At 65.9% G+C, this 112,807-nt stretch carries 113 protein-coding genes (2 of these 113 cut by a window edge); 58 read left to right on the top strand and 55 right to left on the bottom strand.

Translation table 11 applies throughout. The features are described 5' to 3' along the window. From ACQP0C_RS04265 to ACQP0C_RS04255, 3 genes are all read right to left on the bottom strand, one after another. Nucleotides 1-286, bottom strand: partial view of an ABC transporter permease gene (locus ACQP0C_RS04265; RefSeq protein WP_433682371.1) — the beginning only. 461 nt of this gene lie to the left of the window's left edge; only the first 286 of its 747 coding nucleotides appear in the window; it begins with the start codon at nucleotides 284-286; the stop codon falls past the left edge of the window. A gap of 182 nt (nucleotides 287-468) precedes the next feature. After that, on the bottom strand, nucleotides 469-1,281 hold the full coding sequence (locus ACQP0C_RS04260; RefSeq protein WP_433730757.1) for an ABC transporter ATP-binding protein: 813 nt from the start codon (nucleotides 1,279-1,281) through the stop codon (nucleotides 469-471). A 221-nt stretch (nucleotides 1,282-1,502) separates the two neighbouring features. Beyond that, entirely contained in the window at nucleotides 1,503-1,673 is a 171-nt protein-coding gene (locus ACQP0C_RS04255; RefSeq protein ID WP_433730755.1) for a DUF397 domain-containing protein, read from the bottom strand. Nucleotides 1,674-1,901: 228 nt separating this feature from the next. Here ACQP0C_RS04255 and pnuC point away from each other — a divergent pair, with 228 nt between their 5' ends. From pnuC to ACQP0C_RS04240, 3 genes are all read left to right on the top strand, one after another. Next, a complete protein-coding gene (pnuC, locus tag ACQP0C_RS04250) occupies nucleotides 1,902-2,591 on the top strand; it encodes a nicotinamide riboside transporter PnuC (protein ID WP_433730753.1) in 690 nt (229 codons plus the stop codon). Between the two features lie 75 nt (nucleotides 2,592-2,666). Continuing rightward, nucleotides 2,667-4,085, top strand: a complete 1,419-nt coding sequence (locus tag ACQP0C_RS04245) for an MFS transporter (RefSeq protein WP_433730751.1) — start codon at nucleotides 2,667-2,669, stop codon at nucleotides 4,083-4,085. Then, nucleotides 4,082-5,092 carry a sigma-70 family RNA polymerase sigma factor gene (locus tag ACQP0C_RS04240; protein ID WP_433730749.1) on the top strand — a complete coding sequence of 337 codons (1,011 nt, stop codon included), beginning with the start codon at nucleotides 4,082-4,084 and terminating at the stop codon, nucleotides 5,090-5,092. Before ACQP0C_RS04245 ends, ACQP0C_RS04240 begins: the two co-directional genes overlap by 4 nt. A gap of 213 nt (nucleotides 5,093-5,305) precedes the next feature. Here the strand turns inward: ACQP0C_RS04240 and ACQP0C_RS04235 are convergent, their stop codons facing one another. After that, nucleotides 5,306-6,097: a DeoR/GlpR family DNA-binding transcription regulator gene (locus ACQP0C_RS04235; protein WP_433730747.1), complete on the bottom strand. Its 792-nt coding sequence runs from the start codon at nucleotides 6,095-6,097 to the stop codon at nucleotides 5,306-5,308. Nucleotides 6,098-6,217: 120 nt separating this feature from the next. Then, the gene (locus ACQP0C_RS04230) at nucleotides 6,218-6,790 is read right to left on the bottom strand and encodes a TetR/AcrR family transcriptional regulator (RefSeq protein WP_433730745.1); all 573 of its coding nucleotides are present in this window, start codon (nucleotides 6,788-6,790) and stop codon (nucleotides 6,218-6,220) included. Between the two features lie 90 nt (nucleotides 6,791-6,880). Between ACQP0C_RS04230 and ACQP0C_RS04225 the strand changes: the two genes are divergently transcribed. After that, the gene (locus ACQP0C_RS04225) at nucleotides 6,881-8,029 is read left to right on the top strand and encodes an FAD-dependent monooxygenase (protein ID WP_433730743.1); all 1,149 of its coding nucleotides are present in this window, start codon (nucleotides 6,881-6,883) and stop codon (nucleotides 8,027-8,029) included. Nucleotides 8,030-8,071: 42 nt separating this feature from the next. Here the strand turns inward: ACQP0C_RS04225 and ACQP0C_RS04220 are convergent, their stop codons facing one another. From ACQP0C_RS04220 to ACQP0C_RS04200, 5 genes are all read right to left on the bottom strand, one after another. After that, nucleotides 8,072-8,986, bottom strand: coding sequence for an MBL fold metallo-hydrolase (locus ACQP0C_RS04220; protein ID WP_433730741.1), 915 nt, complete (start codon nucleotides 8,984-8,986; stop codon nucleotides 8,072-8,074). A 326-nt stretch (nucleotides 8,987-9,312) separates the two neighbouring features. Next, nucleotides 9,313-9,966, bottom strand: a complete 654-nt coding sequence (locus tag ACQP0C_RS04215; RefSeq protein ID WP_433730739.1) for a TetR/AcrR family transcriptional regulator — start codon at nucleotides 9,964-9,966, stop codon at nucleotides 9,313-9,315. A 123-nt stretch (nucleotides 9,967-10,089) separates the two neighbouring features. After that, nucleotides 10,090-10,995, bottom strand: coding sequence for a carbohydrate ABC transporter permease (locus tag ACQP0C_RS04210; RefSeq protein WP_433730737.1), 906 nt, complete (start codon nucleotides 10,993-10,995; stop codon nucleotides 10,090-10,092). Nucleotides 10,996-11,044: 49 nt separating this feature from the next. After that, nucleotides 11,045-11,929 (bottom strand): carbohydrate ABC transporter permease, encoded by an 885-nt coding sequence (locus tag ACQP0C_RS04205; RefSeq protein WP_433730735.1) that lies wholly within the window; start codon nucleotides 11,927-11,929, stop codon nucleotides 11,045-11,047. Nucleotides 11,930-11,989: 60 nt separating this feature from the next. Continuing rightward, complete coding sequence (locus tag ACQP0C_RS04200; protein WP_433730733.1) at nucleotides 11,990-13,240, bottom strand: extracellular solute-binding protein; 1,251 nt, start codon at nucleotides 13,238-13,240, stop codon at nucleotides 11,990-11,992. Nucleotides 13,241-13,398: 158 nt separating this feature from the next. Between ACQP0C_RS04200 and ACQP0C_RS04195 the strand changes: the two genes are divergently transcribed. From ACQP0C_RS04195 to ACQP0C_RS04170, 6 genes are all read left to right on the top strand, one after another. Then, complete coding sequence (locus tag ACQP0C_RS04195) at nucleotides 13,399-14,313, top strand: SIS domain-containing protein (RefSeq protein ID WP_433730731.1); 915 nt, start codon at nucleotides 13,399-13,401, stop codon at nucleotides 14,311-14,313. A gap of 30 nt (nucleotides 14,314-14,343) precedes the next feature. Next, nucleotides 14,344-15,396, top strand: coding sequence for an ROK family protein (locus ACQP0C_RS04190; RefSeq protein ID WP_433730729.1), 1,053 nt, complete (start codon nucleotides 14,344-14,346; stop codon nucleotides 15,394-15,396). After that, the gene (locus ACQP0C_RS04185) at nucleotides 15,393-16,574 is read left to right on the top strand and encodes an N-acetylglucosamine-6-phosphate deacetylase (RefSeq protein WP_433730727.1); all 1,182 of its coding nucleotides are present in this window, start codon (nucleotides 15,393-15,395) and stop codon (nucleotides 16,572-16,574) included. Before ACQP0C_RS04190 ends, ACQP0C_RS04185 begins: the two co-directional genes overlap by 4 nt. Then, nucleotides 16,571-17,521 (top strand): hexose kinase, encoded by a 951-nt coding sequence (locus tag ACQP0C_RS04180; RefSeq protein WP_433730725.1) that lies wholly within the window; start codon nucleotides 16,571-16,573, stop codon nucleotides 17,519-17,521. The genes ACQP0C_RS04185 and ACQP0C_RS04180 overlap by 4 nt, the downstream gene beginning before the upstream one ends. Beyond that, the gene (locus tag ACQP0C_RS04175; RefSeq protein WP_433730723.1) at nucleotides 17,518-18,345 is read left to right on the top strand and encodes a class II fructose-bisphosphate aldolase; all 828 of its coding nucleotides are present in this window, start codon (nucleotides 17,518-17,520) and stop codon (nucleotides 18,343-18,345) included. Before ACQP0C_RS04180 ends, ACQP0C_RS04175 begins: the two co-directional genes overlap by 4 nt. Before the next feature lie 128 nt (nucleotides 18,346-18,473). Further along, the gene (locus ACQP0C_RS04170) at nucleotides 18,474-19,889 is read left to right on the top strand and encodes a glycosyltransferase 87 family protein (protein ID WP_433730721.1); all 1,416 of its coding nucleotides are present in this window, start codon (nucleotides 18,474-18,476) and stop codon (nucleotides 19,887-19,889) included. A 101-nt stretch (nucleotides 19,890-19,990) separates the two neighbouring features. Here the strand turns inward: ACQP0C_RS04170 and ACQP0C_RS04165 are convergent, their stop codons facing one another. The 5 genes from ACQP0C_RS04165 to ACQP0C_RS04145 all read right to left on the bottom strand — a co-directional run bounded on the left by ACQP0C_RS04165 (nucleotide 19,991) and on the right by ACQP0C_RS04145 (nucleotide 24,578). Continuing rightward, nucleotides 19,991-20,680 carry a hypothetical protein gene (locus ACQP0C_RS04165; protein WP_433730719.1) on the bottom strand — a complete coding sequence of 230 codons (690 nt, stop codon included), beginning with the start codon at nucleotides 20,678-20,680 and terminating at the stop codon, nucleotides 19,991-19,993. Between the two features lie 232 nt (nucleotides 20,681-20,912). Next, nucleotides 20,913-21,263, bottom strand: coding sequence for a DUF3349 domain-containing protein (locus ACQP0C_RS04160; RefSeq protein WP_433730717.1), 351 nt, complete (start codon nucleotides 21,261-21,263; stop codon nucleotides 20,913-20,915). Nucleotides 21,264-21,276: 13 nt separating this feature from the next. Beyond that, complete coding sequence (locus ACQP0C_RS04155; RefSeq protein ID WP_433730715.1) at nucleotides 21,277-21,558, bottom strand: hypothetical protein; 282 nt, start codon at nucleotides 21,556-21,558, stop codon at nucleotides 21,277-21,279. Nucleotides 21,559-21,569: 11 nt separating this feature from the next. Next, nucleotides 21,570-22,877, bottom strand: coding sequence for an anion permease (locus ACQP0C_RS04150; RefSeq protein WP_433730713.1), 1,308 nt, complete (start codon nucleotides 22,875-22,877; stop codon nucleotides 21,570-21,572). A 189-nt stretch (nucleotides 22,878-23,066) separates the two neighbouring features. Beyond that, nucleotides 23,067-24,578, bottom strand: a complete 1,512-nt coding sequence (locus ACQP0C_RS04145; protein ID WP_433730711.1) for an ATP-dependent DNA ligase — start codon at nucleotides 24,576-24,578, stop codon at nucleotides 23,067-23,069. Between the two features lie 93 nt (nucleotides 24,579-24,671). Between ACQP0C_RS04145 and ramB the strand changes: the two genes are divergently transcribed. Next, complete coding sequence (gene ramB, locus ACQP0C_RS04140; RefSeq protein WP_433730709.1) at nucleotides 24,672-26,078, top strand: acetate metabolism transcriptional regulator RamB; 1,407 nt, start codon at nucleotides 24,672-24,674, stop codon at nucleotides 26,076-26,078. Nucleotides 26,079-26,411: 333 nt separating this feature from the next. Here the strand turns inward: ramB and ACQP0C_RS04135 are convergent, their stop codons facing one another. Beyond that, entirely contained in the window at nucleotides 26,412-27,644 is a 1,233-nt protein-coding gene (locus tag ACQP0C_RS04135) for an MFS transporter (RefSeq protein ID WP_433730707.1), read from the bottom strand. A 75-nt stretch (nucleotides 27,645-27,719) separates the two neighbouring features. Between ACQP0C_RS04135 and ACQP0C_RS04130 the strand changes: the two genes are divergently transcribed. After that, nucleotides 27,720-28,574 (top strand): TetR/AcrR family transcriptional regulator, encoded by an 855-nt coding sequence (locus ACQP0C_RS04130; protein ID WP_433730705.1) that lies wholly within the window; start codon nucleotides 27,720-27,722, stop codon nucleotides 28,572-28,574. Nucleotides 28,575-28,639: 65 nt separating this feature from the next. Here the strand turns inward: ACQP0C_RS04130 and ACQP0C_RS04125 are convergent, their stop codons facing one another. Next, a complete protein-coding gene (locus ACQP0C_RS04125) occupies nucleotides 28,640-30,469 on the bottom strand; it encodes an acyl-CoA dehydrogenase (protein WP_433730703.1) in 1,830 nt (609 codons plus the stop codon). Between the two features lie 389 nt (nucleotides 30,470-30,858). Here ACQP0C_RS04125 and urtA point away from each other — a divergent pair, with 389 nt between their 5' ends. The 6 genes from urtA to ACQP0C_RS04095 all read left to right on the top strand — a co-directional run bounded on the left by urtA (nucleotide 30,859) and on the right by ACQP0C_RS04095 (nucleotide 36,495). Then, complete coding sequence (gene urtA / locus ACQP0C_RS04120; RefSeq protein ID WP_433198423.1) at nucleotides 30,859-32,139, top strand: urea ABC transporter substrate-binding protein; 1,281 nt, start codon at nucleotides 30,859-30,861, stop codon at nucleotides 32,137-32,139. A 69-nt stretch (nucleotides 32,140-32,208) separates the two neighbouring features. Further along, nucleotides 32,209-33,093, top strand: coding sequence for an urea ABC transporter permease subunit UrtB (gene urtB / locus ACQP0C_RS04115; protein WP_433730701.1), 885 nt, complete (start codon nucleotides 32,209-32,211; stop codon nucleotides 33,091-33,093). Next, nucleotides 33,090-34,244: an urea ABC transporter permease subunit UrtC gene (gene urtC / locus ACQP0C_RS04110; protein WP_433730699.1), complete on the top strand. Its 1,155-nt coding sequence runs from the start codon at nucleotides 33,090-33,092 to the stop codon at nucleotides 34,242-34,244. Before urtB ends, urtC begins: the two co-directional genes overlap by 4 nt. Next, entirely contained in the window at nucleotides 34,241-35,095 is an 855-nt protein-coding gene (urtD, locus tag ACQP0C_RS04105; protein WP_433730697.1) for an urea ABC transporter ATP-binding protein UrtD, read from the top strand. Before urtC ends, urtD begins: the two co-directional genes overlap by 4 nt. Further along, a complete protein-coding gene (gene urtE, locus ACQP0C_RS04100) occupies nucleotides 35,088-35,780 on the top strand; it encodes an urea ABC transporter ATP-binding subunit UrtE (RefSeq protein ID WP_433730695.1) in 693 nt (230 codons plus the stop codon). The genes urtD and urtE overlap by 8 nt, the downstream gene beginning before the upstream one ends. A gap of 10 nt (nucleotides 35,781-35,790) precedes the next feature. Further along, complete coding sequence (locus ACQP0C_RS04095; RefSeq protein ID WP_433730693.1) at nucleotides 35,791-36,495, top strand: GntR family transcriptional regulator; 705 nt, start codon at nucleotides 35,791-35,793, stop codon at nucleotides 36,493-36,495. An 82-nt stretch (nucleotides 36,496-36,577) separates the two neighbouring features. Here ACQP0C_RS04095 and ACQP0C_RS04090 read toward each other — a convergent pair whose 3' ends face one another. Beyond that, a complete protein-coding gene (locus ACQP0C_RS04090; RefSeq protein WP_433730691.1) occupies nucleotides 36,578-37,456 on the bottom strand; it encodes an NERD domain-containing protein in 879 nt (292 codons plus the stop codon). A 386-nt stretch (nucleotides 37,457-37,842) separates the two neighbouring features. Here ACQP0C_RS04090 and ACQP0C_RS04085 point away from each other — a divergent pair, with 386 nt between their 5' ends. Both ACQP0C_RS04085 and ACQP0C_RS04080 read left to right on the top strand, forming a co-directional pair. Then, nucleotides 37,843-38,376, top strand: coding sequence for a carboxymuconolactone decarboxylase family protein (locus ACQP0C_RS04085; protein ID WP_433734425.1), 534 nt, complete (start codon nucleotides 37,843-37,845; stop codon nucleotides 38,374-38,376). A 292-nt stretch (nucleotides 38,377-38,668) separates the two neighbouring features. Then, nucleotides 38,669-38,806: a hypothetical protein gene (locus ACQP0C_RS04080; protein ID WP_433730689.1), complete on the top strand. Its 138-nt coding sequence runs from the start codon at nucleotides 38,669-38,671 to the stop codon at nucleotides 38,804-38,806. A 17-nt stretch (nucleotides 38,807-38,823) separates the two neighbouring features. On the opposite strand, the gene ACQP0C_RS04075 is transcribed toward ACQP0C_RS04080, so the two are convergent. Further along, the gene (locus ACQP0C_RS04075; RefSeq protein WP_433730687.1) at nucleotides 38,824-39,597 is read right to left on the bottom strand and encodes a TetR/AcrR family transcriptional regulator C-terminal domain-containing protein; all 774 of its coding nucleotides are present in this window, start codon (nucleotides 39,595-39,597) and stop codon (nucleotides 38,824-38,826) included. Between the two features lie 151 nt (nucleotides 39,598-39,748). Between ACQP0C_RS04075 and ACQP0C_RS04070 the strand changes: the two genes are divergently transcribed. Then, nucleotides 39,749-40,126, top strand: coding sequence for a VOC family protein (locus tag ACQP0C_RS04070; RefSeq protein WP_433730685.1), 378 nt, complete (start codon nucleotides 39,749-39,751; stop codon nucleotides 40,124-40,126). Nucleotides 40,127-40,691: 565 nt separating this feature from the next. On the opposite strand, the gene ACQP0C_RS04065 is transcribed toward ACQP0C_RS04070, so the two are convergent. Then, nucleotides 40,692-41,543: an SDR family oxidoreductase gene (locus ACQP0C_RS04065; RefSeq protein ID WP_433730683.1), complete on the bottom strand. Its 852-nt coding sequence runs from the start codon at nucleotides 41,541-41,543 to the stop codon at nucleotides 40,692-40,694. Between the two features lie 99 nt (nucleotides 41,544-41,642). Between ACQP0C_RS04065 and ACQP0C_RS04060 the strand changes: the two genes are divergently transcribed. Together ACQP0C_RS04060 and ACQP0C_RS04055 are read left to right on the top strand one after the other, a co-directional pair. After that, complete coding sequence (locus ACQP0C_RS04060; RefSeq protein WP_433730680.1) at nucleotides 41,643-42,041, top strand: winged helix-turn-helix transcriptional regulator; 399 nt, start codon at nucleotides 41,643-41,645, stop codon at nucleotides 42,039-42,041. 663 nt (nucleotides 42,042-42,704) lie between these two features. After that, nucleotides 42,705-43,121: a PPOX class F420-dependent oxidoreductase gene (locus ACQP0C_RS04055; protein WP_433730678.1), complete on the top strand. Its 417-nt coding sequence runs from the start codon at nucleotides 42,705-42,707 to the stop codon at nucleotides 43,119-43,121. Between the two features lie 148 nt (nucleotides 43,122-43,269). On the opposite strand, the gene ACQP0C_RS04050 is transcribed toward ACQP0C_RS04055, so the two are convergent. The 3 genes from ACQP0C_RS04050 to ACQP0C_RS04040 form a co-directional block, all read right to left on the bottom strand. After that, entirely contained in the window at nucleotides 43,270-43,974 is a 705-nt protein-coding gene (locus ACQP0C_RS04050) for a polysaccharide deacetylase family protein (protein ID WP_433730676.1), read from the bottom strand. Between the two features lie 96 nt (nucleotides 43,975-44,070). Beyond that, the gene (gene lpdA / locus ACQP0C_RS04045; protein WP_433730674.1) at nucleotides 44,071-45,471 is read right to left on the bottom strand and encodes a dihydrolipoyl dehydrogenase; all 1,401 of its coding nucleotides are present in this window, start codon (nucleotides 45,469-45,471) and stop codon (nucleotides 44,071-44,073) included. A gap of 975 nt (nucleotides 45,472-46,446) precedes the next feature. Then, nucleotides 46,447-47,421: a dipeptidase gene (locus ACQP0C_RS04040; RefSeq protein WP_433730672.1), complete on the bottom strand. Its 975-nt coding sequence runs from the start codon at nucleotides 47,419-47,421 to the stop codon at nucleotides 46,447-46,449. 169 nt (nucleotides 47,422-47,590) lie between these two features. On the opposite strand from ACQP0C_RS04040, the gene ACQP0C_RS04035 reads away from it, so the two are divergent. The 3 genes from ACQP0C_RS04035 to ACQP0C_RS04025 all read left to right on the top strand — a co-directional run bounded on the left by ACQP0C_RS04035 (nucleotide 47,591) and on the right by ACQP0C_RS04025 (nucleotide 51,308). After that, nucleotides 47,591-49,648, top strand: coding sequence for a prolyl oligopeptidase family serine peptidase (locus ACQP0C_RS04035; protein ID WP_433730670.1), 2,058 nt, complete (start codon nucleotides 47,591-47,593; stop codon nucleotides 49,646-49,648). 83 nt (nucleotides 49,649-49,731) lie between these two features. Continuing rightward, nucleotides 49,732-50,649: an alpha/beta fold hydrolase gene (locus ACQP0C_RS04030; protein ID WP_433730668.1), complete on the top strand. Its 918-nt coding sequence runs from the start codon at nucleotides 49,732-49,734 to the stop codon at nucleotides 50,647-50,649. After that, nucleotides 50,646-51,308 carry a TetR/AcrR family transcriptional regulator gene (locus tag ACQP0C_RS04025; protein WP_433730666.1) on the top strand — a complete coding sequence of 221 codons (663 nt, stop codon included), beginning with the start codon at nucleotides 50,646-50,648 and terminating at the stop codon, nucleotides 51,306-51,308. The genes ACQP0C_RS04030 and ACQP0C_RS04025 overlap by 4 nt, the downstream gene beginning before the upstream one ends. On the opposite strand, the gene ACQP0C_RS04020 is transcribed toward ACQP0C_RS04025, so the two are convergent. Further along, complete coding sequence (locus tag ACQP0C_RS04020; RefSeq protein WP_433730664.1) at nucleotides 51,305-51,736, bottom strand: nitroreductase family deazaflavin-dependent oxidoreductase; 432 nt, start codon at nucleotides 51,734-51,736, stop codon at nucleotides 51,305-51,307. The genes ACQP0C_RS04025 and ACQP0C_RS04020 overlap by 4 nt on opposite strands. A 9-nt stretch (nucleotides 51,737-51,745) precedes the next feature. After that, the gene (locus ACQP0C_RS04015) at nucleotides 51,746-52,180 is read right to left on the bottom strand and encodes a winged helix-turn-helix transcriptional regulator (protein WP_433730662.1); all 435 of its coding nucleotides are present in this window, start codon (nucleotides 52,178-52,180) and stop codon (nucleotides 51,746-51,748) included. A gap of 68 nt (nucleotides 52,181-52,248) precedes the next feature. Between ACQP0C_RS04015 and ACQP0C_RS04010 the strand changes: the two genes are divergently transcribed. Together ACQP0C_RS04010 and ACQP0C_RS04005 are read left to right on the top strand one after the other, a co-directional pair. Beyond that, nucleotides 52,249-52,731 (top strand): luciferase family protein, encoded by a 483-nt coding sequence (locus ACQP0C_RS04010; RefSeq protein WP_433730660.1) that lies wholly within the window; start codon nucleotides 52,249-52,251, stop codon nucleotides 52,729-52,731. Between the two features lie 16 nt (nucleotides 52,732-52,747). Beyond that, the gene (locus ACQP0C_RS04005) at nucleotides 52,748-53,674 is read left to right on the top strand and encodes an NADP-dependent oxidoreductase (protein WP_433730658.1); all 927 of its coding nucleotides are present in this window, start codon (nucleotides 52,748-52,750) and stop codon (nucleotides 53,672-53,674) included. A 5-nt stretch (nucleotides 53,675-53,679) separates the two neighbouring features. On the opposite strand, the gene ACQP0C_RS04000 is transcribed toward ACQP0C_RS04005, so the two are convergent. The 4 genes from ACQP0C_RS04000 to ACQP0C_RS03985 all read right to left on the bottom strand — a co-directional run bounded on the left by ACQP0C_RS04000 (nucleotide 53,680) and on the right by ACQP0C_RS03985 (nucleotide 56,771). Next, nucleotides 53,680-54,540, bottom strand: coding sequence for an alpha/beta fold hydrolase (locus ACQP0C_RS04000; RefSeq protein ID WP_433730656.1), 861 nt, complete (start codon nucleotides 54,538-54,540; stop codon nucleotides 53,680-53,682). A gap of 50 nt (nucleotides 54,541-54,590) precedes the next feature. Then, complete coding sequence (locus tag ACQP0C_RS03995) at nucleotides 54,591-55,223, bottom strand: TetR/AcrR family transcriptional regulator (RefSeq protein WP_433730654.1); 633 nt, start codon at nucleotides 55,221-55,223, stop codon at nucleotides 54,591-54,593. Between the two features lie 233 nt (nucleotides 55,224-55,456). Beyond that, on the bottom strand, nucleotides 55,457-56,257 hold the full coding sequence (locus ACQP0C_RS03990; RefSeq protein ID WP_433730652.1) for an HAD-IIA family hydrolase: 801 nt from the start codon (nucleotides 56,255-56,257) through the stop codon (nucleotides 55,457-55,459). Between the two features lie 58 nt (nucleotides 56,258-56,315). Further along, entirely contained in the window at nucleotides 56,316-56,771 is a 456-nt protein-coding gene (locus ACQP0C_RS03985) for a DUF2867 domain-containing protein (RefSeq protein ID WP_433730650.1), read from the bottom strand. On the opposite strand from ACQP0C_RS03985, the gene ACQP0C_RS03980 reads away from it, so the two are divergent. Further along, nucleotides 56,770-57,378, top strand: coding sequence for a TetR/AcrR family transcriptional regulator (locus ACQP0C_RS03980; RefSeq protein WP_433730648.1), 609 nt, complete (start codon nucleotides 56,770-56,772; stop codon nucleotides 57,376-57,378). The two genes, ACQP0C_RS03985 and ACQP0C_RS03980, sit on opposite strands and share 2 nt — an antisense overlap. A 488-nt stretch (nucleotides 57,379-57,866) precedes the next feature. On the opposite strand, the gene ACQP0C_RS03975 is transcribed toward ACQP0C_RS03980, so the two are convergent. Then, entirely contained in the window at nucleotides 57,867-58,187 is a 321-nt protein-coding gene (locus tag ACQP0C_RS03975) for an ArsR/SmtB family transcription factor (RefSeq protein ID WP_433730646.1), read from the bottom strand. A gap of 46 nt (nucleotides 58,188-58,233) precedes the next feature. On the opposite strand from ACQP0C_RS03975, the gene ACQP0C_RS03970 reads away from it, so the two are divergent. Continuing rightward, complete coding sequence (locus tag ACQP0C_RS03970; protein WP_433730644.1) at nucleotides 58,234-59,415, top strand: MFS transporter; 1,182 nt, start codon at nucleotides 58,234-58,236, stop codon at nucleotides 59,413-59,415. Nucleotides 59,416-59,459: 44 nt separating this feature from the next. On the opposite strand, the gene ACQP0C_RS03965 is transcribed toward ACQP0C_RS03970, so the two are convergent. Next, nucleotides 59,460-59,918, bottom strand: a complete 459-nt coding sequence (locus ACQP0C_RS03965) for a MarR family winged helix-turn-helix transcriptional regulator (protein WP_433730642.1) — start codon at nucleotides 59,916-59,918, stop codon at nucleotides 59,460-59,462. Between the two features lie 126 nt (nucleotides 59,919-60,044). Here ACQP0C_RS03965 and ACQP0C_RS03960 point away from each other — a divergent pair, with 126 nt between their 5' ends. Both ACQP0C_RS03960 and ACQP0C_RS03955 read left to right on the top strand, forming a co-directional pair. Continuing rightward, nucleotides 60,045-61,058 (top strand): SMP-30/gluconolactonase/LRE family protein, encoded by a 1,014-nt coding sequence (locus ACQP0C_RS03960; RefSeq protein ID WP_433730640.1) that lies wholly within the window; start codon nucleotides 60,045-60,047, stop codon nucleotides 61,056-61,058. Nucleotides 61,059-61,248: 190 nt separating this feature from the next. Continuing rightward, nucleotides 61,249-62,427, top strand: coding sequence for a DUF6585 family protein (locus ACQP0C_RS03955; RefSeq protein WP_433730638.1), 1,179 nt, complete (start codon nucleotides 61,249-61,251; stop codon nucleotides 62,425-62,427). A gap of 21 nt (nucleotides 62,428-62,448) precedes the next feature. On the opposite strand, the gene ACQP0C_RS03950 is transcribed toward ACQP0C_RS03955, so the two are convergent. From ACQP0C_RS03950 to ACQP0C_RS03940, 3 genes are read right to left on the bottom strand one after another with little or no spacing between them, the layout of a single operon-like run. Next, nucleotides 62,449-63,000: a hypothetical protein gene (locus tag ACQP0C_RS03950; protein WP_433730636.1), complete on the bottom strand. Its 552-nt coding sequence runs from the start codon at nucleotides 62,998-63,000 to the stop codon at nucleotides 62,449-62,451. Nucleotides 63,001-63,012: 12 nt separating this feature from the next. Beyond that, nucleotides 63,013-63,657, bottom strand: coding sequence for a hypothetical protein (locus ACQP0C_RS03945; RefSeq protein WP_433730634.1), 645 nt, complete (start codon nucleotides 63,655-63,657; stop codon nucleotides 63,013-63,015). Continuing rightward, complete coding sequence (locus ACQP0C_RS03940; RefSeq protein ID WP_433730632.1) at nucleotides 63,657-63,968, bottom strand: hypothetical protein; 312 nt, start codon at nucleotides 63,966-63,968, stop codon at nucleotides 63,657-63,659. Before ACQP0C_RS03940 ends, ACQP0C_RS03945 begins: the two co-directional genes overlap by 1 nt. 458 nt (nucleotides 63,969-64,426) lie before the next feature. On the opposite strand from ACQP0C_RS03940, the gene ACQP0C_RS03935 reads away from it, so the two are divergent. Together ACQP0C_RS03935 and ACQP0C_RS03930 are read left to right on the top strand one after the other, a co-directional pair. Then, nucleotides 64,427-65,431, top strand: coding sequence for a hypothetical protein (locus tag ACQP0C_RS03935; RefSeq protein WP_433730630.1), 1,005 nt, complete (start codon nucleotides 64,427-64,429; stop codon nucleotides 65,429-65,431). Between the two features lie 23 nt (nucleotides 65,432-65,454). Continuing rightward, nucleotides 65,455-66,396, top strand: coding sequence for an inositol monophosphatase family protein (locus ACQP0C_RS03930; protein WP_433730628.1), 942 nt, complete (start codon nucleotides 65,455-65,457; stop codon nucleotides 66,394-66,396). 125 nt (nucleotides 66,397-66,521) lie between these two features. On the opposite strand, the gene groL is transcribed toward ACQP0C_RS03930, so the two are convergent. Together groL and ACQP0C_RS03920 are read right to left on the bottom strand one after the other, a co-directional pair. Next, nucleotides 66,522-68,147, bottom strand: coding sequence for a chaperonin GroEL (gene groL / locus ACQP0C_RS03925; RefSeq protein ID WP_433730626.1), 1,626 nt, complete (start codon nucleotides 68,145-68,147; stop codon nucleotides 66,522-66,524). 209 nt (nucleotides 68,148-68,356) lie between these two features. Continuing rightward, nucleotides 68,357-68,656 carry a hypothetical protein gene (locus ACQP0C_RS03920; RefSeq protein WP_433730624.1) on the bottom strand — a complete coding sequence of 100 codons (300 nt, stop codon included), beginning with the start codon at nucleotides 68,654-68,656 and terminating at the stop codon, nucleotides 68,357-68,359. Between the two features lie 199 nt (nucleotides 68,657-68,855). Here ACQP0C_RS03920 and ACQP0C_RS03915 point away from each other — a divergent pair, with 199 nt between their 5' ends. Both ACQP0C_RS03915 and ACQP0C_RS03910 read left to right on the top strand, forming a co-directional pair. After that, nucleotides 68,856-69,530 (top strand): suppressor of fused domain protein, encoded by a 675-nt coding sequence (locus ACQP0C_RS03915; protein ID WP_433730622.1) that lies wholly within the window; start codon nucleotides 68,856-68,858, stop codon nucleotides 69,528-69,530. A 41-nt stretch (nucleotides 69,531-69,571) separates the two neighbouring features. After that, a complete protein-coding gene (locus tag ACQP0C_RS03910) occupies nucleotides 69,572-71,629 on the top strand; it encodes an NAD(+) synthase (RefSeq protein ID WP_433730620.1) in 2,058 nt (685 codons plus the stop codon). Nucleotides 71,630-71,810: 181 nt separating this feature from the next. Here the strand turns inward: ACQP0C_RS03910 and ACQP0C_RS03905 are convergent, their stop codons facing one another. The 6 genes from ACQP0C_RS03905 to ACQP0C_RS03880 all read right to left on the bottom strand — a co-directional run bounded on the left by ACQP0C_RS03905 (nucleotide 71,811) and on the right by ACQP0C_RS03880 (nucleotide 76,986). Next, nucleotides 71,811-72,548 carry a Clp protease N-terminal domain-containing protein gene (locus tag ACQP0C_RS03905; RefSeq protein WP_433730618.1) on the bottom strand — a complete coding sequence of 246 codons (738 nt, stop codon included), beginning with the start codon at nucleotides 72,546-72,548 and terminating at the stop codon, nucleotides 71,811-71,813. Between the two features lie 120 nt (nucleotides 72,549-72,668). Continuing rightward, nucleotides 72,669-73,760 (bottom strand): NAD(P)/FAD-dependent oxidoreductase, encoded by a 1,092-nt coding sequence (locus ACQP0C_RS03900; RefSeq protein WP_433730616.1) that lies wholly within the window; start codon nucleotides 73,758-73,760, stop codon nucleotides 72,669-72,671. A gap of 82 nt (nucleotides 73,761-73,842) precedes the next feature. Further along, nucleotides 73,843-74,901, bottom strand: a complete 1,059-nt coding sequence (locus tag ACQP0C_RS03895; RefSeq protein WP_433730614.1) for an RNA polymerase sigma-70 factor — start codon at nucleotides 74,899-74,901, stop codon at nucleotides 73,843-73,845. 71 nt (nucleotides 74,902-74,972) lie between these two features. Further along, on the bottom strand, nucleotides 74,973-75,893 hold the full coding sequence (locus tag ACQP0C_RS03890; RefSeq protein WP_433730612.1) for a CDP-alcohol phosphatidyltransferase family protein: 921 nt from the start codon (nucleotides 75,891-75,893) through the stop codon (nucleotides 74,973-74,975). Next, nucleotides 75,890-76,612 (bottom strand): phosphatidylserine decarboxylase, encoded by a 723-nt coding sequence (locus ACQP0C_RS03885; protein WP_433682302.1) that lies wholly within the window; start codon nucleotides 76,610-76,612, stop codon nucleotides 75,890-75,892. Before ACQP0C_RS03885 ends, ACQP0C_RS03890 begins: the two co-directional genes overlap by 4 nt. Nucleotides 76,613-76,713: 101 nt before the next feature. Then, nucleotides 76,714-76,986, bottom strand: a complete 273-nt coding sequence (locus tag ACQP0C_RS03880; protein ID WP_433730610.1) for a GlsB/YeaQ/YmgE family stress response membrane protein — start codon at nucleotides 76,984-76,986, stop codon at nucleotides 76,714-76,716. Nucleotides 76,987-77,209: 223 nt separating this feature from the next. On the opposite strand from ACQP0C_RS03880, the gene ACQP0C_RS03875 reads away from it, so the two are divergent. After that, nucleotides 77,210-78,238 carry a beta-ketoacyl-ACP synthase III gene (locus ACQP0C_RS03875; protein WP_433730608.1) on the top strand — a complete coding sequence of 343 codons (1,029 nt, stop codon included), beginning with the start codon at nucleotides 77,210-77,212 and terminating at the stop codon, nucleotides 78,236-78,238. Between the two features lie 18 nt (nucleotides 78,239-78,256). Here ACQP0C_RS03875 and ACQP0C_RS03870 read toward each other — a convergent pair whose 3' ends face one another. Together ACQP0C_RS03870 and ACQP0C_RS03865 are read right to left on the bottom strand one after the other, a co-directional pair. After that, nucleotides 78,257-78,949, bottom strand: a complete 693-nt coding sequence (locus tag ACQP0C_RS03870; protein WP_433730606.1) for an SIMPL domain-containing protein — start codon at nucleotides 78,947-78,949, stop codon at nucleotides 78,257-78,259. A gap of 54 nt (nucleotides 78,950-79,003) precedes the next feature. Beyond that, on the bottom strand, nucleotides 79,004-79,459 hold the full coding sequence (locus ACQP0C_RS03865) for an SRPBCC family protein (protein WP_433730604.1): 456 nt from the start codon (nucleotides 79,457-79,459) through the stop codon (nucleotides 79,004-79,006). A gap of 190 nt (nucleotides 79,460-79,649) precedes the next feature. Here ACQP0C_RS03865 and ACQP0C_RS03860 point away from each other — a divergent pair, with 190 nt between their 5' ends. The 13 genes from ACQP0C_RS03860 (at nucleotide 79,650) to mnhG (ending at nucleotide 93,963) form a co-directional block, all read left to right on the top strand. Beyond that, complete coding sequence (locus tag ACQP0C_RS03860) at nucleotides 79,650-79,841, top strand: hypothetical protein (RefSeq protein ID WP_433730602.1); 192 nt, start codon at nucleotides 79,650-79,652, stop codon at nucleotides 79,839-79,841. 21 nt (nucleotides 79,842-79,862) lie between these two features. Continuing rightward, on the top strand, nucleotides 79,863-81,530 hold the full coding sequence (locus ACQP0C_RS03855) for an FAD-dependent oxidoreductase (RefSeq protein ID WP_433730600.1): 1,668 nt from the start codon (nucleotides 79,863-79,865) through the stop codon (nucleotides 81,528-81,530). Nucleotides 81,531-81,544: 14 nt separating this feature from the next. After that, on the top strand, nucleotides 81,545-83,050 hold the full coding sequence (locus tag ACQP0C_RS03850) for an ATP-binding protein (RefSeq protein ID WP_433730598.1): 1,506 nt from the start codon (nucleotides 81,545-81,547) through the stop codon (nucleotides 83,048-83,050). Then, a complete protein-coding gene (locus ACQP0C_RS03845; RefSeq protein WP_433730596.1) occupies nucleotides 83,047-83,400 on the top strand; it encodes a UBP-type zinc finger domain-containing protein in 354 nt (117 codons plus the stop codon). Before ACQP0C_RS03850 ends, ACQP0C_RS03845 begins: the two co-directional genes overlap by 4 nt. Nucleotides 83,401-83,532: 132 nt before the next feature. Further along, on the top strand, nucleotides 83,533-83,979 hold the full coding sequence (locus ACQP0C_RS03840; protein ID WP_433730594.1) for a hypothetical protein: 447 nt from the start codon (nucleotides 83,533-83,535) through the stop codon (nucleotides 83,977-83,979). A gap of 146 nt (nucleotides 83,980-84,125) precedes the next feature. Next, nucleotides 84,126-86,393, top strand: a complete 2,268-nt coding sequence (locus ACQP0C_RS03835; protein WP_433730592.1) for an AAA family ATPase — start codon at nucleotides 84,126-84,128, stop codon at nucleotides 86,391-86,393. A gap of 101 nt (nucleotides 86,394-86,494) precedes the next feature. Continuing rightward, entirely contained in the window at nucleotides 86,495-87,823 is a 1,329-nt protein-coding gene (locus ACQP0C_RS03830; protein ID WP_433730590.1) for a hypothetical protein, read from the top strand. Nucleotides 87,824-87,933: 110 nt separating this feature from the next. After that, nucleotides 87,934-90,786, top strand: coding sequence for a Na+/H+ antiporter subunit A (locus ACQP0C_RS03825; RefSeq protein ID WP_433730588.1), 2,853 nt, complete (start codon nucleotides 87,934-87,936; stop codon nucleotides 90,784-90,786). Beyond that, nucleotides 90,783-91,157 carry a Na(+)/H(+) antiporter subunit C gene (locus ACQP0C_RS03820; protein ID WP_433682288.1) on the top strand — a complete coding sequence of 125 codons (375 nt, stop codon included), beginning with the start codon at nucleotides 90,783-90,785 and terminating at the stop codon, nucleotides 91,155-91,157. The genes ACQP0C_RS03825 and ACQP0C_RS03820 overlap by 4 nt, the downstream gene beginning before the upstream one ends. Continuing rightward, entirely contained in the window at nucleotides 91,154-92,773 is a 1,620-nt protein-coding gene (locus tag ACQP0C_RS03815; protein ID WP_433730586.1) for a Na+/H+ antiporter subunit D, read from the top strand. The genes ACQP0C_RS03820 and ACQP0C_RS03815 overlap by 4 nt, the downstream gene beginning before the upstream one ends. 28 nt (nucleotides 92,774-92,801) lie before the next feature. After that, nucleotides 92,802-93,377 carry a Na+/H+ antiporter subunit E gene (locus ACQP0C_RS03810; RefSeq protein ID WP_433730584.1) on the top strand — a complete coding sequence of 192 codons (576 nt, stop codon included), beginning with the start codon at nucleotides 92,802-92,804 and terminating at the stop codon, nucleotides 93,375-93,377. After that, the gene (locus ACQP0C_RS03805; protein ID WP_433730582.1) at nucleotides 93,374-93,634 is read left to right on the top strand and encodes a monovalent cation/H+ antiporter complex subunit F; all 261 of its coding nucleotides are present in this window, start codon (nucleotides 93,374-93,376) and stop codon (nucleotides 93,632-93,634) included. Before ACQP0C_RS03810 ends, ACQP0C_RS03805 begins: the two co-directional genes overlap by 4 nt. Continuing rightward, nucleotides 93,631-93,963: a monovalent cation/H(+) antiporter subunit G gene (gene mnhG, locus ACQP0C_RS03800; RefSeq protein ID WP_433730580.1), complete on the top strand. Its 333-nt coding sequence runs from the start codon at nucleotides 93,631-93,633 to the stop codon at nucleotides 93,961-93,963. The genes ACQP0C_RS03805 and mnhG overlap by 4 nt, the downstream gene beginning before the upstream one ends. Nucleotides 93,964-93,969: 6 nt before the next feature. On the opposite strand, the gene ACQP0C_RS03795 is transcribed toward mnhG, so the two are convergent. The 5 genes from ACQP0C_RS03795 to ACQP0C_RS03775 form a co-directional block, all read right to left on the bottom strand. Further along, a complete protein-coding gene (locus ACQP0C_RS03795) occupies nucleotides 93,970-95,304 on the bottom strand; it encodes a DUF5933 domain-containing protein (RefSeq protein ID WP_433730578.1) in 1,335 nt (444 codons plus the stop codon). A 131-nt stretch (nucleotides 95,305-95,435) separates the two neighbouring features. Continuing rightward, nucleotides 95,436-96,581: a glutamate--cysteine ligase gene (locus tag ACQP0C_RS03790; RefSeq protein ID WP_433730576.1), complete on the bottom strand. Its 1,146-nt coding sequence runs from the start codon at nucleotides 96,579-96,581 to the stop codon at nucleotides 95,436-95,438. A gap of 14 nt (nucleotides 96,582-96,595) precedes the next feature. After that, nucleotides 96,596-97,282, bottom strand: coding sequence for a superoxide dismutase[Cu-Zn] (sodC, locus tag ACQP0C_RS03785; RefSeq protein ID WP_433730574.1), 687 nt, complete (start codon nucleotides 97,280-97,282; stop codon nucleotides 96,596-96,598). A gap of 206 nt (nucleotides 97,283-97,488) precedes the next feature. Next, nucleotides 97,489-98,055 (bottom strand): LytR C-terminal domain-containing protein, encoded by a 567-nt coding sequence (locus ACQP0C_RS03780; RefSeq protein ID WP_433730572.1) that lies wholly within the window; start codon nucleotides 98,053-98,055, stop codon nucleotides 97,489-97,491. Between the two features lie 67 nt (nucleotides 98,056-98,122). Further along, entirely contained in the window at nucleotides 98,123-98,467 is a 345-nt protein-coding gene (locus tag ACQP0C_RS03775; RefSeq protein ID WP_433730570.1) for a DUF3263 domain-containing protein, read from the bottom strand. 180 nt (nucleotides 98,468-98,647) lie between these two features. On the opposite strand from ACQP0C_RS03775, the gene ACQP0C_RS03770 reads away from it, so the two are divergent. The 3 genes from ACQP0C_RS03770 to ACQP0C_RS03760 all read left to right on the top strand — a co-directional run bounded on the left by ACQP0C_RS03770 (nucleotide 98,648) and on the right by ACQP0C_RS03760 (nucleotide 101,311). After that, nucleotides 98,648-99,238: a peptide deformylase gene (locus ACQP0C_RS03770; RefSeq protein ID WP_433730568.1), complete on the top strand. Its 591-nt coding sequence runs from the start codon at nucleotides 98,648-98,650 to the stop codon at nucleotides 99,236-99,238. Between the two features lie 226 nt (nucleotides 99,239-99,464). After that, nucleotides 99,465-100,427, top strand: coding sequence for an N-acetylglutamate synthase, CG3035 family (locus tag ACQP0C_RS03765; RefSeq protein WP_433730566.1), 963 nt, complete (start codon nucleotides 99,465-99,467; stop codon nucleotides 100,425-100,427). A gap of 68 nt (nucleotides 100,428-100,495) precedes the next feature. Further along, complete coding sequence (locus ACQP0C_RS03760) at nucleotides 100,496-101,311, top strand: exodeoxyribonuclease III (protein ID WP_433730564.1); 816 nt, start codon at nucleotides 100,496-100,498, stop codon at nucleotides 101,309-101,311. A gap of 156 nt (nucleotides 101,312-101,467) precedes the next feature. Here the strand turns inward: ACQP0C_RS03760 and ACQP0C_RS03755 are convergent, their stop codons facing one another. Together ACQP0C_RS03755 and ACQP0C_RS03750 are read right to left on the bottom strand one after the other, a co-directional pair. Continuing rightward, on the bottom strand, nucleotides 101,468-102,049 hold the full coding sequence (locus tag ACQP0C_RS03755) for a Uma2 family endonuclease (RefSeq protein WP_433730562.1): 582 nt from the start codon (nucleotides 102,047-102,049) through the stop codon (nucleotides 101,468-101,470). Between the two features lie 161 nt (nucleotides 102,050-102,210). Next, nucleotides 102,211-104,133: an acyl-CoA dehydrogenase gene (locus ACQP0C_RS03750; protein WP_433730560.1), complete on the bottom strand. Its 1,923-nt coding sequence runs from the start codon at nucleotides 104,131-104,133 to the stop codon at nucleotides 102,211-102,213. Between the two features lie 151 nt (nucleotides 104,134-104,284). Between ACQP0C_RS03750 and ACQP0C_RS03745 the strand changes: the two genes are divergently transcribed. From ACQP0C_RS03745 to fahA, 3 genes are all read left to right on the top strand, one after another. Continuing rightward, nucleotides 104,285-104,911: a TetR/AcrR family transcriptional regulator gene (locus tag ACQP0C_RS03745; RefSeq protein ID WP_433730558.1), complete on the top strand. Its 627-nt coding sequence runs from the start codon at nucleotides 104,285-104,287 to the stop codon at nucleotides 104,909-104,911. 199 nt (nucleotides 104,912-105,110) lie between these two features. Further along, nucleotides 105,111-106,367, top strand: coding sequence for a homogentisate 1,2-dioxygenase (locus ACQP0C_RS03740; protein WP_433734424.1), 1,257 nt, complete (start codon nucleotides 105,111-105,113; stop codon nucleotides 106,365-106,367). Then, on the top strand, nucleotides 106,364-107,545 hold the full coding sequence (gene fahA / locus ACQP0C_RS03735) for a fumarylacetoacetase (protein WP_433730556.1): 1,182 nt from the start codon (nucleotides 106,364-106,366) through the stop codon (nucleotides 107,543-107,545). Before ACQP0C_RS03740 ends, fahA begins: the two co-directional genes overlap by 4 nt. Nucleotides 107,546-107,864: 319 nt before the next feature. Here fahA and ACQP0C_RS03730 read toward each other — a convergent pair whose 3' ends face one another. Next, entirely contained in the window at nucleotides 107,865-108,554 is a 690-nt protein-coding gene (locus ACQP0C_RS03730; RefSeq protein ID WP_433730554.1) for a TetR/AcrR family transcriptional regulator, read from the bottom strand. Nucleotides 108,555-108,649: 95 nt separating this feature from the next. Between ACQP0C_RS03730 and ACQP0C_RS03725 the strand changes: the two genes are divergently transcribed. Beyond that, nucleotides 108,650-110,056: a lipase family protein gene (locus ACQP0C_RS03725; RefSeq protein WP_433730552.1), complete on the top strand. Its 1,407-nt coding sequence runs from the start codon at nucleotides 108,650-108,652 to the stop codon at nucleotides 110,054-110,056. Between the two features lie 71 nt (nucleotides 110,057-110,127). Here ACQP0C_RS03725 and ACQP0C_RS03720 read toward each other — a convergent pair whose 3' ends face one another. Both ACQP0C_RS03720 and thiC read right to left on the bottom strand, forming a co-directional pair. After that, nucleotides 110,128-110,562, bottom strand: coding sequence for a VOC family protein (locus ACQP0C_RS03720; protein ID WP_433730550.1), 435 nt, complete (start codon nucleotides 110,560-110,562; stop codon nucleotides 110,128-110,130). 157 nt (nucleotides 110,563-110,719) lie between these two features. Further along, entirely contained in the window at nucleotides 110,720-112,378 is a 1,659-nt protein-coding gene (gene thiC, locus ACQP0C_RS03715) for a phosphomethylpyrimidine synthase ThiC (RefSeq protein WP_433730548.1), read from the bottom strand. A 225-nt stretch (nucleotides 112,379-112,603) separates the two neighbouring features. Between thiC and ACQP0C_RS03710 the strand changes: the two genes are divergently transcribed. Continuing rightward, nucleotides 112,604-112,798 carry a hypothetical protein gene (locus ACQP0C_RS03710; protein ID WP_355179192.1) on the top strand — a complete coding sequence of 65 codons (195 nt, stop codon included), beginning with the start codon at nucleotides 112,604-112,606 and terminating at the stop codon, nucleotides 112,796-112,798. Here ACQP0C_RS03710 and ACQP0C_RS03705 read toward each other — a convergent pair. Beyond that, nucleotides 112,791-112,807, bottom strand: partial view of a VOC family protein gene (locus tag ACQP0C_RS03705; RefSeq protein WP_433730546.1) — the 3' end only. It continues 466 nt past the right edge of the window; 17 of the gene's 483 nt are visible here — the last part of the coding sequence; its start codon lies beyond the right edge, outside the window; its stop codon occupies nucleotides 112,791-112,793. The two genes, ACQP0C_RS03710 and ACQP0C_RS03705, sit on opposite strands and share 8 nt — an antisense overlap.

The raw sequence follows: 112,807 nt of genomic DNA, 5'->3' as shown, positions 1-112,807 counted from the left end.
AGTAACTGAGGATGGCCAACTGGGTGGCCAGCGGTTCGATCCACGGGATCAACACGATGAGGAACGCGAGCCCGATGGCCAGCGCATTGCCCCACACGAATCCCTTGAACGCGCCCAGCGCGGTGATCCGGAAGTTGGGGCCGTAGAGATCCCAGCCGTCGGTGTACATGGTGTGAAGGACGGTCCACGGACTGGGGATCGTGCCGCCGGCGACCTCCATCGCGGCCAGCAGCCACCACACCGCGACCAAGCCCAGGACGCCGATCAGTCCACCGATCCTTTTCATGACGCGCCTCCCGGTCGGCGGCGGCACACCACCGACGCGCGCGGCGGCTGATGTCGAGCGACCCGCTGCCACCCTGGGCGTGCGTGGGCCTGGCATCTGGTCAGGTCATGCCATCGCGGTTCTCGGTTGTCATTCATGCCCGCACCTCACGGACCGTTCCAGGCGGACGCGCTGCGATTCGCTCATGCGACACCACCCTTGCCGGACTTTCCGAACAGCAACTCCGATAGATAGTCGTGCAGCTTGTGGAATTCCGGGGTGCGCATCATCTCGGGTGTGCGGGGGCGCGGCAGGTCGATCTTCACCAACTCCAGCACCCGGCCCGGCCGCGGACTCATCACCGCGACGACATCGGAGAGGAATACCGCCTCCGCGATGCCGTGCGTGACCATCAGTGTGGTCGCGGGTTTCTCGGTCCAGATCCGCAGCAGTTCCAGATTCAGCCGCTGCCTGGTCATATCGTCGAGTGCACCGAAGGGCTCGTCGAGCAACAGCACGGTCGGCTTCACGACCAGGGCACGGGCGATCGAAACACGTTGGCGCATACCGCCGGACAGCTGCGCCGGTTTGGCCTTCTCGAAACCCTCCAGCCCGACCAGCTCGACCAGATCCGCGATCAGCCCCGGATCCGGGGAGATGCCCGCGACCTGCAAGGGCAGCTTGATATTGGATTCGACCGACCGCCACGGCAGTAGCGCCGAATCCTGGAAGGCGATGCCGAGTTCATGGCGGCTGCGCAGCTGGGCGGGGGTCTCACCGTCGATGAGCGCCTTGCCCGCGGTCGGGGTCTCCAGTCCGGCCAGGATGCGCAGCACCGTCGACTTACCGCAGCCCGACGGGCCGAGCAGGGACAGGAACGCCCCCTGTTCGGTGTGCAGATCCACCGCGTCCAGCGCCTGCACCGTCTTCCGGCCGACCCGGAACGTCTTCGTCAAACCGCTGATGTGGATGCCCGTCCCCCCGGTGGGCTCCTCGGTACCGCTCGCCGTGCTCATGACTCCAAACACTAGGAGCACGTCGTTGCACGGATATTGCGAATCGCCACCCCAGATTGCGCAATCGTTACGTGGACCGGGGCGCCGCAGTCAGGAACGCCTCACTTGTGTGGTGCTCGCTGCCCACATCGATCGACTGGCCGATCACTCGACACCGTCAATACAAAAGCGGCCCCCAATGTCGAAAAGCTGAGGGCAGCTTCGGCATTCGCGCGATACCGCTACCGGCGATCGAACCCGCCGTTTGGTACGCCAACGGTGAAGGCGTCCCCCTCGCCAGGGGTGAAGACCAGCGCCGGGCCGGTCAGGTTCTTGGAGTCACGGAGGCCGACTTTGCCCCTTCGAGGAACGCCACCTCTACGCAATCCCTGGACGGACCACTGCGGCGGCATTTGAACCGCCTCGACTGCACGGCGAACATGGGGCCTCGCAAACCTTTCTCATACCTCGCACACCGACTCGCCGCGCGAAACGCCGTCGCCCGAACGCGAAGGTATGCGTGAAAGCCCTGGTGTGGGTTTGGCTGGTGGGGGCCTGGCGAGGGGTGGGGGCATTTTGATCTGGGTGCTTCGAATTCGTTGGTTGGGATGAGATGTTGGGTGAGGCGGGTTACAGCGGGGGTGAACGCATTTGTTGCGGTGCTCGATGCCAAGGTGGATATTGCGGGGTCGGAGGTTCTTTGGCGCGAGGTTATCGGGAATGGTTTCGGGCTGGCTTCGGCTGTTGGGGGGATGCGGCGGCGGGTGTGGGCGTGGCCGGTCGGGGTTGCGGGCAATGGGCTGTTGTTCACTGTTTTTGTCGGTGGGGTCTTCAATACTCCGCAGCATCTGAATATGGCGGGGCAGGCGGGGCGGCAGTTGATGTTCATCGCGGTCAGTGGGTACGGGTGGTGGCGTTGGTATCAGTACGCTCGTACCGAAACCGGGCTCGAACACCGTGGTGTCGTGCCGCGCTGGGCCAGCGGGCGTGAACGCCTGCTGCTGGTGGCCGCGATGCTGGTAGGGACGGCCGCGTTCGCCCAGTTGTTCGCCGTGATCGGTTCCTATGGGCCGTGGGCGGAGGCCTGGATCTTCACCGGATCTGTGCTGGCGACCTACGGCATGGCACGCGGTCTCGCCGAATTCTGGCTCATCTGGATCGCCGTCGATCTCGTCGGTGTGCCATTGCTGCTGAAGGCGGGCTACTACCCGTCGGCGACCCTCTACCTGATCTATGCGGGCTTCGTCGCCTGGGGCTTCGCGGTCTGGGTGCGGACCATGCGCACGATCGCGGCACCCGTGGCCACCGAACTCGCCCCCGCCCGAAATTAGTTTCGCAACCTCCGATGAATCGGCGCCGCGGCGCCGGTATGTACCCGCACAACCCATCGGAGGAGTGCATTCACGATGAAAATGACTGTTGGGCAGCGCTGGGTACTGGCGCTGACATCACTGGCGGCACTGATGATCACGCTCGACGCGTTGGTCGTCACCACCGCATTGCCCTCGATACAGCGCGATCTGCATGCGTCGATCGCGCAGTTGGAATGGACCATCAATGCCTATAACTTGAGTTTCGCGGTATTGCTGATGGCGGGCGCCGCGCTCGGTGACCGGTACGGCCGCCGACGCGTGCTGATGGTCGGGCTGGTGCTGTTCGGCGTGGCATCGGTCGGGTGTGCGCTGGCGCCGGGCCTGGGCTGGTTGATCGCGGCGCGTGCCGCACAGGGCATCGGCGCGGCCGCGGTGCTGCCGGTGGCGATGTCACTGCTCTCGGCGGCATTCGGGCCCGAACAGCGGACACGGGCGCTCGGATTGTTCACGGCCGTCACCGGTTTGGCCACGCTCGGCGGACCACTCGTCGGCGGCGCGGTGGTGCAGGGGCTGGCCTGGCAGTGGATCTTTTGGCTGAACGTTCCGATCGGTGCGGTGCTGGTGCCGCTGATCGCGACCCGGCTGAGCGAAAGTTTCGGCGCGGCGCGCGCAGTGGACTATCGCGGTATCGCGCTGGTGAGCGTCGCGGCATTCGGACTGGTCTGGGGTCTGGTCCGGGGCAATGAATCCGGTTGGGCCAGTGGCGAAGTCGTCGGCGCATTCGCGGTGGCAGCGGTGGCGCTGGCCGGATTCGTGCGATGGGAGCTGCGTACTCCCACGCCGCTGATTCCGATGCGCTGGTTCGGATCCCGAGCGTTCTCGGCGGGCAATGCGGTGGGATTGCTGCTGTTCGCCTCGATTTTCAGCGGCGCGTTCTTCTTCACGCAGTTCCTGCAGTTGGTGCAGCACAATGGGCCGCTCGGCGCGGGTCTGCGGTTGGCGCCGTGGACCGTGACGCTGTTCCTGGTAGCACCGATCGCGGGTAAGCAGGTCAACCGATTCGGCGAGCGAGCGCTCATTGTCACCGGATTGCTCATGCAGGCCATCGGCTACGGCTGGATCGCCCTCACCGCATCCCCCGAACTGTCGTACCCCGCGCTGATTGCGCCCTTCGTGATCTCCGGTATCGGCGTATCGATGGCGATACCGGCGGCCCAGAGTGCCGTGCTCCGTGCCGTCCCGCTACCTGCCATCGGCGCTGCCTCCGGCACCTTCAATACCCTGCGCCAACTCGGCGGCGCCTTCGGCATCGCCGTGCCCGCAGCGGTTTTCGCGGCCATCGGCGGGCTGGATTCGGTGCAGGCGTTCAGCGACGGTTTCGTCGGTGCGATCGGCACCGCCGCCGCACTCGCCCTGGCCGGGGCCGGGATCGGCCTACTGATTCCCGGCGGCGCGCCGACCCCGCAGGACATCTCCGCTGATACCGCCGAGCGGCTCGGAGCAGCCTCATGACCAGCACCGATCACCGCACATCCGCGGTAGGTTATGCCCCCATGACGGCCGGTGCGGACTTCGCCGCGCGCACAGCGTCATTGCGGCCCGAGCTGCTGGCGCACTGCTATCGGATGCTCGGCTCGATCCATGATGCCGAGGATCTGGTGCAGGAGACGATGCTGCGGGCCTGGCGCTCGGCCGATCGCTATGACGAACAGCGGGCCTCGCTGCGCACCTGGCTGTACCGGATCGCCACCAATGCCTGTCTGACCGCGCTCGAACAGCGCGGCAGACGGGCACTGCCCACCGGGCTGGTCGGTCCGAGCGACACTCTGGTCACCAAGCCGCGCAAACATCCCGAAATCCCTTGGGTCGAGCCGATTCCCGATGCCCTACTCGGTACGTCGGCCGACGATCCGGCGACCGTGGTCGCCGCCCGCAGCGGCATCCGGCTGGCGTTCATCGCGGCGCTGCAATATCTGCCCGCCCGCCAGCGCGCGGTGCTGATCCTGCGAGACGTGCTCGCCTGGTCCGCCGCCGAGGTCGCCGACCTGCTCGAAACCTCCACCGCCGCCGTCAACAGCGCATTGCAGCGCGCCCGCGCCCAATTGGAGAAGGACGCCCCGATGATCGACCTGATGTCGGAATCCCTGAGCCCGGACGAACGCGCCGTGATCGATCGGTACATGTCCACCTTCGGCAATGCCGACATGGCCGAATTCGCCGAGCTGCTGCGCGATGACGTGGTGCTCGAAATGCCGCCCGCCCTGCTCTGGTTCGCCGGACGTGCGGATGTGGTCGCATTCTTCGCCGATAAATGCGGTTCGGCACCGGACCGCTGGCGCGGCATACCGACCTCGGCCAATACCCAGCCCGCCGTGGCCTACTACCTGCGCGACGACAATGACATCTACCGGGCACACTCCATCCACCTGCTCACCCTGCGCGAGGCAGCCATCGACCGGATCACCGTCTTCGTCGACACCACCCTCTTTCCGAGCTTCGGACTACCCGCGATCCTCTGAATCCGCACCCGGTCGGGATCCGCATGCATCGGTGCTTCAGGGGCTTCGCGTGCCCGCCGCATCGGCGGTTCGGTCGAACCGATAGCCGAGTTCGGCCGCGTGCCCGGCGAATTGGTACTCGGCCGAGCAGCGCGGCAAGGTGTTCCCGATCGGACTGCTCGGTTCCAGTGGCGCACAGATGTACCGGGTGACAACACCTTCGACTACGCCGGATCAAACGATGTCGACCCGAACCCCCGCCGCCCGAATCGTCGCCACCGCATCCGGATTCGCGTCCGCATCGGTGACCAGCACGTCGACCTGCTCGATGCCGCAGATGCGGGCCAGTGCCGAACGTTCGAGCTTGTCGGCGGTCGCGACGACCATTACCTGGCCCGAGCGCCGCACCATCTCGGTCGTCACCCCGGCTTCGTCGATGTGGCGGCACTGCGCACCGCCCTCGGCCGATATCGCGTTCACTCCGAGAATCAGTGCGTCCAAACGCAATTCGGCCAATGCGCGTTCGGCTAGCGGGCCGTGCAGCTCATAGGATTCGCGCCGGGCGACACCGCCGAGCACAATGGTGCGCATATGGGGTCGCAGGACCATTTCCCCAGCGATATTGAGTGCATTGGTGACGATGGTCAGCTGATCTCCGCTGGCATTCACCAGGTCGGTCCGTCCGGCCAGCGCGCGCGCCACCGCGGTGGTCGTGGTGCCGCCGTTCATCCCGACCACCGCACTCGGTTCGATAAGTCCCGCAGCGTGTTCGGCGATCCGCTGCTTGGCCGCACCGCCGCCCTGCCGGTAGCGGGCGGGTAGGTCGTAGGCGATCGACGTCGCGACGACGCCGCCGTGGGTTCGGGTCGCCAACTGCTGTTCGGCGAGTGCGGTGAAATCGCGGCGTACCGTCGCCGGTGATACCCCGAGGCGTTCGGCGGCCTCCTCGACCGAGAGCCGCCCGGAGTCGGCGAGCAGTTCCAGCAGTCGGTTCCACCGCTGCGGCCGATCCGTCGGTCCGGTCATCTCAGGCCCTCCCGGTCACGCGGGTGACCTGCCGTTTTTCCATGCACGCAAATAATCTGACCACAGGCACGCGCCGACGGTAGAGATTCGGTCGCCGTATTGCCAAGCCGGACACCCACATCACCGCGCCCGCAATCCGTCGAGCACGATCTCGACGACCCGATGCACGGCCGCCGCATACGATTCCCCCGCTCGGGTATAGATCTGCAGGGTCATCAGCGCCGCGACCTGTCCCGGCTCGATATCGGAACGCATGTCACCGTCCTGCTGCGCCTGTTCGGTCATCCGCGCAATCAGCTCGACAATCCGCCCCCGCACCTCGTGCAATCGCGGATCCGCCTGAATCTCGGCATGCAAATTGGGTTCGATCGCCGCGGCCAGCCCCCCGACCCGCCGCTGCGCACAGTCGTGCAGAAACCGCGAAAGCGCGGGCCACGCCGCACCCTCCTCGGCCAAGGCCGTGGCCGCCGACTGCGCCAGATCCGCCAGGTAGGACTGGGCGGTCTCGGCGATCAGCGCATCCCGATCGGGAAAGTGCCGGTACAGCGTGCCGACACCGACACCGGCTCGGTCGGCGATCTCCTTCATGGGCACATCGACGCCCTGCTCTCGGAACGTCACCAGCGTCGCGGCGATGATCTGGTCCCGATTGTTCCTGGCATCGGCCCTCTTCAGCGCGGCCGTGGCCCTCACCTCCCAGACTAAGTGGACGAAATCCTTCCGCTTACTGTACGCTCCTGGCTAACCGGACGAAATTCGTCCGCTTAGCCGAAAGGTGATGTCATGAACAAGACGGTGCTGATCTCCGGCGCGGGTATCGGTGGATCGACGCTGGCGTACTGGCTGGCCGAGCGCGGCTTGCACGTGACGGTGGTCGAGCGGGCCACGGGCCAGCGCTCGAGTGGAAATCCGGTCGATGTGAAGGGGCCCGCCATCGATGTGGTCGAGCGGATGGGCATCATGGCGCGCCTGCGGGCCGCGAGTTCGGCTGTGTCCCATATGAGTTTCGTCAATGCCAGCGGCCGCCGGGTCGCCCGAGTCGACCTGAAGGCATTCCAGGGATCGGCGGGCGATCGCGAAGTCGAGGTCCCCCGAGCCGATCTCGCCGCGATCCTGCTCGACGCCAGCCGCGGCAATGCCGAATTCCTTTGGGGTGACACGATCACCGGACTGAGCCAGCACGCCGACGGCGTCGATGTCACCTTCGAACACGCCGAACCCCGCCGCTTCGACTTCGTCATCGGCGCGGACGGTCTGCATTCCACGGTGCGGCGCCTGACCCTCGGCGACGAGTCCGAATTCGTCCGGCATATGGGCATTTACATCGCGACGGTGCGGATCGATGAGCCGTTCGGCAGCGACCGCGAGGTACTCATCTACAACACACCGGGACGGGCACTGTCCGTGCATCCGACGAACGGACAGGCACTGGCGGCATTCATGTTCCGGCACAGGGGCGTACCGGGATTCGACCACCGCGATAGCGAGCTGCACAAGGGGCTCGTCATCGAGGCATTCACCGATCAGGGCTGGCGCGTCCCCGAATTGCTGGATCGGGTGCGCGATACCGACGACCTCTTCTTCGATTCGGTCAGCAAGGGCGAGCTGTCGCGGTGGTCGAATGGACGCATCGCACTGCTCGGGGACGCTGCGTCCTGCGTATCCCTGTTCGGCGACGGCTCCACCCTCGCGATCGCCGGTGCGTACACCTTGGCCGAGGAACTGGCGGCCACACCCGGGGATCACGAGGCCGCATTCCGGCGCTATGAGACCCGGCACCGAGTGTTGGTCGATCCCAAACTCAACGGTGTCGCCACCGCGGCATCGATGCTCATTCCGGCGACGAAGGCCGGTATCGCACTGCGCAATACGGCGACTCGCGTCATCCCGGCGGTCACGGCGATCCGCGACAGGATGCGGCACGCCGGGTGAGGGGATCCACCCGGCGCCGATGGCAACGACGAGTAACAGCGGTCAGTATTCCCACCAGGCCGGTACCCAACGAAAGACGTCACCGGCGACCGCCACCCGGCCGACCGATGGGAACGACAGGTGAGTGGCCACCAGCGGCTCGCCGGTCGACGCCAGCTCCCGCAAAAGACGGACGCGGACGCGGGCAGCCTCCTCGGGGTCGTGTTCGAAGCCGTTGTACCACTCGGGGCTGTCGAACCCGACCGCGAACACGGCGTCGCCGGCGAACGTCAGCCGGTCGCCGCCGGACGCCAAGCGGACCACGCTGTGCCCGGGGGTGTGGCCGCCGGTGCGACTGACGAGCACTCCCGGCGCCACCTCGTACTCCGCCTCGAACGGCCGCAGCTGGCTGCGATAGTCGTCCAAGAACCGCGAGGCGGCCGACCGAAGCGCGTCCACCACCGGCGGCGGAATGGAGGTGCGGGAGAAATCGGGCGATGCCCAGAACTCGGCCTCGGCGGCCGCCAGGTGGACCCGCAGGTCCGGACGCAGCCGACTCCTCAGTCCATCGGCGAGCAGCCCGCCGACATGATCCATGTGCAAGTGGGTGAGCACCACGTCGGTCACGGATGCGGGAGCGATGCCGGCGGCCTCCAGTCGCATGGCCAACTGCCCGGCCCGCGGGAAGTCCGGGTACTCCATCCCCAACCCAGAGTCGATGAGTATGGTCCGACCGCCGCTACGCACCACGACCACGTTCAGCGGCCACTCGAGCACGTCCGGCGGCAGGAACATGTCGTCCAGCCAGGCCCCCAGGTCGGCCGGGTCGGCGTTGGTGGCCAACGTCGTGGCCGATATCGGTAGCACCCCATCGCTGATCACCAGCACTTCGATCTCGCCGACCCGCAGCGCGTAGCGCGACGGAACCAACTCGTCGGGCCCCTGACTACCAAGGAGTGCGGTGTTGTCCAAGCTCATATTCGTCTCCTGTCGGATTCATACGCGGACGGGAAGGGCCGAAATGTCGGCCGCATGATGAGCAACGATCGGAGAGAGATTCACACGCATAGAACGCAACGTGACGTCGTAGCAAACGTACAGCACACCCACGCACCATCACCAACATGACGGCAGGCAGACGCCTACCTGCATATCGGCTCGGGCCACGCCTGATCCAGCTGCGCCTGGATGAAGTAGCGGCAGCTACGCAACCCGTCAGCCAACCCGCATAGCCGCGTAGCGACCACGCGAAAATGCTTGACCCACAACTAAATACAGGAGAAACAATTCAACAGCGCGCCGATTCAGGTCAGCGCGAGACCGGAATTCACGAAATACGCGATCTCCTCGCATATTTCATCCAGCGATACCTCGGCATCGGGGTGGGTGGTCCGCACCAACTCCTGGGCCAGCGAATTCGCCGCGCCGATCACCGCGATCGCGAACAGATCGAAGCGCCGCGGCTTGGTCTCGCCACGCTCGACAGCGCGTTCGGCCTCGCTGATCAGCAGCGATGACAGCAGACGGCGCTGCTGCCCACGCCACTGCTCCACCGCCGAACTGACACCGACCACCTCGACATAGCACACCCGCGCCGTCCGCTGATCCGCACAGGTCACCTCGAGATAGGCACGGAAACCGTCGACAACCCGGCTGGAAAGCGGTTGCCCCGCCGTCTTCGCCATACTGTCCAACGCCAGTTCGAGCGCATGCGAGGTAATGCGATTGACCAGTGCGATCAATAATGCCTCGCGGCTGCCCATATCCTCATAGAAACTGCGCGTGGAGACATTCGCGACGGTACACAGCCGCTCGATCGAGGTGGCCGCATAGCCCTGGGTGCCGAATAATTCGAGCGCGGCATCGATGAGTCGCGCCTGCCGCTGGGCCACCCGCTGCTCCTTGGACAGCCCGCCGTAGCTGCGGCCCTCCCTGGGGTCGTCATCCTGCCGTGCCACGAATTCGATGCTACCGGGTGGAAGTGCCCGCACCGGTCCGCGGACTTTCGGACGAGCGCTACTTCCGCGTGGCTCGCAACCGAAAAGGCGGGTGGCACATGGCCACCCGCCGCTCCCGGGCGATTACTTGACGCTGCCCGCGGTCAGTCCCGCGACCAAGCGCTTCTCGATGAATGCGAACAGGATGACCACCGGAACGATGCCCACGGTCGAGATGGAGAAGACGTACTGCCAGGCCGTGTCGTACTGTCCGACGAATTTGGTCAGTGCCACCGACAGCGGCTGATTCTCCGGAGTGGTCAACACCACCAAGCTGGCCGCGAACTCGTTCCAGCAGGCCACCACCACGAAGATCGTCGCGGTGACAATGCCCGGCCACACCAGCGGCAGACTCACCCGGACCAGGATCTGCCACCGACTCAGACCGTCGAGCTTCGCGGCCTCCTCGATCTCCACCGGAACGGCGGCGAAGAAGCTGTGCAGGATCCACACCGCGAACGAGAGGTTGAATGCCGCGTTCACCAGGATCATCGCCAGCCAGGTGTCATTGATGCCGAGGGTGAAGAACTCCCGGATCAGGCCGGTCACCAGCACGGTCGGCTGCAGCATCTGGGTGACAAGTACCAGCGCGAGGAATATCGCCCGGCCCGGAAACTTGTGCCGCGCGGTGTAATACGCGGCCGGTATCGCGACGACCAGCACCAGCACGGTGGCACATACCGAGATGACGATCGTGCTCACCAGATTGAACGGCAGCGGCGTCTCCGGGGTGTCCCACATGGTGGCGTAGTTGTCCGGATGCCACGTCTCGGGCAGATAGGTCGGTGGGATGCGCAGGATTTCGGCGCGACTCTTCAGCGAGCCGAGCACCATCACCACGAACGGGGTCAGGAAGATGACCGCCAGCACCACCCCGACCGCGGTGAGTTCCCAGCGCCGCCGCCGCGCCCGCCCGTTCGGCGCCTCGACAACCGTGGTGTCCGGCGGGATTTCCACACCGTCGATGTGTATATCCGCCTGCGTGGTCATCGGCGCACCTCGCCTCGGTAGGTACTCATCGGTCCTGGGTAGGCGTACATCAATCCACCTGCTGCGTCGGCTTGATGATCTTCACGTAGATCGCGATGATGACCACGATCAGCACGAAGTTGAGCACGCTCATGGCGGCGGCGGTATCGAGCTGTTGATTCTGCCGAATCAGCTTGAAGGTCAACGTCGTTGTCGTATCCGCACCGAAGCCCGCGATGCCGCCGGTGATCACCTGCAGAATGGGCAGCGAGTTGAACACATTGATGATGTTGATAATGGTCGCCACCGCGATCGCCGGACGCAGCTGCGGCAGGGTGAGATACCGGTAGCGCTGCCAGGCGGTGGCGCCGTCGACCCGGCCCGCCTCCTCGATCTCGGCCGGAATCGATTGCAGCCCAGCCAGAATCGTGTAGGTGGTGAACGGAATCGAGACGAAGCACGCGACGCCGATCGCCACCAGGAATGCGGGCGTCGGCTGTTTGGTGAAGCCGTAGCCGCGATCCAGCAGCCCGATATCGACCAGAAACCGGTTGGCGATGCCGACATCCGGATCGAGCATGTAATAGAAGATGGTCGTCGTCATGACCACCGAGGCCGCCCACGGCACCAGGATCGCCATGCGCACCGCGGTGCGTCCCGGGAAGTCCTTGTTCAGGAACTGCGCCAGGCCCGCCGAGAGCACCAGGGTGATCAGCACGACGCTGACCACCCAGACCACGGTGTGCGCCAATACCGATCCCAATTCGCTGATATCGAACAGGTTTCGGTAATTGGCCAGCCCGGCCGGACCGCGGTCCTGACCGTAGGCGCTCAGATCCCGGGTGCTGGTCCAGACCATATAGCCGACCGGGAACGCGACAATGGCCGCGATCAGCACCAGGGCGGGCCCGATCCACGGGGCCGCCCGCAGCGTCGAATTCTTCGCTATCCGCACCCGAACCGCTCCGCCCGATTCCCGGCCCGCCCGGGGCCCTGCGTGGTCAAGCGCCCCACGCTACTTCGTTGCTTCCTGAATACGCTGCAACACCTGGCTCGGGTCCGCACCTTGCGCGATGGTGCCCATCTGCTGATGCATGGCACCCTGCGCCGCGGCCCACTTCGGGTTGTTGCTCGGATAGAACTTGGCCACCGGCAGGGTCGCCGCGAAGGCCTTGGTCACCGGGTCATCGGCGAGCACCGTGGTGGCACTGGTGGTGATCGGGATGAAGTGCTCGTTCTTGACGAAGTTCGCGTACACATTCGCCGAGTAGAAGAAGTCGAGGAACTTCTTGATCGTCTCGGCCTTCTTGCCGTCCTTCTTGAAGGCCATCAGGTGATCGGCCACACCGAGGGTGACCGGCGCGCCGTCCTTGGTCGGCGAGGGCGCGGTGGCGTACTTCAGACCCGGGTTCTTATCCGCGATCTGGGCGATGGTCGGCGGCAGACCCTCGATCATGCCGATCTTGCCCTGGATGAAGGAATTGATGACGTCCTTGCGGTTGGTCGCACCTGGATTCGGCTGGGTGACCCCCGCGTCGATGATCTCGCGCATGGCCTTGACCCCCTCCAGATTCTGCGGGGTGTCGACGGTGATCTTGTCGCCCTCGGACCAGTTACCGCCCGCCCCGAAGGTCCACAGCGAGGTCTCGGCCTGCGATTCCTCACTGCCCAGCGGCAGGCCGTAGCCGGAGACGCCGCCGCCGAGCGCCTGGATCTTCCTGGCGGCATCGGTCAGTTCGGCCCAGGTCTTGGGCGGCGTGGCCACCCCGGCCTTGGCGAAGAGGTCGGTGTTGTAGAACAGGGTGCGGGTCGAGGCGAACAGCGGCATGGCGAACTGCGTGCCGTTCAACGAGGCGTTCTTCGCGAAGCCGGGCTGCACATCCGAGAGCACGTTCGGCGAGACCACCTCGGAGGCGGGGTAGAGCATGCCGTCACCGGCGAAGCTGGCATACGCGTCGATATTCAGCAGGTCCGGGGTGGTGGAGGTGGACTGCAGCTTGGTCTTCACCACATCGTTGATCGAATCCCACGACTCCAGTTGCAGTTTCACCTTGTAGTCCGGGTTCTGCTTCTGGAAGTCATCGATGATGCGGTCCCACAGCGCCTTCGTGCCGTTGGCGCCGTCGCTGTAACTGGGGGCGAGGAAGTTGATCGTCTTTTCCGAGTCGGCCGAGTCTTTGGAGCCGAAGCCGCAGGAGGAGACGGCGAGCGCGAGGCCGGTCACCATCGCGATCCCCGCGAGTACGCCGTGGAGTGGTCTTTTCACGAGCAGAACCTTTCAAATTTTCACTCCGGGCGTCACTGGAGCGCCGATGATGGAGCGAACGAATCGACTGTCCAACAATGTAGACCTCATAGTGATCACATGTGACTGATTCGCTCGTAAATTTGACATGAACGATCACATGGGGCGATTCTGTTGTCGTGCCGATTTCCGCTCACCCCACACCCGTGACTCATCTGGCCGCCGAAGTCGCCACCCAGCCCGACGACTGGGTCCGCGCCGAGACCATCGCCGCCCAATACCGCGCCGTACTGCCCCAACCGGGCGAGCGTGTCGCCGTTATCGGTTGCGGCACTTCGCTGTTCATGTCCCGCGCCATCGCGTCACTGCGCGAGGACGCGGGACAGGGCCTGACCGACGCCTGGCCTGCCAGCGAGGTCCGTAGCGGTCGCGACTACGACCGCTACCTCGTCATCTGCCGCTCCGGCACCACCACCGAGGTGGTCAATGCCATGCGGGAGATCCCGGAAGCCATTCCGCGCACCGTCATCTGCAGCAGTCCGGGCACTGCGGTACTCGACCTCGGCGATCCGATCCTGATCGAGGAGGTCGACGAACTGTCGGTGGTGCAGACCCGCTTCGCCACCACCACACTGGCCATCCTGCGCTGGCACCTGGGCGAGGACCTGCGTCCGGCCATCGAGCAGGCGCGCGCCGTACTGGCCGAAGACCCGGCGCAGGCATTGGCCGCGGTGCGCCGTGCCGAGCAGATCAGCTTCGTCGGGATGGGCTTCGCGGCCGCGATCGCCGAGGAGGCGGGGCTCAAACTGCGCGAATCCTGCCAATCCTGGACCGAGTCCTACCTGCAGACCGAATACCGGCACGGACCGATCAGCATCTCCGCGCCGGGCCGGGCCGTGTGGGCCTTCGGGCCGCTGGTCCCGAATTTCGCGGCCGATGTCGCCGTCACCGGGGCCACCTTCGAACACCGCGATATCGACCCGATGGCCGATCTGGTCCGCGTCCATCAGCTCTGCGTGCTGCGCGCCGCCGACCAGGGTCTGGATCCGGACCATCCGCGCAACCTCAACCGTTCCGTCGTGCTGGATCAGTGATCGGCCGGTAACGGAACTACTGTGCCGAAGATGGGAACCGAACAGCCCCCGACCACCGTGCACCGCGACGATCTCGCGGACCGCACGGACGCGGTGCGCTCGGCGGTGCCGGACGCCGCAGCGGCGCCGGGACCGGTTGCGGTACCGCCGCAACCGGTCCCGGTGTTGGGCGAGGATCTGCTGGTGCTCGGTCTCGATGTCGGCGGCACCACCATGAAGGGCGAGATCACCGACGCCTCCGGCACGGCGCTGGCCGCCGGCGTGGTGGCCACACCGCAGGGTGAGGCGGCCTTCGAAACCATGGGCGCCCTCGGCGATCAGCTGTTGGCCGAGCTGAGCGCTGACCAGCGCGACCGGGTCGCGCGCGCGGCCGTACTACTGCCCGGCATCGTCGACCCGGTCCGCTCGATCGCGGTATTCAGCAGCAATGTCGGCTGGCGTGATGTGCATATCGGCGACCGATTCATCCGCCGCTGGGGCATGCCGGTGCTGATCGAACACGATGTCGCGGTGGCCGGATGGGCCGAATGGCGCTATGGCGCCGGGCGTGGCCACGACGATGTCTGCGTGGTCATTCTGGGCACCGGCATCAGCGGCACCCTCTCCGTCGGCGGCCACCTGGTACGCAGCGGCTACGGGCAGACCGGTGAGTACGGCCATATTCCGGTTCGGCATGCGGACGGATTGCGTTGTCCCTGCGGCAATATCGGCTGCGTGGAAACCGTCGCATCGGGTGCGGCCATCGCCCGCGCCTATGCGCAGCGCACCGGACACGAAACGGCGAGCGCGGCCGATGTCTTCGCACTGCTCGATACCGATTCCGATGCCAAAGCCGTTGTCGGCGAGGCGATCAGCGCGCTGGCCGACGGACTGCTCGGCCTCATCCACGCGGCCTGTCCGGAACTGATCATCCTCGGCGGCGGACTGGCCGGCGCCGGACCCGCCCTCACCGAACCACTGCAGCACACCATTGCCGAACGCCTGCGCGTGGTACCGGCACCGCGGGTGCTGCTCGGTGAATTCGGCGCTCGGGCGGGACTGATGGGTGCGGCCCTGTTCGCCAGGTCCGGAGCCCTGACGTGACCAGCGTCGAGACGGGCGCCGGTGGCCGCACGACGCTCGAGATCCGCGGACGGATCGTATCGGCGAGCTCGAGTTTCGACGACGGCGTGGTGTCCGTGCGAGCCGGGCGGATCGACCGCGTGTCATCACTCGCGGACTGGGTTGCCGCGCATCCGGATTCGAGCGTGCCACCGTTTTCGGGCACCGTGCTGCCCGGCCTTGTCGACATACACAACCACGGCGGATTCGGACATCGGTTCGACACCGTCGACGCCGATGAGGCGCGCTCGGCTGCCGAGTTCCACCACGCGCATGGATCGACAACGGTGCTGGCCAGCGTGGTCACCGGCGCCGCAGCGGATATGGTCGCGCAGGTCGCTGCGCTGCGCGCACTGGCCATCGACGGCACCATCGGCGGAATCCATGCCGAGGGGCCGTTTCTGGCGGCGGCGCGATGTGGCGCGCAGGATCCGCGCTATCTGCGCGATCCCGATCTCGAACTGACCGATCGACTGCTCGCGGCCGCCGACGGTGAGCTGCGGGTAATGACGCTCGCACCGGAGCTGCCCGGATTCGACAAGGTGGCCCAACGTCTTTCCGATAGCGGCGTGGTGGTGTCGCTGGGCCACAGCGATACCGACTTCACCCGCTTCCAGCAGGCCATGCGCCCCAACGGCTTCGGCAGTCTGGTCACCCACCTGGCGAACGGTATGCCGCCGCTGCACCACCGCGAGCCCGGTCCGGTGGCCGCGGCACTGGTCGCCGCGGCGCGACGGCAGGCGGTCGTCGAATTGATCGGCGACGGTGTGCACATCGACCCCGGTTTCGGCGCATTGGTTTTCGCGACCGCACCCGGACAGGTCGCACTGATCACCGACGCGATGCAGGCCGCGGGCATGCCCGATGGCGAATATCGGCTCGGCCCGCAGATTGTCCGGGTCAGCAATGGTGTGGCCCGGGTGTCCAATGGATCCATCGCGGGCGGCACCGCTCACCTCCTGAAATGCCTCACCTGGGCGGTCGGCGCCTGCGGTGTGCCACTGCGCGATGCTGTGATCGCCGCCACAGCGGTACCCGCCGATGCGGCGGGACTGACCGAGGTGGGCGACCTCCGTACCGACCTGCTCGCCGACCTGGTGATAGTTGATGACAATCTCCAGTTGCGCCGGGTGCTCAGACGTGGACAGTGGTTGACGTGATCCTCACCGTGACAATGAATCCCGCCTATGACATGACCTACCGCGTAGAGCATTTCGAACGCGGCCAGGCACATCGGGTCCGCTCGGTCGAACAGCGGATCGGCGGGAAGGGCATCAATGTGACGCGCGTGCTCAATCAGCTCGGAAAATACGCTCGGGCAACGGGCTTTTCCGACCACGCCTTCGCGGCCGCCGCCGAACTGGAGATGCCGGTCGATTTCGTGCACGCACTGCCCTGGGTCCGACGCACGGTGGTGATCAGCGAGTCCGGCGACGGCACCGCGACCGCGTTGTGGGAGCCGGGCGCGCGGGTGTCGAATCCGCATGCCGCCGAACAGCTCTCGGTCCGGGTGTCCGGCATGCTCCCGGATATCAACGGCCTGGTCATCTCCGGATCACTGCCGGGCGGCATCGTGCCCGGCCTGCCCGCGGAAATCGCGCGCACCGCCATTACCGCGGGCGTGCCGACCATCTGTGATGTCGACGGCGAAGCACTGCGCCTGGCCGCCCAGGTCCCCGGCATCATCCTGATGCCGAATACCGAAGAGCTGGAACGTCTCACCGGACGCGTTCCGGTGACCCCGGATGAGATCGCCACGGCCGCACAGCCGCTCATCGAACGCGGCGTGCGCGCCATTATCGCCACCCGCGGCGCGGAGGGCATGGTGGTGGTCACCGCCGAGGGCGCGTGGTCGGCCGTACTACCCGAACCGCTCGCCGGAAATCCCACCGGTGCGGGCGATGCCGCGACCGCCGCGGTCATCGCGGCCCTCTCCGATGCGGATGGCCTGCCGGACTGGTCGGCCATCCTCGTCGATGCCGTGGCCACCTCCGCCGCCGCGGTCGTCATTCCGGTCGCGGGTGAGATCGACCGCTGCCTGCGCGCCCGCATCGCCCCCACGGTGGTCGTCGAACGACTAACCACCCCGCAGGAGAAATCCGCATGACCGCCAGACCCGTCCCGGACCTGATCACCGCCGCCCGTCCCGGCGGCCTCGGCGCCTTCAATGTGATCACCCTCGAGCATGCCGAGGCCATCGCGGCGGCCGCCGAAGCGGCGAAACGGCCAGTGCTGCTCCAGCTTTCGGAGAATACGGTGCACTACCACGGCGCGCTGGCCCCGATCGCACTCGCCTGCCTGCGCATCGCCGCCGACAGCACCGCCGATATCGCCGTACACCTGGACCACGCCACCTCGTTCGAACTCATCCGCACCGCGGTCGAACTCGGCATCCGCTCGGTCATGTACGACGGCTCCACCCTCGACTACGCCGAAAACGTCTCCGCCACCGCCGATATCACGCGCTGGTGTCATGACCGCGAGGTCTTCGTCGAGGCCGAACTCGGCGAGGTGGGCGGTAAAGACGGCGCGCACGCGCCCGGGGCGCGCACCGATCCGGACGAGGCGGTCGAATTCGTCGCCACCACCGGCGTGGACGCCCTGGCCGTCGCGGTCGGCTCCTCGCACGCCATGCATACCCGCACCGCCGAATTGGATAATGACCTGATCGCCCGGCTGGCCGCGAAGGTGCCCGTCCCGCTGGTACTGCACGGCTCCTCCGGGGTCCCCGACGCGGGACTGCGCGCCGCCGTCGAGCACGGTATGACCAAAATCAATATCGCCACCCGGCTGAATGTCCTTGCCACGGACGCGATTCGGACCACCTTCGCCGACCGCCCCGCGGTCGTCGATCCGCGCAAGTACCTCGAACCCGCACGCGCAGCGATCCGGTCAGAGGTCGAGCATCTGCTGCGCGTGCTCGCCGGATAGACCTCGCCATCCGGGGGAAGTACGGGCAGCCATCGGCGATCAGTAATGATAGGCTGAATTGCTCTTAGTTTAGCTAAAGGTTTGCTGTCCGTTCGAGCTGTATCACCTGATGAAGGAATAACAACTCCATGGCTGTCATCCTGCAATCAGGAGAACAGCGCGCTGCCGGTGTGGGGACGCAGCAGAAAGCCCCGCACAAGTTATCGCTCAGTGCCGCAGTCGTATTCGCATCCCTGTCCATCGGCGCCTGGCTGGTCTTTCTACGGCCGAACTGGCAGATGTACTGGCACCAAGTAGATCTACAGGTCTATATGTGGGGCGGTACCGTCGCGGCGACGCATCCGACGTTGCTGTACGACGGCCGCGGCCCGCTCGGCCTCCCCTTCCTCTACCCCGTATTCGCCGCGTGGATCTGTGCCGAACTCTCCCGCTTCCCGATCAACTACATCGGGACCGGCGTCACGATACTGACCATGGCGTCGCTGTTCGTGAGCGTGTGGAGCGCCGCGAGACTGCAGCAACTCCGGCGCGGGCCGGGTTTGCTCGCGATATCCATCGCCGTCACCGGGGCCGCGATCTGGTTGGAGCCGGTCCAGCAGACCTTTCGATTCGGACAGCTCAGCGCGATCCTCATGGCACTGGTGCTGGCGGATCTGGCCATCCCCAAACAGAGCCGGTATCGGGGCATCCTCATCGGCATCGCGACGGGGTTGAAGCTGACACCCGCGGTCTTCATCGTCTACCTGTTCATCACCCGCCAGTACCGTGCCGCCGCAACGGCCGCCGCGACCTTCGCCGCGACGGTCGCGATCGGCTTCTGGTACCGGCCGACCCAGGCGCTGCAGTTCTGGACGACGACCACGACCTCGCAGAACCGAATCGGCTTCGCCTATGTGCAGAACCAGTCGATCAATGGCATGTTCGGCCGTCTGGAATGGTCGACCTGGGATGACACCACATCCTCGTTCGTCTGCGCCGGTCTGCTCGCACTCGCCGGAATCGCGGCGGCGCGCATCGCCCACCTGCGCGGTGACGAATTGCTCGGCGCACTGCTCGCGGCCACGGTCATGCTGCTGGTCTCGCCGATTTCCTGGACCCACTACTGGGTGTGGATCGTGCCCGCGCTGCTGTGGGTGATCCACGCGCTACGCCATCGCCCGCTCGCCATTCGGATCGGCATTCCCGCGGTCATCTATCTGTTCGTCTTCGCGTGGCCGCTACAGGTCGATCGGGTCGGATCATGGGATCCGGAACTGCCGCTGCTGCCACAGGGGCTGATCTGGCTGGTACCGCAGACCGAAGGCCGGGAATTCCGTTGGACGCCATGGCAATTCCTGCTCGGTGATTCGTACACCCTGCTCGCCACCATCGCGCTCGTCGCCGCGATCGTCTGGCTGCTCCCGCTGAAGCCGCGGCCACCGCAAGCCTCCGACGAGGTTGTTGCGGACCGGCGGCGCGAGCGAGGGATCGACACCGCCGGTCAGCGGCGAGACGGTCCGAGCAGTGAACCGCCAGGGTCGAGCGAATTGGAAGCCGTGGGGTAGAGCTCTGTCCGCGGAGCCCGCTTCCGTTCGTCGACATCGTCATACTGCTCGGACAACCTCGAGAATATTGGCGTTCCAGCTGTGAATCGCCTGGGAAATGGTCAGTTGGCGCTGCCAGTGGACGGGATGGCCCGGCGCTGCCGCTCGCATTCCTCATGGTTGGCATCGAGGCGGTCGGGCCCCTGCACGCTGCAACCCTGTCGGTTGTATCCCGCCGCGTCACGGCCCCAACGGTCGTAACCCCACAGGTCATAGCCGCTGCGGTCGTAGCCGAACCGGTCCCGCCCCGCGCGGTCGTAGCCCCATGTGTCGTACCCGCTGCGGTCGTAGCCGAACCGGTCGCGGCCCGAGCGGTCATAACCCGAGTGGTCGAAACCGGAGCGGTCGTAGCCGTCGGGACCATAGCCGTCGGGACCATAGCCGTCGGGACCATAGCCGTCCGGGCCGAAGACGTCGGGCGGCGGGGTCGGCAGCGGAGTCGGGCTCGGTGTGGCGGGCTGTGTCGGCGCGGGCTGTGTCGGCGCGGGTTGAGTCGGCGCGGGTTGAGTCGGCGCGGGTTGAGTCGGCGCGGGTTGGGTCGGCGCGGGTTGGGTCGGCGCCGGAGCCTGAGTGGGAATCGGAGCCTGGGTGGGAATCGGGGCGGGAGTCGGGGCCGCCGTTGGGGCGCCGGTGTCCGGGGTTGCGAACGCGGGCGCGATTGCCGCCGCGGGAGCGAGTGCCAATGTTGCGGCGACAACGGTCTGCATCAGCATCCGTTGGACCGTGCGTGAACTCCTCGTCCACCGCACCATGATCGACCTCCTTCTCGAATCGGAGCGCGCCGTCGCGCTCCGACCGGACTATCGGTCGATCGTCCGATTTTGCTACGGCATGGGGCCTATGCCACAGCGAATGTCGTTCCACCCGAAGGGAACTCGATGATGACAGGCACTATTGCGCCGCCGCATCAGGGATTCGGGAACCGGTCGCGCATGGGCATCGAACAGCGAGTGCACCTGGGCGGCAACGGATTCCGACGGCATACTATTGGTGCTCTCGGTGATCATCTCCAGGTAGTGGCGTCGCCAGCGGCCAGCCACCAGCCGCCAGATGTGAAGCGACCCTCGCGATATCGTGCGCGTTCGGCTGTTCCATCGCCATCCGCGCGATCGCCGCTTCGATATCGGCGTGGCTGATCTGGCTGTCCGGGTTGGAGTCCACCAACTCCTCGGCGATCGCGACCACCTCGTAATCGGTCAGATGACGATGCAGCACCGCGAAGAGGGCGACATAGTCCGATCGCGGAATCCCCTGCGGATATCCGGCCCGCAGCCAGCCGATGACCCGGCCGAGCAGATTCGGCCGAACCTGAGCGGATTTCGCTGGATCGGTCACGATGCACCTCTTCCTACTGTCCGAACAGATGAATTCCGAGTTCAGCGGCCAGGAACGCCTTCGCGGTGTAAAGAATTCCGGTGACAATCGCGGCGACGATCAGCGCGAAGCAGGCGTACGCACCGGCCAGCGCGCGGTAATTGCGCCGGGCGGCATGGCCGTCAGCGGACACCGCATCGGCGACCGACCAGAGCCGCACCCCAACGGCGAACACGATCGGCAGACCCGCGCCGAGCAGCAGACCCGCGAGAGTCACCTGCCACAGCGCGTTCAGATTGGTGATGAGTGTGTGCACGGTGCGCCTCCTCAGACCTGAGCCGAACGGCTGTTCGATGCGTCGGTCTTCCTGGGGGACGATCCGGCGGGCGGCGACAATCGATCGGCGGTCACGTATGGCCCATCCCCCGCGACCGACGCGGCTCCGGTCTCGGTGTCCTTCGCAAGCCCCGCAGCAGCATCGGGCGTGTCGGCCTCGGGCGCTCCGCCGGGCCACTCGTTGACATTGCCGGTGTGCACCGGATCGCGCCGCGATCGCAGATACATCAGCACCGACAGCGCGATCAGCAGTGCGAACACCACCAGCACGCCGGGCAGCCCGCCGATGAGATGGGCGATGACCCAGCACACCGCACCGGCGACGCCCGCGAGCGGCAGCGTCAGCAGCCAGGCGACGGTCATCCGGCCCATCACACTCCAGCGCACCTCCGCACCCTTGCCGAGCCCGGTGCCGAGGATCGATCCGGTCGCGGTCTGCGTGGTCGACAGCGGCAGCCCGAAGTGGGCGGAGGTGAGGATGATGGCGGCGGAGGAGGATTCGGCGGCCAGCCCCTGCGGCGAATCGATCTCGACCAGCCCCTTGCCGAGGGTGCGGATTATCCGCCAGCCACCGAGATAGGTGCCCGCCGCGATGGCGGCGGCGCAGGCCGCCATCACCCACAGCGGCATCTCGTCGTTCTTGTTCAGCGTGCCGTGCGCGACCAGGGCGAGGAAGATGACGCCCATCGTCTTCTGCGCGTCATTGGTGCCGTGCGCCAGCGAGACCAGCGCGGCCGAGCCGATCTGCCCCCAGCGGAAACCCTCGTTGACCTTGTCGGGATCCGAACTCCTGGTGATCCGGTAGACGCTCCACGTCCCGATGGCGGAGACCAGCGCGGCCACGATCGGTGCGAGCAGGGCCGGCAGCACGATCTTGGTCAGCACACCGTCCGCGCCGTGCGCCCAGATCACCCCGCCCCAGCCCAGTGCGACGACGGTGGCACCGATGAGGCCGCCGAACAGCGCGTGCGAGGAACTCGACGGCAGGCCGAACAGCCAGGTCAGCAGATTCCACAGGATGCCGCCGACCAGACCGGCGAACACGATGATCAGCAGCGCCTCACCCTGGACGGCGTCGAGCCGGACAATGCCCTTGGCCACCGTCGCGGCGACCGCCACGGACAGGAAAGCGCCGATCAGATTGAGAACCGCGGATACGGCGACAGCGACTCGTGGTCGCAGTGCACCGGTGGCGATGGAAGTCGCCATCGCATTGGCCGTGTCGTGGAAGCCGTTGGTGAAGTCGAATGCGAGTGCCGTGACAATGACGATCAGGAGTACCAGAAGATCCGCGGTCACCCCTCCAGTGTGCGGCACTCGCGATCAAGATTGCCACGCGGTTGCCGCCTATCGGGACCGATTCCGGGTCGGCTACCGTGGAGCCGGTCTCTACCCGCCGGAGGCCGAGAAGCCGACCGCCATCGGCGTATCAGCATGAACCCTGGAACCGAACCCCCGCGGTCCGCACAATGATTCGGACGGGCCCGATCACGGCAGCAGCGCGCGAACGGTTTCGATGGTGTCGACATCGGCCGCGGTCTTGTCCGGGCGATACCGGACGACGCGGGCGAAGCGCAGGGCGACGCCGCCCGGATAGCGCGGACTCACCTGGACGCCGTCGAGGGCGATTTCGACCACGAGCTCGGGCCAGAGGTAGACCGTGTATTCATCGCGGGCGCGCTCGTGGCGCGGGAATTCGGCGGTCTGCCATTGCAGGAGTGCGTCGGTGAGGCCCTTGAAGGTCTTGCCGACCATGACCGGGTCGCCGGTTTCCGGATCGCGCGCGCCGAGATGCAGATTCGACAGGTATCCGGTGCGCCGTCCATATCCCCACTCGGCGCCGAGTACCAGCAGGTCGAGGGTGTGCGTCGGCTTGATCTTCTGCCAGGCCCGGCCACGGCGGCCGGCGGCGTAGGGCGCGTTCAGTGACTTGATCATCACGCCCTCGTGCCCGGCGGCCAGCGCACCGTCGAAGTATTCGGCGGCGGCCTCCGCATCGGGCCGGATCAGCGCCGGGATGCTGTGCGCGGCCGCCACCTTGGTCAGTGCCGTGCGGCGCTCGAACAGCGGGGCGTCGAGCAGGTCCTCGCCATCCAGATGCAGGCAGTCGAAGAAGTACGGGTGCAGCAGCAGTTCCCTGGTCGAGCTGACCTCGGCGAAGCGGCTCATCGTCTCCTGGAACGGACGCGGCCGCCCGGAGTCGGTGAGCGCCAACGTTTCTCCGTCCAGCACCACGCTCGTGCAATCGAGCCGGGCGACCAGGTCGACCAGTTCCGGCACACTCGCGGTGATATCGCGCAGTGTCCTGGTGAACACCCAGACCCGCGAATTCTGGCGATGCACCTGGATGCGCGCGCCGTCGAGTTTGTGCTCGACGCTCACCTCGTCGCCGAATTCGGCCAGCACTTCGTCCAGCGACGCACCGGGCGCGGCGAGCATGGGCTGGATCGGACGGCCGACCTCGAGCCGGAACTCGCTCAGCGCATCGACTCCACCGGTCAGCGCGGCGACGGCCGTGACGGGTAGCTGTCCGGAGAGCATGTACGCCCGCCGGACCAGCTCGATCGGCACCGCCGCGGCCACGGCGACCGCCTCGGCGACGATCGCGGTGAGCGCACCCTGGCGCAACTCACCGCCTAGTAGGCGCATCAGGAAGGCCTGCTGCTCGGCGGTGGCGGCGCTCCACAATGCCGTGAGCAGGTCCCTGCGCCGGTTCGCCGAGCCGGGACCCGATGTGGTCGCCAGTTCGCTCAATGTGCCGTCCACCGATGAAACCGTCAGCGTCGCAAGCTCACTCGGCGCGGAGTCGAGTGTGGTGAGTGTGCGCCAACCGGTGCCGATGCGACCCTGCCGCAATTCACCGGACACCCAGGCGACCACCGGCGCGAGCTCGTCCGGGGCAGCCTCGGTCAATAGCGCGGCCAGGGTGGCGATCTTCGTCTTACGGGACCGGGTCGCACGGACGGTCTCCGAGGCCTGCACGACATCCGAGAACAGCATCAGTCGACGGTAACCCGGCGGTGTGACATATCGCTCAGCACTGCTGCTAATTGCCCATTGGCATGGTTGCGAATGCCCTCATAAACTGGTCGCGTGGCCAAGACTTACGTCGGGGCGCGGCTTCGCCAGCTGCGGACCGAACGAGGGCTGAGCCAGGTCTCACTCGCCCAGAAGCTGGAGATCTCGGCGAGTTACCTCAATCAGATCGAACACGATGTGCGCCCGCTCACCGTGCCGGTACTGCTGCGGATCAGCGAAGTCTTCGGCGTCGACGCTACCTTCTTCTCCTCCCAGGACGACACCCGGCTCATCGCCGAACTCCAAGAGGTCGTCATGGACCAAGAGCTCGGCATCGAGGCCGATACCCAGGAGATCGCGGATATGGTCTCCGCGCATCCGAGCATGGCGCGCGCACTGGTCAATATGCACAACCGGTATCGCAATACCTCCGCACAGCTGGCCGCCGCCACCGAGGACCGTTTCGCCGACGGCTCCGGCAGCGCGACGATCAGCAAGCCGCACGAGGAGGTACGCGACTTCTTCTACCAGCGGCAGAACTACATCCACGAGTTGGACACCGCCGCAGAGGAACTCACCGCCCGCATTCGCTTCCATGGCGGCGATGTGAACAGCGAGATCGCGCGCCGGTTGCGCGCACACGATGTAAGCATTGTCGAGCGGATCGATCTCGGCGAGGGCGTACTGCACCGCTACGACCCGCAGACCCAGCGGCTCGAGATCGCGCCGCACCTGTCCGGCGGCCAGCGCACCTTCAAACTCGCCGCCGAACTCGCCTATTTCGAGTGCGGCGACCTGCTCGAAAAGCTGGTGGAGGAGGGCAATTTCACCTCCGAGGACGCCCGCAAGCTGGCCATGCTCGGCCTCGCCAACTACTTCGCCGCGGCAACGGTTCTGCCCTACACACACTTTCACGAGGTCGCCGAGGATTTCCGATACGACATCGAGCGACTCTCGGCCTTCTTCACCCAGAGCTACGAGACGATCTGCCATCGCCTCTCGACGCTGCAGCGCCCCAAGCTGCGCGGGGTCCCGTTCTCATTCGTGCGGGTGGATCGGGCGGGCAATATGTCGAAACGCCAGTCCGCCACGGGTTTTCACTTCTCTGCCAGCGGCGGCACCTGCCCACTGTGGAACGTCTACGAGACCTTCGCCTATCCGGGCAAGATCATGACGCAGATCGCCCAGATGCCCGACGGGCGCAAATACCTGTGGGTCGCCCGTACCGTCGAGCGCCGCGCGACCCGATATGGCCAGGCCAGCAAGACCTTCGCGATCGGCCTCGGTTGCGAACTGCGGCACGCGGGTCGGGTCGTCTACGCCGACGGCATCGATCTCGACGAGGCCAAGGCCACCCCGATCGGTGCCGGCTGCCGCGTCTGCGAACGCGCCAACTGCCCGCAGCGCGCCTTCCCGCCACTCGGCAAGGTCCTCGACATCAGCGAACACCGCAGCTCGGTCTCCCCCTACGTCATCAAATGAGGCCGCCGCGCGCACCGCACCGGGACACCGCTGGCAGTGCCGCACAGCCAATGGGTATCGCGCAGAACTCACACACTATGCGGCACCGGCACGCGCTATGCGGCACCAGCACGCGCTATGCGGCACCAGCACGCGCTATGCGGCACCGGCACACGCTATGCGGTAGCGGCACGCGCTATGCGACAGCAGCACGGGCTATGCGGCACAGGCACACGCTCTGAGGTAGCGGCAAGGGCTGTGCGGTAGCGGCCACTCAGGCGCAAGGTGGGGTTCGCCATGCACCAAGCCGACATCGGCGGATTCCGATGTCGGCCTTGGTGGTTCGCTAGTTGGCTATGCGAGCAGTGTGGAACGCTGGATACGCACTCCGAACAGGGTGAGGCCCAGTGCTGCGACCAGGAGTGTGGCCAGTGTCCATGCCAGGACCGTAAAGCCGTGTGGCGCAGCCGCAGCGGCGACCAGTGGTCCGGCGGTCGCGCCGACGTAGAAGCTGAACATGGCGACCGAGGAGGCGGCGGCGCGCGCTTGGCCACCCAACTCCCCCGCGGTCTGCAGAACCGCTGGTGCGATGACGCCGAGGCCGCCGACCAGCACCGCGAGCAGGATGGTCAGCACCGCGAGGTGGGTGCCCTCGAAGGTGGCGATCACCATGGCGGTCGCGGCGACCAGCACGCCGAGCACCATTTGCCCCGGCTTGGTCAGGCGCGAGAGCGGAATGGCCAGCAGCGGCAGTGCGAACATCACCGGCAGCGCACCGGCCCGCAGCGCGAGCAGTTCACCGGAACCCTTGACCAGACCGGTGATTTCGATGCCGGTGTACACCCCGACCATCACCGCCATGCTCAGCGCGCCCGCGGCCAGCATCGGCAGCAGCGCCTTGATGCGCAGCACCGCGGGGATCGCGGCGTAGCTGTGCACCAGCGGCTTGTCTCGGCCGGTCGGTGCGTCGTCGAGCATGACCGCGCGCAGGACGAAGGCGAGCGCCACGAAGACGACGGCCGAGCCGATGAACATGGTGCGCCACGGGAATGCGGCGACAACGGCCTGCGAGGCGATCTGAGCCAGGACCGTCGCGGCGAGGAAGGACGTGGCGACCGACATGGTGACCACCGCGCGATGCGCCGGGGCGATGCGGGTGGCGATATAGGCCATGATCGCCGGTGGAATCGACCCGACGACCAGGCCCTGCGCGACCCGCAGACCGACCGCGATCGGGGCGCTGAACGATAGACCGGTCAACAGTGTGACCACCGCCGCGACGATCATGCCGGTGACCAGCACCCGGCGGTGACCGTAGCGGTCCGACAGCGGGCCGAACAGCACGAAGCCACCGGCATAGCCGAAGGCGAAGGCGCTGATGATCCAGGTCATTACGCCAGCGCCCACGTTCCAGTCCGCTTTCATCGCGGTGAACAGTGGAATCGGGATGTACATCTGGCCGGTGGCCAGCAGGGCGGACAGGACGAAGACAGGGAGGGTACGCCCGGTGTGCGCACGTGGTGACGTGCTGCGAGTGCGTGCCTTGGCCGGGATACCGGCCGGAAGCTGAAGAGTCGACGTTGCCATAGCGATGAAGGTAGGCCTGTCCCACACCAGATGTCAACCAAATAGTTGGTTTAATGGGATGGTAAAGTAACAGTCATGACGGTCACGATGAAACGGAGCGATGCGACCAAGCAGGCTCTATTGCGTGCCGCGCGTGACGAATTCGCCGAATACGGCCTGGCCGGCGCGCGGGTGGACCGGATCGCGGAGGCGGCCGGGGTGAACAAGGAGCGCATCTACGGCCTGTTCGGCAGCAAGGACAAGCTCTTCGACGTCATCCTGATCGACACCATGCGCGAGTTCATGGATGTGGTCCAGCCGCTGGCCGAAACCGAACCCGGCGAGTACGTGGGCAAGCTGTTCGACTACCACCGCGAAAATCCGCAGCTGCTGCGGCTTTTGCTCTGGGAGGGCCTACACCGCGGCACCGACGCGCACGATATCGATGGCTGGCGCGCCCAGCACTACGTGCGGAAATTCGACCGCGCCAAGGAGCAGTTCGACGTGGACGCGAGCCACGCGGGCCGACTGCTGCTCGCGCTGTGCGGCCTGTCCAATTGGAGCCTCGCGGTCCCGCAGACCACCCGCCTACTGCTCGGCGCCGATGCCGAAAACCGCGACGCGACCCGCGAATTCATGATGGAGTTCGCCCGAGCGGCCATGCGGCGCGACCAGTCGGTGCCCCACCGCGAACCGGTCAACGAGTTGACCACCGAATCGGCCACCCCGGTTGACGAATCGAGCCCGGCAGCCGACACCGAAGCGACGAACCCGGTCGACCGCGCGGCCCAACGCCTGCGCGAGGCCCAAGCCGCAGCCGACGCGGCCCGCGACGACCTCGCCACCGCCCTGCGCGCCGCACATGCCGACGGCACCAGCGCCAACCAGCTCGCCCGCCAGGTAGCCGGAACCCTCTCCCGGCCGGTGGTCCTGAAGCTGCTCGCCGACTGACGAATTTCGACCGCCGGAATCCACTGCCTACGAAGGGATTCCGGCGATCGGTGCATGGGCGTGGCTCAGAACGACGCTTCGTCCAATTCCATGATGTCGTTGTCGATCGCGGCGATGATGCTCTTCACCGCGGTCAGCTCCGGCAACGCGTTCTTCGCGAAGAAGCTCGCGACAGCTACCTTTCCGGCGTAGAAGGGACGATCCTTCTCCGGTGTGTCGCCGGCCAGGGCGGCGGCCGCGATTTCGGCCTGCACCAGCAGGCGCCAGCCGATGAGCAGATCACCGACCGCCAGCAGGAAGCGCACCGAACCGAGTCCGACCTTGTACAGCTCCTTCGGATCCTGCTGGGACGCCATCAGATATCCGGTGAGCGTTGCCGCCATCGCCTGCACATCGGCGACCGCGGTGGCCAGCAGCGCCCGCTCGGCCTCGAAGTGACCGGTTTTCGCCTCCAGGAATGCGGCGATCTGCCCGTTGATGTGGGCGAGCGCCACCCCCTTGTCCCGAATGATTTTGCGGAAGAAGAAGTCCTGGGCCTGGATGGCGGTGGTGCCCTCGTACAACGAGTCGATCTTCGCGTCGCGGATGTACTGCTCGATCGGGTAGTCCTGCAGATAGCCCGAACCACCCAGCGTCTGCAGCGATTCCGTGAGGTACTGGTAGGCCCGCTCGGAACCGACACCCTTGACGATCGGCAGCAGCAGATCGTCGATCCGGTGCGCCAATTCGGCGTCCGCACCCGAAACCAGCTCTGCCACATCGGCGTTCTGGTGGGCGGCGGTGTAGAGGTACACCGCTCGCAGACCCTCGGCGTAGGCCTTCTGCATGGCCAGCGAACGCCGCACATCGGGATGGTGGGTAATGGTGACGCGCGGGGCCGCCTTATCCGCCATCTGCGTCAGATCCGCGCCCTGCACCCGCTGCTTGGCGTAGTCGAGGGCATTGAGGTAACCGGTGGACAGCGTGCCGGTGGACTTGATGCCGACCACCATGCGCGCGTTCTCGATCACCTGGAACATCTGTGCGATGCCGTTGTGCACCTCGCCGACCAACCAGCCCTTGGCGGGCACATCGGTTGCGCCGAAGGTCAGTTCACAGGTGGGCGAGGACTTCAGCCCCATCTTGTGTTCGACACCGGTCACGTAGACGCCATTGCGGTCGCCCAGCTCGAGCGTCTCGTGATCGAAGAGGAATTTCGGTACGTAGAACAGCGAAAGCCCCTTGGTGCCCGGCCCGGCGCCCTCCGGGCGGGCCAACACCAGATGGAAGACGTTCTCGGCCGTCTCGCCGACATCGCCGCCGGAGATGAAGCGCTTGACGCCCTCGATATGCCAGGAGCCGTCCTCCTGCGCGATCGCCTTCGTGCGCCCGGCACCGACATCGGAACCGGCATCGGGCTCGGTCAGCACCATGGTGCCCGCCCAGCCGCGGTCGTACCCCTTTGTCGCCCACTGCTTCTGCTGCTCGGTGCCGACATTGAACAGCACCGAGGACATCACCGGCCCCATATTGAAGAAGCTCGCCGACGGGTTGGCGCAGGTGAGCATCTCATTGACCGACCAGACCACGGCCGCGGGTGCGGGGGTGCCGCCCATACCCTCCGGCATGCCGAGCCGACTCCAGTCGGCCTCGTGCACCGCCGCGACGGTCTTGCGTAGCGCCTCGGGCACCGAAATCGAATAGGTGGTCGGTTCGTAGACCACCGGATCCCGGTCTGCCGCGCTGAAGGATTCCGCCACCGGCCCTTCGGCCAGCCGCTTCACCTCGGCGAGGATCTCGCGCACAGTATCCGAATCAAGATCGCCATAGGCACCCGTATCCAGGAGCTTGTCCAGTCCGAACACCTCGAACAGGTTGAACTCGATATCCCGAACGTTCGCCTTGTAGTGACCCACCGGTCCTCCTCGACTCACGCGTCCCCCAGCCTCGGCAGCACGGGGCTCGACGTTTTGACGTTGTACAAAACGAGACTGCCGTACCGCTGTCTTGCTACGCAACCGTAGCCAGAGTGGCCTCTCACACGTGCGCACCGAGTGGTTGACACAAAGGTTCACACCACGGAAACACGCGCAACCGACTCGTCACCGAGAGATATTCCGGCGCAACAACTTCTGTCTAACGTTCGCAGCACGAATACAGCCGTTGTATACAACCCGGTCTACAGCCCCTTTCCGGCGACCTGACAACCGTCGGAAGTGGCCGTAACCGGTGCAAAGGCGGGCGTATTCGGCGCGGCGCACGCAGCGCCGCCGAACACCTGATGAGGAGAGAAGGGGCCGCCCCCATGCCAGAATCCCGTGACATCCATCGATCGCGTTCCCGCCGCGTCACCAGGGCGTTGGTCGCGCCGACGGCCGTCGCACTGGCCGGTCTATTGCTGACCGGCTGTGGCGCCAAGGATGACGCCTCGACCAGCGGCTCCAATGCCGCGTCGTGCGTGGACACGTCGAAGGACTCGATCAAGATCGGTTCACTGCACTCCCTGTCCGGCACCATGGCGATCTCCGAGGTCACCGTCGCCAACTCGACCAAGCTGGCCGTCGACCAGATCAACGCCGCGGGCGGGGTCATGGGCAAGAAACTCGACCTGGTGCTCGAAGACGGCGCCTCGGACCCGAAGACCTTCGCGGAGAAGGCCGAAAAGCTGATCAGCTCCGACTGTGTTGCAGCGGTATTCGGCGGCTGGACCTCATCGAGCCGCAAGGCCATGAAGCCGAAGTTCGAGAGCCTGAACTCGCTGCTGTACTACCCGGTCCAGTACGAGGGCCTGGAGGACAGCAAGAACATCTTCTACACCGGCGCGACCACCAATCAGCAGATCCTGCCCGCGCTGGACTATCTGAAGCAGAAGGGCATCAAATCCCTCTACCTGGTCGGCTCCGACTACGTCTTCCCGCAGACCGCCAACCGGGAGATCAAGGCCTACGCCGCGGCGAACGGCATCGAGATCAAGGGTGAGGACTACACCCCGCTCGGCTCCACCGACTTCTCCACCATTGTGAACAAGGTCCGTAATGCCAAGGCGGGGGCGGTATTCAACACCCTCAATGGCGACTCGAATGTGGCCTTCTTCCGCGAGTACACCAATGCGGGCCTGAAGGCCGCCGATATGCCGGTGGTTTCGGTGTCCATCGCCGAGGAAGAGGTCGCGGGCATCGGCGCGCAGAACATCGCGGGCCAGCTCACCGCGTGGAACTACTACCAGACCGTGGACACCCCGGTGAACAAGAAGTTCGTCGCGGACTACAAGGCGGCGTTCGGCGCCGACAAGCCGACCTCGGATCCGATGGAGGCCGCCTACGCCTCGGTCTTCCTGTGGAAGAACACCGTCGAGAAGGCAAAGTCGTTCAAGGTGGCCGATATTCAGGCCGCGGCCGACGGCGTGACCTTCGAGGCCCCGGAGGGCCTGGTCACCGTCGACGGCTCCAACCACCACATCACCAAGACCGCCCGCATCGGCGAGATCCGGCCGGACGGACTGATCTACACCGTGTGGGATTCGGGCAAGGCGGTCACGCCGGACCCGTACCTGAAGTCCTACGAGTGGGCCAAGGGCCTCAAGTAGTCGACTGGCGCCGGGTGCGGACTTTGTGAGAGGGAGCCCGCACCCGGCCGATCCCGTTAGGAATCCAATATGGACGTGTTGATCGGCCAGCTCTTCACCGGGCTGAGTCTGGGATCGATTCTGCTGCTCGCGGCGCTCGGCCTTTCGCTGACCTTCGGTCAGATGGGCGTGATCAATATGGCGCACGGCGAATTCATCATGGCCGGGTGCTACACGACTTATGTTGTGCAGAAGGTCATCTCGTCGACCGGAGTATCGCTGGTCGTTTCGCTGCTGATCGGCTTCCTGGTCGGCGGACTGCTCGGCGCGGCCCTGGAAATGGGCCTGATCCGCTGGATGTACGACCGGCCGCTGGACACCCTGCTGGTCACCTTCGGCGTCGGACTGGTGCTGCAACAGGCGGCCCGTGACATCTTCGGCGCACCCGCCAAGAATGTGCTCGCCCCCGAATGGCTCAGCGGCGGTGTCACCATCCTCGGCGCCGTGGTGCCCAAGACCCGCATCTTCATTCTGGTACTCGCACTGGTCGCGGTGACCGCGCTGGCCACCGTGCTCGAGACGACCCCGCTGGGTCGGCGCATCCGCGCGGTCGTGCAGAACCGCGGTTTGGCCGAGACCAGTGGCGTTTCCAGCCGTATCACCGATATCAGCACGTTCTTCATCGGTTCCGGCCTGGCCGGGGTCGCTGGCGTCGCGCTCACCCTGATCGGCTCGACCAGTCCCACCATCGGGCAGAGCTATCTGATCGATGCCTTCCTGGTGGTCGTGATCGGCGGACTCGGGCAGATCAGGGGCACAGTGATCGCGGCCTTCGCACTCGGGCTGCTGAATTCCTATATCGAATATTCGACGACGGCCTCGATCGCGAAGGTGATCGTCTTCGTCATCATCGTCATCTTCCTGCAGGTCCGTCCGCAGGGTCTGTTCACCGTTCGGACGAGGAGCCTGGCATGACCACACTCGGACAACGTTGGCGCGCCCATCCTTCGGTGACCGCATGGGGCGGCTTCATCGTCGCCGCGATCCTGTTGTTCGCGGTCGCACCCGCGGTGCTCAGCGATTTCCGGCTCAACCTGCTGGCCAAATTCCTGTGCTTCGCGATCGTGGCCGCCGGCATCGGATTGGCCTGGGGCCGTGGCGGAATGCTCACCCTCGGACAGGGCGTGTTCTTCGGCATCGGCGCCTACATCATGGCCATGCATATGCAGATGGCCGACGCGGCCCGGCTGCACAATGACGTGCCGGAGTTCATGGAGATCGCCGGTATTCGCGAATTACCGTCGTTCTGGCGGCCTTTCGCCTCCGCGCCGGTCGCCTTGATCGGCATTCTGGTGCTGCCGGCGCTGGTGGCGGCGGCACTGGGCTACGGCGTATTCAAGCGCCGGGTCAAGGGCACGTATTTCGCGATTCTGAGCCAGGCGCTGGCCGCGGCGCTGGCGATTCTGCTGACCGGCCAGCAGAAGATCGGCGGATTCACCGGGCTGTCGGACTTCCGCGCCTTCTTCGGCTTCAAACTCTCGGATCCGGCGAACCGGCAGATGCTGTTCTTCATCGCGGCGGGCACCCTGCTGCTGGTGGTCGCGGCGGTGCGGCAACTCATGCGCAGCCGGTACGGCGAATTGCTGGTGGCCGTGCGCGATCAGGAGGAGCGAGTGCGCTTCCTCGGCTACGATCCGGCCAATATCAAGATCGTGGCGTATGTTGTCGCGGCCTTCTTCGCCGGCATCGCGGGTGCGCTGTTCACACCGATCGTCGGCATTATTTCCCCGGCCGATATCGGTGTGGTGCCGTCCATCGCATTCATTATCGGCGTCGCGATCGGCGGGCGCACCACCCTGCTCGGGCCGGTACTCGGCGCGATCGGCGTCGCCTGGGCGCAGACCGCGCTATCGGAGGAGTTCCCGTCCAGCTGGACCTATCTGCAGGGTGTGCTGTTCATTGTGGTGGTCGGGTTCATTCCGGCGGGTCTGGCCGGGGTGTGGCCGATGCTGAAGGGGTTGCTGGACAGCAGGTTCGGCACGGCGGTCGAGCCGGTACCGGTCGTCGTCGCCGAACCGCTGCCCGAGATCGTATCGGTTGCCGAGGATAAGGTGGAATCCCTATGAATACGGTTGCGCCAGCACATGATCCGAAGGCCGGTGGCAATGCGGGCATGTCGAGTGAGTACCTCGAAATCCGCGGCCTGTCGGTGAGTTTCGATGGCTTCAAGGCCGTCTCGGATGTGGATCTCACCGTGCTGCAGGGCGATCTGCGCTTTCTCATCGGCCCCAATGGCGCGGGTAAGACCACGCTCATCGATGCGATCACCGGACTGGTGCCCGCCAGCGGATCGGCGCAGAAGTCCGGCGTGGAATTCCTCGGCAAGAAGGTGCATCAGATCGCCCGGCTCGGTATCGGCCGAACCTTTCAGACGGCGAGCGTTTTCGAGCAGTTGAGCGTTTTGCAGAACCTCGATATCGCGGCCGGGGCGGGTCGGTCGGCATGGACGCTGCTGCGCCGCCGCAAGTCGATTTTGCCGAGTATCGAAGAGGCACTGGAGATCACCGGCCTCGGCGATCTGCGCGATAAGCCCGCGGGCGTCTTGGCGCACGGGCAGAAGCAATGGCTCGAGATCGGCATGCTGCTGGTGCAGAACGCCTCGGTGCTCCTGCTCGATGAACCGGTGGCGGGCATGAGCGCCGAAGAGCGTGAGGAGACCGGAAAGCTATTGCGCCGCATCGGCGGTGAACGCATTGTCGTGGTGGTCGAGCACGATATGGACTTCATGCGCTCGTTCGCGACCTCGGTGACCGTATTGGCCGCGGGCAAGGTGCTCAGCGAGGGCACCGTCGAACAGGTACAGGCCGATCCCAAGGTGCAGGAGGTCTACCTCGGCACCGCCGCGGCCATCGGCACCGAACTCGAAGACGCGCAGACGGCGCAGGAGCTGACCGCGAAGGAGTCCGCCGATGCTTGAGCTCATCGACATTCATTCCGGTTACGGCCGGACCGAGGTGATCCACGGCGTGTCGATCACCGTTCCGGACGACAGCGTGGTGGCGATCATGGGACACAACGGCGCCGGCAAGACCACGCTGCTGCGCACCGCGGTCGGTCTGATCGGTACCAGATCCGGCCAGATCACCTTCAACGGTGAATCGATCACCAAGCTGTCACCGTCGCGCCGGGTCAAGCGCGGCATCGCGTATGTGCCGCAGGGACAACAGAGTTTCCCGCAGCTGACCACCGCCGAGAATCTGCAGGTGGTGGCCGATGGCCGCAAGCGCGGCAAAGCGCTGATCGATGAATCGCTCGATCTGTTCCCCGCGCTGCGGGAACTGCTGACGCGCAAGGCGGGGTTGCTCTCCGGCGGTCAGCGTCAGCAGCTGGCGATCGCGCGGGCGCTGATCACCGAGCCGAAGCTGCTCATTCTCGACGAACCCACCGAGGGCATCCAGCCCTCCGTTGTCGCCGAAATCGAGCGCACCATCATCGATGTGACCGGTCGCGGCGGACTCAGTGTGCTGCTGGTCGAACAGCACATCGGCTTCGCTTTACAAGCGGCACAACGCTATTACGTCCTGCAGTCCGGACGGGTGACGTCCACGGGCGAGGGCGGTGCGGGCGCGGAGACCTCGGTCCGCTCGGCAATGGCGATCTGAGCTGGCCGCCATGACGCGCAAGGGGCGGGTTCCGCTCAGCGAGCGGGTATACGAATCGCTGCGGCGGGACCTGGCCACCGGAGCGATCGTGCCCACCGAACGGCTCGGCGAGGAACGCCTGGCCGAGATCTACGGGGTCTCGCGCACCCCGGTGCGGGAGGCGCTGGCCCGGTTGCGGGCCGACGGGCTGGTGGAGCGCCACGCCGATGGGCTGTATCCGTTTCGGCCGCGATTGGCGGAGCTGGACAATCTGTTCGAGTTGCGGATTGTGCTGGAGACCAGGGGATTTCAGCGGGTGCAGGGTATCGTTGGCGAGCCGACGCGCGCACACGATCTGGCGCTGGTGCGCGCGGAACTCGACACCTGGCGCGGCTTCCGCGACGATCCACCCGAACCCGGCCCCGCGCTGGTCGCCGCGGACGAGCAGTTCCACACGATGCTGCTCGCCGCGGCGGGCAATGCGGCGCTGGCCGAGGCACTCACCGGCGTATACGTCCGGGTGCGCCCGATCCGCACCCTCGACCTGCCGACGCCCGAGCGGATCGCCACCATGACCGCCGAGCACATCGCGATCGCCGAACAACTGCTCGACGGTGATCCCGACGCGGCATTGCGCACCCTCACCACACATATCGGCCGTTCCCGCACCCATGTGCTGGCTCGCGCGCAACAGGCCATCGAGTTCACGAAACTCTCACGCGCGGTTCGGGACTGACGGCTGCCAGGTTCGACCGAGCCGGGATCGGTCGACCGTCTTTGTCAGCAAGACGAACACGTAGGCACACAGTTCTTCGGAATCAGCACTTGGTCTGGAACGGCCAGCATTCGATCGGACGGTACGGCGGCGGCGACGGCGTCACGCTTGTCGTCGTTTCCGGCTCGCGGGCCGGTTGAGCCGAATCGTGTGCGAGCGAACTCGCGATCACGATCAGGACGACCACCATGCCGAGCAGCGCAACGGCGAAGATCGCCCACCCGGTGGTCGTCTGTCGCCTACTCGGCGGCAGTGGTGCGGGGATGACGTGCTGTCGGAGGTCGCGCGCGGACGGCGTCGGCGCCTCGGGCTGCACCGCGTCGAAGCCATCGGCGAGCAATTCGGCGCGCGACGGCTTTTCGGCGCCGAGCGCATCGCAGGCGGCGGCGACCCGATCGGCGGTCCAGCTGCGCGGTCCAGCGGAGAAGCCGTCGAGGTAGATGCGCAGCTCGGCCGCGTCGCGGGCATTCGCGACGAGCACATCCATGCCAGGGCGCAGGTTGGTGCGCGCGGGACGCACCGCGACCCCGCGGAACGGCACCAGCACGGCGACGCCGCAGATATGACCCGGATCGATCAGCGCCCGCTCGAGGGTGGTCTTCACGGCGTGCACGCTGTGTTCCAAGTGGTCGACGGGATCGCCGGAGATCTCCTCGTCGAATTCGGCGGGCTCCGCGCTGATCGTCCACGGACCGCCGCCCGGAATGCTCAGGATCCCGCTCTGGCGGCGCCGGAAGCCCTTGACATCGGCCGCCGTAATGCCGCGCGGGGTCAGGATGACCGCATCGACCCGCCGGGCCCCATGGTCACCGACCGCTGCGTCGAGCAATGCGACACCGGTCGTCGGATACGACCGCAGGCATTCCACGAACTCCTGCTCCGCCCCGGAGAGATTCGCTCCGGTCTTGATCTTCACCAGCATCGCGTTTTCCCTGCCTCATCCGGTCCGCCCGGCGTCCCGCATCCACCGCGCCGGTACTGATGATGACCCGCGGTCGCCGCGAAGACCACCGGAAAGCCAAGAAGGCCAGCACAATCCAGCAATAAGGAACCGGCCAGTCGGATTCGAGGCGCCGGGGTAAGCCAGCTCCGAATCCCAGCGAGGCCCCTATCGATGCGGTCACGAACCGAGCCCAGCCGGGATACCGCGAGGTCCAGGAACCGCGCGCGGCACAAAAAGAGTGCCGCCGATCCACCGATCGGCGACCTACCCGCTAGTACGCTCTGATTCGGTCCGGCACCACGGACCCGCGACGAGACTCCTCCGGTGCACACTGGGGAGCAGGAGGAAAAGGCATGGTTTCGGCGTTGCAACCACGCATTTCACCCGGACGGCTCCGCGAGCTCGGTCCGATCAATTGGGTTGTCTGGCAGTTGCTTTCGCGCGCTGCTGGCACCGATGACGCACATCTGTTCAGCACACTCGGCCGGACGAAGGGGCTGTTCCGCGGCTGGCTGCACTTCTCGGGACGATTGATGCCGGGTGGCCGACTGCCCCGGCACGAATCCGAACTGGTCATCCTGCGCGTCGCCCGCCTGCGCGACTGCGCCTATGAAATGGACCATCACATCCGCATCGGCAGGCGCGCCGGTGTCACGCCGGAAATCCTGGAGCGAGTCAGCATCGGCCCCTGCGCCGACGGCTGGTCGGATAAACACCGCGCCCTGCTCAACGCGGTCGACGAACTGGTCGAAACCCGCGATATCGGCAATGCCACCTGGGCCGCCCTTGCCGAGCACTACGACGAGCGCAGCCTGATCGAAATCGTCCTGCTCATCAATCAGTACGAGGGGTTGGCCGCGACCATCACCGCGCTGCGGATCCAACGCGACGGGCTCTGACGCCCGATTATCCAGGCGGCGCGCGGGCGATTCAATGGCCCGCGCGCCGCTTTTTCTCTTTGGCAGCAACTCCAGGGCGACCATCGCCGAAGGCTGTCGAACTGGGATAACAACTGCCGCAGGTCACCCACAGAATGATCACTTCCCGCACACCAAATCCACGCAAGCACCTATTCTGAAGCGCATACCCGAACTGTGTCACACGCCACAGTGTGACGACGCGACCATAGGAAACCCCTCCATCAAACTTGCCGACAGTTAACTGTCGGCTCGACAGGAGAAAGGGGGCGTCATGACCGTCAGCCTCGTGTTGATCGTGGCGGGATTCATCCTTCTGGCAATCGTGATCACAAGTTTCATGCTGCCCGGCAATGCGGACGCCACCCGGCATCCGGACCCGAACAACGAAATCAGCAACGGCGATCAGTAACCGATATTGCGTGCGACTCAACGGTTTTCGATGAGCCCGGCCAGGCCGTCGAGGACTCGCGCCAGACCGAATTCATAGGCATGGTCGGCGCTATATGCGGAGTCGTGCGCCTGGCCGGCGACCGCCCCGACGCGGGCGGCCAGCGGATAGCGCTCGACGTCGAAGACCTGGGCCAGCAGCGGAGCGGCGCGCTCCCACCACTGCTGGTCGGACATGGCACTGTCGGCGGCGGCGCGCTCGGTATCGATGGCGATGCGGGCGACCGAGGTGACGAAGCCGAGGACGAAGGTGAGGGCCGCGTCCATATCCAGATCGTCGAGACCGAGGCCGTCGAAGGCGCGCAGTTCGTGTTCGTATTTGGCGGCGACGCCGGGGCCGAGCGGCGGACGCGTGGTCGGCAGATAGGCGACCCACGGGTGGCGGATCAGCATGGCGCGGTTCTCGGCGGCGATTGTCGCGACCCGATCGCGCCAGGGCAGTTCACTCAGATCGGCGCGTGGCATCTCCCGGTAGACCGCATCCAGCATGAGGTCCACCAGTTCGGCCTTGCCCGGTACGTAGGTATAGGTGGCCATCGGCGTCAGGCCGAGTTCGGTGGCCACGGCGCGCATGGTGAGCGCGCCGATCCCCTGCGCATCCGCGATCTCGATCGCCGCCGCGACCACGGCATCCACACTGCTGCGCTGCTTCGGTCCGCGCTGGCGCTGCGACACACCGGGCGCGCGCCACAGCAACTCCAAGGTGCGCACGGGATCACCCGCACCACTGCGGTCCCGTGACTGCTCGGCCACGCCACCTCCTCGCCTCGCGGGCCACCCCGCCGAACCATCTCGAGAGCCGATCGTATCGGGGTGATCCACGTCACAGTGCGGCCGCCGGGAAATTTCTGTACAAAGTACATCGTACTTAGTACAGAGTTTACGCGGCTCACGAGGAGGACCTTTGAACATCACCGCTTCCGCAATCTCCCTCAATGTCGCCGATCCGCTGGCCTCGGCCCAATTCGCCATCGACCATCTCGGCTTCACCGAGCAGAACTCGGCCGACGGCTTCGTCGCCATCGCCCGCCCCGATGCCGGTTTCAGCCTCTGCTACCTGCGCACCGGCCTGGACAGCTTCAAACCGAAGAACAAAGCGGGCAGCGCAGGCGAGGGCCTACTGGTCGCCTTCGTCGTAGACGACATCGATGCCGAATACGACCGCCTCCAGCACGCGGGCGTCCCGATCGTCACCCCGATCGAAACCGAACCCTGGGGCGAACGCTACTTCCAGATCACCGACCCGAACGGCATCATCCTGCAACTGGTGCAATGGGTTTAGCCGCCGAGCCGGTCCCCAGATCGCCGACCACCGCATAGCCCACTACAAGCGCGAACACGGCGTGCAGACCCTGCGCCGACAACCAATCCCGAAGACCCGCACCGGGCCTGCACGCCACAAACGCAAACACCGCGTCGCAACCCCCTGCACCGCCGACGAATTCCGCTGACGGACTCCGCAGATGCACAACGGGCTTGCACGCCACCTGCGAGATCACCGCGCGCACAACCCTCTGCGCCGACGACCAATTCCTCTTTGACACACCCGGCTTGCCCGTCGTGTTCGCCACACGGCGGGCAACCCCTGCGCTACCGGACAGATACGGCAGTCACGAGACACCGGATAGCTCACCGCAGGCACGGACACGGCCCACAAAGCCAGTGCAGACAGCCAATTCCGACACGCACCGGAATTGCACACCAACTACGTGAAACGTCAGGCAACGTCTGGACGACGACTCATTCCGTTGACGCACAACGGGCTTGCACACCGTGTGGGTGGCGCGGATAGCGCAACCGCGGAAGGGTGTGCAAGCCCGGGGCTCAGCTCGGATGACGGGGTGTGGTCAGGCGAGGGCGGCGCGGAAGATTTCGATGGCGGGGGTGGAGGGGCGGCCGATCAGCTTCTGGAGGTCGCCCGAGTCGACATCGAGGATGCCGTCGCCGATTCCGGCATCCGCGTCGGCGAGTGCCGTGGCGTAGGGGGCGGGGAGTCCGGCCTGCTCGAGCGCGGCGTGGTAGTTCTCCTTGGACAGGTTCTCATAGCGCACCGGCTTACCCGATGCCTGCGAAATCACCTCGGCGAGTTCGGCATAGGTGAGGCGATCATCGCCGCCGAGCTCGTAGACGCGGCCCTCGTGGCCATCGGTGGTCAGCACCTTGGCGGCCGCCTCGGCATAGTCGGCGCGCGCCGCGCCAGCGACACGACCATCGCCCGCGGCCCCGTGCAGCACCCCGGTCTCGACGGCGTTGCCGAGTCCGCCGAAGTAGTTCTCCCAGTACCAGCCATTGCGCAGGATCGTGTGCGGGACGGTGGATTCCGCGAGCACCGCCTCGGTGCCGATATGCTCCTGCGCCAGGATGAGCGGGTTCTCGGTGGCGCGCGGAATGCTGGTGTAGGCCAGCAGTTTCACACCCGCCCGCTCGGCGGCACGAATCACATTGGTGTGCTGGGCAACTCGCGCACCGAACTCATTGCCGGAGACGAGCAGCACTCGGTCGACGCCAGCGAGCGCGCGGTCGAGCGCATCCGGGTCATCGTAGGCGGCCTGGCGCACGTCGACACCCCGCTCGGCCAGATCGGCGACCTTCTGCGGATCACGCACGATCGCGACCACCGGCGTGGCGCCCTCGCGCAAAAGCGCCTCCACGACGAGACGACCCAACTGCCCACCGGCTGCGGTTACGGCGACGGTCATGACTACCTCCCAGGGTGTGTACGGTTCATCAAGTACTAACTAATAGTAAGCACTATGCATTCCGTAGACACTTTGGTCAAGTTAGGTACTATCGAATCCATGACCGCTCAGCGCCCGCCGTCGGCGAATACCGACGACCCGACGCTGGAAGCTGACGTATTCGCCCGAAACTGCACGTCACGACCGGTGCTGCAGAATGTGGCCAGCCGCTGGGGCACCCTCGCCCTGGTCGCGCTGCGCGAGGGGCCGTACCGATTCAGCGCCCTGCGCCGCCGCGTCGACGGCGTCAGCGAACGCATGCTCTCCCAGACCCTGCAGGCCCTGGAACGCGACGGCATGGTGCATCGCGAAGTCCACGAAACCATCCCGCCCCGAGTGGAGTACACCCTCACCGACCTCGGCGCCGAGGTCGCCGAACGCCTGGAAAGCCTGATCGTGGTCCTGGAAACAAATATGCCCCGAGTCCACGCAGCCCAGGCCGCCTACCACCGCGACTAACCCCCCATCCCACATCTCACCTCGGCCACACGGCGCTCGCCTGCCGAGCTCGGGCTGTCGCATAGGTATCCGCCATCGCGCACAGGCTGCAGAGCCTGTTGCCGAATTGGCGCGGGTTTTGGCCGTGACGCAGATCACGTGCCTATGTGGACGGCTGAGGCGCAATCATGCCTGCCGCTACGTGATTTGGTCTGTCGCTGTGACGGCGGTGTGACGGCACAATCGCATGTTCGGCGTATTCGGCAACAGGCTCTGCAACCTGTGTGCTGCAACCTGTGCGAACTGACCACTGCCTATGCGACAGCCGGCTTTCCGGTCGTGCAAACGATGGGCGTCGCTGCCGCCGTGCTCGGCTACGGCATCGCCTGGGGCTGCACCAAGGTATTCCGGTTCCGGTGCACCGGATCTCGGCGATCTCGATACGACTTCACGCCCGCAACCGGTGGCCTGAACCGCCACCAGTCGTAGCACCCACCGCTCAGCACCAACCATCGGTCCGCAACCCGCACAGCCGAGTTGTCGCATAGGCAGTGGTCAGTTCGCATAGCTTGCAACCTATGCGCGATGCCCGATACCTATGCGACCGCCACAGCTCGGCGGCAGCTAGTGGCGTGGAGCTGAAGGCGTGGGAAGGTCGGGCGGCGGTGGTCCGTTGAGGTGGGTATGGAACTTTCTTCTGCGCTCGACTTTGCTCGCGCCAACCGCCGGTCGGTGCTGACCACGATTCGCCGCAATGGGCGGCCGCAGCTGTCCAATGTGCTGCACGTCATCGGGGATGACGGGGTCATTCGAATCTCCATCACCGCCGATCGGGCGAAATATCACAACCTGGTGCGTGACCCGTGGGCCGCGATTCACGTGACCCGCGATGATTTCTGGGCGTACGCCGTCCTCGAGGGGCGCGTCGAGGTGACTCCCGTTGCCGCCGCTCCCGACGATGCCACCGTCGACGAACTCGTCGCCTATTACCGCGCGGCCTCCGGCGAGCATCCCGATTGGACCGAATACCGCGAGGCGATGGTCAAGGACCGCCGCGCACTGGTCCGCATCACCCCGACCCACGCATACGGAATGCTCTGACCGGCGACAGTACGGATCGGGATCGGCCGCAACGCACCCGCGCGGAATTCGCGGACGTGGCGTAGCAGTTCGTCGTGGGCTGCCGTCGTCCACTCAACACCATGTGCCGAATCCACGGGATCCCACAGAATTGTCCCCGACCGCGGATCTAGTGGCCGATCATATTCGAAACAGTGACGAAACTGTATCCCCTGGAACGCAATTCGCTGACGATCCGCGGTATCGCAGCCATCGACGCCTCCCCCTGGTCGCTCCAGACATGCAGCAGCACAATGGAACCCGGCCGCACCTCGGCCACCGTTTCCGCGACGATCTCATCGGTGCTCGCCACCTTGCCGGAGTCGGGCTCCACATCCCAGGTCACCGTGGTCCGATCATGGTCCGACAGATACTTCGGCAATGCCCACAGCTTCTTGCCGAACGGCGGGCGGAAGGTGATCGGCCCCTGATAACCGGTTTTGGCGATCTCGGCATCTGTGCGTTCCAGCTCGTTCCGAACGGTGTCGGCCGAGACGAACACCATCCGCTGATGGGTAAAGCTGTGGTTGCCGAGTTCGTGCCCGGCCTGCGCGATCGCCCGCCCGGCCTCCGGCCGCGCGGCCAGATTCTCGCCGATCAGATAGAACGTCGCCGGAATCTGGGCGTCCGCAAGGACTTTCAACACTTCGGGGTACTGCGCCGACGGCCCGTCATCGATGGTCAGCGCAACCACCTTGTCGTTGGTATCGACGCGGTGCACGATGCGACCCGCGAGTTGGTAGGTCCGCGAATTCATCAGGTAGCAGGTGCCGACCCCGAGCAGCACCACGACGGCAACCAACAGCGCACCAGCGATCAGCAACCTACGCAACATCAATCCGTGTATACCAGAGCGCCTTCGGCGACGGCGCGCACGAAAAACGGTGGCGCCCGACCCTTCCGGACCGGACGCCACCGTCTCGTCGAATGATCAGAAGTTGATCATGTGGCCAGCGAGGCCGTGGAACGCTTCCTGCAGCGCTTCGCTCAACGTCGGGTGGGTGTGGACGTTGCGGATCAGCTCGTTGACGGTCAGGTCCCACTTCTGGGCCAGGGTCATCTCCGGCAGCAGTTCGGAGACGTCCGGACCGATGAGGTGGCCACCGAGCAGTTCGCCGTACTTGGCGTCGGCGACCAGCTTGACGAAACCGGTCGGATCGCCGAGGCCGTGCGCCTTGCCGTTGGCGGTGAACGGGAAGGTGGCGACCTTCACGTCGTAGCCCTCGTCGCGGGCCTGCTGCTCGGTGAGGCCGAAGCTGGCGACCTGCGGCTGGCAGAAGGTGGCGCGCGGCATCATCCGGTAGTCGCCGAGGGTCAGCGTCGGCGCACCGGCGATGGTCTCCGCGGCCACGACACCCTGGGCCTCCGCGACGTGGGCGAGCTGCAGCTTCGCGGTCACATCGCCGATGGCGTAGATGTGCGGCACATTGGTGCGCATGTTGTCGTCGATGACAATCGCGCCGCGCTCGAGCGCGACACCGGTGTTCTCCAGGCCGTAGCCCTCGACCCGGGGCGCGAAGCCGACGGCCTGCAGCACCTTGTCGACGGTCACCGTCTCCAGGTTGCCGGTCTTGTTGTCCTTGATCGACACGGTGACCTTCGAACCGTCGTCGTCGATCGTCTGCACGGCCGCACTGGTGGTGATGGTGATGCCGAGCTTCTTGTACTGCTTGGTGATCTCCTTGGAGACGTCGACGTCCTCGTTCGGCAGCGCGCGATCCAGGAACTCCACGATGCGCACGTCGACGCCGTAGTTCTTCAGGACGTAGCCGAACTCCATGCCGATCGCGCCGGCGCCGACGATGAGGATCGAGCCGGGCAGGTCGCGGGTGAGGATCTGCTCTTCGTAGGTCACCACATTCGCGCTGAGCGAGGTGCCCGGCAGCAGCTTGGTGACGGTGCCGGTGGCGATGATGACATTCGAGAAGGTGATCGTCTCGGTGCCGCCGCTGGAGAGCGCGACCGAGAGGGTGTTCGCGTCGGTGAAGGTGCCCGCACCGTCGAACTCGTCGATCTTGTTCTTCTTCATCAGGAAGTGGACGCCCTTGACCCGGCCGTCGGCGACCTTGCGGCTGCGGTCGAACGCGACGCCGAAGTCGAAGCTCACATCGCCGGAGATGCCGAAGGTCTTGGCTTCCTTGGTAAAGATGTGCGCCAGTTCCGCATTGCGCAGCAGCGCCTTGGAAGGGATGCAGCCCACGTTGAGGCAGACACCACCCCAATACTTCTGCTCGACGATCGCGGTACGGAGGCCAAGTTGTGCCGCGCGGATGGCGGCGACATAACCGCCAGGACCGGCACCGAGAACGACAACGTCGTAATGGGAAGTCACGTCGTCGAGCCTAACTCCGTCACGCACACTTCACCCACCTTCCCCCTGCAACTATGAGACGCGCACCACATGGCGCAGCAACTTTCCGGTGCGCAGGTGGACACGGAGGCGCTGTGACGCCCTGGCTGTCCGGTTCGCCACAATGTGGCAGTGAACTAAATGCGCTCATGCTGCCAGCAGGTTCGATAGCCGATCGATATCAACTCGGCCCCATGCCGGTCGGGGCACACGGCACATCGCAGCGGACGTCCCGTGAACATTATTTACTCGACGCCGCCCACCGCCGGGCTTCCGCGATAGGCCCCTCACCGGTTCCGATAGAGCGGGATGAACCGAGGTTGGATAGATCGGTCCCACCCACCTTCGACCCCGCCCGACAACACCGCATCGACTCACCCGAACCGTCCAGCCCTCGGGGCAGCAGACGGCGTTCGACGCGGATGGTTTTCGACGCGGCGGACGGTCGTCCACACAGCAGACAACCGTCGCAGGCGGACCAGGGTCGGCACGACCGACAGCCGTCAGCTCGGCGGACGGACGTCGGCAGGACCACCCACCCCAGCACCGCCCACACCGCACCGTCCAGCCAGCTCGCTCGGATCCACTCGACTCCCGGTCCGAGCGGCGGACAGTTGTATCGGCGCGGCAGACAGTCGTCGACACGACGGACCGACCTCGTGACGGCGGACAACCGTCAACAGGGCCGCCCGACCTCGTCACGGCGGACAACCGTCAACAGGGCCGCCCGACCTCGTCACCGCGGACAACCGTCAACAGGGCCGCCCGACCTCGTCACCGCGGACAACCGTCAACAGGGCCGCCCGAGGTCGACACGGCCGGCGACCGTCCCCACGGCGGATGGACAAACGTCGCCGGGACCACCCACCACGACACCGGCCACGACACTGTCCACCGAGTTCGATCGGATCCGCTCAACTCCCGGTCCGACCGCGACGGCCGACAGGACGCACGCCGCTAGTCCCGCCAGACCTGCTGGGCGACACGGGCGAAGTTGCCACCGAAGACCGCCGCCCGGTCGGCCGCGCTGAATCCACGATCGGCCAGTGCCGCGTCCAATCCGGGCAACTCGTTCAGCCCCAATAGATCCTCGGGCGGAACCCATTGCAGCGGACCCCATTTCGTATACGCGTCGGAAAACGCACCCGGATCCTGCATGAGCATGTCATTGAAATCCTCGGCGTCGAAGGAGTAGTCGGAGCCGACGCCGATATGTTCGATGCCGACGAGTTCGACACCGTATTCGATATGCGCGGCCATGGCCCGCACCCGCGCGGCACGCCCATCAATCGCATTCTGCCCCAGAAAGATTCCCACCCCATTGATGCCGATGACCCCACCGGTCGCCGCACAGGCCAGTGCCTGCGCATCGGTGATATTGCGCGGATGCTCCCACAATGCCGCGAAATTCGAATGGCTGTAGATCATCGGGACCGCGGTGCACTCGGCCAGATCCAGTCCGGTCCGTGGCGAGCAGTGCGAACCGTCGACGAATACGCCGACCTCGTTCTGCTTGCGCACCAAGTCGCGACCGTAGGCGGTCAGCCCGGTGTCGTCGGTGTCCAGGCAACCGCAACCGGCCGCATTGGCGTGGTTGTAGGTCGGCAGCAGTGAGCGAACACCCAACTCGTAGAACATCTCGACGTTATCCAGATCGCCGCCGAGCGGCCCCGAATCCTCCAGATCGAAGGCCAGCGCAATGGCATCGGCCGCACCGATATCGGCGAATCGCTCGACCAGTCGGAAACGACCGTCGCCCAGCGCATCCCGACGGAACTTGCGCAGTAATGCCAGCGAATCCTCGGTCGACTGCCGCGAATATCCCACGTTCACCGATAAATACGATCCGAGCGGATACCGCGCAAGGTCCGCGATCCGCGCCGAATGCAGTAGCGGCAGGCAGCAGTGCTGCTCCCAGAGAAACTGTGGCAAACCGGCCACCTCCCGGTCGGATCGGTCTCGGAGCAGCGATCCTACTGAGCCGACCGGTAGGTACGACACCCGCGGACCCGATGTCGGGCAACCCGTAACAACGTGCCCGATATGCCCGATTTAGCGAGTGATATCTCACCTTCCGAGGACCCTCGGCAACAATGTGGACATGACGGGCGTTGAGTTAACTGTGACCGATCCCTACCTGTGGCTCGAAGAAGTAACCGATGAACGGGCCCTCGACTTCGCCCGCGCGCACAACGACGTGGTCGTCGAGCGTTTTGCCAGTTCCGATCGGTTCACCGAACTCGAGCGCCGCATCCTCGACATGCTCGACACCGATACCAAGATCGCCTACCCGGGCCGCCGCGGCCGGTGGCTCTACAACTTCTGGCGCGATGCCGAGCATCCGCGCGGGTTGTGGCGGCGCACCACCTTCGCCGAATACGCCAAGGAGTCGCCGGACTGGGATGTGCTGATCGACCTGGACGCGCTCGGCACCGCGGAGCACGAGAACTGGGTATGGGGTGGCGCCGCGGTGCTGCGCCCGGAACAGTCGCGCGCGCTGATCAGCCTGTCCCGCGGCGGCGCCGATGCCAAGGTGGTGCGCGAATTCGATATCGAAACAAGGGAATTCATCGATCCGGCGGACGGCGGCTACTTCCTGCCCGAGGCGAAGTCCGAGATCCGCTGGATCGATATCGACTCGGTTTATGTCGGCACCGATTTCGGTCCCGGCTCGCTCACCGATTCCGGATATCCGCGCATCGCCAAGCGTTGGCGGCGCGGCACCCCGCTCACCGAGGCGGAGACGGTATTCGAGGGTGAGCCCGGCGATGTCGCGGTCTCCGCGGGCTACGACCGGACACCGGGCTACGAACGGCATTTCGTCGGCCGCGCCACCGACTTCTTCAATGAAGAGGTTTACCTGCTCGAAGGCGACGGCAGCCTGCGGCATCTCGACGTGCCGACCGATGCCAGCGAATCCTGGTACAAGGATTGGTTCCTGGTGCGCCTGAAGTCGCCGTGGACGATCGCCGACACCACCTACCCCGCCGGTGCGCTACTGGCCATCGACTTCGAGAAGTTCCTCTCCGGCGCAAGGGAATTCGAGGTGGTCTTCACCCCGGACGCGCACACCTCGTTGCACGGCTACGGCTGGACCGAGAACCATCTGCTGCTCATCACCCTGGAGGATGTGCAGACCAAGCTCTACGTCCTCACCCCCGGCCCGGACGGCTGGCACCGGGAACCGCTGGCCGACACCCCACCGATGGCGACCACCAGCGTAATGAATCTGGATCCGCTCGAGGGCGGCGACGAATTCATGCTGACCACAAGCGGATTCACCACTCCGGCCACCCTGCTGGCCAGCGCGGTCGGCGGCCGGACCGAACAACTCAAACAGGAACCGGGCTTCTTCGACGCCGATGGCGTCGAGACCGAGCAGTTCTTCGCCCGGTCCGATGACGGAACCATGGTGCCGTACTTCGTGATCCGACACCGCGATCGCAAGGGCACCCCCGGCCCGACGGTGATGTCGGGCTACGGCGGCTTCGAGGTCTCGCGCACCCCCGCCTACAGCGGCGCCTCCGGGATGGGCTGGCTGGAACGCGGCGGCACCTGGGTGATGACCAATATCCGCGGCGGCGGCGAATACGGCCCGCAGTGGCATACCTCGGTGCAGAAGGCCAACCGGCACAAGGTCTATGAGGACTTCTCCTCGATCGCCAAGGATCTGGTCGACCGCGGCATTACCACCCCGGAGCAACTCGGTGCGGTGGGCGGCAGCAATGGTGGCCTGCTCATGGGCGTCATGCTGACCCGCTACCCGGAACTGTTCGGCGCCATCGTCTGCCAGGTCCCGCTGCTCGATATGCGCCGCTACCACCTGCTGCTGGCCGGTGCGTCATGGACGGCCGAATACGGCGATCCGGATAAGCCCGAGGAGTGGGAGTACATCAGCAAGTATTCGCCGTACCAGAACGTCCGCGCCGACGGGTCCTACCCGCCGATCCTGCTGACCACCTCCACCCGCGACGACCGGGTACACCCTGGTCACGCTCGCAAGATGGCCGCACTGCTCGAGGAACAGGGCCGCACCGTCTGGTACCACGAGAACATCGAGGGCGGCCACGGCGGCGCGGCCGACAACAAACAGTCCGCATTCCAGGCCGGACTCATCTACGAGTTCTTCACCCAGATGCTGATGGAGCGGTCCGCCTGAGCCATCCCCCGGCCCGGTGCAGCGTGCACCGGGCCGATTTTCGCGCCGTTGTCTACAACGTAGACTTAGTCTACGTTGTAGACGTGACAAGCGAGAGCGCCGTACGAATCGTCGAGACCCCCGGCGCGCGACTGCATACCGAATCGGCCGGAACCGGACCGGACCTGGTCCTCATCCCCGGCGGCGGCGGTGACGCCGGAATGTACGAGGCGGTCGTCCCACTACTGACCGGCCGCTACCGCGTCGTCACCTTCGACCGACGCGGCAACTCGCGCAGCCCGTTCACCGATCCGCACGCCGCGATCGATATCGCGACGCAGGCGGCCGATGTCATCGCGATCCTCGACGCATACGCCATCGACCGCGCCCATATCTTCGGCAGCAGTGGCGCGGCGATCATCACGCTGGAACTGCTCGCCGCGCACGCCGACCGGCTCAACGACGCGGTCGTGCACGAAGCACCGCTCGTCCAGTTGCTGCCCGAGGCGAGTCCGGCGCGTTCGGAGCTCGCCGAGATCGGCGGGCTCGCGATCGAGAAGAGCCCGCTGCGTGCCTTCGCCGCATTCGGCGTGCTGACGATGCCGAATGTGCCACGGGTATTGCGGTCGAGCTTCGGACAGGCCTTGATGGCGGGCGGAACTCGGGTTTCATTGACGATCGGAGCCACGCTGCGGCGGATTACCCGAACTCGGCCCTCGACCATGACCCGTCAGCTGCACAATGCCGACCTGCTGCTCGTCCGCGAACTGCCCGCCTTCTGCTTCGACTATCAGCCGGACCTGGCCGCCCTGCGGAAGGTCGAGGTGCCATGGCGGCTCGGCACCGGGCGCGAGAGTGTCGGCAAGCCGTACTACCTCGCCACCCACGCACTGGCTGGCGAACTCGGCCGGGACTGTGTGGAATTCCCGGGTGGGCATGTGCCCTACCAGTTGCGGCCGGAGGAATTCGTCGATCGGCTGCTCGAACTGTTCGACGAAATGGGCGAAGGGACCTTGCGATGAACCGACCAGCCGGGCGCAGGCAACCGACACCGAGCACCCGGACCGCACTCAACCGTGATTACATCGCCGCGGTGGCACTGACCGTCATCGATACCGCCGGGCTCGACGGCTTCACCATGCGGAAATTGGGTGCGGCGCTCGGCGCGGACCCGATGGCGGCCTATCGGCACTTCACCGATCAGCAGGAGCTGTTCGACGGCATCGCCGAGGCGATGTTCGGCGAGCTGGAGATGGAAACGCTGCCGTGGCAGGCCGATTGGCCGGAGTTGATGAGCGCCTATGCGCATCGGCTGCGTTCGGCGTTGCGGCGGCACCCGAATGCGGTGCCGATCTTCGCCACCCGACCGGTCCGCAGCGCCGTCGCGATCGAGACCGGAAATTGGATGCTGGAACGCCTGCAGGGCGTCGGCTTCACGCCCGCGGTGGCCCTGCAGTTCGCCCGCTGCCTGCGCGAATACGTGGTCGGGCACATCCTGAGCCATACGGTGGCCGCCGTCGCGGCACAGCGCAGCCGCAAGCCCGCGCCGGACGCTCCGAACTACAACACCCTCGCCGCGGCCGCCGATGCCGCCGCGGACAGCGATCACTTCGAGATCGGCCTCACCGCGATGCTCGACGGATTCGGCAAGCATCTCGGCGGAAAGCCCAGCCGCGTTTAGGAAGTCCCGTTCGTCCGGGTGAGTACCACGACCGGGATCTCCCAGGACACCTTGGCCTGAAAATCGGCCAGGAACGGCGAGACCACCAACTGACGCTCCCAAAGCTGTTGCCGCTCAGCACCTTCGGCAACCGAAGCGATCACCGACCACGACTCGTTCCCGAACTCGACGGCGGCTTCGGGATGCGCGACCAGATTGTGGTACCACCCCGGACGGCTCTCCCGCCCGCCATTGGCGGCGAACACGACTACTCGATCACCGTCGCGCTGGTAGGCCAGCGGCCAGGTGAATACCGCGCCGGTGCGCGCACCGGTCGTGGTGAGGAGCAGCAGGGGTATGTTCGCGAACTGGCCGCCGACCACCCCCGCATTGGCGCGGAACTCCGCGACGATCTCCCGATGCAATTGCCGCCGTTGCTCATTCGACACGACCCCAGCCTATGACGACTTACCCGATTGCGCCTCGTCGTAGCGCAGGCGCGCGCTCGCCACATATTCGCGATGCCCCTGCGCCCAATCGATGAGCGCGTTGACCTGCGTCGACAGCGTCGCACCGACGGGTGTCAGCTGGTAATCCACCCGCGGCGGCGAGGTCGGCGTCACCGTGCGCGCGACCAGACCGTCACGTTCGAGGCTGCGCAACGTGAGGGTGAGCATGCGCTGCGAGATCCCCTCGATCGAGCGCTGCAACTGCGAATACCGTTGCGGCCCATCGGTCAGCAAGGCCATGACCAGCACACTCCACTTGTCGCCGACCCGATCCAGCACATCGCGGAGCTGACACAGCGCCGCCCCCTCGCCGATCGGTTCATCACCGGTCACCGCACGCACATCGGTGTTCGGTACGCGGGTCAAAGTGCCTTCTTCCGCCACCAGCCCATTGTCGACAAGATCTCACTTACACACAAGAAGTAACCAACGAACAGAAAGTGTGGTGAGACATGGATATTGATCTCGCGGCTCCGCCGCGCCGGTCCGGTGTCCGGCCGACCACGACCGGCCGAGAAATACCGCACGACCAGCTCGACGGCTTCTCTCCGGCTGGGATCCGGGCCGCCGTGATCGAATACGCCCAAGCGCTACCCGACGTATTCACCGGGCCGAGCCAGGTTTCGGAACCGAGCTCGCTCGCCCTGCGGTTGCGCGATCCACGCGGACCGTGGGAAGCCTTCCTGCACCCGAGCCGCGACGAATTCGGCCACATCCACCGGAGCGGATTTCTCCACCTCACCCTGCCCCGCGAGGTCATACCGCCACTGACCGAGGCGGGCTGGATCGAACCGCATCCGATCACCAGGCGGCCGGAATGGCCGGACACGATCGTCATGCTCTACGCGCCCCGCGATGAATCCGAACTCGACCTGGTCATCGCCGCACTGCACGCCTCATGGCAACGAGCCGCCAACCTCACCCCCACGAAATAGGAAGCGAGACACAGCAATGCGCGCAATCGCGTTCACCGACTTCGACCGGCCCGCGACCCTCACCGAATTGCCCGTGCCCGTACCCGGACCCGACGAAGTGCTGGTCCGGGTGCGGCACACCTCGATCAATGGCTTCGACCTCGGCGTGCTCGGCGGCTATCTGCGCGGGGTGTTCGAGCACGAGTTCCCGGTCGTGCTCGGCAAGGATTTCGCGGGCACCATCGCCGCCGTCGGCGCGCAGGTCACCGACCTGGCCGTGGACGAAAAGGTATTCGGTGTCGTCATGCGGGCAACGCTGGGGCAGGGCAGCCTCGCCGAATATGTGGCGGTGCCAGCGGGTTACGGCATTGCGCGGATCCCCTCCGGCCTCGACGACGCCGCAGCGGGCGCACTCGGCCTCGCCGGGACGGCCGCGCTCACCGCACTCGACGCGCTCGAACCGAAACCCGATGCACCCCTAGTGATTTCGGGTGCGACCGGCGGCGTGGGCGGCTATGCCATCCAACTGGCGACGGCCCGCGGCGCTGTCGTCATCGCCACGGCACGGCCCGGCGATGAAACCGACTTCGTCATGGCACTCGGCGCCCACCATGCCGTCGATCCCGCCGACCTGGTGGACCGAGTTCGCGAACTCGCCCCCGATGGCGTGCCAGCCGCACTGCATCTGGCTGGTGACGGCGCAACCGTCGCCGGATTGGTCACCCGCGGTGGTCGATTCGCCTCCACGGTGCATTTCGTCCCGGCCGACGCCGCCGATCGCGATCTGGCCACCATCGATGTCATGGCCGATCCGAGCCGGGCCAATCTGGATCGCCTGGTCGCAGATGCCGCGGCGGGCACACTGCGCATCCCGATCACCAAGCGCTACGAACTGGCCGAGGCCGCAACGGCGATCGCCGAGTTCACCGGTGGCGCCCTCGGCAAGCTGGCGGTCACCCTCTAGCAGCGTCAGCGGTCCCGCAACCACTTCTCGACCTGATCGACGGTGCTGCTGTATTTGCGGATCCAGCCGTTGTGTCCCAGGGATTCCGGCTGCACCCAGGTCGTCACGTCGGCCTTGGGCATCTTCGCCAGCAGATGCGCCGCCGAACTGCCGGGCGCGAGATCGTCATCGGTCATGGTGATGGACAGCACCGGCAGCTTCAGCCTGCCGATCCGCTCCTCGTAGTCGATATCCGCCCCGACCGGCTGGAAGCGACCGGTGCGGGCCAGCCGGGCCCAATCGGAGATCAGCACTTTCGACTGGCGCCCGAACCCGCCCACCGAGATCCGGTCACCGGGCCAGAAGCCCGCCAGATTGGCCGTCATCGAGATGGCCGCGGTGCCGACCAGCATGCCGGGACCCGAAATCCCGCGGAAGCCACGGTGATACGGGGTGCCGGAGGCGATCAGGATCAGTCCGCCGAGCCGGCCACGAATGCGTGCGGCGTACAGCACGGCGAGCTGGCCGCCCATGCTGTGGCCGAGCAGGTACGGGGTGCTGTCCGGGAATCGGTCGCGCACCACCGAGAAGATCGCCGGGAAATCGACCGAGACCAGTTCGTGGTAGCCGTAGCTGCTCGCGGCGCTCGGGCGCGGCCTGCTGTCACCGCCACCGCGCAATTCGCCGATGGCCGCGTCGAAACCGCGGGCGGACAGTGCGGTGGCGAACAGTTCGTAGTACCCCGCCGGAACACCGAGGCCGGGCACCAGCACCACCACCGGACGGGGCGCGTCCGGCGTCACCGGATGACGGTGCGTCCCGCTCGCCGGAAACAGCCGCACCGGCACGGTGCTGCCATCCGGCATCTGGATGGGAACCTTCTCCATGATGCGCACCGTACCGCGCGATGATCACCGATCGACCGGAGCGACCCGTGCTACGCGCCGACCGCACCCATGATCACTCGGCTGAGCACCCGGATCACATCGTCGAGCGGCGGCCGCGGATCCGAACCGCTCCAGGAGTCGACCACATAGTTGACCGCGCCGATGATGGCCAGCACCCGCATCTCGTAATCGCCCGTGGGGATTTCGCCTTGCATGGCGGCATCCTCGGCGGCGCTGGCGAGTAGCGAACCCCAGACCCGGCGCAGTTCCAGCCGGAACTTCTCGACCTTCGGCCCGGCGCCGACGACCTCCACCAGCGCCACGCGCGCCTTACGCGGATCGGCGCCGATGGATTCGACGTAAGCGCGCACGGCCGCGTCGATGAGTTCCAGGGCGGTCGCATCCGACTTCTTGTCGAGGGCGGCGGTTACCGCTTCGCGCGATTCCCTATCGATCTGCTCGTAGAGCTCGAGTAGGAGGGACTCGCGGCCGGTGAACTCCTCATAGAACTGACGTGAGGAGAGTCCGGCGTCCTTACAGATCGCGCCGACCGAACTATTGGCGTAGCCATCGCGCGCAAAGACCGTAAGGCCCGATTCCAGAAAACGCGCACGCCGCTGACGTTGCCGGTCCTCTACGGGTTGCCCGGCATACATTCGTCCCGTATTCGCATCCTGTGACATTGGGCCAGACAATACCTAAGCGTCCGATGCCCTTGTCATGGATCGGGCTGTTCGTCTCAACCTTCGGCCGACATCGTGTTAGCCGAAAGTTGGCCGCCCGGTTGCTATTGCGCCGAAATCTCGCTTCTGTCCGATCTAGCTACCGCCACACACCTCGTCACTGGCTGTTTGCCGACGCGGACGACACCGAGAGGTTCGGCACGCCGAAAGTGTTTTGCAGGAGTTTTTTAGAATTATTTTCCGTTGTTCCGGAGACCTTTCAACAACGCGGGCAGATCCGCAACGGAATCAATGACGTGATCCGGCGCCGACGCCGCCCCAGCTAACACCGCGGACCGGAATTTCCCGGTGCGCACCAGAACTCCGGTCATGCCGACCCGCTGGGCGGCCAGCACATCGGAGTGCAGATCGTCGCCGATCATCAACACCTCTGCCGGATCGAGCCCCATCAGGTCCGCGCAGGTCCGAAATCCCGCCGCCTCGGGCTTGCCGATCACCGTGATCTCGGCATTGCCAGCGGCCGCCAGACCCGGCAGATACGCACCGGAGTCGATGCGAAGTCCGTCATCGGTGGCCCAGGTCAGGCCGCTGTGCATCGCGACGACCGGCACACCGTCCAGCATCAGCTCGGCCACCCGACTCAGCGCGCGGTGGGTGAATTCCGCACCGGCACCGCCGATTACGACGACATCCGGATGTTCGTCATCGAGGGTGAGATCAGCGAGATCGGGCCGGATATCGCCGTGGTTGAGCACCCAGACCCGCGCATCCGGATAGCGACGGCCCACATACTCACCGGTGAGCCGGGCGGCGGTGACGATCTCGTCGGCGTCGACATCGAATCCGGCGCCCCGCAGCCGCTCGGCGATCTCGTCGCAGGTGCGTGAAGTGGTATTGGTGAGAAACGCTCGGCGCAAACCGGTTTCGCGTATCCGGCGCACGGCGTCAGCGGCGCCCTCGAGCTCGCGCCATGAGGTCACCAGCACGCCGTCGATGTCGTAGAGCACACCGCCGATCCGAGTGTCGCCAGACATGGATTCAGCCTACGGCCGTCGGCCCGAAGTCGTCGCCGCAACCGCCCGGCATGGCGTGTCAGCGGCCGACGCGGGCGAATTCACGGGCGGCGCGTGCCAGCATCCACGGCACCAGCCGACGGTGGAATGGGCGAACGACGGCGAAATACCGTCGGCCCCAATCACTTCGGTATTTTACCAAGGAGGTGATGGTGACCGCGCCATCGTCGACGAGAACCGAGACGAGAAAGTCGAGGACCGACATCGCATCGGCCGTCACATGCTCACGTTCGTCGCTTTCATGATCCGGAAAAGGCTTGCCGAAGAATATCTTTCGGGTCCATTCACGCGGATCGGCGGGAGCGCCCGGCGGCAATGCTATTTCGTAGGAATCGATGTAATCCCAATTCGATCCCGATGCGCGCGCCAGGGCCGCCCTTTCGGGAATCTCGACTCGTCCACGAGCAGGCATCACATTCCTCCGGTCAGTCCATACGGAAGCGTATGGACTGACCATACGATAGCGTACGGGCATGGCACAAGAGGGCAGGAGTGCGACCGCGAAGTCGTCGGCGCCGCGACGACTCAGCGCCGACGACTGGGCCCAGGCCGCGCTGGACGCACTGGCCGCGGGCGGCCTCGCGGCGGTCGCGGTGGAACCCATCGCCAAGCGGCTCGGCACCACCAAGGGCAGCTTCTACTGGCATTTCAAGGATCGCGCGGCCCTCATCGATGCGGCACTGGCGCGCTGGGAACAGCGCAGCACCGACGATGTGATCGCCGAGATCGGTGTCGAGACCGATCCGGCCGAGCGGTTGCAGCGACTGTTCGCCCGGGTCATCGACTACGCCGCCACCGGACGGATCGAATTGGCGCTCTTGGCCTCTGCGGACCAGGCCGCGGTTGCAGCGACATTGCGCCGGGTCGCGGACCGGCGCATCGATTACATTGCCGAACTGCTGCGCGAATTGGGTCTGACCGCCGGACAGGCGCGGACCAGAGCGGTTGTCGCCGTGAGCATCTACCACGGCTTCAACCAACTGGCCCGCGTCTCCCCCGACGCACTCCCGAGCACCGACGCCCAGCGCAGGACATTGGTGGATACGGCAGTTCAGAGCCTGCTGCCACCGAAGCGGCACTGACGCAATGGATCAGCTGCTGCCGCCACCACCACAACCGCCGCCGCCACCGCCGCCGCCGCAGCCGGATCCGCCACCGCAACTCGAGCCACCGCCACAGCTCGAGCCACCGCCACAACTGGACCCGCCGCCACAGCTGGAGCCGCCACCGTAACTGGACCCGCCGCCACTGTCGCCGCCGCGGCCGCCCGCACTCCATCGGCTGCTCCTGCGGCGATTTCGACTCCGTCGACCGCCGCCCGCAAGACTGATGTACGCGATCGTGCCGAACAACAGCAGCCCGGCCGTGACCTGCACCCAGATTGCATTCATAGTCGCCACCCCCCCGAATGACTTGCGAGGCTTGCCCTCGCTCCAAGTGCACCCGCTTCGACGTCGACGGTAAAGCCACTACTTTTGGGGCGTTTGAACAGGTCAACGGTGTGCGACCGGACAGCGGACAGTTCCGGTTCGCCCGAACCGCCACTGCCGAAACCCCATTCGAGACCGGGTCAGCGTTGCGAGGCGTTGATGATCGCGTCGAGCAGACCCGGAAAGCGTTCCTCCAGATCGTCACGGCGCAGCTCGACGAGCCGGTTGCGGCCGGAGACATAGGTGGTCGTGACGCCCGCATCGCGCAGCACCTTCCAGTGATGCGATGCCGTCGCGGCGGTGATCTCCACATCGAATTTATCGATGGCGCAGCTGAGCGGCTCGCGTACCCCGGCGAGCCCGCGGATCAGTTCCAGCCGAATGGGATCGGCGATGGCGCTGAGCACCCGGATCAGGTCCAGGTCGCCGGTGCTCGGCTGCGGTAGCTGACGCACGTTCATCCTCCGATCGTTTGACAACCATCGAATTATATCGCAGCATCATAAGATGCTTCGACAACCATCGAACAATATCTATCGATCTCTGATTCCACTCGCCGTCGGCACTTTCGTGCTGGGCACAGACGGTTTCGTACTCAACGGCATGCTTGCGCTCATCGCCCACGATCTGGACGTTTCGGTGGCCACCGCGGGCCAGCTCACCACCATGTTCGCCTGGACCTACGCCATCGCCTCACCGGTCATCGCGGCCGCGACCGGATCCTGGGACCGACGCTGGGTATTGGGTGGCGGCGCGGTGCTTTTCGTCCTCGGCATGATCGGACAGGCTGCGGCCCAGGACTTTTCGGTCATGGCCGGAGCGCGCATCGCGGCCGCGATCGGCGCGGCGGCATTCCAGGCCAATGCCTTTGCCGTGGCCGGAGTCGTCGCCGATGACGCGCACCGGGGGCGGGCACTGTCGGTCGTCACCGCCGGGATCACGTTGTCCGCGGTCGCCGGCGTGCCGATCGGCATCTTCGTCGAGCGGTGGATCGGCTGGCGCGGTGTGCTCTGGGCGATCGCCGCGGGCGGTGCCGTCGCGGCGGCGCTGGTGGTGCTGCTGCCGCGGGTCACCCTGCCGAGCACCGGATTGCGCGATCGCGTCGGCGTACTCGCGCGGCCCGCCGTGCTGCGGGTACTGCTGGTGACGACGCTGCAGATGACCGCGGCCTACACCACCATCGTCTACCTGCCGGTCGTCGTCACCCCATCGGTGCCGCAGGGACAGCTCGCATGGCTGCTGCTGGTGATGGGCATCGGTCAGGTCATCGGCAATGCGCAGGCGGGCCGGGCCGTCGACCGTTTCGGTCCGGCGCGCACGCTGACCGTCGGACTCGTCGGCAGCCTCATCGGACTGCTCCTGCTCGGCCCAGCCACCCACGCCACCTGGGCGGTCTACGCCGTACTCGGCGTGACCGGCCTCTTCGGGTCCGCGATCCTGATCCCGCAGCAATTCCGACTCTTCGCCATTGCCCACGACGCGCCGACCGTCGCACTCGGCCTCAATGGCTCGGCCATCTACCTCGGCAGCGGCATCGGCTCACTGCTCGGTGGCACGGTGCTGGATTCCTCGGGCGCGGGCTGGCTCCCCTGGACCTCGGCCGCGGTCGGCTTCGTCGCCCTCGCACTCGGCGTCGCCACCCTGCGCCGACCAGCACGCACCGAAACGGCGGCAGTCGCTCCGGCGTGAGAATCCCTGCTCCCCAATAGCTCCCGGACCGATCGGACCGGGAGCTATTTCTTCGGCGCGGATTCGGGGCGGATCGAGTCGAGCAGGTCGGCGCAGCGGGTGAGCAGTCCGCACAGGGCGGCATGCTCGGCTTCGGTGAATTCGGCGGCCAATGCGCGCTCCACGCGCACGGCATTCGCATCCGCCTGCTGCGCGAGCGCTGCGCCCGCTTCGGTGAGTCGGGTCTCCAAGACGTTCTTGTGCCAGGCGTGGGGTGTGCGCTCGATGAGGCCGCGGTCCTGGAGATTCGTCAGGATCGTATTCATGGTCGGCGGGGTCACCCCGCACAAGCGGGCCAGCGCCGCGGCGTTGATGCCCGGGTTTTCGATGAGAAACAGCAGGGCCCCGTACTGGGGAACGGTGAGGCCCGCCGGTTTGAGCGCCGCACTCTTCGCCGAGTTGAGAGCCTGTTCGGCGCGCTTGATGTAGGAGCCGAGGCGCTCGGAGGAGTGCATGGACGTCATGTCCGCATGGTATCTGCCCAACTTCTCATTAGCCCCTTGACGTTAGTTAGAGTTCTAATATAACTTCGTGCTCATTCCAAGATGCGAATGCATTCGGATGTTCGACCCCACCCAGGAGCCATGAGCATGTTCCGCACCATCTCGACCATCGCCACCGCCATTGCCTGCACCGCCGTCGCGGCCTGCGCAACGGCGACGGAGACACCGAAGGCCACGAACGTCAGCCAACCGACCACGCGCATCAGCACCGCATACGAACTGCCCGGCGACCGCGTCTACCCCGAAGGCATCGCCGCCGATCCCCGCACCGGCGACATCTATGTCGGCTCCTACGCCAACGGCGCCATCTACCGAGCCACACCCGGCGCGAAGCGCGCCGAGACCTTCCTGCCCGAGGGGGCCGACGGCCGCAAGACCGCCAATGGACTGAAAGTCGATGCGGCGGGGCGACTGTGGGTGATCGACTCAACGGCCGGGGTCGCGGTCTACGACACCACCAGCCGCGCACTGATCGCCCGCTTCGATGTCGCCGGCACCGGACCGCGCCTGGTGAACGATCTGGCCATCACGCCGAACGGCACCGCCTACCTCACCGACAGCCTGCGCCCGGTGGTCTACCGGATCACGCCGGAGCAGGTCACCGATGCGGCGGCACATGGCGGACGGGCCGATCTGACAACACAATTCGACCTGAGCGGCACCATCAGCACGCACGCACCGGACGCGTTCACATTGAACGGCATCGTCTCCGATGATTCCGGTCGCTATCTGCTGATCGTCGATATGGATTCCGGGGAGCTGTATCGCGTTGCGACCGCATCGAATTCGCCGGATCCGATCCGCAAGGTCACCATGCGCGGCGCCGACCTGAAACATGGCGACGGACTGGAATTGCACGGCGATACGCTGTGGGCGGCCCAGAATGCCAGCAATACGATTACCCGCTGGAAGATCAGCGACGATGGGGCGAGCGTCGAATTGGAGCGCACCGTCACCGATGAATCCCTGCGCATCCCTACCACCTTGATCCGCAACAATGATCGGACCCTGGTCGTGTCCTCCCAATTCGACAAGGGCGGGCCGATGGGACCGGGCACCCCGGTCACTCCGTTCGCCGTGCTGACCGTCGACGGCATCTGATCCGGCGTACGGCCGGTTCGCCAAACGGACCGGCCTTCGGGTTTTCCCGGCGAAACGCCCGTGCGGTCCGCGGCCGCACCACCGCCATGACGTAAGCTCGATCAACCGTACGCGAGCGGACTGGGGTGGCGGCCTCCGGTCGAGTGACATACGCTTCGCCGCGGAGGAAAACCGCCTCATGGAGGGACAATTGACCACTCCGAGCCATGGCGATGTCGGAACCGGCGGGCCACAAAAGGTTCCACTGTCGCAGCTGATCCACCTGATGTCCGAATATCAGAAGCTCGGCACACACCGGCAGACCTTTCTACCGGCGCCTGCGCGTGACACTTTTATGCGCGGCTGCGGGATCGTCGCGGGCGGATTCGCCGCGGTTGGTGTCATCTGCGCAACGGTCGGCGCATATCAGGGTGCACTCGCGGTCGGTCTGCTCGCCTTGATCCCCGCCTCGATGGCGTTCTTCCGCGGGCGGCACAATCGTCGGCACCGCGCCGCACGGCTCGACCTGTTCGACTACGGCATGACCGTGTACCGCTCCGGCGAACAGATCGCCGGATTCCGATGGGACAGCGCCGAAGTGCGCCAGCAGGTCATCCCGTTCCAGAATTCCGCGCTCACGGAATATTCGCTGCACATGACCGGCCCCGACGGCGCCGAGGCCGCATTCGACGACACCCTGTTCGCCGACGGCCGCGATTGGGGCAAGGCCATCCAGTCGGCCATTACCCTGGCCCAGCTCCCCCGTGCCGTCGCCGCCATCGACGACTGTGCGACGGTCTATTTCGGCGAGATCGCCCTCGATCTGACCGCACTCTACTTCCGCAGCAGGGCCTTCGCCTGGGAACAGATCCAATTGATCGACGCCCGAAGCGGATTGGTCCGCATGAAGGTGGACGGCATCTGGGTATCCCTCACCCCCGTCGGCCAGATCCCGAACTTCTACATCTTCAACGAACTCGCCGAACGGCTGCGCGTCGCCGCTGCCGCCGAACTTGAGCCGAACACCGACGCACCGGTCACCGAACTCGAACCCGCGACGGTTACCGAACTCGAACCCGGCTCGGCTTCGCTCGAAAAGCCGGTTGCCGAGACCGAAGCCGAGCCGCCCGCAGTTACCCCAACGATCGAACCCGAGACACCGGCGGTCGCCACTACGGTCGTCAAAGCCGAACCCGAGACACCTGTTGCCACCCCGACGGTTGTCGACAGCGAACCCGAAACACCCACAGCCACCCCAACAGTCGTCAACGCCGAACCCGAGACACCCACGGCAGAGGATGCCAAAGTCGAAGCGCCCGTTGCGAAGGTCGGCCAGAAGGGCCAACCCACCGACCGCGCAGCAGACAACCTGACCATCGCGTCGAATTAGTCCACATCGTCGCTTGCCCGTTCAGAGGATCCTGAGTTGTCTATCACCGCGCCGACCCAGGACGAGCCACAAGCTCGAGCCGTGTCCGAGGGGTTGCGGTCCCTGACCGGCATCTGGGAATCCGGCAGGACCGAACACTACGGAGCGCCAGTAATCACCGTAGGATTCACTGACCGCCTGGACGTCGGCGCGGTCGTTGGTCGACATCCATGCGCTATCGGCGAATGCGAAGTGCACACGCTTGTGACCGGTGCGGAAATCGATCCAGTCCCCCGCGAGTTGACCGTCGAGTACCGGCGTGAATCCCAAGATGCCCGAACGCCATACGTGGTCGCGCAGCGTGATGTAGTGGCGTTGCGCTTTGCGGAACAATCCGATCGGGGCGTGGATGACGGCGCAGACGCGGGGGGCGAGTGCCGGCGCGGCGACGATCCGGGAGTTCTGGCGAACGATGACCTCATCGGCGTGGTGGTGGTAGGGATGGGTGCCGTGGTGTAGGTAGTGCGGCAGGAACAGGCGCAGGAACTGCAACCATGCTGGGGCGCTGTAGAACTGGACGGCGGGCTCGTGCAATGACGGGTGCGTCTACGGCGTACACGTCGCGGTAAACGAAGAACCGTAGGGCTTCAGCACGGTCGAAAACGTCCGGATCATGGTGTGCAGGCCGCTGTAGGCACCGCCGTAGGAGTAGACCTCGTGCAGCAGCGCCGACGCGCTGATGACATCGACAGGGTCGGTGACCAGTGCCGCGATGTCATGTGCCCAGCCGCGTACGAGTGCACACTTGCCGACCGTATTGAAGCGGTCGATGGTCTGAGTGAGGGAATTCGACGTTACGCCGGGTGCCTCGATGAGGGTGAGACGAACGTTGCGGGGCTCGACCTCGAGTTGGGATGCCAGGAAGGCGACGGCCGCTCCACCGCCAGGGCCGATCTCTATGACATGGGGATCGGAGTCGCCCACCCGAGTAAGCGCACGGTGGACGAGTAGACCTTTCTCATGGCCGTGGTCGTTGGCGGAAACATCGAGATAGGTGGCCGCCGATTTCTGTTGGTGGGCAAAGTAATTCGCTGTACCAATCATCGCGCACCGCTGGGTTCCGATCTCGGCGTGTGGCCGGTCGACACGTGGGCGGCTGAAGTGAGAGGTCGGGGCATTATTGGGGCGGTCAGGGAATTCGGTGGTGCCATCCCCCACGCATCCGAGTGGGCTACCGTGCACGAAGGTCATCAGTACTCCCGCGAAGCGTCCGGCTTCATCCGGCCCGCGTTGATCAGTGTTTGCCGTGCCGCCGCCTTACGCGGACATTGATCGGTCCGACATGCCTTGTGCCGCTGCATGGTCGAGTGCGCTTCGGTGAGGCTGAGCGCGTGGTCCGGTGCCTCGTGCGGCCACCCGCCAGGCCACAATCCGGCGTCGGGCTGGGGAGCACCAACCCGGTCGCGTCGGCGCGCAGCCCGCCATTCGTCCTGTACGCGGTCGATGATCGCTTGTACCGACGTGTCGTCGGACTCGGCCTCTCGCCACCAGTTGAATCCCATCGCGTCTCACCCCTGCCGTCTATGCGTGTTCTTGGTTGCACGCCACCCGGCGAGGCGATGAACACCGCTCACTGCTGGTGATGCATCTGCATTGGGAGAGGTCTCGGAGCGCGCCCGCCGGGTGGGTGCTGGATCCAGCGTCGCACCCGAACTGGCTCGTGACACCTGTGTGGCGGTTCAACCATCACCAGGTTTGTGGGTGCTCTGACCTGCAGTTTCGGCCATACATCCGCCTACTGCCCATCGGAATGGGTAAGTTCAACTGCCGCTGCGGTTCCTGAACACAAAGGGGGATGCACGTGGGAGTCTCATCAGGGGCGCGGAAGGCGAGACTCGTGCCGCAACCGTTGAGCCCGCAAGCACGCGGTCGAGAGATGGCCGCTGTGGGCAGGAGGTTGTGGGCCGAACTGGGGTCGGTAAGGAGCGCAGCTACAGAACTTTCGGCCCGGTACCCAGACGTGCTGAGTTTGCAGGCATACCGGTACGCGGCTGGCTTGTCCCAAGAGCTTGCAGCTGAGCGCTACAACGAAGTCACCGGTAATCAGACAAGTCTGGGCGGGACATCTATCAACGCTTGGGAAACGTGGGCGCGAGGTCGTGGCCAAGGATCGCCTCCGTCGTTCTCGAGTGTGCTGATCTTGTGCGCCGCCTATGGTCGCGGCCCGCTTGGAGCATCGGACGAACACGTGTCGCCAACCGAGTTGATCGCCGAGGCCTACGAACGCTTGCCGATTGAGGATCAGCTGTCGCTCAAGCAGTTCACGGCAAACACTCGAGCTCGATCGGGAACCGCGCCTGATCGGACACGCGCCAAATCATCGACAGACGAACTCGATTCGGTGTCGGACAGAATGACAAGGCAGGTGGGCGGCGAGTTCACTCTTTCGGTGCCCACTATCGAATATGGGAACTCCGACATCCTTGTATGCTCGCTACCAAATCCACAACCGGGTCAGTTGTTGGATTTGACATGGGAGACATTCGGGGACGGCATCGAACGACTGTCACGGCAAATCAAGAACGTTGGCAAACGCTTGGATGTCGACGCGTGCTTCGGCGTGAACGAAGCCGGTCTTGTGATGGCGACTTTCCTTGCTTCATCGCGCTTCTCTCGCTGCAAGATCGGCTACCTCCGTTGCAACAAGATCCGGGATGGGATCGATCTGGACGATGCATCATATTTTCCCGAAACCAGACCGGCACCCGCCATCTTTATCTGCGACTTCGAGGTCAAACACGCCGACGTGGTCGGCTATCTTGCGAGTCGGGTGAGGGCACAGTATCCGAAAGCCGAGCTGTACTTTGCCGTATTCGGCGCGATGACCAAAGGCCGTGACCTGGAAGTAGCTGGCTTCGATGATCTGACCGGAGCCAAAATCATGCGCGCGGCGGGCTTCGAAGCTATCTTTATCGCAGCCACGATGAGCCCACCCGGAATCGAACCTCCGCTGGAGTTGCGATGACACCCACACGAGGCGATAGCTCGATGAACAGCTCGAGCATGGCCCCCGACCTCGCGAAACGCATCGCCGCCGCAGTGCGCCAGATGATCGAAGAGATCCGTCCACAACTAATCGGTACTGCACTTACCGGCCGCCGCGCAGAAAATGAGAACCTACGTCATAAAGACAACTTCCTGTCCGACTATGACCTGTGGATGCATGAACGGTACAAAGAGGTGCTGGTCGAACATATCCCTTCGTTCGTTTACGCATCAGAGGAAGCCGATCCGGAAGTCATCGGAGATGAAGCCGATCCAGATCTATGCGTGTTGGTCGATCCTCTGGATACCAGCGAATTGGCAGTTCGTGGACTGTGCGGTTATACGCATATCATGGTTTACTCACGCGCCCTGGCCCGCCCGATCATTGCGGTGGTGGGAGATATTTTCCATCATGTTCAGATATATATGGCGACCCGGCAAAACAAAGGCCATGACCGAGCACTCATCATAACCGCCGACGGCCGCGAACACATTCTTGACAACCCCTCGGACACGAGCCTTTCCGAGGCACTCGTCACTAATTACATGATGCGCCCCGAACATCGATTTCAGCCGCTTGCCAGAGAACATCGACTTATCAAGGCCCTCAGCGAACCATCTCATGACGGAAAAGCGAGAGGTCGTATTGGTGTCGATTTCGGCTCGATTGGATTGTGTCACGTTGCCGCCGGATTCTCTGACGCGATGGTGGAATTTGCCAAGGGATTCGCAATCTGGGACCTGTCCCCTGGTCACTATATTCTGCACGCCGCAGGAGGCAGCGTGGTAGATCTGCACGGAGCATCAATCCCGCTGAACTACGATCTGGGTTCATTATCGGACATCAAGAACGCAATGAACCGGCGTCAAAAGTTCATTGCCGCCGGAAGTCTCCACCTGGCAAACGAAATTCGCGCGACGCTCCTGACCGAAGACCGCCGGTAGCCGCAAAGCTGGTGAGTCAGTGCGTGTCTCGACCGACCGCCCAGCTATTGCAAGAAAGGCCGAAGGCCGGTCCACCAGGTGGTGGACCGGCCTTCGGGGCTAAAGGTGTTGCTGGGGAGCGGGACTCAGAAGTCCATGCCGCCCATGCCACCGGTCGGGTCGCCCGCGGGAGCGGCGGCCTTTTCCGGCTTGTCGGCGACAACGGCCTCGGTGGTCAGGAACAGGGCCGCGATGGAGGCCGCGTTCTGCAGGGCCGAACGGGTGACCTTGACCGGGTCGGCGACACCGGCGGCCAGCAGGTCCTGGTACTCGCCCGAGTCGGCGTTCAGGCCGTGGCCCGCCGGCAGGTTCGAGACCTTCTCGGCGACAACACCGGGCTCGAGGCCCGCGTTGAACGCGATCTGCTTCAGCGGAGCCGACAGCGCGACGCGCACGATGTTCGCACCGGTCGCCTCGTCACCGGCCAGCTTCAGGTCGTCCAGAGCCGGAGCCGACTGCAGCAGGGCCACGCCACCACCGGCGACGATGCCCTCCTCGACGGCGGCCTTGGCGTTGCGCACGGCATCTTCGATGCGATGCTTGCGCTCCTTGAGCTCGACCTCGGTCGCGGCACCGGCCTTGATCACCGCAACACCACCGGCCAGCTTGGCCAGGCGCTCCTGCAGCTTCTCGCGGTCGTAGTCGGAGTCCGAGTTCTCGATCTCGGTGCGGATCTGCGCAACGCGGCCCTTGATGGCCTCCGCGTCGCCCGCGCCCTCGACGATGGTGGTCTCGTCCTTGGTGATGACGACCTTGCGGGCCTGGCCGAGCAGCTCGATGCCGGCGGTCTCCAGGGAGAGGCCGACCTCTTCGCTGATGACCTCGCCACCGGTCAGGATGGCGATATCGGCGAGCTGCGCCTTGCGACGGTCACCGAAGCCCGGCGCCTTGACGGCAACGGACTTGAAGGTGCCGCGGATCTTGTTCACGACCAGGGTCGACAGGGCCTCGCCCTCGACGTCCTCGGCGATGATCAGCAGCGGCTTACCGGCCTGGATGACCTTCTCCAGCAGCGGCAGCAGGTCCTTGACGGTGGAAACCTTGGAACCGACCAGCAGGAGGTACGGATCCTCGAGGACCGCTTCCTGACGCTCCGGGTCGGTCACGAAGTAACCGGAGATGTAGCCCTTGTCGAAGCGCATACCCTCGGTGAGCTCCAGCTGGAGCCCGAAGGTGTTGCTCTCCTCGACGGTGATGACGCCTTCCTTGCCGACCTTGTCCATGGCCTCGGCGATGAGCTCACCGATGGACGAGTCGCCCGCCGAGATACCGGCGGTAGCGGCGATCTGCTCCTTGGTCTCGACCTCCTTGGCGGTGTCGAGCAGCTTGGTGGTGACGGCCTCGACGGCCTTCTCGATGCCGCGCTTCAGGCCGAGGGGGTTGGCGCCAGCCGCGACATTGCGCAGGCCCTCACGTACGAGCGCCTGGGCCAGCACGGTGGCGGTGGTGGTGCCGTCGCCAGCGACGTCGTCGGTCTTCTTGGCGACTTCCTTGACCAGCTCGGCGCCGATCTTCTCGTACGGGTCCTCCAGGTCGATCTCCTTGGCGATGGAAACACCATCGTTGGTGATCGTGGGGGCGCCCCACTTCTTCTCCAGGACAACGTTGCGACCCTTGGGGCCCAACGTCACCTTGACCGCGTCGGCGAGGGCGTTCAGACCCCGCTCGAGGCCGCGGCGAGCCTCTTCGTCATACGCAATTGTCTTGGCCATGGCGTTGTTGAGATCCTCCATGTGTATGGCTGACACACAGGACGATCGCCGGTTGGATCGCCCCATTTACGCTGGCCAGGTTCGGTGCCCGCGACGGACGACCGAGGGTGTCGATGGAACCCGGTCTCACCGTCCCGACCTGGCACTCACACGTCGAGAGTGCCAAGCCCTTTTTAGCACTCAGGGGTATCGAGTGCAAGGTCCGCCCCTCAGGCCGACCGACGGTCGTCCACCCGGAGTATCAACGCGACGAACGCGTCGGCCCGGCGCTGCTCGGGCGTGCGTGGTTCTCCCTCATCGACCGTTACGAGTTCCGCATCGTTCAGCAGCAGCTCAGCCTCCACCCGCATGATCGCCCGAATGAACGGCGGCGCGACATCCGGCGGCAGGTCGCCGTTGATGATGTAGCTGCCATCGGGCTGCGATTCGGTGGACACATAGGTCATCGCGCGCTCGAGATCAGCGCGTCGTTCCCCCGCAACTAGGTCGGAATCCGCGACATCCGCCATTGCTATAGCTTACCGGTGCGCCGGATCAGGGCTTTTTCGACAGGCCGAGCAGTGCCCGATAGGCACCGGCAACGCCCCCGGCACGACCAGCAAACCGCTGTCCGCCAATCACTTCCGATCCGCGCATCGCGATGCGGGTCCGCGGAAGCCGGGAACCGGGTAGCGCGCCGGGCGGCTGTTGCCGACCTAAAGTAGCCGAGTGAGTGAAAGTCCCGGCTGGAGCGCTATCGACGCCGCGTTGGAACAGCTGTACCACGACATCGAACCCAGCCATTGGGGGACGCAGATGCCCTGGTCGCTCGGCGGTCCCGATCCGCTGGACGGCATCAGCGCCTATCCGCGCACCGAACCGGTTCCACACTGGCATTACATCAGCTATGGCATGACCGAACTGCACGAGAAGGAATGGGACAATCCAGATGAATCGGGCTGGGGATTCGAGTTCACATTCCGGCTGGTCCGACAGCCGCACGACCGGCAACCGCCGGTCTGGCCCGCCGACTTCCTGCAGAATCTGGCCCGCTACGTATTCCAGTCCGGGAATGGGTTCGCGCCCGGCCACACCATCAAGGCCAACGGTCCGATCGCCGCCGAGCACGCGGATTCGGATATCCACGCCGTCGCCTTCACCGTCGATCCGGAGCTGGGCGTCATCGATACGCCGCACGGGCGCGTCCAGTTCCTGCAGATCGTCGGGCTGACCATGCCCGAATACCGGGCCGCACAGGGCGGGCACACCCTCGCGGTGCTCGACGAACTGGCGGCGCACCTACCGCTGCTCGTCACCGATATCGACCGCGGACCGCTCATCGAGGAGCCGAAGACCAAGGCGACATGGCCGCGCTGGGGCGGGGGGCTGCGCGGGCGGGCGTAGATTTCGCAGCGGAAGATCAACGATCCCGAAGGGGGACGACCGTGCCCGAATTGCCGTTCGACTCGCTCTACCGGCACGGGTTCGCGCGGGTGGCGGTCGCGGTGCCGCGGGTCCGGGTCGCCGATCCCGCGTACAACGCCGAGCAGACGTTGGAGCTGGCGCGGCAGGCGGCCGCCGACGGTGTGGCACTGACCGTCTTCCCCGAACTCGGCCTGTCCAGCTATACCGCCGACGATCTGTTCCACCAGGACGCGCTGGCCGACGCGGTGGACGCGGCGCTCGAACGCGTTGTGGCCGCGAGCGCGCAGATCGATACGGTGCTGGTGGTCGGGGCACCGGTGCGGGCACAGGGGCGGCTGTTCAACTGCGCGATCGCGATCTGCCGCGGCACCGTGCTCGGCGCGGCACCGAAGAGCTATCTGCCGAACTATCGCGAGTTCTACGAGAAGCGCCAGTTCGCCGCGGCCCGGGAGACCCTGGACGACCACATCACGATCACGGGGCAGCGGGTGCCCTTCGGCGCCGATCTGCTGTTCACCGCGACCAATGTCGACGGCTTCGTATTCCATCTGGAGATCTGCGAGGACGGCTGGGTTCCATTGCCGCCCAGTGGATATGCCGCGCTGGCCGGCGCGACGGTGCTGGTCAATCTGTCGGCGAGCAATATCGTCATCGGCAAGGCCGACTACCGGCGCGCGCTGTGCACATCGCACTCCGCGCGCTATCTGGCCGCCTATCTGTATTCGGCTGCCGGACATGGTGAATCGACCACTGATATGGCCTGGGACGGACAGGCACTGGTGTGCGAGAACGGCGAATTGCTCGCCGAAGGCGAACGCTTCTGCGACCATCCCCAACTGGTCACCGCGGATCTCGACCTGCAGCGGCTGGCCGCCGACCGCATCCGTACCACCAGCTTCGCCGACAATGTGCACGATCACCGCGACCGGCTGATCCGGCTGCGGCGCATCGAGGTGGAGCTGCCCGTCCCGACCAGGACGCTGCCGCTGCGGCGCGAAATCCCGCGCTTCCCTTATGTTCCCAGCGATCCGAGGGCGCGCAACGAACGCTGCGCGGAGGTGCACCACATCCAGGTCGAGGGGCTGAGCACCCGCCTGCGCGCCACCGGCAGCCAGCGCGTCGTCATCGGCGTCTCCGGCGGACTCGACTCCACCCAGGCACTGATCGTCGCGGCCAAGACCATGGATCGGCTCGGGCTGCCGCGGACGAATGTGCTCGCCTACACCTTGCCGGGCTTCGCGACGAGCACCCGGACCCGCACCGACGCGCACGCGCTGATGGCCGCGCTCGGGGTGACAGCCCAGGAAATAGATATCCGCCCATCCGCCACCCAGATGCTGCGCGACCTGAATCACCCGGCCGCCGATGGTGTTCCGCAGTACGACATCACCTATGAGAATGTGCAGGCAGGCGAGCGCACCGCACACCTGTTCCGCCTTGCCAACCAGCACCACGCACTCGTCGTCGGCACCGGCGACCTCAGTGAACTCGCCTTGGGCTGGTGCACTTTCGGCGTCGGCGACCATATGGCGCACTACAGCGTGAACGCTTCGGTGCCGAAGACGCTGATCAAATACCTGATCGCGTGGGCCGTCGACACCGACCAGTTCGGCGATGAGGCGGGCAAGGTGCTGTCATCGATTCTGCAGACCGAGATTTCGCCGGAACTGGTCCCCAGCGACGACGCCACCGCGCCGGGCCAGAGTTCCGAGGCCACCGTCGGCCCCTACGAACTGCAGGACTTCCACCTCTACTACCTGCTGCGCTTCGGCTACCGCCCGAGCCGCGTCGCCTATCTGGCCCGCCATGCCTGGTCCGAGCGCGAGCGCGGCGGCTGGCCGGACCTCATCCCGGCCGACCAGCGCAATACCTACGACCTGCCGACGATCAAATACTGGCTGGCCGAATTCCTGCGCCGCTTCGTCCAGACCAGCCAGTTCAAGCGCTCCACCCTGCCCAATGCCCCGAAAGTCGGTTCGGGCGGCTCACTTTCACCGCGCGGCGACTGGCGCGCCCCCAGCGACGCCTCCGCCGCGGCCTGGTTGGACGAACTCGCCCGCAACGTGCCCGAGCACTGAGTTCAGGCTGCGACGGGCGGGCGGTATCGCACCGAAACCGACTCCCGGGAGCCGCGCCGCACCGATACCCCGCGCGAGCGAACGGCGCGCCGCTGCCGTGCCCTGGCCGCGTGCGCGCACCGAATGCCGATGACTATCCGGGCAATTCGACGTCGTCCGGCGGCGAACACGGCCCCGCCGTTCATGACTTCTCGGCGGCGATCACCGAAAGCAATTCGGCCAGATCGGCTTCGGCCTTCGCCTTGTCGATGCCGAGGTCGGACAGAATTCCGGAACCGTTCTCCTGTTCGAGCAGTGCGAGCAGGACATGTTCGGTGCCGATGTAGTTGTGTCCCAACCGAAGTGCCTCACGGAAGGTCAGCTCCAGCACCTTCTTGGCCTCGGCCCCGAACGGAATGAGCGCGGGCACCTTCGCCGGATCGGCGGGCTGCTGGGCGATGGCCGCCGTCGCCGCATCCCGGACGACGTCGAGTTCTACCCCTTGCGCCGTGATCTCCCGGGCGCCGAGGCCTTCCGGTTGCGACAGCAGGGCCAGCACCAGATGTCCGACCGCGATCTCGGGATTACTGGAGGCGCGAGCCGCCTCCTGGGAGGCCACCACCATCTTCCGCGCCCGCGGAGTGAACTTCGCGAAGCCCGCATTGGGATCCATGGCCGCGGCTTCGGCCGGATCGCCCGGCCCCTTCGGCACGAACCGTTTCTGCGCCGCCTGTTTGGTGACGCCCATGCTGGCGCCGATATCGGTCCACGAGGCGCCGGAGCGGCGGGCCTGATCCACGAAGTGGCCGATCAGATGATCGGCCACTTCGCCGAGATGTCCGGCCGCGACCACCGCATCGGAGAGTTGGTCGAGCACATTGTCCGGACGTGCCTTTTTGATGCCCTCGATCAGATCGTCGAGTCGTACGTTGATTGTCATGCGTCAACCATAGGTTGACGATTTGGCTTCGTCAACCACTAGTTGACGATCAGCGTGAAGATCGGGTGCGCATCGGAACACCGCCGGGCACAATGCGATTCAACGGCGCGTCGAGCACCGTCAGGGACGCGCCGCTCGCCCCGCGCCCTGGACGATCTGCTCCTTGAACCAGGCCGCCGTCCGGCCGGTCAGCACGGTCCGCGCCGGGGCGTCATCGTGGTGCAGGAACTGGACGACCCCATCACGACGGCCCAGGCTGATGCATTGGAAGTAGTACCGGAACCGCAGCTCACGGGGCTGGCTACCGGCCAGGCGCGCGACCAGGGCATCGGCCGCGTACTTACCGGTCGGCAGCGCGGTCGCGCAGGCCATCCGCAGGTCCCGGCCGCCGGGACCGGCGACCACCGCGGCGTCACCGGCCGCGTACACGTCGGGATGGGATATCGAGCGCAATGTCGCATCGGTCAGCACCCGGCCATGTCCGTCCACCGCGAGCCCCGCTCGCCGTGCGAGATCCGGTACGCCGAACCCCGCGGTCCACACCGTCGCCGCGGCCGCGAGCGCCGAGCCGTCGGCCAACCGCACACCATCCGGCGTCACCTCGATAACCTTTGCTTCCGAACGGATCTCGACCCCGAGTCGCTCGAGCGCCCGTTCCACATGTTGCTGCGCCCGCCGGGAAAGCCAGGACGCCGGCGCCTCCGAGCCGAGCAGCACCACCTGCGAATCCGGTTGGTACTCGGCCAGTTCCGCGGCCAATTCGATACCGGTAGCACCGCAGCCGACCACCACGATCCGCCCCGCCGGGATGGCGGTCCGCAGCCACTGCGAATCCTCCGGCGTCGCAACCGAATACGCGTGCTCGGCCACGCCCGGCACATCGGCGTCGTTCGTACTGCCCAACGCGTAGATGAGCGAGTCGTAGTCGAGGGTCCGCGCGTCGTCGAGGATCACCTGCTTACTCGCGGTGTCGATACCGTTCGCTCGAGCGCGCACGAACTGGATCCGCTTGGGCTCGAGCAGCTCTCGCAGATCCCACTCCTGGATCGACTGTCCGACAGCGTATTGGTGCAGTCGCACCCGTTCGACAAAGTTCGCGCGGGCGTCGACGACGGCGATGTGGGCCTCGCGCGCGATGCGCGCCAGCCTGCGGGCCGCCGCCAATCCCGCGTATCCGCCGCCGAGGATGACGATTCGATGCTGTCCGGTCATGATGTGGCTCCCTTTCGATCGGCCGACACCCCTTAGACTGGACAGCCCTCCGATCCCTGACAGCTACCGGACATGACCCGCGTCACTGTGCGGCCGCCCCGTCCACCCGGCCGACATAGGACAGCTTGTCCGGATTGAGGATCAAACGCAGCGCGGTCACCACCTCGTCGAGGATGTCGACGGCCACGACCAGGACCGGCTCCCCCGCCAACCGGACCACGACCGCGAGCGCGCCGTTGATCTCCTCCAGCGTGATCACCATGCCCGGCGCCTCCCAACGGAACAGACCGGCCAGGTAGCGCGCGACCGCGGCCACCCCGACGACCGGCCGCCGAGCCGCGGTGACCAGCCCACCGCCGTCCGCGGTCGAGGTGACGTCGGCGGCGAGCATGCGCTCCAGCGCCGGCAGATCCCCGATGCGCGCCGCCTTCAGGAAGCGCTCGATCAGCTCGCGGGCCTGATCGGCCGCAACGTCGAAGCGCGGCCGCCCCTCGCGCACCCGCACACTCGCCCGACGGAAGATCTGCTGGGAATTGGCCTCGGATACCGCGAGCATGTCCGCGATCTCCCGATGGGCGTAGCCGAATGCCTCGCGCAATACGAACACGGCCCGCTCGATCGGGTTCAACCGCTCCAGCGCCGTCAGCAGCGCCAGCGATACCAGCTCGCGCTCCTCCACCGACTCCAATGGCCCGAGCTCACCGCGCGCGGTCGGCACCGGCTCCGGCAGCCACGGTCCGACATAGGTCTCCCGGCGGGCCCGCGCCGAAACCAGCCAGGTCCGGCACAGATTCACGATCGCGGTGCTCAGCCAGGCCTCGGCCGAGCGAATCGTGGCGCGATCGGTGCCGTCCCAGCGCAGGTAGATCTCCTGCACCGCGTCCTCGGCCTCGGTCGCGGATCCGAGCATCCGATAGGCGAGCGCGAACAGGCGCGGCCGATGCGCCTGGAATTCGCGCAGTCCGTCCGGTTCCACCGCCACCTTCTTCCGTGCTCGGCCGCCGAAGATGACGGTACCGGTCGGGATCGCCGCGGCCCCGGGGAGTTCGGCGGGCGACCCGATGGTCCGGCCGCCACCGAAAACCCGGCCGAGATCGAACCCCCAGCACCCGAAACCCCCAAGCGCCGCAACACTACTCATGACTGCGTCTCGGTCATAGCCGCAGCATTCCCGCCCGGTCTTGATGATTCCTTGACAAATGCCAGACGAACTCAGTCGGCCAGATCGTCTACCTCGCGCTCCTTACCGGGACTGCGCAGCCGCAGCCGACTCGCCCCGCGGATCGCCGCCCCGCGGATCGCGGGACGCGGAATCGCGGGCCGTCGCCGCTGCGCCCGGCGCTGGGCCCGGCGTTCGGATGGCTTGTGCTGCCAGGTCTCCGGACGCGCGGCGACCCAGCGCTGCGAATGCCAGGCGAACGGGATATGTCCGAGGTACACCGCGACCAGCACCAACAGCAAGACGATCGGATAGGTGACCAGCAGCGCCGCCGCGAGCGCGGTCAGCACCAGCAGTCCGGCCGCGGCCTGTGGCGCCACCGATACCGACTTCATCGCCAGCGTCGGAATGGTGCTGACCGCCAAGGCCGCCGCGAAGACCGTCCAGGCCGCGACCTCATAGAAGCCGACCCACCAACCGTCACCGAACTGCACATACAGTCCGATCGGCACCAGCGCGATCAGCGCCGCCGCCGGAGCGGGCACACCGACGAAATACTCGCGCGACCACTCCGGTCGCGTGTCATCGTCGAGCAGCGTATTGAACCTGGCCAGCCGCAAAACAATGCTCACCGCGAACACCAGCGCGATGATCCAGCCCGCGCTGTTGCTGTCCAGCAACGCGATATAGAGCACCAGACCGGGCGCGACACCGAAGGAGATGGCGTCGGAGAGCGAATCGAGCTCCGCGCCCATCTTGGTGGTGGCGGCCAGCATCCGGGCCAGCCGTCCGTCCAGCGTGTCCAGCACCGCGGCCGCGCCGACCATCGCCAGGGCGATATCGAGTTTGTCGTCCAAGGCGAACTTCACCGCGGACAGTCCGGCGCACAGCGCCAGGATTGTCACAATGCTCGGCAACAGCCGGATGGTCCGGCGCCTTCGCTGCGGTGTTGTTGGCAGGGCGTGCTCCATCATGAGTCGGTCGAAAGTACGGCCAGCACGGTCTCGCCCCCGATCGTGCGCTGTCCGGGTTCGACGAGCAGTTCGGTGCCCGCCGGGAAGTAGGTGTCGACACGGGAGCCGAAACGGATCAGGCCGTAGGTATCGCCAATGGTCAGCTTGTCACCGACCTGGGCGTCGCAGACGATGCGCCGCGCCAGCAGACCCGCGATCTGCACGACCACGATCTGCGCGCCGCCGGGGGTGTCGATGACCATGCTGTTGCGCTCGTTCACCGCACTGGCCTCGGGCAGATCCGCGGAACGGAAGTGGCCGGACTGGTGCAGTACCGTGCGCACGTTCCCGGAGATCGGCGTGCGCTGCACATGTACGTCCAGTACCGAAAGGAAGATGCTCACCCGCGGCAGCGGCGCATCGCCGAGGCCCAGTTCCGCGGGCGGCGCCGCGGTATCGACGAGGGCGATCTCACCGTCGGCCGGGGCGACGACCACACCGGCCCGGTTCGGCGGCACCCGGTTCGGATGCCGGAAGAAGGTCGCACAGGCCGCGGCGGCCAGCAGACCCGTGCGCCGCACCCACTTGCGCTTACCGCCGAGCACCGCGACCGCGAGCGGCGCAGCGACAAAGGGCAGCCCGGCGGGGTGTAGCGGGGGAATCGCGGCCCGGACCAGATCGACGACATGGCCGACTCCGGTCGTTTCGGGCGTGCCGGGCGGGGTGGGACGGCGTGCCACAGGCTCCTCTTTCGTACTCGATGCAGACGGATGCGCCCCTCAACGATAGGTCCGGCGCAAGCGTTCACACCTTACGGGAACGGAGCCTGCGGCACCCGCTCTCAGTGCACGGCTTTACGGCCGGTGAACAGCCTGACCAGGAACAGCAGAATCACCGCGCCACCGAGGCAGGTGAAGAAGCTGAACCAGAGTCCGCCGCCCTCGACATCGACGCCGAGCAGCTTCAGTAGAAATCCGCCTAGTAGCCCTCCGACGACGCCGACCACAATGTTGAGGAGGATGCCCTGCTGTGCATCCGTTTTCATGATCTTGCTGGCAATCCAGCCCGCGAGACCGCCGATGATGATCCACCCGATAATCCCGAGTCCGAGCATGGTGTCCTCGAATCACTAGTTGGGCGCAGCGCCGCACCACAGGGCGTGCTTCGAGGGTATACCCGCCGAATGTGAGAATACGCACGCCCATTCCGCGCACCTCGGGCTAATATGAGGGGGCCTCATGTCTACGGGCACGTAGGTAGTGGGCCGATGAGGGACTCATTTCGATGCTTCGGGGTACAACCCGGCGGCGCCGCCGCAGGTACATAGGAGACGCACAATGGCCGCTCGAATCGCCCAGACAACGGGGTCAGAGCACACGGCGATCCTCGGGCTCGGCGTATACCGCCCCGCCCGAATCGTCACGAACGACGAAGTGGCCGGGCCGATCAACTCGAGTGACGAGTGGATCCGCACCAGGTCCGGCATCAAGACCCGGCGGTTCGCCTCGGAGGAGGAGACCATCCAGTCGATGAGTGTCGCCGCCGCGCGCGACGCACTCGAATCCGCAGGCGTCGAGGTCGACCAGGTCGATTGCGTCATTGTGGCGACCTCCACCCACCTGCTGCTCACCCCGGCCGCCGGACCGCGGATCGCGACCGAGCTCGGGATGAACGGGGCGGCGGCCTTCGACGTCTCGGCGGGCTGCGCGGGCTTCTGCCACGCACTCGCGATGGCCTCGGATCTGATTCGCTGCGGGACCGCCCAGCATGTGCTGGTGATCGGGGTCGAGAAGTTGACCGACACCGTGAATCCGACCGATCGCTCCACCGCATTCCTGTTCGCCGACGGCGCGGGGGCGGTAGTGGTCGGCCCATCGGAGGAGCAGGGCATCGGCCCGACGGTGTGGGGTTCGGACGGCACCCAGCACCACGCGATCCGCCAGGACAAGGACTGGATCGAGTACTTCCGGGAAATCGACGAGAAGGGCCTGGACGCGGTGCGGCCCTATCTCGCGATGGAAGGAACGGCGGTATTCCGCTGGGCCGCGCATTCGCTGGAAAAGGTGTGCCGCGACGCCATCGATCGCGCGGGCCTGTCCACCGATGACCTGGACGCGATGATCCCGCACCAGGCCAATGGCCGGATCATCGAGATCATGGCCCGGGTGCTGAAGCTGCCCGAGCACTGCGCGCTGGCCAACGACATCGAGGAGACCGGAAATACCTCGGCCGCGTCGATTCCGCTGGCCATGGAGGCGCTGCTGCGCAACGGTGAGTCCAAGCCCGGCGACACCGCGCTGCTGATCGCCTTCGGCGCGGGTCTGTCCTATGCCGCGCAGGTTGTCACGCTGCCGAACTGGCAGTAGCGATCTCGCGGTAGGAATTCAGCCAAGGCCCCAGGTGACCTTCACGGTGAAGGTCACCGTCTGGGTGCCGGGTTCCAACTGAAGCGACTCAGGGGCGCCGGCCTTCGGGTTGGTGTCTTCGCGGCTGCTGGCCTCGTTGATGGTGATGACATCGGTCAGCTTCATCCCGGCCAGCACCGCGTACTGATCGGCCCTGGACTTGGCGTCGGCGAAGGCGCGCGAGCGCGCGTCGGCGAGCAGCTTCGAATTGTCCTCGATCGCGAAAGACACCCCGCGCATCCGGGTTTCATTGCCGCCCGCCTTGGTTCCGGCGTCCAGAATCGCCGAACCCTTGGACAGATCGCGGATCACGATATGCACCGAGTTGGTGGCCCGGTAGCCGGAGATGACGCGTCCGTCCGGACCGTACTGCGGCTGGATGGAGACGTCCTTGGTCTGCACATCCTCGCGGGCGAGTCCGGCGGCGACCATGGCATCGGTCATCGCCTTGGACTTTTGATCGGCGCCGGAGATGGCCGCGGAGACATTGTCGGCGTTCACCTCGACACCGAGATCGGCGTTCAGGGTGTCCGGAGCACCGCGGACCTGACCGGTGCCCACCACCGTGACCTCGCGCTCGGGTGCCGAATCGGATTTACCGCATCCGGTGAACAGCAGGGCCGAACCGACTACGGCGACAATGACTACCGAATAACGCGTATTGGGTCGCATAGTCGCAACCTACGCATCCGGCGCGGCCGAGCGCGGGAAAACACACTGCGCCGACTAGACGGACGCCTCGACCACAGTCTTGATCTTGCCGAGCGTTTCGCGCATCCCGCGTTCGAGCAGGTCCTCGAACGGCGCCTCGCCGCCGAGCGCGGCATCGATGGCCCGGCGGGAGAACCAGCTGGTGCCATTGGGCACATCGCGGCGTTCGATCAACCGGGTGCCGGTGGCGGTCGGCTCCAGCGTGTAGCTCCAGACGCTGTAGTTCTCGTTGATGCGAAATGCGAAGGCCTGGTTGGGCTCATAGCGCACAATGCGCGCGGTGGTCGGCCAGTACTTCTTGCCGTCGGTGTTGAGGTTGATCGTCCAAGTGCCCGCCTTCGGCGTGCCGAGCGCGACCATCCGCACACACTGCGGGCTGAACTCCCGCATGCGCTTCAGATCGGAGACAACGGCCCACACCCGTTCCGGCGGCGCGGCGATGTCGATCGCGGCTTCGATATTTTTCGGCAACGCTGCCTCCGGGAACCTCTAGCACTACTTGACGATTAGGCAACATCCTAGACGGCGGCCGTTGGAAGACGAATGGGTCACTATTTCACGATTTGTTTGCCCGCCCTTGTAATAGCGCGCGCACAATATTGGATAGATGAAGCATCAGACACTGCCACAAGCTTTTCCGTCCAGCGTGAGGTGATCGGCCGTGAAACTGCGCTCACTCTTACATCGTCGACATGCGGACCAGGTCCCGCTGCTTCCTGCTATCGAACCCGAGTTCACAAACGCCAAGGGCTTCGCCACGCCGCGCAGCAAGCGCAAGATCGTGCAGGAAGAACGACTGGAGCGCCTGCTCACCCCCACCGAACTCGACTTGGTGCGCGAACATCGAGTTTGACGAGCATTCCATACTCAATACGTGACTTCACCCGCTGCTACGAAGCCGGCCATCCTCAGTGTCGACGACGATCCGGGGGTATCCCGCGCGGTCGTGCGCGACCTGCGCCGCCGATATGGGGCCGATTACCGGATTCTGCGGGCGGAATCGGGCGCGGAGGCGCTCGACGCCCTGCGTGAGATGAAACTGCGCGGCCAGCCGGTCGCGGTACTGATCGCCGATTTCCGGATGCCGGGCATGGACGGCATCGAATTCCTCGAGCAGGCCATGGATCTGCACCCTTACGCGCGTCGGGTGCTGCTGACCGCCTATGCCGATACCAGTGCCGCGATCGATGCGATCAATGTCGTCGACCTGGACCACTACCTGCTCAAGCCGTGGGATCCGCCGGAGGAGAAGCTGTATCCGGTGCTCGACGGACTGCTGGAGGCCTGGCGCAGCAATGACCACAAACCCGTCACCGAGACCAAGGTGGTCGGCAATCGCTGGTCGCCGCGGTCATCGGAGGTGCGCGAGTTCCTGGCGCGCAATCAGCTGCCCTACCGCTGGTATCTGGCCGAGGAGCCAGAGGGCGCGCGGCTGCTGGAGGCGGCGGGCGCCGATCCCAATATCTGTCCGGTGGTGATCACCTCGGCCGGGCAGGCGCTGGTGCAGCCCAGCGACGGCGAACTCGCCGAAAGTGTCGGTCTCACCACCAATCCGACCGGCGACTTCTATGACCTGATCGTGGTCGGCGGCGGACCGGCCGGACTCGGCGCCGCGGTGTACGGCGCGTCCGAGGGACTGCGCACCGTGCTGGTGGAGCGCACCGCGACCGGCGGACAGGCCGGACAGAGTTCGCGCATCGAGAACTACCTCGGCTTCCCGGACGGCCTGTCCGGCGCGCAGCTGGCCGACCGGGCGCGGCGCCAGGCCGCCAAATTCGGGGCCGAGGTGATCACCACGCGCGAGGTGGTCGGGCTCGAGGTGAACGGATCCGCGCGCACCGTGCGCTTCGCCGACGGCGGGCGGCTCTGCGCGCATACGGTCATCATCGCAACAGGTGTGGACTACCGGCGCCATCCCGCCCCGGGCGTGGACGATTTCACCGGGCGCGGGGTCTATTACGGATCGGCCATGACGGAGGCCTCCGAATGCGCCGACCACGATGTCTACATCGTCGGCGGGGCGAATTCGGCGGGTCAGGCGGCGGTGTTCCTGTCCCGCAACGCGCGCACGGTGCACCTGGTGGTCCGCGCGGATTCACTGGACAAGTCCATGTCGCACTATCTGATCCAGCAGATCGCCGCGATACCGAATATTCGCGTGCACACCAATACCGAGGTGACCGCCGCCGACGGCGAGGATCACCTGCAGTGGATCGTGCTGCGCAATAACGCGACCGGTGCGGAAGAAAAGGCGGAGGCGGAACGGTTGTTCCTGTTCATCGGCGCCGCACCGCAGACCGACTGGCTCGACGGAGTGATCAAACGGGACGAGGCGGGCTATGTGCTCGCCGGTCCCGATCTGCTCGTCGACGGGGCCAGACCGACGGGCTGGGAGCTACCCAGGCCGCCCCACCATCTGGAGACCAACGTGCCAGGGGTTTTCGTGGCGGGTGACGTCCATGCCGACTCGGCGAAGCGAGTGGCATCGGCGGTCGGTGAGGGCGCGATGGCGGTCATGCTCGTGCATCGGTACCTGGCGTGATAGGAGGCTGGACCATGAATTCGAGGGAGACGGCGGATCGCAGCAGCCATTTGGTCTGCGATCCCGAAGAGCTGCGCAGTCTCTTTCTGTTCGAGAAGCTCACCGAGGCACAGCTGGATCTGCTGTGCGCCAACGGACGCATCGAGATCGTCGAGCCGGGCCTGGTCTTCCGCGAGGGCGATCCGGCCACCTGCTTCTACGTCATGATCGACGGCGAGGTGCAGCTGACCAAGCTCTCCGGCGGTGCGGAGATCGAGACGTCGCGCACCGACTATCGCGGTGCGTATGCGGGTGCGTGGACCGCCTACCTCGGCGACAAGGTCGACCAGACCTACACCAGTTCGATGTATGTGACCCGGCGGTCGCGGTTCTTCGTACTCGATGCGGGCGCCTTCGCGCGGATGATGCACGAGTGGTTCCCGATGGCGGTACACCTGCTCGAGGGCGCGTTCTTCGGTAACCGCAACAATCTCGAGCGAATCAACCAGCGCGAGCGGCTGCTCGCCTTGGGCTCGCTGTCGGCGGGCCTGACCCACGAGCTGAACAATCCCGCCGCCGCCGCGGTGCGCGCCACCGCCGGACTGCGCGAGCGGGTCGCCGGCATGCGGCACAAGTTGGCGATGATGGCCCAGGGCAAATTCGACACCACATCCCTGGAGGCGCTGGTGCGCCTGCAGGAGGAGGCCGCGGCCCAGGTCGCGAAGGCGCCGGAGCTGACGACCCTGGAGGCCTCCGAGCGCGAGGACATCCTCAGCGAATGGCTCGAGGACCACGCGATCGCCGACGGCTGGAATCTGGCGCCGAATTTCGTGCAGGCCGGCTTCGATGTGGATTGGCTGGAACGGGTTTCGGCCACCCTGGAGGGCTGCCCGGACCAGGTGTTCCAGGGGGCGATCCGGTGGCTGAACTACACCATCGAGACCGAACTGCTGATGAACGAGATCGCCGACTCGACCACCCGCATCTCCACCTTGATCGGTGCGGCCAAACAGTATTCGCAGATGGACCGGGCGCCGTTCCAGGTGGTCGATATCCACGACCTGCTCGACAGCACGCTGGTGATGCTCAGTCGCAAGATCGGCGACGGTGTCAAGGTGGTCAAGGAGTACGACCGCACGCTGCCCGAAGTGCCTTGCTACGCGGCGGAATTGAATCAGGTGTGGACCAATCTGATCGATAACGCGGTGTACGCGATGAACGGTAGCGGCACGCTGACCATCCGCACCCGGCACGAAAACGATTGCGCCGTTATCGAAATCGGCGATACCGGGCCCGGCGTGCCCGCGGAGGTGCGCAGCCGTATCTTCGAACCGTTCTTCACCACCAAGCCGGTGGGCGAGGGCACCGGTCTCGGCCTGGATATCTCGTTCCGGATCGTGGTGAACAAACACCACGGTGACATTCGGCTCGACTCCGAGCCGGGCAACACCAGATTCACCGTGTGGCTCCCGCTGCACCGCCCCGAAGAAACCGACGACATCGAGGCGCAGTCCGTAGCCGATACAGGAGGTCAGCGATGACGCAGGAACTGGATGGCATCGACCCGGCGGTCGCGCCGAGCGGTCCCGGCTGTATGGAATGTGAAGCGGCCAATGGCTGGTGGGTCCACCTGCGCCGGTGCGCGCAGTGCGGGCACATCGGCTGCTGTGACACTTCGCCGCAGCAGCACGCCTCCAAGCATGCCAAGGACACCGGACACCCGTTCATCCAGAGCTATGAGCCGGGCGAGGATTGGTTCTTCGATTTCCGCTCCGACGAGATGTACAGCGGCGGACCGGAACTCGCGCAGCCGACGCATCATCCGGTGGACCAGCCGGTGCCGGGTCCGCGCGGCCGGGTGCCCGCCGACTGGCAGGAGCATATCCACTGACATCAGGGATCGTTCGGACAACCGCAAGGGGCGCACCGCACTGTGGGCTCCATGACACCCAGCCGATCGAACCCGGTACCCTGCACCGGACGCGCCGGAGACTCCGGCGCCGCGAGTTACCGGGGAACGCACGTGATCAAGCGAGTTACCGCCATCGCCCTGGCCACCGGGGCGGTGGCCTTCGCGCTGGCCGGATGTGGCAGTTCGGACGATTCCAGTACCGACGCGAACGGTCTGCGCAAGGGCACGCCGGGCACGAGTGCGCCCGCGAGCACCACGGCCGCGCGCCCGACCGGTACCGCACCGACATCGAGCGCCGACGCACCGACCACCACGAAGACCACGGCGGGCAATTCCTCGCTCGGCCCGGCGTCGAGCACCACCTGCGGTGAGTTCAAAAAGTTGGACAGCACCGAGGAGAAGGGGCTGATCGAGAAGGTGCTCGCGGAGAATCCGGGCAGTGCGTTCGAGGGCAGCCCGAATGTCGCCCTCGGCACCGCCAAACTCGTCTGCCTGGCCCCCACCTATGCCGACACCCCGGTCGCGGTGGCCGCCGGGATCGTCGAAAAGGACAAGTAGGCGGATCGGCGCCATCGGCATGAACGCGGAACGCGCGCACGCGCAGACGAGCTCCCGTGCCCGCGTTCGGCCGACTTTGCGCACGTCCAGCAGTCGATCCGGCGGTCCGGCGGCCAAGCGGGCGCGCGCGCGGGCAGAATGGCACGGTGGCAGAACTGGCACTCACCGCGCGACTGAACCCCTCCGCCGCCGACGCCAGGCGCGGGGTGGTCCGGCTGCATCCGGAGGCACTGACCGCGCTCGGGCTGCGGGAGTGGGACGGGATCGCGCTGGTCGGGTCGCGGCGTACCGCGGCGGTGGTCGGGGTGGCCCCGGCCGGCACACCGGCCGGGGTGGCGCTACTCGATGACGTCACGCTGTCCAATGCCGGACTGCGCGAGGACGCGAATGTAGTGGTGTCACCCGCGACGGTGTACGGCGCCAGACAGATCTCGGTCAGCGGTTCGGTCCATGCCACCAGAACCATTCCGGCGGCGACGCTGCGGCAGGCACTGCTCGGCAAGGTGGTGACCGTCGGCGACGCGGTATCGCTGCTACCCCGCGATCTCGGCCCCGATATCAGCTCATCGGCTGCCACCCAGGCGCTTTCACGCACCTTCGGCATCGCGTGGACCACCGAACTGCTGACCGTGACCGCGACCGATCCCGGACGTGGCCCGGTGAGCGTGCAGCCGAATACCGCGGTCGTATGGGGTGCGGGTGCGGTGGCGGCCCGGGATTCCGCAGATCGGGCGGCGGCCGGGATACCGAGCCCGACCGGTGAGACCGCGCGCGGCGTCACCGAGGCCGGGGCCATGCAGACCATGGCGGCGACCGACGGCGCGGGCGCGGGCTGGAGTACGACGAGCGGTGCATCCGCCATCCCGGTCGAGGAGCTGGCGGGCGCGCACGGGCAGGCCGCGAAACTGCAGGAATGGCTCAGCCTCGCACTCGATGAACCGGAGCTGCTGAAAGCCCTCGGCGCCACACCCCATCTCGGGGTGTTGATCACCGGTCCGGCCGGGGTCGGCAAGGCCACCGTGGCACGCGCGGTGGCATCGCCACGGCGCATCGTCGAACTGGACGGCCCGACGGTCGGCGCGGCCGAGAGCGGCGCGCGGTTGCGCGAGGTCGGCGACGCGGTGGCCGAAATCTGTTCCGGGCGTGGCGGAATCCTGCTCATCACCGATATCGACGCACTGCTGCCCACACCGGCCGAACCGGTCGCCACCCTCATCCTGGATCAGCTGCGCGCGGCGATCGCGGCACCCGTGGTCGCCTTCCTCGCCACCACGGCGCATCCGGCCGGAATCGATCCGCGACTGCGGGCGCCGGATCTGTGCGATCGTGAGCTCGCGCTCGCGCTGCCCACCGCGGCGGTGCGCAAGACGCTGCTGGAGCAGTTGCTGCGCAAGGTGCCGACCAAGGATCTGAAGCTCGACGAAATATCCGCGCGCACACCAGGATTCGTGGTATCCGATCTGGCCGCGCTGTGCCGGGAGGCGGCGCTGCGGGCAGCATCGCGGGCCAGTAAACAGCATTCGGAGCCGGAGCTGACGCAGGCGGATCTGCTCGGCGCCACCGAGGTCATCCGACCGCTATCACGTTCCGGCACAGAGGAACTCGCGATCGGCAGCCTCAGCCTCGATGACGTCGGCGATATGGTCGAGACCAAAGAGGCACTGACCGAAACCGTGCTGTGGCCGCTGCGGCATCCGGATTCGTTCGCCCGCCTCGGCATCCATCCACCGCGTGGCGTACTGCTCTACGGCCCGCCCGGCTGCGGCAAAACGTTCCTGGTGCGCGCGCTGGCCGGCACCGGCCAGCTCAGCGTGCACGCGGTCAAGGGTGCGGAGTTGATGGACAAATGGGTGGGCGCATCCGAACGGGCGGTGCGCGAATTGTTCCAGCGTGCACGCGATTCCGCACCCTCGCTGATCTTTTTGGACGAGGTGGACGCGCTCGCGCCGCGGCGTGGTCAGAACAGCGATTCCGGTGTCGGCGACCGCGTGGTCGCGGCACTGCTGACCGAACTCGACGGCGTGGAACCGCTGCGTGATGTGGTGGTCCTCGGCGCGACGAATCGCCCGGAACTGATCGATCCGGCACTACTGCGGCCCGGTCGGCTGGAACGCCTGATCTTCGTGCCGCCGCCGGACACCGACGCCCGACTGGAAATCCTGCGCGCCGCCGGAAAGTCGGTACCGCTGGCCGCCGATGTCGATCTCGTCGCGCTCGCCGCCGACCTGGACGGCTACTCCGCGGCCGATTGCAGCGCCCTGCTGCGCGAGGCCGCACTGGCCGCCATGCGCCGCGACGTGGCGGCCGCCGATGTCACCGCCGCGGATGTCGCGGCGGCACGGGCGGTGGTGCGACCGTCGCTCGATGCCGATCAGGTCGAGTCGCTGCGTCGGTACGCCGATACCCGGCGATAGCTGTTATCGATGGGTGCAAACCCTCGGTAATCGACGTCTTCCTGGGGTTTTCTCAAATCCGACATATCCGGGCGATATGGGCGCAATCACAGGATCCCGGGTTGAGCGCGAGTAAGTTCGACCAGGTGCACAAGATCGGCAATGCGGTCGACACGATCACGGCCTGCCTCGGGGCCGCGGTCGCGGGCGTCGCGATGTTCTTGCCGATCAACTTCAGCTGGACCACGGAAACCTCGCCGTATCGGCTGGCCAGCCTCAACAACAGCGTTCCGCGCGGGGCCGCGATCGGGGTGATCGTGGCGGTCGCGGTCGCAGTGCTGGTGACCACCTTCAGCAAGCCGATGATGGCGTGGGCGGTAGCGCTCGCCGCGGCGTTCACCATGGATATCAACCACTTTGCCGGACGCCATGTTTCCTCGGCCGACATGCTGACCACGCAGAACTATCTGGATTCGATCCTGGCCGGAGTGCTGCTCGGCGCACTGGGCGCCGCGGTACTGCGGCGACCGGGTCCGGCGGCCGGATTCGCGATCGGCGGCGCGGGATTCTTCGTCTACGGTGATCTGGCCGAGTTGTTGGAGACTTCCGACGGCGATCCGTATTCGGTGCTGGAGACACCGCCGCGCTGGCTCATCGGGGTGGCGGTGGTGTTGCTCATCATCAGTACGCTGCGCAACCGATCCCAGCCCAAGCAGCCGAGTTCGCCGACGACGGTCATCGAGCTTCCGGTGACGCCGATCCTGGCCTCGATGGTGCTGGCACTGGTGATCCTGGCGATTACCGAATGGCTGGCGCGCCAATATCAGCACGCACCCGATGTCGGTCACGCGGTCGAGATCGGGATGGCGGTGGCCGCCACCGTCATCGCCGCCACCGCCGCGGCCATGCTGCTGCCCGGCCGGGATGGGGCCGGGGTGTATCTCGCGGTGAGTCTGGTCGCCGCCGCCGACGCGGTCGGCGGTGACTCCAGGCCCGCTTGGAGTATCGCCGCGCTGCTCGTGCTCACCGCGCTCGGGCTGCTGGTCGGGATCCGCATGCCCTCGATGTTCATCGCCATCTTCCTGATCGCCGGGCTCGCGGTATTCGCGCTGCTGAAATCGGCCAACCACGGCTATGTGGTCGCGGCCAGCAGCGCCGTCATCGCCCTTACGGCCGGTTACTGTTGCGGCGCCGCCTGGCCCCGCTACGCGCCGAGCGGCGTACTCGCCATCGCGGCGCTGTATCTGCCCTCGATAATCACCGCACTACCGCACGACTCCGCCGAATGGCCGCCGGCCGGGAGCGCCAACCACCAAACGCTGGCGGGCCGGACCGCGCTCGCCATCGTCGCCGGCTCGGCCCTCGGTTTGGTGGTACTGCGCCGAATCCGGCCGCGTCGCCGACCGAAGCCGAACCACCCCGTCGCAGGCGAATCGGTAGCGGACATATAGCCCGATCGCGCGGAGATGGCATACGCCATACCCGCTCGGCCGACGAAAGTCCCAGGCCCCAAGTAAGATCATTCGCATCACCCCGCCGCAACGACCCGACGGAGTGCAGTTTGCTCGCAATCCTGCTCGCGCTCGCGATGGCCGCACTGGCGGCTCCACTGTGTGTGCGGACGCTGGGGCGCAACGGTTTCTATGTGCTCGCGCTGGTGCCGTTCGGCTGCCTCGGCTGGGTGATCGCGAATTGGGGTAGTACACAGCGGGTTCGGGTCGGCTGGGCGCCGAGTATCGAGATGAATATCGATCTGCGCTTCGATGTGCTGGCCGCGATCATGTCCGTGCTGGTGCTCGGCATCGGAGCGCTGATTCTGACCTATTGCGCCCGGTATTTCGAGGACGACGAACCCCGGCTCGGGGTATTCGCCGCGCAGTTGGTCGCCTTCGCCGCGGCCATGTTCGGGCTGGTCACCAGCGATAATATGTTGCTGCTCTTCGTCTTCTGGGAAATGACGACGGTGCTGTCGTTCCTGTTGGTCGGCCACAATGCCGAGCAGGCCGTGAGTCGGCGGGCGGCGATTCAGGCGCTATTGGTGACCGGCGCGGGTGGGCTGGCGATGCTGGTCGGGATCGTCATCCTGGGGCAGGTCGGCGGCAGCTATCTGCTGTCGGATCTGCTGACCGGCCCGCCGACGGGCAGCGCGGCGACGGTCGCGGTAGTGCTGCTGCTGGTCGGGGCGTTGAGCAAATCGGCCATCGTGCCGCTGCACTTCTGGTTGCCGGGCGCGATGGCGGCGCCGACACCGGTGAGTGCATATCTGCATGCGGCGGCCATGGTGAAGGCGGGTGTGTATCTGGTTGCCAGGCTCGCACCGGCGTTCGCCGGTAGCCCGGCCTGGCATCCGCTGATCCTCACCCTCGGCGTGGCATCGATGGTGCTCGCGGGGTTGCGGTCGCTGCAGGTGACCGATCTGAAGTTGGTGCTCGCCTTCGGGACGGTGAGCCAGTTGGGGCTGCTGATCCTGCTGGTCGGGGTCGGCACTCCCGATGCGGCATTGGCGGGGGTGACATTGATCGTGGCACACGCGCTTTTCAAGGCGGGTTTGTTCATGGTGGTCGGGATCATCGATCACGGCGCCGGGACGCGCGATCTGCGGGAATTGTCAGGGCTGGGACGTCGAGCTCCGGTGCTGCGCGCGATAGCGGTGCTCGCCGCGCTGAGCATGGCCGGGATACCGCCGCTGCTCGGATTCGTCGGCAAGGAGAGTGCGCTGGGCGCAATCCTGGACGCGGATATCCTCGCCGAGCCGGCCAGGTTGGTGCTGGTTGCCGGTGTCGCGTTCGGATCCATGTTGACGGTCGGCTACAGCATCCGATTCATCTGGGGCGCCTTCGCGGACAAGGATCTGGCGCCCCTCGCACCGGATGCCGATGGCGGTTCGCACGGGCCCGGTCACTGGCATGCGCCGGGCGTGACGTTGCTGTGCGCGCCCGCGCTGCTCGCGGTCGCCGGCTTGGTCGCTGGCCTTCTGGCACCACGACTGGATCGGCTGCTGAACCCCTATGCGAAAACCCTGCCCGGCGTGCTCGACTCGCATCCGACACTCTGGCACGGGTTCAATACCCCACTGGCACTGACGATTCTGATCATCGGCGCGGGCATCGTGTTGTTCCGCATGCGCGGTCGCATCGGCGAGTCCGCGACGCTGCTCGGCAATGCCGACCGCGCCTACGACGCCACCCTGCGGGCCATGGACCGGCTGTCGCTGCGGATGACCGGCGCCGTGCAGCGCGGTTCGCTGCCGCTGAGTCAGGCGGCGATCCTGGTGACGCTGATCCTGCTGCCGACGGCGCTGCTCGCGGTCGGCACCCGCACCGGCGTTCGCCTGCGCCTGTGGGATTCGCCGTTCCAGACGGTAATCGCCGCGATCATGGTCGCCATGGCGTTCGGCGCGACCGTGCTGCGCAACCGGTTGGCCAGCGTACTGGTCGTCGGTGTCACCGGCTACGGCTGCGGTGTGATCTTCGCGCTGCACGGCGCGCCCGATCTGGCGCTCACCCAATTCCTGGTCGAGACACTGACTTTGGTGATCTTCGTACTGGTACTGCGCGCCTTTCCCGCCGAGATCGACGAAAGCCGCACGGCCGCCTTCAAAGTGCGCAGGGCCATCCTGTCCGTGCTGGTCGGTGCGACGGTGGCGGTGCTGGCCGCCTTCGCCATCGCCGCGCGCTCGACCGAACCCATCTGGCATCTGATCCCCGATGCCGCATACACATTCGGCGGCGGCAAGAACGCGGTCAATGTCCTGCTGGTCGATATCCGGGCCTGGGACACACTCGGTGAGATCTCGGTGCTCGTCGTGGCGGCGACCGGTGTCGCGTCACTGGTGTTCCGCAGTCGGCGCTTCGGCAGCGCGCCGCGCGCGGTGGATGCCCCGAACTACGACCCGGACCTGGTGAGCTGGCTGCCCGCGGGCCGGTTGGTGGATCGGCGCTACCGATCGATGGTCCTGCAGATGACCACCCGGCTGGTCTTCCCGACCATCATGGTGCTGTCGGTGTACTTCTTCTTCTCCGGCCACAATGCCCCCGGCGGCGGTTTCGCGGGCGGGCTCACCGCCGGACTCGCGCTGACGCTGCGCTATCTCGCGGGTGGCCGCTATGAACTCGGCGAGGCACTGCCCGTCGACGCGGGACATCTGCTCGGCGCCGGACTGGCGCTGGCCGCCGGAACCGCGGCCACCTCGCTGCTGGTCGGCGCGCCGCCGCTGTCCTCGGCGCTGCTGGAGGTGACGCTGCCGGTGCTCGGGCACGTCAAGGTGGTCACCGCACTGTTCTTCGATCTCGGTGTCTATTTGATCGTGGTCGGCCTGGTCCTGGACGTGCTGCGCAGCCTCGGCGCCCGCCTGGACAGCGAACTGGCCACCGCCGAGAACGAATCCACCTCGGCGCGCGGAGATTTCCAGTGAGTGCGAATCTGACCCTGCTGATCCTGATCGGGATTCTCGTCGCGTGCGGGGTCTATCTGATCCTCGAACGCGCCGTATCGAAAATGCTGCTGGGCATGATCCTGTTCGGCAATGCGGTGAATCTGCTGATCCTCACCGTCGGCGGGCCGCACGGCCGCCCACCGATCCGCGGCGAGGCCGAGTCGGAGATGGCCGATCCGCTGGCGCAAGCGATGATGCTCACCGCGATCGTGATCACCATGGGCCTGGCGGCTTTCGTGCTCGCACTCGCCTATCGCTCCTACATCCTCACCACCACCGAGACGGTGCAGAACGATCCGGAGGACGTCGAGGTCGCCGCCCGGCGCGAGGGCGAGGATCCGGAGCATTGAGCGATCCGCTGACCACGCTCGCACCGCTGCCGGTCCTGGTGCCATTGCTCGGGGCGGCGGGCACACTGGTGTTCGGACGACGGCCCCGCATCCAGCGCACGCTGATGTTGGCCGTGCTCGCCGTCGGGGTCGTCATCTGCGCGATGCTGTTGTATCTGGTCGATCGCGACGGCACCACCGCGCTGCAGGTCGGCGGCTGGGGCACACCGATCGGCATCACACTGGTGGTCGACCGGCTCTCCGCGGCAATGCTGCTCGTCTCCGCGATCGTCTTGCTCGCGGTCTCTGTCTACGGTGCGGGCCAGAATATTCGCGATGGTGACGAGCGGCAGCCGACCTCGATCTATCGGCCCACCTACCTCGTACTCACCGCGGGTGTTTCGGCCGCCTTCCTCGCTGGCGATCTGTTCAACCTGTTCGTCGGCTTCGAAATCCTGCTCGCCGCATCCTTTGTGCTGCTGACCGTCGGCGCGACCGCGGACCGGATCCGGGCCGGTATCGCGTATGTGATGGTCTCGATGGTGTCGTCGCTGATCTTCCTGACCGGTATCGCACTGGCCTACGCGAGCACCGGAACACTGAATCTGGCCCAGCTGGCCGTGCGAATGGGCGAGGCGCCCAACGGCATTCGAATGTCGGTCTACGCGGTGCTGCTGGTGGCCTTCGGCATCAAGGCGGCGGTCTTCCCGCTGTCGAACTGGCTGCCCGACTCCTACCCCACCGCCCCCGCACCGGTGACCGCCGTATTCGCGGGCCTGCTGACGAAAGTCGGTGTGTACGCGATCATCCGGACCCATACGCTGTTGTTCCCCGACGGCGGTTTCGACGCCATACTGCTCGTCTGCGGTCTGCTCACTATGCTGATCGGCATACTCGGCGCGATCGCGCAGAGCGATATCCGACGGCTGCTGTCGTTCACGCTGGTGAGCCACATCGGGTACATGGTGTTCGGCATCGGACTGTCCACCGCCGCCGGACTGTCCGGCGCGGTGTTCTATGTGGCGCACCACATTCTGGTGCAGACCTCGCTGTTCCTGGTGGTCGGATTGATCGAGCGACAAGCGGGTTCGGTATCGCTGCGCCGACTCGGCGGTTTGGCGGCGGCGAGTCCGCTGCTGGCCATCCTGTTCCTGGTGCCTGCCTTGAATCTCGGCGGCATCCCGCCGTTTTCGGGATTCATCGGCAAGGTCGCCCTCTTACAGGCGGGCGCGGCGGACGGCCGCGTACTGGCCTGGGTCCTGGTCGCGGGTTCGGTAGTGACCAGTCTGCTCACGCTGTATGCCGTCGCACGGGTGTGGAGCAAGGCGTTCTGGCGGCCGCGCGCCGAGGCACCGGAGGGGCACCTCACCGCAGCGAAACCGCCGACGCTGGTGGAGGATTCGACCGATGTCCGCTACGACGAGCGCACCGATCCCGGACGGATGCCGCTGCTGATGGTGCTGTCGACGGCGGCGCTGGTGGTGGTCGGCCTCTGCCTGACCGTCTTCGCCGGTCCGATCCTGCGCATCGCCGATCGAGCGGCGACGGATCTGAGCGACCCCACCGTGTATGTCGGTGCGGTGCTGGGCGATTCGTCCGCCGAACATGGCCGAGTGAGTAAGGGACCGATCCGATGAGCGAGCGAAGCACTTGCGTGGTGCGGGCATGAGTACCGGCGTGGCGCGGTTGCTCCCCAGCCGGGCGACGGCGGTACGCATCGGCGTGCTGCTGTGGCTGACCATCGTGTGGTTGACGCTCTGGGGCGATCTCAGTGTCGGCAATGTATTGGCCGGACTCGGGGTCGGTGCACTGATCATGCTGACCTTGCCGCTACCCCGGGTCCCGGTATCCGGGCGGCTGCATCCGCTGTCGCTGGTCGAATTGATCGTTGTCAGTGCGTATTACGCGCTGGAATCGAGTCTGCAGGTGGCCTGGTTCGCGGTGCGTCCGGCGCCACCGCCGGTTTCCGGTGTGCTGCGGGTGAATTTGAGTATGCGCTCGGATCTGGTGCTGGTGTTGTGCGCCGACGTGCTCAATCTGATTCCCGGGACGATGGTGCTGGAGATCGACCGTCAGCGCTGTGTCATCTACGTGCATGTTCTGGATGTGAGCAGCGAAGCGGCGGTCGACACGTTCTACCGGACCACCCGGCGGCTGGAACGGCTGCTCATCTCGTCGTTCGAGCGCCCCGCCGAATGGCGTTCGGCCACGGGGAGTTCCGATCCGGAGGTGGAATCGTGACCGTTGTCGCCATTGTGGCGGGCATCATGCTGATGGCCGCGGCCGTACTCGTCAGCTACCGCATTCTCGCCGGACCGAACACCCTGGACCGGGTCGTCGGCATCGACTCGCTGGTGGCCATCGCCGCCTCCGGACTCGCGGTCTGGGCCGCCTACAGCGATGACACCACGGTCGTGCCCGCGATCGTGGCGCTGGCCCTGGTCGGCTTCCTCGGCTCGGCCGCGGTCTCCCGATTCCGGGTCAGGGATGACGTATGAACCTGTGGCACTTGGCCGCCGGAGCCCTCATCCTGACCGGCGCGACGCTCGCACTGACCGCGGCCATCGGCATCGTGCGCTTCCCCGACACCCTCTCCCGTATGCATGCCGCCACCAAACCCCAGGTCATCGGCCTGATCCTGGTGCTGGCAGGTACGGCGATCCAACTGCGCGGCCACGGCAATATCGGGCTGCTGGTGCTGGTCGGCCTGTTCACCCTGCTCACCGCCCCGGTCATCGCCCATTTGATCGGTCGCACGGCCTACCGGGAACAGCGCTACCGTGACGGGCTGCTGCGCGTCAATGAACCGCGCGACGACACCCGCTGAGCCGCCTCAGGATCGGACCGGAATCCGCTCCTCGGGTGCGTCCACCGGCACCACGGCGAACCATGTCGCATGGAACGCGGCGGCCATGGCGGCCAACAACGCGAGTACGGCCGTCCCGGCGAGCACCGGATATTCGGCCATCGAGACCGCAAGATAGCGGAAGGCGAGCAGCAGTGCGCCGAGAATCGCCGCGCCGAACAGGACCAGTCGCACGCGGAACCAGCCCCAGCCGCGTTCGGGATCGCGCAGCACGGATTCGACGGTCAGGCACAGCACCGCGCCCGCGACCAGGTCGACGCCGTAGTGGTAGCCGAAGCCGAGGGTCGCGGTCAACGTCGCGAGCAGCCAGAACGCGCCGAGGCAGCGCAACCACAGCGGGGCGCGCGAGCCATCGGTGTCGCGGCGGGTGTGCACGAAGACCGACAGCGCCCACGCGGTGTGCATGGAGGGCATGCAGTTGCGCGGTGTGTAGGCGTCGAAAGGCATTGTCGCCGGATTGCGGTCGACCGGTGGGATGACACCGGGCCAGAAGTTACCGACCTGCAGGCCGTGGCCGTCCGCGCCGAAGGCGAACATCGGGCCGACCACCGGGAAGATCACATAGATGACCGGGCCGAGCAGTCCGAGCACCAGGAAGGTGCGCACGAGATAGTGAGTCGGCCATCGACCGGTCGAAACCACCCGGCGCAGCTGCCACACCGCGACGACGATCGCCGCGACCGGTAGTTCGATATAGACCCAGTGCAGTACCGCGTAGACGGCCGGTCCGAGTGCATCCACCACCCGGCCCATCACCCACGACGGATCGCCGAGCGCGTGGTCGGCGAGCGCCACATAGACGTCGTAGACCTGTGGACGGCTGACCACCGTAATGTGCAGCCACACATCACCGACCTTGGTGGCCAGGACCAGCAGTGCGCCCAGGGCGGCGGCGTGCAGCGCATTGCGGCGCTCGACCCCGCGCCAGCGGAATACCGCGACCAGCGCCAGACCGGTCAGCACAATGGTCGGACCATTGCCGATGGCGAACGATGCACCGCTGAGCAGTCGAATACTCGCCCACACCGCGTCGATACCGGCGGCGATGCCGACCGCGATCATCCTGCGGCGCTGGGAGATTCCGACCAGGGCCAACACCAGTCCGGCCCACGGCACCGACATGGACTTGGGCGTGCCGACGTAGTCGTGCCACAGACTCCCGAGCGGACCCTCGAAATCGTGCCCGATCGAACCCAGCTGCAGGGCGATGAGCAGCAGTGGCACCGCCGCGACGGCGGCCACCATCCAGATCCGCGAGCGTAGCGCGCGCACCCGCTCGATGCGGCTGCCACGGCTGTCCATTTCGAGCACTTTGCGAGCGATCGCTACGCGTTGACCCGGATCTTCGACAAGCACATCGACCATAGTAAACGGGGGATGAACGCCATCCCCCTGGCCAGCTGAACGTCAGCAGACCGTTCGCCCCGGCGACGCTACTGGTCCAGCTCCTTGACCAGGGCATCGACCACCGCGACCAGATCGCCCTGTGTGCTGGCGGCCACTTTGCGCTGCCGCTGATAGGACGCGCCGCGCTGCGGGATCTCCGCCACCAGCGCGAGTTCGTCCGCACATCCCAGCCGTTTGGCCGTCGGCTCCAGCCGGTGCAGCAGATCCGTCAGATCGTCGGTGACCAATCGCTCATTGCTGTCGTCATCGACAATGATGATCGCGTCCAGGCCGTAGCGGGCGGCCCGCCACTTGTTCTCCTGGACATGCCACGGCGGAATGGACGGCAGCGCTTCACCGCTCTCGAGGCGCTGATCGAGGTCGACGATCAGGCAGTGGATCAGCGCGGCCATGGCCGCCAGCTCCGCGCGGGTCGAAATCCCATCGCAGACCCGCACCTCGATGGTGCCCCATTTCGGCGCTGGCCGGATATCCCAGTGCATGCCGCCGAGCTGCTCGAAGACCCCGGTCTTCATCTGGTCGTGCACGAAATGCTCGAACTGCGTCCAGTTTTCGAATTGGAACGGCAGACCGGCGGTCGGCAGCTGCTGGAACATCAACGTCCGGTTGCTCGCGTAACCGGTATCCGCACCGGCCCACATCGGCGAGGATGCCGACAGTGACAGCAGATGCGGATACGACAGCAGCAGCGAGTTCAGAATCGGAAAGACCTTCTCGCGGTGCGAGACTCCGACGTGCACGTGCACGCCCCAGATCATCATCTGGCGCCCCCACCACTGGGTGCGATCGATCAGCTCGTCGTAATGCGCTGAGCGCGTGAGCTGTTGGGCCGACCACTGGGCGAACGGATGGGTGCCCGCACAGAACAGATCGACGCCGAGCGGATCTGCGGCGCGGCGCACGGTATCCATGGTGCCGTGCAGATCATCGACCGCCTCGCCGACCGAGTTGTGCACACCGGTGACGAGTTCGACCGTATTGCGCAGCAATTCCTTGGTGACCTGCGGTGTGCCATCGTAGGCGCGCAGCTCGCCGAGCGAATCGAATACGGCCGCAGCGGTATTCGACAGATCGCGGGTCACCTTGTCGACCAGCGCGATCTCCCATTCGATACCGATAGTTGGCCGGGGTGAGCCCTGGAAGGGAACCCGCGCGATTGCTGTCCCGGCCATATCGGTGAACCTTGCTACTGGATGACGCCGCAAGCGACGCGGCCGCCCGCGTCGCCGGTCGCAAGAGTGGTCTCGTCCGGACCGGCGACACCGTCGGCGCGGACATAACGGTTGGGGATATTGCCGAAGTTATCGGCGTCGGCGTGGATCATCAGGGCCTTGCCCTTGATGTCGTCCAGGGTCACCGCATCGGTGGTGGTGACCAGCTTGGCCGAACCGTCCGCACGGACCTCCAGCGAGGTCAGATCGCCGCTGGCCGGATGCGCGTTGGCGCTGCCGACCTGCAGGTGGCCACCGGCGGAGAGGAAATCACCCGCGGGACCGCCGGTGGGTGCGACCGAATTCGGCTCGCACTTGCCGACCTGGTGGATGTGCAGGCCATGGAAGCCCGGACGCAGTCCGTGCGCCTCGATGCTGACCTGCAGGTGGTTACCGTCCTTGGTGATATTCGCGACCGCGACCGAGGCGCCGGCGGCGTCCTTCAGGTCGACCTTCACCCCGGGGTTCGCGTTCGGCGCGCCCGTTTCGGTGCCGAACTCGTTGGCGGGCGGGGCGGACGCACCCGTCCACACCGGGGGCGTTGTTCCCTTGACTTCGCTCGACTCCTGACTGTTCGAGCAGGCCGCGAGGCCGAAGACCGCGACAGCGAGCACCGGGGTCACAGTCCGCCAGGACGGGCGACGAGATGTGTACGGGGCCATCGGGGGAACTCCTTTACGAGTACCGAGTTTACGAGTAAAGCTGGGTGGACACGTTCGTTACCGGACAAGATGATGCCACGCCCGCCGTGTCGTACCGTGACAGGGCCGTGTCGCGGCGAGGCGGTATTCATTTCGCGACGCTCCCGGGACCTCCGTGGTCACGCTCGGCTAGGCCGGCAGGCCCGCCGCTCGCACCGCGGCACACCTCAGTTGCCCGTGACAACCACAGTGACACCCGAACCCGAACCTGCCGCTCGGGGCGCGGCGGTCGCGCCCAGTTCGTCGGCAATGGCCAGTGCGGCTTCTTTCTCACCGGGGCTATTGCCGTAGTACACAGTCGTATTCGTAATATTCGGGCCGGGATAGTTGCCGACCTCGGCGACCGTCCAGCCGTTGGCGGTGAGCTCACTCGCCGTGCGCGCGGCCAATCCGGCGACCGTGCTGTTGTTCAGAACGTGTACCGGCACCGCGCGATTCGCCGTTGTGGTCGACGCGGTCGTCGTCGGCGTTGTGGTCGATGACGTAGCGGCCGGTTTTGTGGTCGAGGCCACCGGGGTGGTCGTCGCGACCGCCGTGGTTGCGGCGGCCTGACTCGTGGTCGCGGTGGTCTGACCCATTGCCGCGGTCGAGGATTCACCCGACCCCGAGGTATCGGAGTCCGAACTCGATAACGACATCGCGCCGAGCCCGGCGAACACGATGGCCAGCGCGATCAACACCATCGCCAGCGCGCGCAACGGCGGCCCGCCGGAGGTGGGATTCGAGTAGCTCACGTAAAAGACCCTATCCGCAAACCGGGTCCCATGGTCGTTGCGCGGTGCCCGCTTTTACGGCGGCGCGTCATACCTGGAAGCCGAGCCTCCGGGCGGCTCGCGCCTTCTGCCTGCTCGCCCGCAGTCGGCGCAGCCGCTTCACCAGCATGGGATCGGCAGCCAGTGCCTCCGGCCGGTCCACCACCGCGTTGAGCACCTGGTAGTACCTGGTCGGCGACATGCCGAACAGCTCACGAATGGCCTCTTCCTTGGCACCGGCGTACTTCCACCATTGCCGTTCGAAGGCCAGAATGTCGTGCTCGCGACGGCTGAGACCGTCACTGCCATCGCCGACCTGTGTGGCCGTGACATCCTCGCTCGCAGAAGGGCCGCCCTGGATCGCGGAAAGATTCCGAGCCGCTGCGCCGTCCATCTTGCTCCCTCGCCGAGTAAGAACCACCAGACGAAAAATGATGCTTATACGTCGCGGAACATTGAACCACGGGCCCGAGGGATTGCCCCACCTCAGTGACGGCGTGTTCCCTACCGGCCGGTAGCGAGTCGCAACGACGCGTTGTCGGGCTCGCGAACGCCATCGGCAATAATTGGCGCCATGGCAATCCTCCCCATCGTGATCGTCGGTGATCCCGTACTGCACAATCCGACCGAACCGGTCACCCAGACGCCGGAGGAGCTGGCCGAGCTGATCGCGGATATGTACGAAACGCTCGATGCCGCCAATGGCGTCGGGCTGGCCGCCAACCAGGTGGGCGTGCCGCTGCGGCTGTTCATCTACGACTGCCCCGACGTCGATGCGAAGGGTGCGACCGTGCGGCGCAAGGGTGCGGTGATCAACCCGGTGCTGGAGACCTCGGAGATTCCGGAGACCATGCCGGATCCCGACGATAACGACGAAGGCTGCCTATCGGTGCCCGGCGAGCAGTTCCCCACCGGCCGCGCCGACTGGGCGCGCGTCACCGGAACCGATGAGCAGGGCAATCCGGTCGATATCGAGGGCAAGGGTTTCTTCGCCCGCATGCTGCAGCACGAGGTCGGACATCTCGACGGCTATCTCTATGTGGATGTGCTGCTCGGCCGCAACGCCCGCGCGGCGAAGAAGGCGATCAAGCGCAACGGTTGGGGCACACCGGGACTCAGCTGGATTCCCGGTACTGTGCCCGATCCGTTCGGGCACGATGACTGATCCAGCGGGAGCGGAGCCTGCGCGGCGACCGGACGGGGCGGGAGCGGAGCCTGCGCGGCGACCGGACGGGGCGGGAGCGGAGCCTACGCGGCGACCGGACGGGGCGGGAGCGGAGCCCGCGCAGCGACCGGACGGGGCGGGAGCGGAGCCCGCGCAGCGACCGGACGGGGCGGGAGCGGAGCCCGCGCAGCGACCGGACGAGGCGGGCCGACGGGGTGGTTCGCCATTGCCCGATATCCAACTGGGGCGGCGCGTTGTACTGCGGTATCGGTTGCCAGCGGGTTATCCACAGCCGCTCACCGATGTGATCGGCGAATTGGTCTCCCTGGATCCGCCGACGGTGCGCGGCGCCGACGGACAGGTCGTCGCGATTGCCCCGGATCGGGTGGTGGCGATGAAAGCGTTGGGGCCCAGGCCGATTCGCACCAGGGAGATTCGCGCGCTGGAGGCCGCCGCGGCGTACGGCTGGCCCGGCATCGAGCAGGCCTGGATCGACGGTTGGCTGTTGCGCGCCGGGCACGGATACACCAATCGCGCCAATTCCGCTGTACCGCTGGGGAGTTCGGACGGGCCGGCGGCGCTCGGCGCGGATACCCTGCAGCGGATCGGCGAGTGGTACACCGCGCACGGACTGCCGGTGCAACTGGCGCTGCCCGATCGACTCGCCCCACTGCCGCCCGGCTGGCGCAGTCGGCGGGAGACCCGGCTGCTCGCCATCGATATCGAGAATTTCGTACTGCCACAGGGCCCGCCGATGGTGCGCATCGCACCCGCGCCCGATGACGCGTGGCTATCGATGCACCGCCATGGCGGCGAACACCCTGCGACACAGGCGGTTTCCACACCGCCGGTGGTCGAAGTATTGACGGCGGTGCACGACGGCGAGGTCGGATTCGCCTCGCTCGGCCTGCCCCGCCCCATCGCGATCGGCCGCGGCGCGCTCACCACCGCGCCGGACGGCCGCCACTGGATCGGTCTGACCTGCGTCGCGGTGGCGGCCGAACACCGCAGACACGGACTGGGGTCGCTGGTGTGCGCGGAGCTGATCCGCTGGGGTGCCGACCGCGGCGCCACCCACGCCTACCTTCAGGTCGAGGCCGAGAACACCGTGGCCATAGCGATGTACCACGAACTGGGTTTTCTCGACCACCACTCCTACCGCTATGCCACGCCGCACAGCCTTCGCTGAACCAGTGGTGCTGAGGCACAGGGCCTGGGGTAGAACAGAGCTATCACCCATTGTGAAGGAAGGCATCCGTGCGTCTCGCGACCTGGAACGTCAATTCGATCCGCTCCCGCCTCGACCGGGTCGCGGACTTCCTCGACCGCCAGGACATCGATGTGCTCGCGATGCAGGAGACCAAATGCCGTGACGACCAGTTCCCGTTCGAGCGCTTCGACGAACTCGGCTACGAGGTCGCCCATATCGGGCTGAACCAGTGGAACGGCGTGGCCATCGCCTCCCGCATCGGCTTGGACGATGTGGCCGACGCCTTCTCGAATCAGCCCGGCTTCGACAAGGACGCGGGCGAATCGCTGATCAGCGCCCCGATCGTGGAATCGCGCGCACTCGGGGCGACCTGCGGTGGCGTCCGAGTGTGGAGTCTCTACGTCCCGAATGGCCGCACCCTCGACGATCCGCATTACACCTATAAGCTGGAATGGCTTGCCGCCCTGCGCGATAACGGCGCCCAATGGCTCGCCGACAATCCGGAGGCCCAGATCGCCCTGGTCGGCGACTGGAATATCGCACCGACCGACGACGATGTCTGGTCCGTCGAATACTTCGCCGATAAGACCCACACCTCGCAGCCCGAGCGCGACGCCTTCAACGCCGTTGTCGAAACCGGCTTTGCCGACATCATGCGCCCCTTCGCCCCCGGCCCCGGCGTCTACACCTACTGGGACTACACCCAACTGCGCTTCCCCCGAAAAGAAGGCATGCGCATCGATTTCATCCTCGGCTCGCCCGCCCTGGCCGCCCGTGCCAAGGACGCCCTGGTCGACCGCGAGGAACGAAAAGGTAAGGGCGCCAGCGACCATGCCCCGGTAATCGCCGAATTCACCGACTAGGAGTCGTCGCCGGATTCCACGAGGTCATCGCACGCGATATCTCCGGCCCGAAGCTGTCCGATAGACCGCTCCAGGTGACGGGCATTGGCCGGTGACCGATCAGATATGCGGTCTCCACTGGTTACCCGTCGTCATTCGGCGAGGTGGAGCGCATGATCAGCGCACCCAGTCCTTCAGCGGTTCGGTGTCCAACTTGATATCGAGCGGCTTCGGGAGGCTCACCATTGCGCCGAATGACACGGTCTCCGCGCGCTTGTAACAGCCGTCGACGGGCTCACTGTGAACCACTACCACGCACAAGTCGCGGTCGATCAGCAAGTAGATCGGTATGCCGGTGCTCGCATAGGCTTTTGGCTTCTCCTGTCGATCCCGGAGTTCAGTGTCCTGATCGTGCGAAGTCACTTCAACCACCATCACCACAGGACTCGGATCAGCCCATTCTGGCTGTCCGGCGAATACGCCACTCGGTGCCAATGCGCCGTCCGGCCTAGCCCTTCCGGATCGATAGGCCTCGACCTTCAGCCCCTGCTCTTGGAACAGCCACAAGTCGGGTCGCAAAAGTAGGCAGGCCCGGATCAACCACTCGATGATGCAACCATGGTCGCCGTCCGGCACTGCTTTGACCCCCAACCGTCCGTTGATGAACTCGAGTCGCACTCCCTCAGCGATATGATCCGCCGCCCGAGCGAGTTCCTCGAACTCCTCGGTCGTCATGAGCGACTCATGCACGGCGGTCATGTCCTAACGATATGGGGGCGCGACGGATCAGCGGAGATCAAACGCGATACGACGCCAGAATATCGCTGTCGGAGCGGCGAGTCGCTCTCCGACAACAATTCGTGTCGTCAGCTGGCGGATGCCGTCAGCTGACGGATGCCCTGGAGCGGCCGTAACGCGAACTACGGGTTCATCTCGTACTCACCGGCATGCGCGCGGGCCTGAGCGAGCACCTGATCGAAGCGGGTCTGGTCGGCGATCGGGCGGCAGAGCAGATCGAGGGCGCGGGTTTGTTGGGCCTTGGTGGCGGCGGGCTTGGTGTGCAGGGTTAGGGCGTTTTTGGAGAATTCGCGGACGAAGACGTCGAAGATCTGGTCCAGTACGGCCGTGCTCGTACCTTCGATCTCGGCCTGTTCGAGGATCAGTTGGGCGTAGGGCACTGCGGTGAAGAGCTCGCCGAGGGCGAAGAGGAACTCGACGTCGCGCTGCTGGGCGGGGGTCGGGGAGGCGGCGGCGAGCAGGGTTTGGAAGGCGAGGGCCTGCTCCAGGAACAGGGCGACATTCGGCACATGGGCGAACTTCTCGAAGACCGGTCGCCAGTCGCGGAAGCGAATTCGGCCGAGTCCGCTGCTCGGGCCCTGCCGGAACAGGAATTCGTCATCGGCGCCGTCGCGCCGGGTCGGCACGGGATCGTAACTGGCACCGGCCAATTCGGTGCGCAGCTTGCGCACCACGGCACCGGCGTGCGGGGTGAGCTTGCGACTCGACCAGCTGAGCGCACCGGAAACCGCGCGCACCGTCCCCTTCGGCGCGATACCGGCGCCGGGAAGATAACGCAGTGCGGCCAATCCGGCATCGGCCGGATGGAACATGTAGTTGGCCATGAACTTCAGCGACAGCGCCATATTCACGTGCACGGTACCTTCGAGCCGCGGCAGCCCGAACAGTCCGAGCATCGCCATCGGGAAGTACATATCGTTCTCGAAGCCGCGGGCCGCGATCACATCCGCGAGATCCTCGATGATGCGCTGGCCCTGCCGGGTCACGGTCATCTTCTCGATCGCGTTGAACAGCAGGTAGCGACGGTCATCCGGGGACGCGCACCGCAGATAATCGATGGCTCGCTCGCTGTAGAGCCGCATTGCGAGCAACCGTGCGTACGAATCGGTCAGCAGCGAGCGCACCTGCGGGAATTCGGTTACCCGGTGCCCGAACAGGATTCGGTTCTCGGCGTGGGTGATCGCCTCGTAGAAGGCGTGTTCACAGGCGCCGACCGCACCGAATCCGAGATTGAACTTGCCGACGTTCACGGTATTCATGGCCGCGTGGAAGGCGTTCTCACCGCGGTGCAGGATGTCTTCCTCAGCGACCGGATACCGCTCCAGATCGAAGGCGGCCACATACATCTGGCTGTCGACGACATTGCGGCGCAACTTGTAGTTCTCGTGCTTGCTGTCCGCGACGAAGAACAGATACCCCTCGTAATCCTCCTGCGTCGGTTTGCTTTCCAGTGCCTTCGCGCTATCGATGATCGGCTTGTCCGCACGCCGACCGAATACCGACACCATGCCCGCCAGATTGCCGTTGCCGATGTAATGCTTGCCGCCGGAGGCGGTATAGCCGCCGCCACTGTTGGGCGTGAGCACCATATCTGTGGAGTAGACGTCGGCGCCGTGCTCCTTCTCGGACAGGCCGAAGGCGAAGATTTCACCGGAGTCCAGCAGCGCGGCGGCCCTTTGTTTGGCGGCCTTGTTCTCGCTCTGCCAGATCGGGCCGAGCCCGAGAATGGTGACCTGCCAGACATACCAGTAGGACATGCCGTAGAAGCCGAGGATCTTGCTCATCATCGCGATCCGGCCGGTGTCCCAGCGCTTGTTCGGATCGCCGTTCGCCTCGGCCGCGGGGGTGAGGAAGGTGGCGAACACGCGCTCGCGTTTCACGAAATCGAGGAAGTCGGCGTACCAGATCCGCTCCCGGTCATCGTGCTTCAGTGCCGCCTTGCCCTTGGCTTCGAACCAGTCGACGGTGGCACGCAACAGTCTGCGGGTCTGCGCGTCGAATTCGGCGAATTCGCAGGTCTTCGGGTTGAACAGAGTTTCGGGCATCGATGACTCCTCGGCCGGGCGACTAGCCGCCCTGTCCGGCCCGGACGGCTTCATTCGCGACTGTAGCATTATTGTTCGTCGATGTAGGAATATGACCTTCAGGCTCGGGACCAGCGCGAACCCACGGTACAACGCTGATATCTTGATGCACATGGGTAGCGAGACGGCGGTGCGGCCACGGCAGCGGGCACAGCATCTGGGCCCCGAGCGTCGCCGGCCCCAGGTGCTCGACACCGCACTGGCGATCGCCGTCGAACACGGCATCGCGGCGGTCACCATGGCCGCGATCGCCGAGCGGATGAATGTGACCCGGCCCGTGGTGTACGCCTGCTTTCCGGATCGCGTCGAACTGATCGAGGCGCTGATCCAGCGCGAGGAGAGCTTTCTCATCGGCGGACTGCTCGAGGTGCTGCCGCCGCGCGATGTCGACGCGGGTGAGACCGTATTCATCGACGGCTTCCGCGCGCTGCTGGAGAAGGCGGCCGATCGGCCCGATGCGTGGCGGCTGCTGTACGGCAATCCCGATCCGGCCGTTGCGGATTCATTCGGGCGCGGCCGCAAACTCGCCATCGAGCGCTGCACCACACTGCTGCGACCGACACTGCGCGCGTGGGGCACCGCGGACGCCGATCGCAAACTGCCGGTGCTGGTGGAACTGTGGGTGTCCGCGGGCGAGGGCGCGGTGCGCACCCTGCTCACGGGCGAGGGCGACTGGGATCCGCAGAGCCTCGGGGCATTCGTCGGCTCGGCCGTCCACCGCGCGCTGCGCCACGCCTGAGCGAGACGGCGCCGATTGCGTCACACGCTCGACCTGCCCCGACGGTGGTCGACAATTGTTCAGCAGTAGGCCCTATCGCTAGACGGAATGCCGCAGAAGGCGGCGCTAGACCAACAAAATGTCCACCGATCTCGCCCTGTGCCCCACCATCGGGCACTACGATGGAGGCATATCCAGCGGTCCAGCCGGAGGTGCGGTCATGGCGTTCTATCGGCAGGTGGGAGCGGTGCCGCCGAAGCGACACACGCAGCATCGAGACGACCAGGGACAGCTCTATTACGAAGAGCTGATGGGCGAGGAAGGCTTCTCCGGCGATTCCTCGTTGCTGTATCACCGCGGTCTGCCGCCCGCTATCGTCGACTCGACGGTCTGGGAGTTGCCGGACCAGTCCCTGACCCCGAATCATCCACTGCGCCATCGCCATCTGCGGCTGCACCAGCTGTTCCCCGGCGATACCCCGGCCGAAACCGATCCGGTCACCGGCCGACGGCTGCTGCTCGGGAATGCGGATGTGCGGATCTCCTATGTCGCGGCCAAGGGCGCCTCACCGCTGTACCGCAATGCGATCGGCGATGAGCTGGTGTACGTGGAATCCGGTGCCGCCGTGGTCGAAACGGTCTTCGGCACCATTGCGGCCCGACAGGGCGACCAGGTCCTGATTCCGCGGGCGACCACACACCGCTGGCTACCGAGTGGCCCGGAACCGCTGCGCGCGTATGTCATCGAGGCGGCCGGCCATATCACCCCACCCAAGCGCTATCTATCGAAATTCGGTCAGCTGCTCGAACATTCGCCGTACTGCGAGCGCGATCTGCACGGACCGTCGCAGCCGTTGATCGCCACCGGAACCGATATCGAGGTGCTGGTGAAACACCGTCCCGGCGCTCGCGTGGTCGGCACTCGGATGATCTACGCGAGCCATCCCTTCGATGTGGTCGGCTGGGACGGCTGTCTGTATCCGCTCACCTTCAATATCTCCGATTTCGAACCGCTCACCGGCCGGGTGCACCAGCCGCCGCCCGCTCATCAGGCCTTCGAGGGGATCAACTTCGTGGTGTGCAATTTCGTACCGCGCAAGGTCGACTACCACCCGCTGTCGATTCCGGTGCCGTACTACCACTCCAATGTCGACAGCGACGAAATCATGTTCTACTGCGGCGGAAACTACGAGGCGCGTAGGGGTTCGGGCATCGGCCAGGGTTCGGTGTCGGTGCATCCCGGCGGCTACGCGCACGGTCCGCAGCCGGGCGCGTACGAGCGCAGTATCGGCATCGACTTCTTCGATGAACTCGCGGTCATGGTCGATACCTTCCGGCCGCTCGAACTCGGTGAGGGCGCGCTGGCCTGCGAGGATCCGGAATATGCGTGGACCTGGTCGGGTCGCGGACCACAGTCCGACGGACACCGGCGAGCCGATCAGCACGCGCACGCGGACCAGCGCCGTGGGCCCGCATGAAGACCCGCGTCGAAGTAGCCGACGACGACCTCTTCGGCCCCCGCAATCTCCCCTACGGCGTCTTCGCACCTGAAGGTGCGGGTTTTCGCGTCGGCGTCCGGATCGGCGAATACGTCATCGATCTGGCCGCGGCACTGGAAGATCCGGTCTTCGCCGAGCCGAACCTCAATGCCTTCATGGCGCAGGGACCGCGCCGTTGGCGCGAGGTGCGCAACCGGATCCGCGAGCTGATCGATACCGAATTGCCCACGACCACCGTGCATCTACTGCACGATGTGCAGACGAAGCTGCCGGTACAGATCGGCGATTACGTCGATTTCTACGCCAGCATCGACCACGCGACGAACCTCGGCAGACTGTTCCGTCCCGATTCCGAACCGCTGCTACCGAATTGGCGGTATCTGCCGGTGGGATACCACGGACGCGCCGGCACCGTGGTGGTCTCCGGCACCGAGATCGTGCGCCCGCGCGGTCAACGTCGAACGCCCCCCGGCACACCGGATTTCGGACCGTCACAGCGTCTCGATATCGAGGCGGAGCTCGGCTTCCTGGTCGGGGTCGGTTCCGAACTCGGCACCCCCATCGATGTCGACGAGTTCGCCGAGCACGTCTTCGGCGTTGCGCTGGTGAACGATTGGTCCGCGCGCGATATCCAGGCCTGGGAGTATCAGCCGCTCGGACCGTTCCTCGGCAAATCCTTCGCGACGTCGCTGTCGGCCTGGGTCACCCCGCTGGCCGCATTGGAGGCGGCCCGCATACCGCTGCCGGAGCAAGTGCCCGAGCCGCTGCCCTATCTGCGCAGCAGCCAGTCATGGGGATTCGATATCGATCTGGCCGTGCGCTGGAACGGCCAAACCGTCGCGCACCCACCGTATGCCCGGATGTACTGGTCACCGGCGCAGATGCTGGCGCATCTCACCGCGAACGGCGCCGCCACCCGCACCGGCGATCTCTACGCCTCGGGCACCATCTCCGGACCGGCATCGGACCAGCGCGGTTCGTTCATCGAATTGTCCTGGGGTGGAACCGAACCCGTCACGGTGAACGGACTGCACCGCACCTTCCTGGAAGATGGCGACGAGGTGGTCATCACCGCATCGGCCCCGGGGCCGCATTCGCATCGCATCGGCCTCGCCGAGGTCCGCGGTCGCATCTGGCACACCCACACCGCACCCTGACGCGATCCGACGATCGTCCGACAGCGAGAGGCCAAGGGGGCAGAACGAGTGACGCATAGCTCGTGGCCACCTCACACACGGTACGGAGGCTGTTGCCGAATTGGCGCGGTTTTTGGCCGTGACGCAGATCACGTGCCTATGTGGACGGCTGAGGCGCAATCATGCCTGCCGCTAGGTGATTTGGTCTGTCGCTGTGACGGCGGTGTGACGGCACAATCGCATGTTCGGCGTATTCGGCAACAGCCTCTACGGCCTATGCGAGGTAGCCAATGGGTATGCGGCAAGTACCTAGATCGTGTGGCCGGGGGATCAGGTGGGCTCAGTGTGTGGCGTTGATCCGGATGCCGGCATCGATCACGGCGATGAACCGGTTCAGATCTTCGGTGAGGGTATCGAGCATATCGGGAGCGCCACCGTCGTCGTGATGGTGCAGCCAGTCCGCGACGAGTTCGAACATGCCGCCGATGGTGGCCAGCGCCAATGCGATTCGCCTGCGCTGGACCTCCGGATCCGATGACGCCGCACCGGACCACTGCCGGTCCAGGAAGGCCGCCGCCCAGCGCCGGTTGCCGCGGCGCTGCTTCTCCACCGCGGGTGAGATGCCGCCGGCCTCGCCGAAGGTCACCTTGGCCAGCCGGGGATCATCGGCGATCGCATGGACGAAAGCGGCGATGACGGCCTCGGCGCGCTCGGGCCAGGGCAGTTCGGCGGATGCGGCGGCCGCCTCGCTGGCCCGCTGCTGAATCTGCTCGGTGATATGGGTGAGCAGCGCGGCGTAGCACGCTTCCTTGCTGTCGAAATGATCGTAGAAACCCTTGGTGCCGACGAAGGCGCGCTGACAGATCTGTTCGATCGAGGTTCCCGAAAAGCCTTGCTCGGCAAATAGTTCGGTGGCCGCGTCGAGCAGTTGGCTGCGCCGTTGCGCGCTGCGCTGCTCGGCATCGAGGCCACGGATACGGCGCGGGGCCGAAGTCGGATCGGGCCGCGCGGCGGATTTGCTGCGGGTCATATACCGACCATAGCCGGAGCATTTCAACAAGACCTCTTGTTGGTAACAGGATGTCGTGTTGTAATCGCTGTCACGTCGATGAGGAAGGGACAGACGTGGCAGTGATCAATGGGGATCCGACCTGCGGCGCACATCGGCGCGGAGTGCGCGCGGCCGCCGCGGCGCTATCGATGGCCGTCGCGGTGGCGACCGCGCTGCTGGCCGGGGGCGTCACCGCCACGCCCGCCGCCGCCGTGCCTGTGCCGCAACAGGATTCGTTCTATCAGCCACCGGATGGCTTCGAGACGCAGGAACTCGGCACGATCCTGCGTTCGCGCGAGGTCCAGCTGGCGGTGCTGACCGTACTGCCGCTGAGCGTGCGCTCGTGGCAGTTGCTGTACCGCACCACCGACCTGTCCGGACAGCCGACGGCGGCTGTCACGACGGTGATCCTGCCCGCAGGCGCGGACCCGAACCGCTCGCGACCGCTGGTTTCGCTGCAGTTCTACTACGACAGCGCCAGCATCGACTGTGCGCCGTCGTTCGTCTTGCGGCAGGGCGCCGGCCTTCCGGGCGTCGAGGGTATGCACTCACAGAGCGAGCTGATCGCGATCGCCGCGCTGATCAGCCGCGGCTGGGCCATCTCGGTGCCCGACTACGAGGGGCTCGACGGCCATCTCGCGGTGGCCGAGGAGCCGGGATATATGACCCTCGACGGCATTCGCGCCGCCGAGCGCTTCGCACCGCTCGGCCTGGACGGCGCGAATACGCCGGTGGCGATGTGGGGTTATTCCGGTGGCGGCATGGGCACCGGCTGGGCCGCGCAGCGGCAGCCGACCTATGCGCCGGAGCTGAATGTCAAGGGTGCGGCGCTCGGTGCTCCGGTCTCGGATGTCGAATCCCTGCTGCATGTCAATGGATCCATGTTCGCCAGCCTGATCGGCATCGGCGTCTCCTCGCTGTACCAGGCGTACCCGAAGTTCCGCGAGGTCACCGATCAGTACCTGACGCCGGAGGGCAGGGCGCTGATGCACCGGACCAACTCGCAATGCCTGCCGCGCAATGCGCTGACCCAGATGTTCACCGATTACCAACGGATACTGACGATTCCGATCGCGCAGTATCTCGCACTGCCGGAAATCCGCGCGGTCTTCGACGCGACGGTGCTCGGCAAGCAGACCCCGACCGCGCCGCTGTTCATCTACCAGGGCGTATTCGATGAGGCCGTCCCGATCCGGACCACCGATCGGCTGAACCAGCAGTGGTGTGCGGACGGCGCATCGATCGTCTACACACGCGACCATCTCAGTGAGCATCTGACCCTGCCGTCGCTCGGTATGGCCGACACCTTCAACTGGTTGAAGTCACGCCTGGCTCCCGATGCGCCGGATCAATTCGGCTGTCGCACCGAGAATGTGGTCTCGATGCTCGCCGATTTCAATGCCCTGCTGACCCAGATCGAAATCAATCTGAACGCCACTTTCGGCGCGCTCGGATTCCCGATCGGCCCGCGCGAACGCTGACCACCCGGCGCCGCTCGTCCCCGACCGGAACCGGACCGGTCGGGGACGAGCTCACTCCCTGCGCTCGTGCCTCAGTCCAGGCAGAATTCATTGCCCTCCGGGTCCGCGAGCACGATGTGGCCGGCGTCCAAACCGCCCGGCTCGATACGGGCGAGCCGCGTCGCGCCGATCGCGACGAGTCGGGTTGCCTCGGCTTCCAACGCGGCCATCCGTTCGTCGCCGGTCAGACCGGGCGCGGCACGGATGTCCAGGTGTACCCGGTTCTTCGCGGTCTTCGGTTCGGGCACCTTCTGGAAGAACAGCCGCGGCCCCGAACCATCGGGATCGAGGATGGCCGACCGGTCGTTGTGATGCTCCGGCGGTACGCCCCAGGCGGTCAATGCGGTCGTCCAATCCGGAAACCCCTCGGGCGGCGGCTGCAGGTGATAGCCCAATGCCTGCGCCCAGAACATCGCCTGCGCACCGGGATCGGCACAGTCGTATGTCACCTGGAACTCCTTGCCCATCACGGCTCCAATCTGTCGGCGATCTGTTCGGCCTGGAACAACCGGCATCTTCGCACCGACCGCTGACAAACTCCGCGCGAACGAGGAAGTCGGGCCCGATCCGCACCATTCGGATCGGGCCCGCTCACGTGCGGCGAGGTCATCGCCGCGAGCGAAACTACGAGACCACGGGCAGGTACACCTGCGCACCGTGATCGGCGAACTCGGCGGACTTCTCCGCCATACCGGCCTCGATCGCCTCCACCTCCGAAAGCCCTTGGCGCGCCGCGTATTCCCGCACGTCCGCGGAAATGCGCATGGAGCAGAACTTCGGTCCGCACATGGAGCAGAAGTGTGCGGTCTTGGCGGGTTCGGCGGGCAGGGTCTCGTCGTGGTACTCGCGGGCGGTATCCGGGTCCAGGGACAGCGCGAATTGGTCGCGCCAGCGGAATTCGAAGCGCGCCTTGGACAATTCGTTGTCCCGGTCCTGGGCGTGCGGGTGGCCCTTGGCGAGGTCGGCGGCGTGGGCGGCGATCTTGTAGGTGATCACGCCGACCTTGACGTCGTCCCGGTTGGGCAGACCCAGATGTTCCTTGGGCGTCACGTAGCACAGCATCGCGGTACCGGCCTGGGCGATGATGGCGGCGCCGATGGCCGAGGTGATGTGGTCGTAGGCGGGCGCGATATCGGTGGCGAGCGGGCCGAGGGTGTAGAACGGCGCCTCCTCGCACAACTCCTCTTCCAGCCGCACGTTCTCCACGATCTTGTGCATCGGCACGTGCCCGGGACCCTCGATCATCACCTGCACGCCATGGGATTTCGCGATCTTCGTCAGCTCGCCCAGGGTGCGCAGCTCGGCGAACTGCGCCTCGTCATTGGCATCGGCGATGGACCCGGGACGCAGACCGTCACCGAGGGAGAAGGTCACGTCGTAGCGTGCCAGGATCTCGCAGAGTTCGGCGAAGTTGGTGTACAGGAACGATTCCTGATGATGGGCCAAACACCATGCGGCCATGATGGATCCGCCGCGCGAGACGATGCCGGTGACCCGCTTGGCGGTCAGCGGCACGTAGCGCAGCAGCACACCGGCGTGCACGGTCATATAGTCGACGCCCTGCTCGCACTGCTCGATCACGGTGTCGCGGTAGATCTCCCAGGTGAGTGCGGTCGGATCGCCGTTCACCTTCTCCAGCGCCTGATAGATCGGCACGGTGCCGACCGGGACCGGGGAATTGCGCAGAATCCACTCGCGGGTCTCGTGGATGTTCTTACCGGTGGACAGATCCATAATGGTGTCCGCGCCCCAGCGGGTGGCCCACACCATCTTCTCCACCTCCTCCGCGATCGAGGAGGAGACGGCCGAGTTGCCGATATTGGCATTGATCTTCACCAGGAACTTCTTGCCGATAATGGTCGGCTCCAGCTCCGGATGCTTGTGGTTGGCCGGGATGACGGCCCGGCCGGCGGCGACCTCATCGCGCACGAACTCGGCGCTCACGCCCTCGCGTGCGGCGATGAAGCGCATCTCGGGGGTGACGATGCCCTGCCGCGCCCAGGCCAGCTGGGTCGGCGGACCCTCGACCTCGGGCTTGGTCCAGCCGTCGCGCAGCTTGGGCAGCCCCGCGTCCAGGTCGATGGTCGCCGCCTCGTCGGTGTACGGGCCCGAGGTGTCATGGACATCGAAGTGCTCGCCATTGGTCAGATTGATCCGACGCACCGGAATGCGCAGGTCATCGACCTGTTGGTAGTGCTTGACACTGCCTTCGATCGGACCGGTGGTCACGGAGTCGACAGGAGCGGAGCCTGCGGAGCGACCCGCGGACGCAGTTGTGCCCATTCGTTTTCCTCCCTACGCCAGCATTACCTGGTCAGGTTCATACGGTCGACGGCCCTGAACGCCCGAATGGGCTAGCCGTCCTCTCAGCCCGCTGGTGCGAGCCCCCGTTGGGTGTGAAATTTTCCCGCCCGACGATACCTTTCCACGTCCGCATCCCGCCCGGCGATCGGAGGAACATACAGCGAAGCGCGGGATGGCCGAGCGTGCGCCGGTAGATTCGACAAGGTGAAATTCACCCTGGAGGTCGACCTGGATGTCCTGCCCGAGGGCGTCCCAGCGCCTGCCGATCTCGCCGATGAGCTCGGTCGCATCCTGCGCTACTGGGGCGGCAACGTGAAGCACTACCAGTTGATCGAGGGCGATGGTTCGGCCATCTACAACTCCGGATACCGCGAGGTCGGCTCCTGGCAGATCAGCTGATCTTGCCGT

The sequence above is a fragment of the Nocardia sp. CA-129566 genome (assembly GCF_050956075.1).
Lineage (GTDB): Bacteria > Actinomycetota > Actinomycetes > Mycobacteriales > Mycobacteriaceae > Nocardia.
Note: the sequence above shows the minus strand (reverse complement) of the source record. Positions and strands in the feature narration are given on the sequence as shown.

What these genes read in the sequence shown, in the direction of transcription:
- ACQP0C_RS03880 (WP_433730610.1), bottom strand. Translation starts at nt 76,986, where the DNA reads ATGCTCGGACTCGGGATTATCGGGTGGATCATCATCGGCGGTCTCGCG.
- ACQP0C_RS03740 (WP_433734424.1), top strand. Translation starts at nt 105,111, where the DNA reads ATGGCGTTCTATCGGCAGGTGGGAGCGGTGCCGCCGAAGCGACACACG.
- ACQP0C_RS04000 (WP_433730656.1), bottom strand. Translation starts at nt 54,540, where the DNA reads ATGGAGAAGGTTCCCATCCAGATGCCGGATGGCAGCACCGTGCCGGTG.
- urtA (WP_433198423.1), top strand. Translation starts at nt 30,859, where the DNA reads ATGCCAGAATCCCGTGACATCCATCGATCGCGTTCCCGCCGCGTCACC.
- ACQP0C_RS03730 (WP_433730554.1), bottom strand. Translation starts at nt 108,554, where the DNA reads ATGACCCGCAGCAAATCCGCCGCGCGGCCCGATCCGACTTCGGCCCCG.
- urtD (WP_433730697.1), top strand. Translation starts at nt 34,241, where the DNA reads ATGAATACGGTTGCGCCAGCACATGATCCGAAGGCCGGTGGCAATGCG.
- ACQP0C_RS04050 (WP_433730676.1), bottom strand. Translation starts at nt 43,974, where the DNA reads ATGTTGCGTAGGTTGCTGATCGCTGGTGCGCTGTTGGTTGCCGTCGTG.
- ACQP0C_RS04080 (WP_433730689.1), top strand. Translation starts at nt 38,669, where the DNA reads ATGACCGTCAGCCTCGTGTTGATCGTGGCGGGATTCATCCTTCTGGCA.
- ACQP0C_RS04235 (WP_433730747.1), bottom strand. Translation starts at nt 6,097, where the DNA reads ATGACCGGACCGACGGATCGGCCGCAGCGGTGGAACCGACTGCTGGAA.
- groL (WP_433730626.1), bottom strand. Translation starts at nt 68,147, where the DNA reads ATGGCCAAGACAATTGCGTATGACGAAGAGGCTCGCCGCGGCCTCGAG.
- ACQP0C_RS03920 (WP_433730624.1), bottom strand. Translation starts at nt 68,656, where the DNA reads ATGGCGGATGTCGCGGATTCCGACCTAGTTGCGGGGGAACGACGCGCT.
- ACQP0C_RS03995 (WP_433730654.1), bottom strand. Translation starts at nt 55,223, where the DNA reads ATGTCACAGGATGCGAATACGGGACGAATGTATGCCGGGCAACCCGTA.
- fahA (WP_433730556.1), top strand. Translation starts at nt 106,364, where the DNA reads ATGAAGACCCGCGTCGAAGTAGCCGACGACGACCTCTTCGGCCCCCGC.
- ACQP0C_RS03750 (WP_433730560.1), bottom strand. Translation starts at nt 104,133, where the DNA reads ATGCCCGAAACTCTGTTCAACCCGAAGACCTGCGAATTCGCCGAATTC.
- ACQP0C_RS03990 (WP_433730652.1), bottom strand. Translation starts at nt 56,257, where the DNA reads ATGTCTGGCGACACTCGGATCGGCGGTGTGCTCTACGACATCGACGGC.
- ACQP0C_RS04035 (WP_433730670.1), top strand. Translation starts at nt 47,591, where the DNA reads ATGACGGGCGTTGAGTTAACTGTGACCGATCCCTACCTGTGGCTCGAA.
- ACQP0C_RS03980 (WP_433730648.1), top strand. Translation starts at nt 56,770, where the DNA reads ATGGCACAAGAGGGCAGGAGTGCGACCGCGAAGTCGTCGGCGCCGCGA.
- ACQP0C_RS03720 (WP_433730550.1), bottom strand. Translation starts at nt 110,562, where the DNA reads ATGGGCAAGGAGTTCCAGGTGACATACGACTGTGCCGATCCCGGTGCG.
- ACQP0C_RS03895 (WP_433730614.1), bottom strand. Translation starts at nt 74,901, where the DNA reads ATGAGTAGTGTTGCGGCGCTTGGGGGTTTCGGGTGCTGGGGGTTCGAT.
- ACQP0C_RS04245 (WP_433730751.1), top strand. Translation starts at nt 2,667, where the DNA reads ATGAAAATGACTGTTGGGCAGCGCTGGGTACTGGCGCTGACATCACTG.
- ACQP0C_RS03870 (WP_433730606.1), bottom strand. Translation starts at nt 78,949, where the DNA reads ATGCGACCCAATACGCGTTATTCGGTAGTCATTGTCGCCGTAGTCGGT.
- ACQP0C_RS04090 (WP_433730691.1), bottom strand. Translation starts at nt 37,456, where the DNA reads ATGCTGGTGAAGATCAAGACCGGAGCGAATCTCTCCGGGGCGGAGCAG.
- ACQP0C_RS04010 (WP_433730660.1), top strand. Translation starts at nt 52,249, where the DNA reads ATGGATATTGATCTCGCGGCTCCGCCGCGCCGGTCCGGTGTCCGGCCG.
- ACQP0C_RS04255 (WP_433730755.1), bottom strand. Translation starts at nt 1,673, where the DNA reads ATGCCGCCGCAGTGGTCCGTCCAGGGATTGCGTAGAGGTGGCGTTCCT.
- ACQP0C_RS04210 (WP_433730737.1), bottom strand. Translation starts at nt 10,995, where the DNA reads ATGACCACGCAGGCGGATATACACATCGACGGTGTGGAAATCCCGCCG.
- ACQP0C_RS04055 (WP_433730678.1), top strand. Translation starts at nt 42,705, where the DNA reads ATGGAACTTTCTTCTGCGCTCGACTTTGCTCGCGCCAACCGCCGGTCG.
- ACQP0C_RS04225 (WP_433730743.1), top strand. Translation starts at nt 6,881, where the DNA reads ATGAACAAGACGGTGCTGATCTCCGGCGCGGGTATCGGTGGATCGACG.
- mnhG (WP_433730580.1), top strand. Translation starts at nt 93,631, where the DNA reads ATGAACCTGTGGCACTTGGCCGCCGGAGCCCTCATCCTGACCGGCGCG.
- ACQP0C_RS03890 (WP_433730612.1), bottom strand. Translation starts at nt 75,893, where the DNA reads ATGATGGAGCACGCCCTGCCAACAACACCGCAGCGAAGGCGCCGGACC.
- ACQP0C_RS04260 (WP_433730757.1), bottom strand. Translation starts at nt 1,281, where the DNA reads ATGAGCACGGCGAGCGGTACCGAGGAGCCCACCGGGGGGACGGGCATC.
- urtC (WP_433730699.1), top strand. Translation starts at nt 33,090, where the DNA reads ATGACCACACTCGGACAACGTTGGCGCGCCCATCCTTCGGTGACCGCA.
- ACQP0C_RS03850 (WP_433730598.1), top strand. Translation starts at nt 81,545, where the DNA reads ATGAATTCGAGGGAGACGGCGGATCGCAGCAGCCATTTGGTCTGCGAT.
- ACQP0C_RS03900 (WP_433730616.1), bottom strand. Translation starts at nt 73,760, where the DNA reads ATGACCGGACAGCATCGAATCGTCATCCTCGGCGGCGGATACGCGGGA.
- ACQP0C_RS04130 (WP_433730705.1), top strand. Translation starts at nt 27,720, where the DNA reads ATGACGGTCACGATGAAACGGAGCGATGCGACCAAGCAGGCTCTATTG.
- ACQP0C_RS03770 (WP_433730568.1), top strand. Translation starts at nt 98,648, where the DNA reads ATGGCAATCCTCCCCATCGTGATCGTCGGTGATCCCGTACTGCACAAT.
- ACQP0C_RS04175 (WP_433730723.1), top strand. Translation starts at nt 17,518, where the DNA reads ATGACCGCCAGACCCGTCCCGGACCTGATCACCGCCGCCCGTCCCGGC.
- ACQP0C_RS03775 (WP_433730570.1), bottom strand. Translation starts at nt 98,467, where the DNA reads ATGGACGGCGCAGCGGCTCGGAATCTTTCCGCGATCCAGGGCGGCCCT.
- ACQP0C_RS04240 (WP_433730749.1), top strand. Translation starts at nt 4,082, where the DNA reads ATGACCAGCACCGATCACCGCACATCCGCGGTAGGTTATGCCCCCATG.
- ACQP0C_RS03875 (WP_433730608.1), top strand. Translation starts at nt 77,210, where the DNA reads ATGGCCGCTCGAATCGCCCAGACAACGGGGTCAGAGCACACGGCGATC.
- ACQP0C_RS03745 (WP_433730558.1), top strand. Translation starts at nt 104,285, where the DNA reads ATGGGTAGCGAGACGGCGGTGCGGCCACGGCAGCGGGCACAGCATCTG.
- ACQP0C_RS04095 (WP_433730693.1), top strand. Translation starts at nt 35,791, where the DNA reads ATGACGCGCAAGGGGCGGGTTCCGCTCAGCGAGCGGGTATACGAATCG.
- ACQP0C_RS03930 (WP_433730628.1), top strand. Translation starts at nt 65,455, where the DNA reads ATGAACAGCTCGAGCATGGCCCCCGACCTCGCGAAACGCATCGCCGCC.
- ACQP0C_RS03790 (WP_433730576.1), bottom strand. Translation starts at nt 96,581, where the DNA reads ATGGCCGGGACAGCAATCGCGCGGGTTCCCTTCCAGGGCTCACCCCGG.
- ACQP0C_RS03960 (WP_433730640.1), top strand. Translation starts at nt 60,045, where the DNA reads ATGTTCCGCACCATCTCGACCATCGCCACCGCCATTGCCTGCACCGCC.
- ACQP0C_RS04190 (WP_433730729.1), top strand. Translation starts at nt 14,344, where the DNA reads ATGGGAACCGAACAGCCCCCGACCACCGTGCACCGCGACGATCTCGCG.
- ACQP0C_RS03965 (WP_433730642.1), bottom strand. Translation starts at nt 59,918, where the DNA reads ATGACGTCCATGCACTCCTCCGAGCGCCTCGGCTCCTACATCAAGCGC.
- ACQP0C_RS04220 (WP_433730741.1), bottom strand. Translation starts at nt 8,986, where the DNA reads ATGAGCTTGGACAACACCGCACTCCTTGGTAGTCAGGGGCCCGACGAG.
- ACQP0C_RS04060 (WP_433730680.1), top strand. Translation starts at nt 41,643, where the DNA reads ATGACCGCTCAGCGCCCGCCGTCGGCGAATACCGACGACCCGACGCTG.
- urtB (WP_433730701.1), top strand. Translation starts at nt 32,209, where the DNA reads ATGGACGTGTTGATCGGCCAGCTCTTCACCGGGCTGAGTCTGGGATCG.
- ACQP0C_RS03975 (WP_433730646.1), bottom strand. Translation starts at nt 58,187, where the DNA reads ATGAACGTGCGTCAGCTACCGCAGCCGAGCACCGGCGACCTGGACCTG.
- ACQP0C_RS03810 (WP_433730584.1), top strand. Translation starts at nt 92,802, where the DNA reads ATGAGTACCGGCGTGGCGCGGTTGCTCCCCAGCCGGGCGACGGCGGTA.
- ACQP0C_RS03985 (WP_433730650.1), bottom strand. Translation starts at nt 56,771, where the DNA reads ATGCCCGTACGCTATCGTATGGTCAGTCCATACGCTTCCGTATGGACT.
- ACQP0C_RS04170 (WP_433730721.1), top strand. Translation starts at nt 18,474, where the DNA reads ATGGCTGTCATCCTGCAATCAGGAGAACAGCGCGCTGCCGGTGTGGGG.
- ACQP0C_RS03845 (WP_433730596.1), top strand. Translation starts at nt 83,047, where the DNA reads ATGACGCAGGAACTGGATGGCATCGACCCGGCGGTCGCGCCGAGCGGT.
- ACQP0C_RS04065 (WP_433730683.1), bottom strand. Translation starts at nt 41,543, where the DNA reads ATGACCGTCGCCGTAACCGCAGCCGGTGGGCAGTTGGGTCGTCTCGTC.
- sodC (WP_433730574.1), bottom strand. Translation starts at nt 97,282, where the DNA reads ATGGCCCCGTACACATCTCGTCGCCCGTCCTGGCGGACTGTGACCCCG.
- ACQP0C_RS03905 (WP_433730618.1), bottom strand. Translation starts at nt 72,548, where the DNA reads ATGACAATCAACGTACGACTCGACGATCTGATCGAGGGCATCAAAAAG.
- ACQP0C_RS03795 (WP_433730578.1), bottom strand. Translation starts at nt 95,304, where the DNA reads ATGGACAGCCGTGGCAGCCGCATCGAGCGGGTGCGCGCGCTACGCTCG.
- ACQP0C_RS04005 (WP_433730658.1), top strand. Translation starts at nt 52,748, where the DNA reads ATGCGCGCAATCGCGTTCACCGACTTCGACCGGCCCGCGACCCTCACC.
- ACQP0C_RS03945 (WP_433730634.1), bottom strand. Translation starts at nt 63,657, where the DNA reads ATGACCTTCGTGCACGGTAGCCCACTCGGATGCGTGGGGGATGGCACC.
- ACQP0C_RS04025 (WP_433730666.1), top strand. Translation starts at nt 50,646, where the DNA reads ATGAACCGACCAGCCGGGCGCAGGCAACCGACACCGAGCACCCGGACC.
- ACQP0C_RS03970 (WP_433730644.1), top strand. Translation starts at nt 58,234, where the DNA reads ATGCTTCGACAACCATCGAACAATATCTATCGATCTCTGATTCCACTC.
- ACQP0C_RS04135 (WP_433730707.1), bottom strand. Translation starts at nt 27,644, where the DNA reads ATGGCAACGTCGACTCTTCAGCTTCCGGCCGGTATCCCGGCCAAGGCA.
- ACQP0C_RS04165 (WP_433730719.1), bottom strand. Translation starts at nt 20,680, where the DNA reads ATGGTGCGGTGGACGAGGAGTTCACGCACGGTCCAACGGATGCTGATG.
- urtE (WP_433730695.1), top strand. Translation starts at nt 35,088, where the DNA reads ATGCTTGAGCTCATCGACATTCATTCCGGTTACGGCCGGACCGAGGTG.
- ACQP0C_RS03755 (WP_433730562.1), bottom strand. Translation starts at nt 102,049, where the DNA reads ATGACCGCCGTGCATGAGTCGCTCATGACGACCGAGGAGTTCGAGGAA.
- ACQP0C_RS04145 (WP_433730711.1), bottom strand. Translation starts at nt 24,578, where the DNA reads ATGCTGTTCTCGGATGTCGTGCAGGCCTCGGAGACCGTCCGTGCGACC.
- ACQP0C_RS03940 (WP_433730632.1), bottom strand. Translation starts at nt 63,968, where the DNA reads ATGGGATTCAACTGGTGGCGAGAGGCCGAGTCCGACGACACGTCGGTA.
- thiC (WP_433730548.1), bottom strand. Translation starts at nt 112,378, where the DNA reads ATGGGCACAACTGCGTCCGCGGGTCGCTCCGCAGGCTCCGCTCCTGTC.